At 44.7% G+C, this 115,343-nt stretch carries 107 protein-coding genes and 1 riboswitch (2 of these 108 running past the window's edge); of the genes, 83 read left to right on the top strand and 24 right to left on the bottom strand.

The window, feature by feature from the left end:
• On the top strand, nucleotides 1-42 hold the 3' end of the coding sequence (locus tag J2Z65_RS17140) for an Ig-like domain-containing protein (RefSeq protein ID WP_209855970.1). It extends 5,949 nt beyond the left edge of the window; the window shows 42 of its 5,991 coding nt (coding positions 5,950-5,991); the start codon falls outside the window, past its left edge; the stop codon is at nucleotides 40-42.
• Between the two features lie 131 nt (nucleotides 43-173).
• Nucleotides 174-4,733 carry an Ig-like domain-containing protein gene (locus tag J2Z65_RS17135; protein ID WP_167060126.1) on the top strand — a complete coding sequence of 1,520 codons (4,560 nt, stop codon included), beginning with the start codon at nucleotides 174-176 and terminating at the stop codon, nucleotides 4,731-4,733.
• A 74-nt stretch (nucleotides 4,734-4,807) separates the two neighbouring features.
• On the opposite strand, the gene J2Z65_RS17130 is transcribed toward J2Z65_RS17135, so the two are convergent.
• Nucleotides 4,808-5,701 (bottom strand): AraC family transcriptional regulator, encoded by an 894-nt coding sequence (locus J2Z65_RS17130; RefSeq protein ID WP_167060123.1) that lies wholly within the window; start codon nucleotides 5,699-5,701, stop codon nucleotides 4,808-4,810.
• Between the two features lie 146 nt (nucleotides 5,702-5,847).
• Here J2Z65_RS17130 and J2Z65_RS17125 point away from each other — a divergent pair, with 146 nt between their 5' ends.
• Nucleotides 5,848-7,809: a glycoside hydrolase family 127 protein gene (locus J2Z65_RS17125; protein WP_167060120.1), complete on the top strand. Its 1,962-nt coding sequence runs from the start codon at nucleotides 5,848-5,850 to the stop codon at nucleotides 7,807-7,809.
• 65 nt (nucleotides 7,810-7,874) lie between these two features.
• On the opposite strand, the gene J2Z65_RS17120 is transcribed toward J2Z65_RS17125, so the two are convergent.
• The 3 genes from J2Z65_RS17120 to J2Z65_RS17110 form a co-directional block, all read right to left on the bottom strand.
• Nucleotides 7,875-7,976, bottom strand: coding sequence for a YjcZ family sporulation protein (locus J2Z65_RS17120; RefSeq protein ID WP_167060366.1), 102 nt, complete (start codon nucleotides 7,974-7,976; stop codon nucleotides 7,875-7,877).
• Between the two features lie 57 nt (nucleotides 7,977-8,033).
• Nucleotides 8,034-8,144 (bottom strand): sporulation protein YjcZ, encoded by a 111-nt coding sequence (yjcZ, locus tag J2Z65_RS17115; protein ID WP_167060117.1) that lies wholly within the window; start codon nucleotides 8,142-8,144, stop codon nucleotides 8,034-8,036.
• 188 nt (nucleotides 8,145-8,332) lie between these two features.
• Nucleotides 8,333-8,761, bottom strand: coding sequence for a MarR family transcriptional regulator (locus J2Z65_RS17110; protein ID WP_167060114.1), 429 nt, complete (start codon nucleotides 8,759-8,761; stop codon nucleotides 8,333-8,335).
• Between the two features lie 118 nt (nucleotides 8,762-8,879).
• Here J2Z65_RS17110 and J2Z65_RS17105 point away from each other — a divergent pair, with 118 nt between their 5' ends.
• From J2Z65_RS17105 to J2Z65_RS17080, 6 genes are all read left to right on the top strand, one after another.
• Nucleotides 8,880-9,467 (top strand): NAD(P)H-dependent oxidoreductase, encoded by a 588-nt coding sequence (locus J2Z65_RS17105; RefSeq protein ID WP_167060111.1) that lies wholly within the window; start codon nucleotides 8,880-8,882, stop codon nucleotides 9,465-9,467.
• 157 nt (nucleotides 9,468-9,624) lie between these two features.
• A complete protein-coding gene (locus J2Z65_RS17100; RefSeq protein ID WP_193580977.1) occupies nucleotides 9,625-10,269 on the top strand; it encodes a formylglycine-generating enzyme family protein in 645 nt (214 codons plus the stop codon).
• Between the two features lie 56 nt (nucleotides 10,270-10,325).
• Nucleotides 10,326-11,144 carry a sugar nucleotide-binding protein gene (locus J2Z65_RS17095; protein ID WP_167060099.1) on the top strand — a complete coding sequence of 273 codons (819 nt, stop codon included), beginning with the start codon at nucleotides 10,326-10,328 and terminating at the stop codon, nucleotides 11,142-11,144.
• A 102-nt stretch (nucleotides 11,145-11,246) separates the two neighbouring features.
• Nucleotides 11,247-11,828, top strand: a complete 582-nt coding sequence (locus tag J2Z65_RS17090) for a TetR/AcrR family transcriptional regulator (RefSeq protein WP_167060094.1) — start codon at nucleotides 11,247-11,249, stop codon at nucleotides 11,826-11,828.
• A 102-nt stretch (nucleotides 11,829-11,930) separates the two neighbouring features.
• Entirely contained in the window at nucleotides 11,931-12,266 is a 336-nt protein-coding gene (locus J2Z65_RS17085; protein ID WP_167060085.1) for a DMT family transporter, read from the top strand.
• On the top strand, nucleotides 12,266-12,583 hold the full coding sequence (locus J2Z65_RS17080; protein WP_209855967.1) for a DMT family transporter: 318 nt from the start codon (nucleotides 12,266-12,268) through the stop codon (nucleotides 12,581-12,583). The genes J2Z65_RS17085 and J2Z65_RS17080 overlap by 1 nt, the downstream gene beginning before the upstream one ends.
• Before the next feature lie 65 nt (nucleotides 12,584-12,648).
• Here J2Z65_RS17080 and J2Z65_RS17075 read toward each other — a convergent pair whose 3' ends face one another.
• Nucleotides 12,649-14,451, bottom strand: a complete 1,803-nt coding sequence (locus J2Z65_RS17075) for an ABC transporter ATP-binding protein (RefSeq protein ID WP_240159796.1) — start codon at nucleotides 14,449-14,451, stop codon at nucleotides 12,649-12,651.
• 31 nt (nucleotides 14,452-14,482) lie between these two features.
• Nucleotides 14,483-16,231 (bottom strand): ABC transporter ATP-binding protein, encoded by a 1,749-nt coding sequence (locus tag J2Z65_RS17070; RefSeq protein ID WP_167060071.1) that lies wholly within the window; start codon nucleotides 16,229-16,231, stop codon nucleotides 14,483-14,485.
• 182 nt (nucleotides 16,232-16,413) lie between these two features.
• Here J2Z65_RS17070 and J2Z65_RS17065 point away from each other — a divergent pair, with 182 nt between their 5' ends.
• The 3 genes from J2Z65_RS17065 to J2Z65_RS17055 all read left to right on the top strand — a co-directional run bounded on the left by J2Z65_RS17065 (nucleotide 16,414) and on the right by J2Z65_RS17055 (nucleotide 19,106).
• The gene (locus J2Z65_RS17065) at nucleotides 16,414-17,109 is read left to right on the top strand and encodes a response regulator transcription factor (protein ID WP_167060062.1); all 696 of its coding nucleotides are present in this window, start codon (nucleotides 16,414-16,416) and stop codon (nucleotides 17,107-17,109) included.
• The gene (locus tag J2Z65_RS17060; RefSeq protein WP_167060059.1) at nucleotides 17,106-18,185 is read left to right on the top strand and encodes a sensor histidine kinase; all 1,080 of its coding nucleotides are present in this window, start codon (nucleotides 17,106-17,108) and stop codon (nucleotides 18,183-18,185) included. The genes J2Z65_RS17065 and J2Z65_RS17060 overlap by 4 nt, the downstream gene beginning before the upstream one ends.
• 99 nt (nucleotides 18,186-18,284) lie before the next feature.
• Nucleotides 18,285-19,106 (top strand): hypothetical protein, encoded by an 822-nt coding sequence (locus J2Z65_RS17055; RefSeq protein ID WP_167060056.1) that lies wholly within the window; start codon nucleotides 18,285-18,287, stop codon nucleotides 19,104-19,106.
• A gap of 108 nt (nucleotides 19,107-19,214) precedes the next feature.
• Here J2Z65_RS17055 and J2Z65_RS17050 read toward each other — a convergent pair whose 3' ends face one another.
• Nucleotides 19,215-19,709, bottom strand: a complete 495-nt coding sequence (locus tag J2Z65_RS17050; protein WP_167060053.1) for a YhcN/YlaJ family sporulation lipoprotein — start codon at nucleotides 19,707-19,709, stop codon at nucleotides 19,215-19,217.
• Nucleotides 19,710-19,836: 127 nt separating this feature from the next.
• Between J2Z65_RS17050 and J2Z65_RS17045 the strand changes: the two genes are divergently transcribed.
• Nucleotides 19,837-21,102 (top strand): PASTA domain-containing protein, encoded by a 1,266-nt coding sequence (locus tag J2Z65_RS17045; RefSeq protein WP_209855963.1) that lies wholly within the window; start codon nucleotides 19,837-19,839, stop codon nucleotides 21,100-21,102.
• A gap of 139 nt (nucleotides 21,103-21,241) precedes the next feature.
• Nucleotides 21,242-21,691: a DUF441 domain-containing protein gene (locus J2Z65_RS17040; protein ID WP_167060046.1), complete on the top strand. Its 450-nt coding sequence runs from the start codon at nucleotides 21,242-21,244 to the stop codon at nucleotides 21,689-21,691.
• Nucleotides 21,692-21,775: 84 nt separating this feature from the next.
• Here J2Z65_RS17040 and J2Z65_RS17035 read toward each other — a convergent pair whose 3' ends face one another.
• Entirely contained in the window at nucleotides 21,776-23,998 is a 2,223-nt protein-coding gene (locus tag J2Z65_RS17035) for a helix-turn-helix domain-containing protein (RefSeq protein ID WP_167060043.1), read from the bottom strand.
• Nucleotides 23,999-24,274: 276 nt separating this feature from the next.
• On the opposite strand from J2Z65_RS17035, the gene J2Z65_RS17030 reads away from it, so the two are divergent.
• The 8 genes from J2Z65_RS17030 to J2Z65_RS16995 all read left to right on the top strand — a co-directional run bounded on the left by J2Z65_RS17030 (nucleotide 24,275) and on the right by J2Z65_RS16995 (nucleotide 32,643).
• Nucleotides 24,275-25,306: a Gfo/Idh/MocA family protein gene (locus tag J2Z65_RS17030; RefSeq protein WP_167060040.1), complete on the top strand. Its 1,032-nt coding sequence runs from the start codon at nucleotides 24,275-24,277 to the stop codon at nucleotides 25,304-25,306.
• A gap of 14 nt (nucleotides 25,307-25,320) precedes the next feature.
• A complete protein-coding gene (locus tag J2Z65_RS17025; protein WP_193580963.1) occupies nucleotides 25,321-26,226 on the top strand; it encodes a Gfo/Idh/MocA family protein in 906 nt (301 codons plus the stop codon).
• Nucleotides 26,223-27,104, top strand: a complete 882-nt coding sequence (locus J2Z65_RS17020) for a sugar phosphate isomerase/epimerase family protein (protein WP_167060037.1) — start codon at nucleotides 26,223-26,225, stop codon at nucleotides 27,102-27,104. Before J2Z65_RS17025 ends, J2Z65_RS17020 begins: the two co-directional genes overlap by 4 nt.
• Before the next feature lie 22 nt (nucleotides 27,105-27,126).
• Nucleotides 27,127-27,939: a glucosamine-6-phosphate deaminase gene (locus J2Z65_RS17015; protein WP_167060033.1), complete on the top strand. Its 813-nt coding sequence runs from the start codon at nucleotides 27,127-27,129 to the stop codon at nucleotides 27,937-27,939.
• Nucleotides 27,926-28,891, top strand: a complete 966-nt coding sequence (locus tag J2Z65_RS17010) for an ABC transporter permease (protein ID WP_167060360.1) — start codon at nucleotides 27,926-27,928, stop codon at nucleotides 28,889-28,891. The genes J2Z65_RS17015 and J2Z65_RS17010 overlap by 14 nt, the downstream gene beginning before the upstream one ends.
• A gap of 15 nt (nucleotides 28,892-28,906) precedes the next feature.
• A complete protein-coding gene (locus J2Z65_RS17005; protein ID WP_338111710.1) occupies nucleotides 28,907-29,770 on the top strand; it encodes a carbohydrate ABC transporter permease in 864 nt (287 codons plus the stop codon).
• A gap of 34 nt (nucleotides 29,771-29,804) precedes the next feature.
• Nucleotides 29,805-31,364, top strand: a complete 1,560-nt coding sequence (locus J2Z65_RS17000; RefSeq protein ID WP_167060030.1) for an extracellular solute-binding protein — start codon at nucleotides 29,805-29,807, stop codon at nucleotides 31,362-31,364.
• A gap of 97 nt (nucleotides 31,365-31,461) precedes the next feature.
• Nucleotides 31,462-32,643 carry an N-acetylglucosamine-6-phosphate deacetylase gene (locus tag J2Z65_RS16995; protein WP_193580962.1) on the top strand — a complete coding sequence of 394 codons (1,182 nt, stop codon included), beginning with the start codon at nucleotides 31,462-31,464 and terminating at the stop codon, nucleotides 32,641-32,643.
• 104 nt (nucleotides 32,644-32,747) lie between these two features.
• On the opposite strand, the gene J2Z65_RS16990 is transcribed toward J2Z65_RS16995, so the two are convergent.
• From J2Z65_RS16990 to J2Z65_RS16975, 4 genes are all read right to left on the bottom strand, one after another.
• On the bottom strand, nucleotides 32,748-34,088 hold the full coding sequence (locus J2Z65_RS16990; protein WP_167060027.1) for a sugar phosphate nucleotidyltransferase: 1,341 nt from the start codon (nucleotides 34,086-34,088) through the stop codon (nucleotides 32,748-32,750).
• Between the two features lie 39 nt (nucleotides 34,089-34,127).
• The gene (locus J2Z65_RS16985; RefSeq protein WP_167060024.1) at nucleotides 34,128-35,243 is read right to left on the bottom strand and encodes a glycosyltransferase family 4 protein; all 1,116 of its coding nucleotides are present in this window, start codon (nucleotides 35,241-35,243) and stop codon (nucleotides 34,128-34,130) included.
• Nucleotides 35,240-36,034: a DUF6492 family protein gene (locus J2Z65_RS16980; RefSeq protein WP_167060022.1), complete on the bottom strand. Its 795-nt coding sequence runs from the start codon at nucleotides 36,032-36,034 to the stop codon at nucleotides 35,240-35,242. The genes J2Z65_RS16985 and J2Z65_RS16980 overlap by 4 nt, the downstream gene beginning before the upstream one ends.
• Nucleotides 36,035-36,242: 208 nt before the next feature.
• Nucleotides 36,243-36,761, bottom strand: coding sequence for a C40 family peptidase (locus tag J2Z65_RS16975; RefSeq protein WP_209855958.1), 519 nt, complete (start codon nucleotides 36,759-36,761; stop codon nucleotides 36,243-36,245).
• Between the two features lie 523 nt (nucleotides 36,762-37,284).
• On the opposite strand from J2Z65_RS16975, the gene J2Z65_RS16970 reads away from it, so the two are divergent.
• From J2Z65_RS16970 to J2Z65_RS16955, 4 genes are all read left to right on the top strand, one after another.
• Nucleotides 37,285-38,280 (top strand): alkaline phosphatase family protein, encoded by a 996-nt coding sequence (locus J2Z65_RS16970; RefSeq protein ID WP_240159768.1) that lies wholly within the window; start codon nucleotides 37,285-37,287, stop codon nucleotides 38,278-38,280.
• 222 nt (nucleotides 38,281-38,502) lie between these two features.
• A complete protein-coding gene (locus J2Z65_RS16965) occupies nucleotides 38,503-39,273 on the top strand; it encodes a YheC/YheD family protein (RefSeq protein ID WP_167060019.1) in 771 nt (256 codons plus the stop codon).
• A gap of 114 nt (nucleotides 39,274-39,387) precedes the next feature.
• Entirely contained in the window at nucleotides 39,388-40,677 is a 1,290-nt protein-coding gene (locus tag J2Z65_RS16960) for a VTT domain-containing protein (protein WP_167060016.1), read from the top strand.
• A gap of 144 nt (nucleotides 40,678-40,821) precedes the next feature.
• Nucleotides 40,822-41,178, top strand: coding sequence for a YmaF family protein (locus tag J2Z65_RS16955; RefSeq protein WP_167060013.1), 357 nt, complete (start codon nucleotides 40,822-40,824; stop codon nucleotides 41,176-41,178).
• Between the two features lie 97 nt (nucleotides 41,179-41,275).
• On the opposite strand, the gene J2Z65_RS16950 is transcribed toward J2Z65_RS16955, so the two are convergent.
• Nucleotides 41,276-42,538, bottom strand: a complete 1,263-nt coding sequence (locus J2Z65_RS16950; protein WP_167060010.1) for a COG4705 family protein — start codon at nucleotides 42,536-42,538, stop codon at nucleotides 41,276-41,278.
• 145 nt (nucleotides 42,539-42,683) lie between these two features.
• Nucleotides 42,684-43,235, bottom strand: a complete 552-nt coding sequence (locus J2Z65_RS16945) for a helix-turn-helix domain-containing protein (protein ID WP_167060007.1) — start codon at nucleotides 43,233-43,235, stop codon at nucleotides 42,684-42,686.
• A 153-nt stretch (nucleotides 43,236-43,388) separates the two neighbouring features.
• On the opposite strand from J2Z65_RS16945, the gene J2Z65_RS16940 reads away from it, so the two are divergent.
• From J2Z65_RS16940 to J2Z65_RS16930, 3 genes are all read left to right on the top strand, one after another.
• Nucleotides 43,389-43,793, top strand: a complete 405-nt coding sequence (locus J2Z65_RS16940; protein ID WP_167060004.1) for a DoxX family protein — start codon at nucleotides 43,389-43,391, stop codon at nucleotides 43,791-43,793.
• 23 nt (nucleotides 43,794-43,816) lie between these two features.
• The gene (locus tag J2Z65_RS16935; RefSeq protein WP_167060001.1) at nucleotides 43,817-44,470 is read left to right on the top strand and encodes an alpha/beta hydrolase; all 654 of its coding nucleotides are present in this window, start codon (nucleotides 43,817-43,819) and stop codon (nucleotides 44,468-44,470) included.
• Nucleotides 44,471-44,664: 194 nt separating this feature from the next.
• A complete protein-coding gene (locus tag J2Z65_RS16930; RefSeq protein WP_167059998.1) occupies nucleotides 44,665-45,192 on the top strand; it encodes a hypothetical protein in 528 nt (175 codons plus the stop codon).
• Nucleotides 45,193-45,248: 56 nt separating this feature from the next.
• Here the strand turns inward: J2Z65_RS16930 and J2Z65_RS16925 are convergent, their stop codons facing one another.
• Both J2Z65_RS16925 and J2Z65_RS16920 read right to left on the bottom strand, forming a co-directional pair.
• Nucleotides 45,249-45,908 (bottom strand): stalk domain-containing protein, encoded by a 660-nt coding sequence (locus J2Z65_RS16925; RefSeq protein ID WP_167059995.1) that lies wholly within the window; start codon nucleotides 45,906-45,908, stop codon nucleotides 45,249-45,251.
• A gap of 112 nt (nucleotides 45,909-46,020) precedes the next feature.
• A complete protein-coding gene (locus J2Z65_RS16920) occupies nucleotides 46,021-46,629 on the bottom strand; it encodes a TetR/AcrR family transcriptional regulator (protein WP_167059992.1) in 609 nt (202 codons plus the stop codon).
• A 217-nt stretch (nucleotides 46,630-46,846) separates the two neighbouring features.
• Here J2Z65_RS16920 and J2Z65_RS16915 point away from each other — a divergent pair, with 217 nt between their 5' ends.
• The 3 genes from J2Z65_RS16915 to J2Z65_RS16905 all read left to right on the top strand — a co-directional run bounded on the left by J2Z65_RS16915 (nucleotide 46,847) and on the right by J2Z65_RS16905 (nucleotide 50,300).
• Nucleotides 46,847-47,605 (top strand): SDR family oxidoreductase, encoded by a 759-nt coding sequence (locus J2Z65_RS16915; protein ID WP_209855955.1) that lies wholly within the window; start codon nucleotides 46,847-46,849, stop codon nucleotides 47,603-47,605.
• 181 nt (nucleotides 47,606-47,786) lie between these two features.
• The gene (locus J2Z65_RS16910; RefSeq protein WP_167059989.1) at nucleotides 47,787-48,392 is read left to right on the top strand and encodes a pentapeptide repeat-containing protein; all 606 of its coding nucleotides are present in this window, start codon (nucleotides 47,787-47,789) and stop codon (nucleotides 48,390-48,392) included.
• A 165-nt stretch (nucleotides 48,393-48,557) separates the two neighbouring features.
• Nucleotides 48,558-50,300: a methyl-accepting chemotaxis protein gene (locus J2Z65_RS16905; protein WP_209855953.1), complete on the top strand. Its 1,743-nt coding sequence runs from the start codon at nucleotides 48,558-48,560 to the stop codon at nucleotides 50,298-50,300.
• Between the two features lie 39 nt (nucleotides 50,301-50,339).
• Here J2Z65_RS16905 and J2Z65_RS16900 read toward each other — a convergent pair whose 3' ends face one another.
• Entirely contained in the window at nucleotides 50,340-51,002 is a 663-nt protein-coding gene (locus J2Z65_RS16900) for an SIMPL domain-containing protein (RefSeq protein ID WP_167059983.1), read from the bottom strand.
• Between the two features lie 254 nt (nucleotides 51,003-51,256).
• Between J2Z65_RS16900 and J2Z65_RS16895 the strand changes: the two genes are divergently transcribed.
• The 18 genes from J2Z65_RS16895 to J2Z65_RS16810 all read left to right on the top strand — a co-directional run bounded on the left by J2Z65_RS16895 (nucleotide 51,257) and on the right by J2Z65_RS16810 (nucleotide 71,464).
• Complete coding sequence (locus J2Z65_RS16895; protein ID WP_240159767.1) at nucleotides 51,257-52,939, top strand: peptidase G2 autoproteolytic cleavage domain-containing protein; 1,683 nt, start codon at nucleotides 51,257-51,259, stop codon at nucleotides 52,937-52,939.
• Nucleotides 52,940-53,013: 74 nt separating this feature from the next.
• The gene (locus tag J2Z65_RS16890; protein WP_167059980.1) at nucleotides 53,014-53,787 is read left to right on the top strand and encodes a methyltransferase domain-containing protein; all 774 of its coding nucleotides are present in this window, start codon (nucleotides 53,014-53,016) and stop codon (nucleotides 53,785-53,787) included.
• A gap of 199 nt (nucleotides 53,788-53,986) precedes the next feature.
• Nucleotides 53,987-54,652: a GntR family transcriptional regulator gene (locus tag J2Z65_RS16885; protein WP_167059977.1), complete on the top strand. Its 666-nt coding sequence runs from the start codon at nucleotides 53,987-53,989 to the stop codon at nucleotides 54,650-54,652.
• A 27-nt stretch (nucleotides 54,653-54,679) separates the two neighbouring features.
• Nucleotides 54,680-56,137 (top strand): alpha-ketoglutaric semialdehyde dehydrogenase GucD, encoded by a 1,458-nt coding sequence (gucD, locus tag J2Z65_RS16880; RefSeq protein ID WP_167059974.1) that lies wholly within the window; start codon nucleotides 54,680-54,682, stop codon nucleotides 56,135-56,137.
• A gap of 23 nt (nucleotides 56,138-56,160) precedes the next feature.
• A complete protein-coding gene (locus tag J2Z65_RS16875) occupies nucleotides 56,161-57,054 on the top strand; it encodes a dihydrodipicolinate synthase family protein (RefSeq protein ID WP_167059971.1) in 894 nt (297 codons plus the stop codon).
• Between the two features lie 24 nt (nucleotides 57,055-57,078).
• Nucleotides 57,079-58,143, top strand: coding sequence for a glycoside hydrolase family 88/105 protein (locus tag J2Z65_RS16870; protein ID WP_167059968.1), 1,065 nt, complete (start codon nucleotides 57,079-57,081; stop codon nucleotides 58,141-58,143).
• Entirely contained in the window at nucleotides 58,140-59,309 is a 1,170-nt protein-coding gene (locus tag J2Z65_RS16865) for a mandelate racemase/muconate lactonizing enzyme family protein (protein ID WP_167059965.1), read from the top strand. The genes J2Z65_RS16870 and J2Z65_RS16865 overlap by 4 nt, the downstream gene beginning before the upstream one ends.
• A 73-nt stretch (nucleotides 59,310-59,382) precedes the next feature.
• Nucleotides 59,383-60,312 carry an ABC transporter permease gene (locus tag J2Z65_RS16860; protein ID WP_244999162.1) on the top strand — a complete coding sequence of 310 codons (930 nt, stop codon included), beginning with the start codon at nucleotides 59,383-59,385 and terminating at the stop codon, nucleotides 60,310-60,312.
• A 16-nt stretch (nucleotides 60,313-60,328) separates the two neighbouring features.
• Nucleotides 60,329-61,201, top strand: a complete 873-nt coding sequence (locus tag J2Z65_RS16855; protein ID WP_167059959.1) for a carbohydrate ABC transporter permease — start codon at nucleotides 60,329-60,331, stop codon at nucleotides 61,199-61,201.
• Between the two features lie 66 nt (nucleotides 61,202-61,267).
• Entirely contained in the window at nucleotides 61,268-62,797 is a 1,530-nt protein-coding gene (locus J2Z65_RS16850) for an extracellular solute-binding protein (RefSeq protein WP_193580975.1), read from the top strand.
• 247 nt (nucleotides 62,798-63,044) lie between these two features.
• Nucleotides 63,045-64,160 (top strand): 4-hydroxyphenylpyruvate dioxygenase, encoded by a 1,116-nt coding sequence (gene hppD, locus J2Z65_RS16845; RefSeq protein WP_167059956.1) that lies wholly within the window; start codon nucleotides 63,045-63,047, stop codon nucleotides 64,158-64,160.
• A 37-nt stretch (nucleotides 64,161-64,197) separates the two neighbouring features.
• On the top strand, nucleotides 64,198-65,151 hold the full coding sequence (locus tag J2Z65_RS16840) for a hypothetical protein (RefSeq protein WP_167059953.1): 954 nt from the start codon (nucleotides 64,198-64,200) through the stop codon (nucleotides 65,149-65,151).
• 3 nt (nucleotides 65,152-65,154) lie between these two features.
• Nucleotides 65,155-66,429, top strand: coding sequence for a fumarylacetoacetase (gene fahA / locus J2Z65_RS16835; RefSeq protein WP_167059950.1), 1,275 nt, complete (start codon nucleotides 65,155-65,157; stop codon nucleotides 66,427-66,429).
• Between the two features lie 2 nt (nucleotides 66,430-66,431).
• On the top strand, nucleotides 66,432-67,589 hold the full coding sequence (locus J2Z65_RS16830) for a homogentisate 1,2-dioxygenase (RefSeq protein ID WP_167059947.1): 1,158 nt from the start codon (nucleotides 66,432-66,434) through the stop codon (nucleotides 67,587-67,589).
• 58 nt (nucleotides 67,590-67,647) lie between these two features.
• Nucleotides 67,648-68,781 (top strand): alpha-hydroxy-acid oxidizing protein, encoded by a 1,134-nt coding sequence (locus tag J2Z65_RS16825; RefSeq protein WP_167059944.1) that lies wholly within the window; start codon nucleotides 67,648-67,650, stop codon nucleotides 68,779-68,781.
• 223 nt (nucleotides 68,782-69,004) lie between these two features.
• Complete coding sequence (locus J2Z65_RS16820) at nucleotides 69,005-69,961, top strand: D-2-hydroxyacid dehydrogenase family protein (protein WP_167059941.1); 957 nt, start codon at nucleotides 69,005-69,007, stop codon at nucleotides 69,959-69,961.
• A gap of 251 nt (nucleotides 69,962-70,212) precedes the next feature.
• A complete protein-coding gene (locus J2Z65_RS16815; RefSeq protein WP_193580960.1) occupies nucleotides 70,213-71,124 on the top strand; it encodes an RNA polymerase sigma-70 factor in 912 nt (303 codons plus the stop codon).
• 136 nt (nucleotides 71,125-71,260) lie between these two features.
• Nucleotides 71,261-71,464, top strand: coding sequence for a carboxymuconolactone decarboxylase family protein (locus J2Z65_RS16810; RefSeq protein WP_240159766.1), 204 nt, complete (start codon nucleotides 71,261-71,263; stop codon nucleotides 71,462-71,464).
• A 174-nt stretch (nucleotides 71,465-71,638) separates the two neighbouring features.
• Here the strand turns inward: J2Z65_RS16810 and J2Z65_RS16805 are convergent, their stop codons facing one another.
• Nucleotides 71,639-73,771: a GMC family oxidoreductase gene (locus J2Z65_RS16805; protein ID WP_167059938.1), complete on the bottom strand. Its 2,133-nt coding sequence runs from the start codon at nucleotides 73,769-73,771 to the stop codon at nucleotides 71,639-71,641.
• Between the two features lie 345 nt (nucleotides 73,772-74,116).
• Between J2Z65_RS16805 and J2Z65_RS16800 the strand changes: the two genes are divergently transcribed.
• From J2Z65_RS16800 to J2Z65_RS35325, 9 genes are all read left to right on the top strand, one after another.
• Complete coding sequence (locus tag J2Z65_RS16800) at nucleotides 74,117-74,938, top strand: hypothetical protein (RefSeq protein ID WP_167059935.1); 822 nt, start codon at nucleotides 74,117-74,119, stop codon at nucleotides 74,936-74,938.
• A 295-nt stretch (nucleotides 74,939-75,233) separates the two neighbouring features.
• On the top strand, nucleotides 75,234-76,547 hold the full coding sequence (locus J2Z65_RS16795; protein WP_167059933.1) for an ABC transporter substrate-binding protein: 1,314 nt from the start codon (nucleotides 75,234-75,236) through the stop codon (nucleotides 76,545-76,547).
• A 100-nt stretch (nucleotides 76,548-76,647) separates the two neighbouring features.
• Nucleotides 76,648-77,568: a carbohydrate ABC transporter permease gene (locus J2Z65_RS16790; protein ID WP_167059931.1), complete on the top strand. Its 921-nt coding sequence runs from the start codon at nucleotides 76,648-76,650 to the stop codon at nucleotides 77,566-77,568.
• Between the two features lie 11 nt (nucleotides 77,569-77,579).
• The gene (locus tag J2Z65_RS16785; protein WP_167059929.1) at nucleotides 77,580-78,392 is read left to right on the top strand and encodes a carbohydrate ABC transporter permease; all 813 of its coding nucleotides are present in this window, start codon (nucleotides 77,580-77,582) and stop codon (nucleotides 78,390-78,392) included.
• Nucleotides 78,393-78,410: 18 nt separating this feature from the next.
• Entirely contained in the window at nucleotides 78,411-80,234 is a 1,824-nt protein-coding gene (locus J2Z65_RS16780; protein ID WP_167059927.1) for a cache domain-containing sensor histidine kinase, read from the top strand.
• Nucleotides 80,235-80,244: 10 nt separating this feature from the next.
• A complete protein-coding gene (locus J2Z65_RS16775; protein ID WP_167059925.1) occupies nucleotides 80,245-81,813 on the top strand; it encodes a response regulator in 1,569 nt (522 codons plus the stop codon).
• Between the two features lie 31 nt (nucleotides 81,814-81,844).
• A complete protein-coding gene (locus J2Z65_RS16770; protein WP_167059923.1) occupies nucleotides 81,845-83,140 on the top strand; it encodes an extracellular solute-binding protein in 1,296 nt (431 codons plus the stop codon).
• Nucleotides 83,141-83,345: 205 nt separating this feature from the next.
• Nucleotides 83,346-83,888, top strand: coding sequence for a GNAT family N-acetyltransferase (locus tag J2Z65_RS16765; protein WP_167059920.1), 543 nt, complete (start codon nucleotides 83,346-83,348; stop codon nucleotides 83,886-83,888).
• 69 nt (nucleotides 83,889-83,957) lie between these two features.
• The gene (locus tag J2Z65_RS35325) at nucleotides 83,958-84,104 is read left to right on the top strand and encodes a DUF5808 domain-containing protein (protein ID WP_240159792.1); all 147 of its coding nucleotides are present in this window, start codon (nucleotides 83,958-83,960) and stop codon (nucleotides 84,102-84,104) included.
• A 91-nt stretch (nucleotides 84,105-84,195) separates the two neighbouring features.
• Here the strand turns inward: J2Z65_RS35325 and J2Z65_RS16760 are convergent, their stop codons facing one another.
• The gene (locus J2Z65_RS16760) at nucleotides 84,196-84,666 is read right to left on the bottom strand and encodes a GlcG/HbpS family heme-binding protein (protein WP_167059917.1); all 471 of its coding nucleotides are present in this window, start codon (nucleotides 84,664-84,666) and stop codon (nucleotides 84,196-84,198) included.
• 163 nt (nucleotides 84,667-84,829) lie between these two features.
• On the opposite strand from J2Z65_RS16760, the gene J2Z65_RS16755 reads away from it, so the two are divergent.
• Both J2Z65_RS16755 and J2Z65_RS16750 read left to right on the top strand, forming a co-directional pair.
• Nucleotides 84,830-85,234 (top strand): NUDIX domain-containing protein, encoded by a 405-nt coding sequence (locus J2Z65_RS16755; protein ID WP_167059914.1) that lies wholly within the window; start codon nucleotides 84,830-84,832, stop codon nucleotides 85,232-85,234.
• A gap of 53 nt (nucleotides 85,235-85,287) precedes the next feature.
• The gene (locus tag J2Z65_RS16750; RefSeq protein WP_167060339.1) at nucleotides 85,288-85,503 is read left to right on the top strand and encodes a CDGSH iron-sulfur domain-containing protein; all 216 of its coding nucleotides are present in this window, start codon (nucleotides 85,288-85,290) and stop codon (nucleotides 85,501-85,503) included.
• 56 nt (nucleotides 85,504-85,559) lie between these two features.
• On the opposite strand, the gene J2Z65_RS16745 is transcribed toward J2Z65_RS16750, so the two are convergent.
• Complete coding sequence (locus J2Z65_RS16745) at nucleotides 85,560-87,044, bottom strand: oligosaccharide flippase family protein (protein ID WP_167059911.1); 1,485 nt, start codon at nucleotides 87,042-87,044, stop codon at nucleotides 85,560-85,562.
• A 335-nt stretch (nucleotides 87,045-87,379) separates the two neighbouring features.
• On the opposite strand from J2Z65_RS16745, the gene J2Z65_RS16740 reads away from it, so the two are divergent.
• The 6 genes from J2Z65_RS16740 (at nucleotide 87,380) to J2Z65_RS16715 (ending at nucleotide 92,098) form a co-directional block, all read left to right on the top strand.
• Nucleotides 87,380-87,862, top strand: coding sequence for a DL-endopeptidase inhibitor IseA family protein (locus J2Z65_RS16740; protein WP_167059908.1), 483 nt, complete (start codon nucleotides 87,380-87,382; stop codon nucleotides 87,860-87,862).
• Between the two features lie 228 nt (nucleotides 87,863-88,090).
• Complete coding sequence (locus J2Z65_RS16735; RefSeq protein WP_209855947.1) at nucleotides 88,091-89,524, top strand: MDR family MFS transporter; 1,434 nt, start codon at nucleotides 88,091-88,093, stop codon at nucleotides 89,522-89,524.
• Between the two features lie 179 nt (nucleotides 89,525-89,703).
• Entirely contained in the window at nucleotides 89,704-90,450 is a 747-nt protein-coding gene (locus tag J2Z65_RS16730) for a WecB/TagA/CpsF family glycosyltransferase (protein ID WP_167059905.1), read from the top strand.
• Nucleotides 90,451-90,857: 407 nt separating this feature from the next.
• The gene (locus J2Z65_RS16725) at nucleotides 90,858-91,343 is read left to right on the top strand and encodes an NUDIX domain-containing protein (protein WP_167059902.1); all 486 of its coding nucleotides are present in this window, start codon (nucleotides 90,858-90,860) and stop codon (nucleotides 91,341-91,343) included.
• Entirely contained in the window at nucleotides 91,330-91,734 is a 405-nt protein-coding gene (locus tag J2Z65_RS16720) for an NUDIX hydrolase (RefSeq protein WP_167059899.1), read from the top strand. Before J2Z65_RS16725 ends, J2Z65_RS16720 begins: the two co-directional genes overlap by 14 nt.
• A gap of 25 nt (nucleotides 91,735-91,759) precedes the next feature.
• A complete protein-coding gene (locus tag J2Z65_RS16715; protein ID WP_167059896.1) occupies nucleotides 91,760-92,098 on the top strand; it encodes an HIT domain-containing protein in 339 nt (112 codons plus the stop codon).
• A gap of 85 nt (nucleotides 92,099-92,183) precedes the next feature.
• Here J2Z65_RS16715 and J2Z65_RS16710 read toward each other — a convergent pair whose 3' ends face one another.
• Complete coding sequence (locus tag J2Z65_RS16710) at nucleotides 92,184-93,296, bottom strand: NADH:flavin oxidoreductase (RefSeq protein ID WP_167059893.1); 1,113 nt, start codon at nucleotides 93,294-93,296, stop codon at nucleotides 92,184-92,186.
• Between the two features lie 102 nt (nucleotides 93,297-93,398).
• Nucleotides 93,399-93,716, bottom strand: a complete 318-nt coding sequence (locus tag J2Z65_RS16705; protein ID WP_167060336.1) for an ArsR/SmtB family transcription factor — start codon at nucleotides 93,714-93,716, stop codon at nucleotides 93,399-93,401.
• 230 nt (nucleotides 93,717-93,946) lie between these two features.
• Here J2Z65_RS16705 and J2Z65_RS16700 point away from each other — a divergent pair, with 230 nt between their 5' ends.
• From J2Z65_RS16700 to J2Z65_RS16650, 11 genes are all read left to right on the top strand, one after another.
• Nucleotides 93,947-95,359: a PAS domain-containing sensor histidine kinase gene (locus tag J2Z65_RS16700; protein WP_167059890.1), complete on the top strand. Its 1,413-nt coding sequence runs from the start codon at nucleotides 93,947-93,949 to the stop codon at nucleotides 95,357-95,359.
• Nucleotides 95,360-95,462: 103 nt separating this feature from the next.
• Nucleotides 95,463-95,599, top strand: a riboswitch (cyclic di-AMP (ydaO/yuaA leader).
• An 84-nt stretch (nucleotides 95,600-95,683) separates the two neighbouring features.
• Nucleotides 95,684-96,070 (top strand): hypothetical protein, encoded by a 387-nt coding sequence (locus J2Z65_RS16695; RefSeq protein ID WP_167059887.1) that lies wholly within the window; start codon nucleotides 95,684-95,686, stop codon nucleotides 96,068-96,070.
• A gap of 274 nt (nucleotides 96,071-96,344) precedes the next feature.
• Nucleotides 96,345-98,681, top strand: coding sequence for a helix-turn-helix domain-containing protein (locus J2Z65_RS16690; RefSeq protein ID WP_167059884.1), 2,337 nt, complete (start codon nucleotides 96,345-96,347; stop codon nucleotides 98,679-98,681).
• Nucleotides 98,682-98,775: 94 nt separating this feature from the next.
• Nucleotides 98,776-99,753 (top strand): ABC transporter permease, encoded by a 978-nt coding sequence (locus tag J2Z65_RS16685; protein WP_167059881.1) that lies wholly within the window; start codon nucleotides 98,776-98,778, stop codon nucleotides 99,751-99,753.
• A gap of 13 nt (nucleotides 99,754-99,766) precedes the next feature.
• Nucleotides 99,767-100,663, top strand: a complete 897-nt coding sequence (locus J2Z65_RS16680; RefSeq protein ID WP_338111709.1) for a carbohydrate ABC transporter permease — start codon at nucleotides 99,767-99,769, stop codon at nucleotides 100,661-100,663.
• Nucleotides 100,664-100,701: 38 nt separating this feature from the next.
• On the top strand, nucleotides 100,702-102,255 hold the full coding sequence (locus J2Z65_RS16675; RefSeq protein ID WP_167059875.1) for an extracellular solute-binding protein: 1,554 nt from the start codon (nucleotides 100,702-100,704) through the stop codon (nucleotides 102,253-102,255).
• A gap of 175 nt (nucleotides 102,256-102,430) precedes the next feature.
• Nucleotides 102,431-104,167, top strand: coding sequence for a hypothetical protein (locus tag J2Z65_RS16670; RefSeq protein WP_167059872.1), 1,737 nt, complete (start codon nucleotides 102,431-102,433; stop codon nucleotides 104,165-104,167).
• A 48-nt stretch (nucleotides 104,168-104,215) separates the two neighbouring features.
• Nucleotides 104,216-105,331 (top strand): oligogalacturonate lyase family protein, encoded by a 1,116-nt coding sequence (locus J2Z65_RS16665; RefSeq protein WP_167059869.1) that lies wholly within the window; start codon nucleotides 104,216-104,218, stop codon nucleotides 105,329-105,331.
• A 297-nt stretch (nucleotides 105,332-105,628) separates the two neighbouring features.
• Nucleotides 105,629-106,978, top strand: coding sequence for an extracellular solute-binding protein (locus J2Z65_RS16660; RefSeq protein ID WP_167059866.1), 1,350 nt, complete (start codon nucleotides 105,629-105,631; stop codon nucleotides 106,976-106,978).
• A gap of 100 nt (nucleotides 106,979-107,078) precedes the next feature.
• Nucleotides 107,079-107,960 carry a carbohydrate ABC transporter permease gene (locus tag J2Z65_RS16655; protein ID WP_167059863.1) on the top strand — a complete coding sequence of 294 codons (882 nt, stop codon included), beginning with the start codon at nucleotides 107,079-107,081 and terminating at the stop codon, nucleotides 107,958-107,960.
• Nucleotides 107,961-107,976: 16 nt separating this feature from the next.
• Nucleotides 107,977-108,804: a carbohydrate ABC transporter permease gene (locus tag J2Z65_RS16650; protein ID WP_167059860.1), complete on the top strand. Its 828-nt coding sequence runs from the start codon at nucleotides 107,977-107,979 to the stop codon at nucleotides 108,802-108,804.
• A 46-nt stretch (nucleotides 108,805-108,850) separates the two neighbouring features.
• On the opposite strand, the gene J2Z65_RS16645 is transcribed toward J2Z65_RS16650, so the two are convergent.
• Together J2Z65_RS16645 and J2Z65_RS16640 are read right to left on the bottom strand one after the other, a co-directional pair.
• Nucleotides 108,851-109,693 carry an AraC family transcriptional regulator gene (locus J2Z65_RS16645; RefSeq protein ID WP_167059857.1) on the bottom strand — a complete coding sequence of 281 codons (843 nt, stop codon included), beginning with the start codon at nucleotides 109,691-109,693 and terminating at the stop codon, nucleotides 108,851-108,853.
• 37 nt (nucleotides 109,694-109,730) lie between these two features.
• Nucleotides 109,731-110,489: a phytanoyl-CoA dioxygenase family protein gene (locus J2Z65_RS16640; protein ID WP_209855945.1), complete on the bottom strand. Its 759-nt coding sequence runs from the start codon at nucleotides 110,487-110,489 to the stop codon at nucleotides 109,731-109,733.
• Nucleotides 110,490-110,817: 328 nt separating this feature from the next.
• On the opposite strand from J2Z65_RS16640, the gene J2Z65_RS16635 reads away from it, so the two are divergent.
• The 5 genes from J2Z65_RS16635 to J2Z65_RS16615 form a co-directional block, all read left to right on the top strand.
• Nucleotides 110,818-112,026, top strand: coding sequence for a multidrug effflux MFS transporter (locus J2Z65_RS16635; protein ID WP_167059854.1), 1,209 nt, complete (start codon nucleotides 110,818-110,820; stop codon nucleotides 112,024-112,026).
• 187 nt (nucleotides 112,027-112,213) lie between these two features.
• On the top strand, nucleotides 112,214-112,996 hold the full coding sequence (locus J2Z65_RS16630) for an alpha/beta fold hydrolase (protein WP_167059851.1): 783 nt from the start codon (nucleotides 112,214-112,216) through the stop codon (nucleotides 112,994-112,996).
• Between the two features lie 443 nt (nucleotides 112,997-113,439).
• Complete coding sequence (locus J2Z65_RS16625; protein ID WP_167059848.1) at nucleotides 113,440-113,601, top strand: hypothetical protein; 162 nt, start codon at nucleotides 113,440-113,442, stop codon at nucleotides 113,599-113,601.
• A gap of 341 nt (nucleotides 113,602-113,942) precedes the next feature.
• On the top strand, nucleotides 113,943-114,704 hold the full coding sequence (locus tag J2Z65_RS16620) for a S16 family serine protease (RefSeq protein WP_167059844.1): 762 nt from the start codon (nucleotides 113,943-113,945) through the stop codon (nucleotides 114,702-114,704).
• Between the two features lie 18 nt (nucleotides 114,705-114,722).
• On the top strand, nucleotides 114,723-115,343 hold the 5' portion of the coding sequence (locus J2Z65_RS16615) for a hypothetical protein (protein ID WP_167059841.1). It continues 360 nt past the right edge of the window; only the first 621 of its 981 coding nucleotides appear in the window; the start codon lies at nucleotides 114,723-114,725; its stop codon lies beyond the right edge, outside the window.

Below are 115,343 nucleotides of genomic sequence, written 5' to 3'. Positions count from 1 at the left end.
GTTGCGAGAATGATTATCGACGATTGGATGTTAGAAAACTAATCTAATGAGTGGGGAAGAGGGTGGAGTTTCAGCCATCTTCCCCTCTTTCATGAAAAGGACGAAATGCGGTTCAAGTGTGAACAGAAAGGTGATGTAGAGTGAAACTTTTTTCAAGAGTATGTTCGGCATTCATGTCTATCGTGATTGCGGTACCCTTTATAGCCTCTACAGGAACGGCATTGGCAGCTGATCCTGCGGATTACCAACTTGATGTCAACACGGCACAGCGTGGAGCTACGATTAGTCCAAATTTAAATGGGATTTTCCTGGAAGATATTAACTATGCTGGAGACGGAGGCCTATATGCCGAGCTTGTTGAGAATCGTTCTTTCGAGTTCTTGTCTGCTACCGGAAGTACGGCTAACTCAACTGCCGCTCCATTGTTTGCTTGGAAATTAGTACAATCGGGCGGTGGAGCGGGCACAATAACGGCAATGAAAACGAGTCCTTTAAATGCGAAAAACCCAACCTATCTCCAATTAAATGTGACTACACCTGGCGATGGCGTTGGATTTTCAAACGATGGATTCGATGGAATGGCTGTAAAGAATGGAGACAATTACGATTTTTCCATCTACTTGCGAAGTAGTGAGACGTTAACAGAGCCGTTGACAATCAGTGTGATGGACCCAAATGGGACGCAATCGTACGGTCAAGTACAAATTGCAGGCTCGGAAATCACGAGTACTTGGAAAAAATTCACGGCAACTATTCAGGCGACCGGCTCAGCAGTGAATGCCAAGCTGTTCTTGAAAACCAAAAACGTGGGGAAAATCGATGTTGATATGGTGTCACTTTTCCCGCAAAAAACATGGAAAAATCGTCCTGGCGGTCTTCGATCCGATCTCGTGCAGATGCTTGCTGACATGAATCCTAAATTTTTGAGATTCCCGGGCGGCGCTATTGTTGGCGGTAAAAACATGGCCAATGCTTATAATTGGAAAAATACGATTGGCGATGTCGCTGAAAGACCAAACAACATCAATTTCTGGTCCACGGCAAACCGTGGCGAGAAAGGGGCTGCGCCTACACAAAATCAATCGGGCGGATTAGGTTTCTACGAATATTTCTTGTTGGCTGAAGATCTTGGATCGGAGCCGCTGCCGGTTGTCAATGTCGGCATGGTGGAGCAATTTTTGGTTGGCGGACCTAACACGCCTTTGAACCAAATTCAACCGTATATACAGGATGCGCTTGATTTAATTGAATATGCGAATGGAGATACGTCGACAGAATGGGGCGCTAAACGTGCTGCTGCCGGTCATCCGGCACCGTTCAATCTGAAATATATGAGCCTTGGCAACGAACATTGGGGACAGGATTACTACGATCGATATCCATTGTTCTATGATGCGATCAAAGCCAAATATCCGTATATGAATCTTATTTTTTCAACTGGTGGCAGTGCTGACGTTGCCGCAGGCTGGAATTGGATTAACGATCCGTCTAAAGGTAAAGGAAGAGCAGAGGTCATGGATGAGCATTATTACACCAATGCCTCATTCATGTTGAACAATACAAATAGGTATGATAGTTATGACCGTAATTCCAAACAGGTTTTTGTTGGTGAATACGCCGTTAAAAACGATGCGGGATCTGCAAATAACGGGGACGGCAATACAGGCAACTCTATGAAGGGAGCTCTTGCCGAAGCGGCTTATATGACTGGCTTAGAGCGCAATGGAGACATTGTCAAATTCGCATCCTATGCGCCAACGTTTGCTAAGTTAGGAAATGGAGGAGGAAATACTTACACACAATGGTGGCCTGATCTCATTTTCTTTAATAACTCAAAGGTCTATGGGACGACGTCTTACCAAGTTCAGAAGTTATTCAGCAGTAATACAAGCAAAAGTTCTTATGTATTGCCAAGCACATTAACGAAAACAAATTCGAATGCTCAACAAGGCGTATACTCGGTTGTCAGCAAGGATCTCACGAATGGGGATATTGTTGTCAAACTGGTGAACAATTCCAATACGGCTCAGAATACACGCATTAATTTGAGTGGAATCAATGCAGCCAACTTATCATCGGAAGGAACGGCAACAGAACTTGCAGCAGGCGCGCTGACCGACGAAAATTCATTAGCTAACCCAACGAAAGTATCTCCACAAACGAAGACGATCTCAAATGTAGGAACGCAGTTCGATTATAGTTTGTCGAAATATTCTGTAACGGTATTGCGGCTGCACACCTCAGGCGACAATCCGTTGGATATTCTAAGTATTCCATGTATCACTCTGGATTCTGCAGTAAATAAAGCTCCAAAACTGCCGACTTCCGTAACAGCGATTCTGAAGAATGGCAGTACAACGAAAGTTGCTGTTACATGGGATCCAATTGATGTTAGTAAATTCTCAACCGTTGGGAATATGTTCACTGTAAACGGGGTTGTCCCAAGTACATCTGAAAAAGCAATGGCCATTGTAACCGTCATTGATACTCCGACAATAACAAGTGTTGCCCCTGTTAATGTCTCCACAAGAGCGACGGTAGCACCGTTCTTGCCAAGTACAGTGAAGGCCAATTATTCGGATCAGAGCAGTGATTATTTACAAGTAACATGGGAAACTCCAAATGCTGCTAAATATGCACAAGTTGGAACATTCACATTGGAAGGTACCGTAGCAGGTACAACCATCAAAGCGATAGCTAATGTAACCGTAACACCGGGACCTGCTCCAGGGACAGACTTGATGCTCTGGTACAAATTCAACGAAGGTAGCGGCACGACAGTAACGGATTCTTCCAATAAGGGGAATACGGGAACTTTGAAGACGACAACTGGAGGATCAGCGACTTGGATTCCAGGAGGTCACGACGGGGCAGCAATCAACCTTAATGGTGGCAAAATTGACGCCGGAACTAGCCGAGACCTGCAGCCTGCTGATATCACCGTTTCTTTCTGGTTTAAGAGAACGGCCAGTATTAGTGGCGAGCAAGTCGTCGCATGGTTCAAACCCAATGGTAATTATGCCGGTCAAGGTTGGTATATAACCTTAAATGGCGCGATTATCATGATGCTTGACGGAACAAACTTATTCAAAGTAGCTCAAACACCAAATAACTTTTTCCCATTAAATGAATGGACGCATGTAGCCTTCACTTTTAATTCTGTTACTAAACAAGGAGCTATTTACAAAAATGGTGTAGCCCAACAAGTAGCAGTTGAAGGAGCACTCAACAGTATTACTGCAACCAGCGATCCTAAATTAATTGGTGTTAGTGGTTATTCGGATGGCGCACCTTTAAAAGCAGGTGTATTGGATGATTTCCAAATCTACAACTTGGATAAGAGCCCTACGGAAGTTCAATCTATGTATCAAGGCAAGCAAATTACAAGCATCAACGATGTATCCGTAACAACTGAAGTGGGCACAGCGCCGGTATTACCAGCGGTTGTTACAGCGGTGTACAGTGACACAACGACAGCAGACGTAAATGTTGTTTGGGATGCCATTGAAGCATCCAAGTACGCACAAACCGGTACGTTTACTGTCAATGGGACGGTAGCGGGTACAAGTGTAAAAGCAAAAGCAAACGTCGCCGTAATTTCAACAGCGCCGACATCAGCAACCATAACAGGACCGACTTCTGTTGAAAGCAATCAACCAATCGATTTGAATGTTGGTGTGGATCATCTGCGTACCAGCTTCACAACGTTGAATATGGTGCTGAATTACGACCCGAGCAAGCTGCAATTCCACACAAAAACGAATAGCAACGGTACTCTTTCCTTGGCGGATGATGCATTAAGCTCTTTAAAGCCTAATTTCCGAGTTCTGGATACAGGCATTAAAGCCGATAAAGGCCAAATTCTGATCCTTATGATCAGTGAGGGAGCGAAGAATGAAGTCAGCGAAGCAGGTCCTCTGTTAGCCGTACACTCAGCTGCCAAAGCTGTCAGCGAGACGGTAACGACAAGCGTGTATGTATCTGACTTTGAAATTTCCAAAGACGGTGTAAGTACGAACGTCAAAGGCATGTCTCATGAAATTGAAGTAAAAGCAGCCAGCCAATCCGTTGATAAATCAACTTTGAACACAGTAATTGCTAATGCTCAAAGTAAATATGCAGCGGCTGTGGAAGGTTCCCAATCGGGTCAATACCCAGCTGGCTCGAAAGCCACTCTCTTAGCAGCTATTAATAGTGCGGCAGCTGTATATGAAAACTCGGCATCTACACAGGCTCAAGTAGACGCTGCAGTCACAGCGCTGAATACCGCTTTGGCAGTGTTTGATAGCTCTATCATCACTGAAAACGCGGACAAAACTGCTCTGAACTCGGCGATTGAAAAAGCACAGGCTAAGTTCGACGATACAAAAGAGGGTACAAGAATAGGTTCGTACCCGGCAGCAGCGAGAACAGCTTTGCAAACAGCAATCAACAGTGCAAAAGCCATTAACAGCAGTTCATCGGCCTCACAAGGTCAAGTAGATGAAGCGACAAGCACATTGAATACTGCAGTACAAACCTACTTGTCATCCTTGATTACTTTAATTCCAGGCCAAATGAGTGTTACTGTCAATGATTTGTCCCTGATTGCCAAGTATTATGGAACGACGTCTGCGGATGCAAATTGGAGTTTGATTGAAAAAGCTGATATTTATAATAAAGGCGTAATTGACATTCAAACTCTGGCAGCTGTGGCCAGAATGATTCTCGATGACTGGTTAAACCAGGAATAGTCAGATTGCAAACCGAAAGACCTGTCATTATCAAATGGCAGGTCTTTTGGTTATTCAGATATTGATCTTGTTCCTTATATATTTCTAACGAACTTTCTCCGAAAGTTAAGGGGTGAAATCCCTTCGTTATTTGAAAAACAGTAAGAAAAGTAGGAGCCGTACTGGAATCCAACTTCTTCAGCGATGCGTGTCATCGACCAATTCGTTTGAATGAGGAGCTTTTTCGCTTGTTCGATACGGTACTGGAGCAGGTAATCCATGGGTGTGACGCCGTACACTTTGAGCATACATTTTGCCAAGTAATTGGGGTGGTAGTTGAGTTCTTGCTGCAGGAGCGTATTCGTGATTTTCTGGGCAAAGTGTTGGCGAATAAACAGTTCAACTTTTTCGGCTAGATGGAAAGCCGAGACATCGGATCCCGAAGCCAGATCACGATCGATCAACTGCATGAATTGTTGAAAGGCGGTTTGCCTTTTCCAATTTCGCAGCGATCTCGGCTCTTCATCCAACAGGAAAAACTGATCTAATATGTCCTGCGCCTTTTGGGACAGATTCATAAACTTTGGAATAAAGATCGAGCATACCTCGCTGTGATGCAAATAAGCATTTTGCTTATGGTTGTTAATAAGCGTATTCCGATTGTCTAGACACGCCTTCATACTGCTGCATTCTTCCCAAGCACCGAACGTCTGGAAATGAATCCAGATGATTGTCGATTCACTTTGGCACGGCAACGTACCGTAATGGTTCGCGTCAGGCCTTAAAATAAGCGCGTCCCCTTTCTTAAGCTCCCATTCCTGAGTTCCTTCGCCTATATGTAAAATGCCGTCCGTCACGACAATTAGATCAAATACGCCGATTTGGCTCCTATTAATGTGTTGTTCACCTTCTTGATAAATTGCGCGTCCGCAATCTATGAAATAAGGAACTGGAGGAGAAATAAAGTGAAGGATCGATGAGAAGTTCATATGTTGAACCCTCCTATGACAAAGTTGTAATTTTTAAAAAAGTGGTTGTAAATTGCTATTTAATTACCATCTTACACCATGTATGATAAGCATGAAAGCGCTTGTTGTAATCCGTCAATTTCAATAAAGCAAAGGGGACTCCATTCATGACCATATCCATCTCCAGACCTATTTCCTTGAAAGATGTGCATATAACGGACGATTTTTGGTCGTCTTATATTCGATTGGTTCGAGAAGTTGTCGTGCCATATCAATGGGAAGCGTTAAATGACCGAGTAGAAGGGGCAGCGCCAAGTCATGCGATGAAAAATTTTAAAATTGCGGCTGGTTTGGAAACCGGAGAATTTTACGGCATGGTGTTTCAGGACAGCGATGTGTCGAAGTGGCTGGAAGCGGTTGGCTATTTATTAGAGACCGGAGGGGATCCAGAGCTGGAACGGTTGGCCGATGAGGTGATCGATATCATCGATAAGGCACAGCAGAAGGATGGTTACTTAAACACGTACTTTACACTCAAAGAACCTGACAGCCGCTGGACGAATCTTGCAGAATGCCACGAGCTTTACTGTGCAGGTCACTTTATCGAGGCAGCCATTGCTTATTACAAGGCGACAGGAAAACGGAAAGTGCTGGATGTTGCCTGCCGACTAGGCGATTGCATAGATCAAGTATTTGGAAGCGGACCAGACAAATTGAACGGCTATGATGGACATCAAGAAATAGAGTTAGCGCTCGTCAAGCTCTACAATGTCACGCAGGAAGATCGATATTTGAGACTAAGTCAATTTTTTCTGGATGAAAGAGGTAAAGAGCCGAGCTTTTATGAAATGGAATATCATCGCCGCAGCATGAAGGTACATTTTCCGATGTTAGATATCGTTCATGACCGAGCTTACAGTCAAGCGCATGTACCGATTAGGGAACAACAAACGGCAGAGGGGCACGCGGTTCGCGCCGTTTACATGTGTACAGGAATGGCCGACGTTGGGGCGGCAACAGGGGATGCCGAGTTACTCGAAGCTTGCCGCAGATTGTGGAAAAACATAGTAAATAAACGCATGTACATTACAGGAGCCATAGGCTCGATGGAACATGGTGAATCGTTCTCGCTCGATTATGATCTCCCTAATGATACAGCGTACGCGGAGACTTGCGCCTCGATTGGATTGATTTTTTTCGCCCAACGCATGCTGCAAATCGAACCAAAAAGCGAGTACGCCGATGTCATGGAGCAGGCTTTATACAATACCGTGATTAGTGGCATGTCTCGTGACGGCAAGCGGTTTTTCTATGTGAACCCGTTAGAGGTATGGCCAGAAGCCATTGGCAAAAACCACAATGTAAACCATGTGAAGGCAGAGCGTCAAGGATGGTTCGGATGCGCTTGCTGTCCTCCTAACATTTCACGCTTGCTCGCTTCATTGGGCCAATATATTTACAACATCCAAGGACGTACCGTATATGCAAACCTGTATATCGGAAACCAAGCAACAGTGGATATCGAGGATCAACAGGTGAAGATAACTGCGGAGTCTCAATTTCCTTGGGATGGACTTGTCCGATTTCAAATTGATGCTGAGAAGGAGATTGATTTCACCCTCGCATTGCGTATTCCAAGTTGGAGTAAGGATGCGAAACTGGTTGTGCAAGGAGAAACGATTTCTCTCCTCGAAGTTTGTAAAAATGGCTATGCTTATATCCATAGAAAGTGGCAGCCAGGAGATCATATAGAACTTCTTCTGCCAATGTCGGTCAATCGGATGACAGGGCATCCTAACGTTCGTGCAAACATTGGGAAAGTCGCGCTGCAGCGCGGACCGTTAGTCTATTGCTTGGAGGAGGCAGATAATGGTCCGTCCCTGCATCAAGTATTTTTAGAGCGCCGGCAAGAAAATGCGTATGAGATTGCATTTGAGGCAGAGCTGTTAGGAGGTCTTCAGACGATTACCGTTCCAGCAAAACGGATTGATTCCAACGGCTGGGGAGAACATCTGTATAGGGCTAACATGGAGACTTTTATGAAGCAGGATACTCTGAAGTTTATTCCTTACTATGCATGGGCGAATCGAGGTTATGGTGAAATGACGGTTTGGGTGAAAGAGGAATGAAACGCGTTATAGAGCCAAGGCCTTCTCCCGTCCAAGGACGTGAGAGGGCCTTATTTGTCAGAACATTACCACGCAAATGTCATCGTAACAATCACTAACAAAATAAAGAGTACCAAAATTGCTGCAGCACTTGTGCCGCCACATCCTGCTCCTGCTGAAACACCCATCTTCGTCAACCTCTCTCTTCTTGAATTTTGACTTCCTCAGAGATGCCTTTTCTTAAACTAAATGCTGAATGCTGTTAAAACAATGACTAACAAGATGAAAAGAACAAGTACAATTGCTGTTGACGTATATCCTCCGTATCCACCAGTTGAACAAGCAGCGTAACCCAATAAAATTACCTCCTTTTGGCATTGTGTATGATGACTATATAAAGTACGAATCTGCTTCTATAAATGTTTGGACGATATAACCAATTACTTTTACCTAAAAATTCATCCAAGTAGATCTGATCCAATGAACCGTAAAATAGCGAAGGAGCTGCCGTCAGGCAGCTCCTTTTAGCACATATATTTCCACTTCAATAAAATACCCTGTTCATCAGAACATCCAGCGCACGTTCAATCTCTTTCAATTCTTCATCTGTTACGGTACCGATTCTCTGGACGAACTGGGATTCAACACGCTGAAAAACTTCGTTCATCATCGCTTCTCCTTCTTGTGAAAGTCGGATAGATTGCTTGCGACGGTCTTCGGCATCGACAATCTTTTCACACAAATGTTTTTCACTCAACTTCCTAAGCTCACGGCTTGTGTTAGGCATGGACATATGCATACAGTCGCTGATCTCGCTAAGTGTAACGGGTTGGCTGACGGCAATGTATTCTAGAATCTTATATTGAACTGGCGTGAGCGCTTCTGATCTCACATCCTTTGTCATATCATTCGTTATTTGATGGACTGCAGCCGTGAAGGCCACGAATTTCTGAAACAGTACGTTCTTCACCACACGATCACCTCATACTGAACAATAGCAGAATAATTATCAAATAACAATTATCTTTTGACAACTAAAAACGGAGTGTGTTACGATTTACTTATCAAATGATAAGTAAAGGAGTGTCGAAATGAAAACGTTGATTATTTACACACATCCAAATCATCAAAGTTTGAGTTATGCATTTTTGCAGAAGGTCGTCCAGGGGAGCAGTGAGAATCCGAAAATAAATGAAGTAAGGGTATTGGATCTATATGAGGAGGGATTTAATCCGATCCTGGTTTTTTATGAACATAAGCGCCGGAGGGATATGCATGCCGACCCTGATCTTGCTGTTTACAGGGAACAACTCAAATGGGCTGACAAAATCGTTTTTGTATATCCGATCTGGTGGGGACGACCTCCAGCTATGCTCATGGGATATATCGACCAGATGTTTGCTTCCGGATTCGCATATAAGGATCAGGGCGGTTTATTGCCGGATGGACTTCTGAAGGGGAAGTCGGTGGTGTGCATTTCAAGTATGAAGGGACCGGTCTATTACCCGTTGTTTTGGCTGAATAACGCTCACAAAATATTAATGAAAAAGGCACTCTTTAACTTTGTAGGGATTAAAAAAGTAAAGTTTTTTGAATTTGGCAGTATGGAGAGTCCACGAGGCAATCAGCAGCAGAAATTAGAGAAAATATATGACTACTTCAAAACAGTAGACCGTTAACTTAAGCTGCCGCGATAAATGAGAAAGCTGCCGACCGCTGTGGGTCAGTAGCTTCGTATTGTATTATTGAAATTTAGTGTGGTAAAATTTGTGAGATCAATGGTCACTAGGAGGAGCTAGCGTGTCATTTGAAATAAAGAGTTACATTGACCATCAAATGGTCAAAATTTTAGGGGGAGAAATCGAACTAAGAGACGATAGAATAAAAAGCAAATGGAGAGTTGACCTAGGACCGTTTCTACTTGCCCAGTATCCTGTAACTAGAGGGCTATACGATGCTATTACCAATAATTCTCCTCTTTCTTTTGATGAAGATCTGAAACCGGTTGTGAATATTTCTTGGAATGATGCCATCACTTTTTGTAATCTGCTTTCCCAGAAAGCTGGACTGAAAGAGTGTTATTCGATAAGCAAGGATGGTGAGAGCATCATTTGCGATTGGGAATCAAACGGCTTTCGACTTCCGTCAGAGGCAGAGTGGCAATATGCATGTAAAGCAGGGACTACTGGTTATAGATACGGAGAGCTTGATAAGATTGCTTGGTATAATGAAAATTCAGGAGGCAAAGTCCATGAAGTCGGAAGAATGGAACCGAATGCATGGGGGCTGTATGATATGTTAGGGAATGTTTGGGAGTGGTGTTGGGATTTGTATGATGAACAAGTGTACGGCTCCTACCGGATATTCCGAGGAGGCAGTTGGGCAGAAGAGGCCAGGGGGTGCGGGGCTTCTTGTCGTCGTCGCAGCCATCCGACACTTTGCATAGATGACCTTGGATTCCGTCTTGCTCAATCTTTTTAAGTTGATAACTGGAAACGAGAGCTTGATTACAAGATATTCAGATTGGTGGGAGCAGCATGCAAAAGATACTAATATTTGGTGCAAGCGGTCTTGTCGGGAGAGCTTTAATCGAAGAATTTAGAAGTGGATTTGACCTATTCGGGACCTATTCGACTTCATTAACTAGTCTCCCTGATGAGAAGCAAAGCAAATTGGAACTTCAGGAAATCGATAAAATGACGGAAATGATACGTTCGATAAAACCCGACATTGTGATTTCTTGTCTTAGGGGAGAGTTTGATCAACAGTTCAAGTTTCATAAAGCATTAGCTATGGAATTAGTAAATTATAAAAGCCGTCTATATTACTTTTCTACCACAAATGTATTTGATGGGGATTATTCAAAGCCCCACACAGAATCCGATCTACCTGTTTCCGAATCGGACTATGGAAAATTCAAAATTGAATGTGAAAACATGCTAAAAGAAATTTTAAATGACAAAGTGATGACGATCAGAATCCCAGCGATATGGGGGAAGGATTCTCCAAGATGGAACATAATCAAAGAAAGTATCAGAAATAATAAAATGATAGATGTTTACAGCAACCTAGTATGCAGCAATCTTTCAGATGTGCTATTAGCCAAGCAGCTGCGGTTCATAATTGAAAAAGACCTAAAAGGGATATTTCATTTAGGTTCTGTCGATAAGATGACTCAGGGACAATTTTATGAAGAGATCTTATCAAAACTTGGAAGTGATACGAGCATACTGCGATATCATTTGTTTCAGGACCAAGTTGATACTTATTTTTTTAGATTGATTTCAGATCGTGACGATGTGTCAAGCTCCCTGCAATGTAAGAATGCAGAGATTATAGCTTACCTTATGGAATAAATAGGTTCGATTAGCTGCAAGGTTTGTGGCTGTTGACGGTAAAACTACAAGTGTGTTAAAATGACTGACAGTCATTCATGTGAAGCGGGGAGGGAGGCAGCGATGACAAAAGACCTTGATAGTAAATATACAAAAATTTTACATGCAGCGATTGAAATCATTTCAATTAAAGGGCTTGAAAAAACGTCAATATCGGAAATTGTTAAACAGGCTGGAGTCGCACAAGGCACATTTTATTTGTATTTTCAATCGAAAAATGCGTTAATACCAGCCATCGCCGACAATCTCTTAACTACGACCCTCGATACGATTAAGAAAAAAGTTGCCGGTGAGACAAGCTTTTGGCGCCTCCTCGAGATTTTTATAGATGAGACATTCCACATTACGGATGCTTATAAAGATGTGATCGTTCTTTGCTATTCGGGTTTGGCAATCGATCACTCCATGGAGAAATGGGAAGCAATCTATCAGCCTTACTATGACTGGTTTGAAAGCATTTTGAAAAAAGGAATAGCCAGCAATGAGCTCACTAGCCGTATGCATGTCAATTGGACTGCCAGAATGGTCATTAATTTGGTGGAAAATGCGGCAGAGCGCTTTTATATTGGACAAGAGCAAAATGATACTTTAGAAGTTTATAAGACCGAAGTCTATACATTTTTGCAAAGATCATTAGGCAGCTAACTGCATAATGGATGGTCTCCTCATGGCGCAAAATAAAGCGCCATTTTTAAAGTAAATAAAATGACTGACGTTCATTCATTTTTTTGAAGAAGGGAAATTATTATGAAATGGTTAACTGTATTTATCGCTGGGATTCTTGAAGTTATATGGGCATCCAATTTAAAGCATGCTTCTACAGCATTGGAATGGATAGTAACATTTGTATTGATTGCTGTTAGTTTTGGACTGTTGATTTATTCTTATCGAAAAATTCCCGTCGCAGCCGCTTATACGGTTTTTGTCGGGATTGGAGCAGTCGGCACTTATCTGGTCGGTATCATGCTCGGAGAGCCATTATCGGCAATGCAAATATTGTTTTTAATGCTATTGATTGTGGGAGTTATCGGTATGAAAGCTTTTACGAAAGACGATAAGAAAGAAACGAGTGGTGATTCCTAATGGTTTGGGGTTATTTAGTGCTTGCCGGTATTGAAGAAGTAATTGCAGTTATTGCAATGAAACACATAGATGGCACAAGGAAGAAATGGCCTATCTTCGTTGTTGTGGTTGGATTCTTATTTTCGTTCTACTGCTTGTCAAAAGCGATGCAGACCTTGTCCGCAGGCGTCGCTTACGCCGTATGGACGGGTATAGGCAGTGTAGGAATTACAATCGCAGGTGTATGCTTGTTTAAAGAAAAATTTACTCGTATGCAATTGTTATCCCTCGTTTTCATTTTGATTGGGGTAGCGGGATTAAGATTAACTTCAAGCTGATAGAGCGTGGTCAGCACAAACGAATAACCCCAGCATGTCAAGCATGCCGGGGCTATGGTGTACGTTTATTCGAGGGTGCTTTCGAGATTTTTAAATTGATTGGAAAACATCCGGGAATACGTGCCGTCTTGGCTCATTAGAGAGCTGTGATTCCCTTGCTCGGCGATCTCCCCACGGTCAATGACCATAATCGTATCGGCATCCCGAATCGTATTTAACCGATGCGCAATGATAAAGCTTGTGCGCCCTTTCATGATGGAGAGAAGGGCTTCCTGTATATGCCGTTCCGTCCGTGTATCAATGCTGCTCGTCGCTTCATCCAGAATAAGAATGGAAGGATCAGCCAAAATGACGCGTGCAATCGCAAGTAATTGGCGCTGACCTTGACTTAAATTCCCGCCGTTCTCAGAGAGCGGCGTATCGTAATGTTTGGGCAACCGGCTGATGAAGGCGTCAGCATTCGCGAGCTTAGCCGCTGCAATCACTTCCGCATCCGTCGCATCAGGCTTGCCGTATTTGATGTTCTCCTTTATCGTGCCGGAGAACAAATACGTATCCTGCAGCACGATTCCGAAGCTGCGGCGCAAACTGTCGCGGGTATAGGATTTGATATCCCTTCCGTCAATCAAGATCGTACCGCTTATCGCATCATAGAAGCGGGTCACTAGATTAACGATCGTCGTTTTGCCTGCGCCTGTAGGTCCGACGAGCGCCAGGCTGCTGCCTGCCGGAGCTTCAAAGCTGACCTGTTTGAGAATCGGCATATCCGGTCGATAACCAAAGGTTACATCCTGGAAGGTGACATGTCCGATGGGCTTCTGCAGCTCAACAGCGCCAGGTTCATCCTCGACTTCCTCGGCTTCATCCAACACCTCAAAGGCACGTTCTGCTCCAGCAACGCCAGACTGTAGAACGTTATATGTGTTCGCGATATCGTTAAGGGGTCTCACAAATTGGCGCGAATAGCTCAGGAAGCTTGCGATGACTCCTACTGTGATGTGACCCTTGACGGCGAGCACGCCACCGACAATTGCGACAGCGGAAAAACCGATATTATTGATGACGCTAAGGAGCGGCATCAGAAAGCCGGACCAGATTTGCGCCTTTAAGCCAACCTCATACAATCGACTGTTCACGCTATTGAATTCATCGATAGCTTTCTTCTCGCGATTAAATGCTTTGACAACGAGAAGTCCGGAAATCGTTTCCTCAATATGACCGTTCAGCTTGCCGAGCTGTGCCTGTTGGTCTTTGAATAACACGCTTGTACGCTTGGTAATCGTTCTTGCCAGTAAGAATACGAGCGGAACGGTAATGAGGCTTGCCAATGTCAGGGTGGGGCTTAGTATCAGCATCATGACTAATGAGCCGACGATGGCAATTGAACCCGCCATCAACTGCGTTGTCGATTGCGAGATCGAGTTGCTCACGTTGTCAATATCATTCGACAGCCGGCTCATAATATCTCCATGCGAGCGACCGTCGAAAAAAGCAAGCGGCAACTTTTGCAGTTTTGCGAACATCGTTTGCCGGAGCCTCTTCACGATACGCTGCGCTAGCCCGGCCATGACCCAGCTCTGCAGGAACGTAAGCCCACCATCAGCGATGTACGTAGAAATCAGAACAATCATCGTCACATCGAGGATGCTATAGTTAACCTGGCTGCCCGCCATCGCGTCAACGGCAACACCAATGAGATAAGGGCCAGCCAACGTTAAAGCAGAGTCCGCTAAAATGAACAGAAAAACGATTGTCAGCCATTTTCGTTCTGTACCGATATAGGACCAAAGGCGGCGTAAGGTGCCTTTAAAATTTTTGGGCTTCACGGCAGGAGCGCGCCCACCCCGGGCAAGGGGGCCTGTGATCATCGGGACGTCAGGGGTTTGTTGACGCGATCCTTCATTCGGCTTTGACATGATGAGGCAGCTCCTTTCCAAATTGGGATTGGAAAATTTCCACATAGACGCGGCAGTTCTTCATTAACATCTCATGGGTGCCGATGCCGACAATTTCACCGTCGTCCATTACAACAATTTTATCCGCATCCATGACAGAGGTAATGCGCTGCGCAATGATCAAACAAGTGACACCAGATGCGAATTGCTTAAGCGATTGTTTAATTTTCGTCTCAGTGGCGGTGTCCAGTGCGCTAGTACAATCATCGAGAATCAGAATGTCCGGCTTCCGAACGAGTGCGCGGGCAATCGACAGCCGCTGCTTCTGACCACCGGAGAGGTTCACGCCCCGCTGACCAAGCTTGGTTTCATATCCTTCGGGAAACGCAGTAATAAAGCTATCCGCTTCTGCCATATTCGCGGCGTGCGCAATCTCATCCCGCGTTGCATTTTCATTGCCCCAACGCAAATTTTCTTCGATTGTGCCGCTAAACAGAACCGTTTTCTGCGGCACGATGGCAATGCGATCGCGCAGCTTGGCAGGATCGAGTAAACGAATGTCCACACCATCCACGATGATTGTGCCGGAGCTCGGATCATAGAAGCGGGGGACGAGACTAACGAGACTGCTTTTACCGGAGCCTGTGGACCCGATGATGCCTATCGTTTCGCCGGGAAGGCACGACAAGTTGATATTTTTGAGATTAGGTTCTCCTGAAGCTCCTTCATAGGAAAACGTAACGTTCTCGAAGTCAATGCGGCCTCCAGGACGATGAGCCGGCAGTTTCGCAGCGTCGTCCCACGTCATCCCATCCACTTGACTGAAAACTTCACCGATCCGATTGGAGGAAGCTTTCGCCCGAACGAACATATTAAACACCATGGAAATGGTCATCAACGCAAACAAAATTTGCGTCATGTAGTTGACGAATGCGACGATATGCCCGACTTGCATCTGTTGGTGATTAACCCGCGAGGCGCCAAGCCAAAGCACCGCTACGATCCCGAAATTAACCGTCAACAGGATAGAGGGGTTAAAGATAGCCAGCAGCCTCGTCACCTGAATCGATTGGTACTGATAATCAGTGTTTGCTTGCTGAAACTTATCCGCTTCATGGTCGAAGCGATTGAAAGCCTTGACGACACGAACGCCGGACAAATATTCCCGCATGACCCGATTGACGCCATCCAGCGCCTTTTGCACGCCCACGAATCGAGCAAATCCGACTTTCAGGTTCAATGCGACAAGCACACCGACGATTGGAACCACAACGAGCAGCACGACGGCCAGATGGGGGTTGAGCCGCACAGCCATAATCAAACTCCCTATACAGAGAAGGGGGGCTTTTACAAAAATGCGCATTAGACCATTTACAAAATTTTGCACCTGTGTCACATCATTCGTTAACCTTGTAATTAACGAGGCGCGTTCGAATTGCTCGATATTCGTGAACGAGAGCGATTGGATTTTTTCAAACAAATCCGCTCTAAGTTCCGTTCCGAATTTCTGCGAAACATGACTCGCCACAATGTTGCGAAGCGATGCTGCAACAGCCCCTAAAGCGGTGATGATCAGCATCAAACCACCCATGCGGAGCACATAATCGAGCCGTTTCTCCGCGACTCCTACGTCCAAAATGTGGGACATGATCGTCGGTTGAAGTAAATCTGCAAACGCTTCCAACGTAACGAAAAAGACAGCAACCAGAAATAACTTCCAGTGCTTGCTGACATACTTCTTCATAAAACCCATCTTGAACACTCCTTTTTCCGTGGTCAACCTCTCACTTGAACGATACTCCCATTTTAGCAAATTGTCATCCTTTGATAGCAATAATTTTTAACCTTAAACGAATAGATGGTATATTATGGTGGTAAACGTCCCTATAATTCGAGCAAATGACTTTTATAGTATGTTGGGGGGTCAAATAATCTATGAAAACAATTTTAATCGTTGATGATGAAGAAAAGATTCGTGAAGTTGTTGTTTCCTATTTGCAATCCGAAGGTTATCAAACGGTTGAAGCGGGAACCGGGATTAAAGCGCTTGAATGGGTTCGAAGGGGAAATATTGACCTTATCATTTTGGATTTAATGCTACCGGATATGTCCGGAGAAAATGTTTGCAAAGGGATACGTCAGTTTTCGCCGGTACCTGTCATTATGCTAACTGCGAAAGTATCCGAAGACGACCGCGTGCAAGGATTAACGCTTGGTGCCGATGATTATGTCGTTAAGCCATTTAGTCCTCGCGAATTAACAGCAAGAGTAAAAGCCATCATGCGTCGCGCACAGGATGATACGCTTTTAGCTGAAACGATCTCGTTTCAAAGTGACGACCTTAGCATTCAACCGTCCAGACATGAAGTTTACAAAAAAGGTAATTTGGTAAATCTAACTCCCAATGAATATAAGTTACTGCTAATAATGGCGCGTCATCCGAACCGAACATTTACGAGGGAACAGTTAATTGAGAAAGTGCTCGGATTTGATTTTGAAGGAGACGCTCGTTCCATTGACCAGCATGTAAAAAATCTTCGGCAAAAGATAGAGTCTGATCCTAAAAAGCCGCAATACATTGTGACCATCTTTTCCGTAGGTTATCAGTTTAAAGGTGGCGACGCTTTATGAAAGGGTTATATGCCCGAATCGCATTCGCATTTATTGGCATTGCCTCCGGTGTTTTACTCATCTCAACCATTGCGTTTATCGTGGAGACTCATTACCACTTCTCGTTGTATCAACATCAAGCGAAGGATATGAATCTGAGTTCCCCGACGTTTGATACGCATTTTGAGCAGGCCTTAGTGCAGTCTGTTCTATGGTCCGCTATCCTGGGCATTCTGCTTTCGGTATTGTTAAGTCTCTTTGTCGCTAAACGGATAACAGCTCCGTTAATTCACATGAAAAAAGTTGCGGAGCGTATGGCGAAAGGCGAGCTAAATGCGAGATCCACAGTGATAGGCAATGATGAGCTCGCCGATCTAGGCGGTTCGCTTAATCATCTCGCCGAACAACTTCTGAAGCAAGAACAGTTACGCAAAACGATGACAGCAGATGTGGCTCATGAATTAAGAACACCGCTTGCGACACTTAAGAGCCATATGGAAGCGATGATTGACGGCGTTTGGACGCCAACTCCAGAACGCTTAGAATCGTGTTACGAGGAAATTGAGAGACTCCGGTTCCTTGTCGGTGATTTAGAACAATTATCGGAAGTAGAGTCGCCGAATTTTAAGCTTCAAAAGAGACACCAAGATGTTTCCCTAGCCATTAAACAATGTGTAGAAGCTTCGAAAGCTGCCTTTGTTCAAAAGGGGGTACATTTGGAATTTGTTGAGGGTCCGTCTGTATTCGTGGAGATCGATCGGCAAAGATTTGGTCAAATCATGACAAATTTATTGTCTAATGCCCTTAAGTTTACTGCAAAAGGTGGACACATAAAGATATGGATGAAAGAAGAACAGAACAAAGTAGTTATTGGCGTTGCAGATACAGGCAGCGGGATCAAGGCAAGTGAGCTACCCTACGTATTCGAAAGGTTTTATAGAGGGGAGAAATCGCGAAGTCGTAAAACAGGCGGAGCCGGCATTGGTTTATCGATTGTAAAAGCAATTGTTGATGCTCATGAAGGAGAAATTCAAATTAAAAGTAAAGAAGGGCAAGGAACTGAAGTCGTTGTGAATTTTAACATTTACAAAGAGTAATCTACACAAGATCTACACAAGTATCCTTTAAAATAAATGTAAACAAGAGGTGTTGCTTTAATTTCAAATTAAAGATTTCCAATAGGAGGAACTAATGACATGCAAAAAATAGTAATTTCAATTTTACTTACAGCTTTGATTCTAACAGCTTGCGGAAAATCAGGATCAGGATCCAAGGTGGAGGAGATGGATCATAGTAAGATGGCCCAAGAAGCAGGTTCCAATCAAGCAGAGAATGTCCAAGCCGTTTTCAAGCCCTCTACGGATAAAATAATGCCAAACCAAGATACGACTATTATGATTAAGATACAGTCCAAAGACGGTAAAGCGATAGACAAGTTCGATACTGTTCATGAAAAACAGATGCATTTTATTATTGTAAGCAAGGATTTGTCGATCTTTAACCACATTCACCCTGATTATAAAGGAAACGGCGAATTTACCGTCACTACACAATTTCCGACTTCAGGCGAGTTTAAAGTGATTGCGGATATTACTCCAACCGGAATGGGAGCAATGAGTAAGAGTCAGTGGATTTCGGTGCAAGGTAGCGCATCGGCGCCAAAGGCCATTGAGCCAGATGCAACTCTAACAAAAGTGGTAGATAATAAGGAAGTCACACTTTCATTTGATCACCTTATGGCGAACATGGAACTGAACTTAACCTTTACGATTAAAGATGCTCAAACCAAACAGCCAGTAACCGATCTCCAACCTTACCTCGGGGCAGTTGGCCACGTTGTGATCTTAACCCAAGATGCAGAAAATTATCTTCACGTGCATCCGACAGATGAGAAGGCATCGGGACCGGATGCTAAGTTTATGACAACATTCCCGCATAGTGGCGTGTATAAGATTTGGGGACAATTTCAGCAAAATGGTAAAGTATTTACGGTCCCATTTGTTATTCAAGTACCGTAAAAGTGATAGAAACCCAGTATCCTTAGAATACTGGGCTCAGAATGACTCAAACGTAGTGACGCTCATTCCTAAGTTTTATTTTAGGATATGTGAGCGTCTTTTGTACTATTAACGTGCCTTTGGAAACACGCGTTGAACAATCTGAGTGAATTCCTGGAAGAATCCACTGACTGGATGACCTAACCGAACATCGGATACGTATCTGTTAACACGATCTACAAATTCTGGATTGGTGGAAACATATACATTTTGAATATTCGGATCGGTTGCCCTGACCTGCTGAGCTATTTGATGTTCCATATCAGAGCTCAATTGACCTTGATTAGCATCAATTACAGCAGCAACATACGCACTTTTTCCGGTAACAAGCGCATTTGCAGATTTGACCCCGTTTATCTTAACAATCTGATCCGTCGCCTGTTTAGCTACTTGAATTCGATTGTCAGCAGCCGGAGTTGCCAGGGGCGTGATATGATGACTTTGTTGCATGTTAACGCCTTGCTGCTTAACCTGATCATTTGCTTTACGCGTACAACCTGTGGAGATAATCATTAGAGTACTTATTGATATTACGATTCCCGTTGTTGCAAGCTTCTTTTTCATTGTCATTAACTCATAACACCTCCGAAATAAGCTGCTCTTAATATGACACATATTCTTGATTTTCATTCTGTGACCCAAAAATTGAATAAGAGGCGAATAATCTATACATATAAGGGGGAACACATTGATGGATTACATCGGAAACCGCTATAAGCTCGATCAAACGATTATGCAGATGACGAACGGGCTGTTGCTAAGAGGGACAGATCTGACCTGTAACCGTGATGTTCTTCTATATACATTTCAAGAGACCGACGATTCAGAGCATCAGGAATCGTTGCGTTGGCTGAAAAAAGCGTCTCTCATGTCGGACAAGCATTTCATGCACATACTTGACACCGGTTCGGAAGACGGCACATTGTTTGCTGTTCTTCAGGCGGAACCGGGAGGTCCGTTATCCGAAGGGCTTACAAATTTGGAGATAACCGGCAACAAGGCGCTCATGTATGTCCACGAGTTGGCCAAGGGAATTCGAGAAACTCAACGAAAACGACTGCCGGAATACTCCGTAGACGCGGACAATTTGTGGATTCATGATAACGGACGGTTGCGGGTTTTGAATTTTTGGAAGGAAGGGAAGATCGGACGCCGCGGCGTGCCTGGGTTGGCTCTGCTTCTGTACCAACTAAGTGCCAAAACGGATATCCCGACATCCTCGATTAGCGCTTACTCATTCGAGCTTAACCGGTTGTTTGCGGATTTGTCGGATATAGCTCGGGAACGTGCCGTAGCTTTGGCCAGCAAGGCGTATGAGGGGATATGCACGCTTGCCGAGTTTCAACAGGAGGTGGAAGTACTAATCGGTATTTGCGTGAGGAAAGAGCCGCATCTTACATCAGCTTTACCTGCCTATGAGATACGCAGCACTGCAGATTCTGATGACAAAATAATTGGATTAAGCAAGCTGTTGCGCAAAGCGTCCCATATGCGCAAATGGCATCTGTTTACTACTGCCGGCTTCGGCGTGCTCATTCTGCTGCTCTGGTTGACACTGCGTCCGTACCAGGAACATGTGAACGGTTCTAACAGGCAGACACTTCAGACGCCAAATTCTACTGCGGTATCCGTAAATCGTACCGAGTCGCCGAAGCCATCCGTATCGGAATCGGCGATACCGGATTTGACGGCTGCGCAAACCGCGAAGCCCTCAGAAGCAGCAGTTCCGCCGGCAAACGATGGCGAGGAACAAGCCAAAGCCGGTGTCGTACCGGATTTGGTTGGTCTTACAAAGGAGGAGGCCGAGAAGTTGGCAATGGCCTCTGGGCTTCGCTATCAATTTTTCCTGGAGACGAACGCCGCAGTGAAAGGGCTCGTCTTCAAGCAGGATCTCACTCCTGGGACTTCCGTTAATAATGGCGACCGTATCACGTTCTGGGTGAGCAAAGGACAGTAAATCTGCGACAAGAGTTCGTATGGGTCAGCAGGCCTGATTGGATCGGCTGCCTTTCTAGGTGACATTGATATCGTTATACGTTAAGATTTATAATTAAACTAATTCAGGCATCTAAAAAGCGAGAGGGAGGTTGGCTGTTTTGCCTCAACTAGATATGCCATCGATCTTGCTGATTTTGCTGGCACTACTCGGAGTCATTAGCCGCAACAATTCAATTACAATTGCTGCCGTCGTACTTTTACTCATCCGAGTTGTCAATTTGCACCAAGCCTTCCCGTGGATTGAAAAGAATGGACTCTCGCTTGGCATCATTATTCTGACGATTGGTATCCTTTCGCCTCTGGCTAGCGGATCCATCAGCTACAAGGAGCTTTACCAATCATTTCTGCATTGGAAATCGATCGCCGCCATTGCCGTTGGCGTGTTGGTAGCGTATCTAGGCGGACGCGGCGCACATCTGATGTCCAGCAACCCTACGATCGTGACAAGTCTCGTTATTGGGACGATAATAGGTGTTGCCTTTCTTAAAGGGGTGCCTGTTGGACCTTTGATCGCTGCCGGATTGTTATCGCTTCTAATTGGGAAATGAAGATTCGTACATGCAAAATAATACATAAACAAAGAAGCCCCCAAAATGTGAATCATTTTGGGGGCTTTACTTTGAAATCTGGCGTTACGACACTGTTTGCTTGCGGAATTCGCTAGGTGTGATACCCGAAAACTTTTTGAACATGCGGTTGAATGAATTCATATTTTGATAACCGGCTTTGCGGGCGACATCCTGAATGCGGGAACCTGGTTCGAGCAGCATTTCCCTAGCTTTGCGAATCCGCAGATCGTTCAAGAAATCAAGAAAGTTGACTCCGGTCTTGTCTTTGAAATAAGTGGATAGGTAGCCGCTTGAAATATTCAGCTTATCCGCTATTAGCTCAAGAGTAATATCACCACTATAGTTCTTCTCTAAATACTCAATGGCAAAAGTGGTAATCGGATCCCGCTCTTCTTTCTTTCGATTGACCAACTCAATCGATGAAATAAGGAACTCGTTTAAGTATGATACAAGCTGCTCGTAGGTATGACATCCGAATATTTGTTCCTGTAGACTGGCTAGATCTCCCAAATGTCTGAAATCCACCTGCAGAGTGGTCAACGTTTTGAGTGTTTTGTGAATGATTTCATTGGCAAAATGATAGAACTGAAGCGATGATACCGTCCTCTTATGTAGTTGGGCCAAGAATCTATTTACGATTTGGCGTGTTTCAGTTGCGTTGCCTGCCTGCAGATTGACAGCGAATTCCTGTTCTTGCTGTTGGGGCAGGAACATCGTTACCAAGTCTTGCGCCAGATGTTTGTCAATAATTTGTGTTTTGTCGTTCAGACGGCGCTGTTTACTAAGTTGGAGCGCTTCGTCATAAGCTTCCGTCATCTGTGCGGCACTGGAATAGAAGGAGCTGATTGCCATTGTCACATAGAGCTCTTCCTTATCTAAATCAAAAATCCCTTGCATTTGGACGAGTAGATCCTTCAGGGCTGGATAGTCGGTTTCCTCAATGAAGGCGAAACTCATAATTCGGGATGCCTCGATTTGGAAGGTAAGAGATTCCGAATACTGACTCTTGAATTGGAAATCAATGAATTCCTTCATATAATAAGTCCCATTTTGCTCGATTGCCAGATGTTCCTGGCCACGTTTCTTATAGGTCAATTCAAAGATGACTATAACGTACGGCCTGTCGATGAAATCCATTTCGAGGTTGTTGCGGATTTTTTTCACGCTGCTCATGTAGGCAAAACTTTGGAGCTGTAAATTTTTGCGGCTTAAATCCGCGTGAATACGGTTGATCTGACTGCCAAGCTGATTGAATTCATTGATTCGACTCTGGACTGGGCTGAGCGGATTGTAATGCTTAAATGAAGCGATCATACGCCGTATCGGTTGATGAAAACCGAAACTGAACAAGAGTGAAGCAACGATGCCAATCCCGAGCGTGACGATCAGCAGGGAGACGAGAGATACGTTTAATTTTACTTGGGAGGCAATAAAAGCATCGGGTACAACGTTCACGTAAATAAGACCGGAAATGGCGCCTTCACGGTAAAAATAATAATAATTGTCCTTTTTGATATACATTTTCTCCTTATCGTAGGTTGGCGGCGCTCCCAGCTTCTCATCGGTTGAGGAGGTGAACAACTGCTTTCCGTCGGCGTCTAAGATGAAGAAATTATCATTGATGGACAAATGAAAGGCTTGAAACATTTTCCTAATGTCGAGAAAAGCGGCCATGTAGAAGTCTTGGTACCAGTTGTTCTTTACGATGACCGGGAAAGCTTGTCCTAACGAATTATAATCGTTTGTAAAGGGAATATCGTAGAAATTAGATGGAGCATATACGCGAAAATGCGTGCTATTTTGGAATTGTGCTTGCCAGAATGCTAGTGGGTAATCTTTGCTGGAGTAAAATTTATTGAAGAACGTGCTATCAGAAGTTATAGAGTTTTTGTCCAACACGAGATTAGGTTTTCTGTAGTAGAGGATCAGATTATCCAAATATAGCAGTGGGTTATTCGTAATTTGACGAATGTCCTGCATCGTTTTGGCGGCGATCTCATAGTTGATGGTATCACCGTTGAAATACATGAGCTGCTCATTCTCGTTAAAATATAAGTTGAGCAGTTGGTTTTTGATCAGCTCAAATTCCTTCTCATAGTTATCCGTCGTTGACTTCAAATTCATGGTGTTGTAATTGATGATCTCATCGCGGACTTTGTTCTTGGAGAACGTCAAGGAGAAATAATTGAAGGAAACGAGAATGACGACGACAATGAGGAAGCTGGCGAACAGCCGGATGAATAAGGAATTTGCAGTTGCACGGAGCTTGAGATTCGAGAGCATCATGGACAAGGCACCTTCCTTTTTGAAGCTGATCACAACATTTACAAATAATTATAACTGAGATCGTCGCCTTTGGGAATGCAACAATCATTGTGCTCATGCACCACTTTTTCGAATTCTTCACTGTTTTGCGGATTTATGAAATTCAGGAGAGGAAGTTGAAAAACCGGGGATAGGCAGCAGGCAATAGGCCGCATACAATCAATCCCATGAGGCAATTGCCGATCCCATTCAGGTGGGAACAGGCTGTGTAAGCCAATAGGATATGAGGTGATTGACTTGTCCAAAATTCGGTTTGCCATTGTAGGAGCGGGAGTGATCTCGCCCTTTCATGCCAGAGCCATCTTCCACCATCCAGAAGCAGAGCTTGTCGCTATCTCCGACGTTATAACCGATAAGGCGCGTATGATGGCCGATGAGTATGGAATTCCCCATGTGTATGCCAACTATAAAGACATGCTCGACCGCGACGATATTGACGTCGTATCTGTCTGCGTACCAAGCGGCATGCATGCCGAAATTGCAATTGCAGCGGCGCAAGCGGGAAAGAACATTCTCTGCGAGAAACCGCTGGACATTACGTCGGACAAAATGTCGCAGATGATTGCCTCTGTTCGCGAAAACAACGTGAAGCTCGGTTGCGTCTTTCAACGGCGTGTCATGCCGTCCGTTCTTGCAGCTCGTCAGGCCATTGCGGATGGCAAGCTCGGCAAGTTGGTTCTCGGCGACGCCTATTTGAAATACTACCGAAGCCCGGAATATTACAAGAGTGCAGGCTGGCGTGGGACATGGCAGTGGGACGGCGGCGGTGCGTTGATGAATCAAGGCGTGCATGGTGTTGACGTGGTCCAATACTTGATGGGTGGCGTTGACTCTGTGTTCGCTTATGCGGCGCCACTTCTTCGGGACATCGAGGTTGAGGATACGGCGGTAGCGGTGCTGAAATACAAGAATGGCGCTTTCGGAGTCATTCAGGGTACGACTTCTGTTTATCCGAACCAAGAGACACGCTTTGAGCTGCATGGGGAGAAAGGGACGATCGTCGTGACGGATAGCGGCATCAAGCAGTGGAAGATGCTGGACTCTGAGGAACAAGCACCGCAGGTAGGCGCGCTCTCCACAATGAGCCGGGCGAAGCCTGAGGATATGTCATCGGACGGTCATTATATATTTGTTGACGATATTTTAAATGCTGTGAAGGAAAACAGGGAACCAATGGTGAACGGTGAGGAAGCGAGAAAATCTGTCGATCTCATTCTGGCGATTTACGAATCGGCGAGAACGGGCAAAGAAGTAAACTTGAATGAATAGAAGGAGTGTTCCTGATGGAAGGGTTGTTGAAAATCGGTATGATCGGTCTTGATACTTCGCATGTTTCAGCTTTTGCGAAGCTTCTGAACGATCCAACACAAGAATATCACGTGCCAGGAGGGCGGGTCACCGTCGCGTATCCCGGAGGATCGCCGGATTTCGAGATGAGCTGGTCGCGGCTTCCTGGCTTCCGAAAGGAACTTGAGGAGAACTACGGAGTGAGTATCGTCGACTCCCCAGAAGAGGTAGCGGAGCAGTGCGACGCGGTGCTGCTTCTGTCCGTGGACGGACGCGTGCATTTGCAACAGCTTATGGCTATCGCTCATTACCGTAAGCCGGTTTTCGTCGATAAGCCGTTCGCGGTGCGTTCGGAGGATGCTCGCGAGATGGCTGCGCTAAGCCGGGAATACAATTTCCCGATGATGAGCTGCTCTGCGCTGAGGTATTCGGAGGCGTTGACAGTGGCACTTCAGGATAAGGAGCAGGGCACTTTAATCGGAGCTGATTTTTATGGGCCGCTGGAGATTCAGCCGACCCAGCCGGGCTTTTTCTGGTACGGCATACATACCGTAGAGATGCTATTTCGCACATTGGGCACTGGCTGCCAGCATGTGACAACCACGACGACTCAGGATCACGATCTGGTCGTGGGAGTATGGGCCGACGGCCGAGTCGGAACGATACGCGGCAACCGACGGGGGAATAAGACGTTTGGCGGGGCCGTGCATCGTGAGAAAAACACGCATTTCGTGAACACCAACGCCTTCGCTAAGCCCTATTACGCTAGCCTGCTAGAACGAGTAATGGCAATGTTTTCGAGTGGTAAGACGGATATTGAGATAGGCGAAACACTCCAAATTATTCGTTTCCTTGAGGCAGCTAATGAGAGTCGTGAGACGGGAATGACGGTGAAGTTATGAGCCGTTTTCGCTTAGGTATTTTGACGGATGAGGTGTCACAAGATTTACGGGAAGCGATCGCATTCGCAAAGCATTTCGGGCTGCAGGCATTGGAGCTTCGCTCCGTCGATAATCAGCTGCTCCATCAGATGGAGGAAGGCGCCATTGAAGACATACGGTTGCTTGTCGAACAAAGTGGGTTGTCCATATGCGGCTTGTCTGCGCCGATTTTCAAATGCGAGCTTGACGTGGAGGAAGAGCTGGGGAGCCATATCGCTATTGCGCAGCAGTATATTGCTATTGCACAGCGATTGAATGTATCGCTCATTCGTGGGTTTAGCTTCTGGGCACGAGATCCGTTCGAAGAAGCACTGCCGAGGATCGTCTCGCAAATCAAGCAAATAGCTCCCTATTTCGAGCAGGCGGGTATAACATTCGTACTGGAGTTCGATCCTAGCGTCTATGCCAGCAATGCCCGCAAAGTCGCACGCATCGTCGACGAGGTCGGATCGCCTGCAGTGAAGGCACTTTACGATCCAGGCAACGATCTCTGGGATCCCGATGGCGAGCTGCCATATCCGGACGGATACGATTTCCTGGAGAGCCGCATCCGCCATATTCATTTGAAAGATGCCATGAAGTCCGATGCCGGCATAGAGGCGGTTGCGATTGGGAGCGGACAAGTCGATTACAGAGGGCTGTTTCGCAGATTGCTGGATACGGGCTATGACGGTTACCTCGTGGTAGAGACCCATTATAGGCTTCATTCCGTTTTGACGGAAGAACAGCTGAAACGTCCGATGGGGGCGTCGTTTTCAGACGGCGGCCTGGAAGCCTCTGAGCAGAGCGTACGCAGTCTGCTGGATCTACTTCGGGAGGTTGGAGCTTACGAAACATGAGACGTTGAGGGAGGAATAGGAAATGAAGCAGCAGGCTCATCCGATTCTAGTAAAGCAGGTAGATGATCTGGAGGTTCAAGTGTTTGCCGACCGTCTGTCACTTGGAGAGGCAGCTGCCTCACAAGCGGCTGCCGTCATGAAGGAGCTGCTCGCCGGAAGTCAAGATGATCTGGTCATGGTGTTTGCTGCAGCCCCTTCTCAGAATGAATTTCTGGCAGCACTTATTCAAGAGGAAGGGATCGATTGGCAGCGCATCACCGCCTTTCATATGGATGAGTACATTGGGCTTCCGGCGGGCGCTCCGCAATCGTTCGGCAGCTTCCTGACGGAGCGATTGTTCTCCAAAGTGCCGTTCGCCGCCGTTCACCGGATCGACAGCACGAATGACATTGAGAAGGAATGTGCCAGGTATGAAGCGCAGCTGCTTGTAAAACCGATCGACATCGTGTGCCTCGGTATCGGTGAGAATGGGCACATCGCTTTTAATGATCCCCCTGTCGCCGATTTCAATGATAAAGTTTGGGTTAAGCCGGTGGAGCTCGATGAAGATTGCCGTAAACAGCAAGTCAACGACGGCTGCTTCGCCGAACTGAAGGATGTCCCTACCCACGCGCTGACTTTGACGATTCCGGCACTTATTTCCGGTAAGCACTTATTCTGCATGGTGCCAGGACCGACTAAGCGCGAAGCCGTGCACAGAACGCTGAGCGAGCCCGTATCGACGGCTTGTCCGGCTACGATTTTACGTTTTCATCCGTCAATCAAACTGTATGTCGATGCGGACTCCTTTGGGGGGATACCGGATGAAAGAGGGGTTGAGCATGGAGTCGGTTGAAGCATCGATCGAACGAGATGTGCCACAGCGTATACCGTCGCATAAGCGTGCTGTTTTTCTCAAGCGATTGAATCGTAGTAAGTACTTACTGATTCTGTTCCTCCCATGTTTCATCTACTATGTGCTATTTAAATATTTACCCATGTTCGGCCTTGTCATCTCTTTCAAGGATTACAACTTGTTCAAGGGGGTGTGGGCCAGCGATTGGGTTGGTCTAAAATATTACAAGATGTTTTTCGAAAGCCCGGATTTCCTGAAGCTGTTCCGCAATACGTTCCTGCTGGGCGTATCCACTGTGCTGTTCGGCTTTCCGGTGCCGATCATTCTTGCACTCTGCTTAAATGAGGTCAAGAACCTTTTCTTTAAGCGGTTTGTCCAAACTGTCAGCTACGTCCCGCATTTTATCTCCAATGTCATTGTGATCGGAATGGTTGTCATGTTCTTGTCGCCTACTACAGGCATCGTTGCACATTTTGTCAAGCTGCTCGGCTTACAACCAGTCAACCTCCTTGTGCAGCCCGGGTGGTTTCGGCCGATTTATGTGCTCGCTGATATTTGGCAGCATGCCGGTTGGGGCTCAATCATTTATCTGGCGGCGCTTACGGCGATTGACCCGCAGTTGTACGAGGCTGCAGCCATCGACGGAGCGAGCCGCTGGAAGCAGCTTTGGAACGTAACCATACCAGGCATTATGCCTGCGATGGTGATCATGCTGATTCTGAATATCGGTCATATCATCGACATCGGCTTCGAGAAGGTTTTCCTGCTGATGAATCCGGCAACTTATGACACTGGAGATATTTTCAGCACCTTTGTCTATCGGATGGGACTGACGCTTGGCAATTATAGCTACGGTACCGCTGTCGATTTGTTTACCGGCATAATCAGCCTGATTTTCATCTACACGGCGAACTATATCGGGCGCAAAGTCAGCGAAACGAGCTTATGGTAGAAAGGAGGAGGCCTTGTGAAGCGCAATTGGTCGTTGTCCCGTCTTTTGATTGGCTTATTCCTGCTGGCCGTCGCCATCGCTACGCTTTACCCTTTTCTGTATATGATCTCAGTCTCGCTCAGCAGCGATGTGTACGTGATAAAGAATGAAATCAGTCTGCTGCCCAAAGGCTTGAATTTCAATGCTTATCAAGTAGTGCTACATGATGACCGAATCTGGACTTCCTACCGCAATACGATTTTATATGTTCTGATAGGGGCGCCTCTTTCGCTGATCGTCACGGCTGCCGGCGCATACGCGCTGTCAAAGAAAGAGATGCTGTTCCATAAACAGTTTACGCTAATGATCGTGTTCACAATGTTCTTTAACGGAGGTATGATTCCGACCTTCCTTGTTGTTAAAAGCCTAGGTCTAGTCGACTCTTTCTGGTCCATGATATTGCCAACCGCCATCAGTACGTGGAACCTAATCATTATGCGAACCTTTTTCCTTGGACTCCCCAAGGAGTTAGAAGAATCGGGAAAACTGGATGGGCTGACGGAGATCGGGATTTTCACCCGCATCGTGCTGCCCTTGTCCACAGCTTCGCTTGCCACGATCGGTCTGTTTTATGCCGTCGGCATTTGGAACAATTTCTACTCTGCGCTGCTATACCTTCGCAACGATCAGCTATACCCGCTGCAAGTCGTGCTCCGCAATATCGTAATGGCCTCACAGATGGTCTTAAACGGGGGCAGCAATGTTGGTGACAATCAAGTTCTCGATGAACCGCTCAAGTACGCTACAATCATTGTATCTACGGTTCCGATTCTCTTGGTCTATCCATTCCTTCAGAAGTATTTCGTCAAAGGAGCCCTGATCGGATCGGTCAAGGCATAGACAAATAAACCAATGAAAAGGGAGATTGATTGCCATGAAAAAAAGCTTGAGTTGGGCGCTTGCCGCCGTGCTGACAGTATCTGTCATTTCCGGTTGCTCCGACCAGACCGGCGGAACGACCGCACCGACTAATGACGTTGCAGCCCCTGCCGATAAGTCCAATGCCGCACCGCTGAAAGAGCATACGTTCACTTTCCTCGATTATTCCAATGCCAGTTGGCCTTACAATAAAGATTGGCCGGTCTGGAAGTACATCAAGGAGAAGACGGGCGTCAGCCTTAATGTACAGGTTCCGCCGGACGCGCTGTTGGACAATGCCTTGAATTTGACCGTCGCTTCCGGGAATATGCCGGATTTGTTGTATACGCAAAGCAAGAAGACAGCCGACAAGTTCGGCCAACAGGGAGCTCTTGTCAACATTCTCGATTATCTCAACGATTTGCCTAACCTGAAAAAATGGATGGAGCAATTCCCTGCTGATACGCAAAACGCGATTTCGGCCGATGGCAAAATGTACGTCTTCCCAAACCACGGGATTGGGGAAACGAACCGCATGAACTGGATGTATCGGGAGGATGTGTTTAAGAAGAACGGGTTGAAGGTTCCTGCTAACTGGGATGAATTGTACGACAGCCTTAAGACGCTGAAGCAGGCGTATCCGAACAGTTATCCGATGGCATGGCGCCAAGGGTTGCAATACTTGCGTAACTTCGCACCAGCTTTTGGCACCGGCAGTGACGATGGCGCCAGCGACGTTTACTTTGATTTCGACAAGAAGGAATGGCGTTACGGACCTATCGAAGAGAACTTTAAAAAAATGATTACCTATATGAACAAATTTTACAAAGAAGGCTTGATCCCGCCTGATTTCTTGACGATTGATACGAAGCAGTGGCAGGATCTAATGTCTACAGACCGGACTTTCGTGACAGCGGACTATATCAGCCGGGTCGACTTCTACAACCTGCCGATGCGTAAGCAGAACCCAGAGTATAATTTGCGATTCTTGCCTACTCCGGCAGGTTGGGCAGGAGGCCCACAGAAGAACGCCTATACACAGTTCCTTGAAAACGGTATCATGGTGACATCGACCTCCAAAAATATTAAGGACATCATGCATTTTATGGATTTCTTTTATACGAAAGAGGGACTCGATCTTGTCAGCTGGGGCAAGCAGGGTGAAACGTACAGCGAAGAGAACGGCAAAAAGAAATTCACAGGAAGCTATGCCGATGTGTCGGATATGCGCAAGAAGACGGGTCTCTCGACGGACGGCACGTATACTTGGTTCGATTATGACGCCCACTTGTCGTTGTCGTCTCCAGAACTGCAGGATGCTTACAAGCAAGCTGTTAATTACGACAGCCAGCAGCAGCCTCGTCCCGCGATGACGCAACAGGAGCTTGAGGTTATTTCCACGACAGGCCAGACGCTGCAGAAGACACGTGATCAGGCTTTGGCCAAATTCATTACTGGGCAGCGGGATTTGGGTGAGTGGAACAGCTATGTCGATGAACTGAAGAAAATAGGTGTCGATAAGGTAGTCGGTGTTTATAAAGCGGCATACGACCGTTCACAAAGCACCAAGAAATAATGATCCTTCTTTGAAAAGATGATAGGTAAAAGCTTGAGCAGACCCAGCGCCTCCGCGTTGGGTCTGTTTCGAACCGAAGGAAGGGAGCCAGGTCAGCTTGGGAAACGAACAACCCGAAATTCAGCTTCAGGGTCTTCACTATTTAACTGGAGATCCGATTCGGATTACGATTCATCAAGGCCGTATTGACAGCATCGCACCATTGAACAATCTGGAGGTAGAGCAGCAGCAGCTTCCGTGGGTAGGCCCTGGCTTTGTAGATTTACAGATCAACGGATATGCAGGCTTGGACTTTAATTCGCTGCCGATTACGCCGCACACGACTTCCCGAATGACGCGTGCGCTATGGAAGGAAGGGGTGACCCGTTTTTTTCCAACGGTGATTACGAATAGTGAAGAAGCGATCAAGGAAGCTGTCGCTGCAATTGCCCAAGAATGTGAGGAGGATCCGGTCGCTGGAGACGCGGTTGCTGGCATTCATCTGGAGGGACCGTTCATTTCACCGGAGGACGGTGCTCGGGGAGCCCATTCGCGGCTCTATGTGCGTCCCCCTGATTGGACGCTATTCCAGCGCTGGCAGGAATCTGCCCGTGGCCGGATCAAGATCGTGACTGTATCTCCGGAGTGGGCGGAAGCGGAGGACTTTATACGCCGCTGCACCGATGCGGGCGTGCTTGTCTCCATTGGGCATACGGCTGCAGCACCCGATCAAATAGCTCGAGCCGTGGCCGCTGGTGCATCCATGTCCACACATTTTGGTAATGGAGCTCATCCCGTACTGCCCAGACATCCAAACTACTTGTGGGAGCAGCTTGCCGCTGAGCAACTGTGGACCAGTGTCATTGCGGACGGCTTCCATCTGCCTGATGCCGTGCTGAAAGTCGTCATGAAGGTCAAGGGGGAGAAGGCGCTTCTCGTTAGCGACGCGGTTATGTTCAGCGGCATGCAGGCAGGTACCTATGAATCGCATATCGGAGGCAAAGTTGTGCTTACACCAGAAGGAAGGCTTCATTTGGCGGAACAACCACAACTGCTGGCCGGCTCCGTCCAGATGCTACTTAAGGGAGTGAGCCACCTTGTGAGACGTGGTCTGTGCAGCCTGGGTGAAGCGTGGGAGATGGCGTCGATTCGACCAGCGCGCCGCCTCAGTTTGCCCGTATCTTCAGGGCTGCAACCGGGAGCCCCAGCGGATGTACTGCTTCTCGATTGGAGAGATGGCGAGGTGGCGGAGCCGCGCATCGCTGGTGTTTATAAGAACGGGGTGAGCGTGTTCCCGTAAGTCTCTTTCCTTTTTTGGACAGCGCTGTTTGCCAAAAATGACGTTCAAACAGAAAACTGCAAACCAAAGACCTGGAAAGGAATTGGTTTGCAGTCTTAAACATTTTACCAGTTGATTGCAAAACGATTGATGTCTTCGTGGGAGAGTTCACTCCCCAACAGGACTTCCATTAACTCAAGATCGGTAACGGCTTTGATTCCATGTTTGGCACCGGGAGGAATTTGTAAAACATCGCCAGCCAGAAGCCTGCACAGCTTATCCTCTAATAGAATCTCCGCGATGCCCGACAAAATCGTCAAGCTTTCTTGTCTTTTCAAATGCTGGTGATAGCTTGTGCATCTCCCCTGGGTGAGATTTACGATCTTGATCATCGCTTCATTTCCCATTTCATCTTTCCAATATTTCAGAACCCGATAGGAACCCCATCTTTTCTCACCGTACATCGGAAATTGAGGCGCTTGTGCCAGTCTTTCCTTTATTAGATTGGATTTATCCTTGTTAGCGATCAGAATGCCATCAAAATTTGCCGCAACAATGATATCCGGGATCCCGATAATTTCAATAGGATAGGGAAGTTCGTTAATGAGATGGGTATTGACGGAATCGTCCGATATTCGTCCTGCTCCTATAACGTTATCCTCAAATAGAACGCTTAAAGCCGTCCAGCTCCCAAGATCGCTCCAAGCACCTTCATACCTTATAACAACAGCAGGCAGTGTGAGCTCAACGACTTCTCGATCGAAGCTTAGATTTGCAAGTTGTTCGTAATTTGTAAGCCAAGCGTCAACTTGGACAGGATGCCCCTTGTCCTTTAAATACGCCAGCATAAACTTTAAAGAGAATGCAAATACACCGCAGTTCCACATAGCTTGCTGCTCGATTAAGCGACTCGCCGCAGACTCATTAGGCTTTTCAATGAACTGGTGAACGAAAGAATATTCGTCATTCTCTTTGGGCAGAACAGGAACAATATAGCCGAACTGATCTGAAGGTTTAGCAGGTGTTGTACCGAGGAGAGCAAGATCTGCTTTAGAACTTAAAAGGACATCTGGAAAGCGATGGAGCATTCGAAAAAACTCCGTATCTACATATGTGTCCACCGGAAGAATACAAATTGTTTCATTCGGATCGACTTGCATATTCTCCTGAAGATAACATGCAGCTAAAGCGACGGCTGTGAAAGTTCCTCTTTTATTAGGTTCGCCTATGATTGGGATGTGCTCGCCAACATGGTTACGAGTAATTTCCACTTGACTCTGATGCGTGACGATGCAAGTGGATTGAAGAAGTCCCACCTCATCCAATTGTCTGCATATTCGCCCAATCATCGACTCGCTGGCCCCATCTTCGGATTTCAAAAGCTTAAGAAACACCTTGGAGCGTATCTCGTTGGATAAAGGCCAAAGCCTTTTTCCCGATCCCCCGCACAAAAGTACAATACGCAAGCTAATACTCCTTCCCTTGGGGAACATCACCCTTCATCGTTAATTCTTGGATCGAATTACTTTTTCAATCGCATGTTTCATTAACATCCCAGCACGATCCCATGATTGATGAAACATATCCACTCTGCCTTTGCGTCCTTTTGCTTTGCAAAGCGCGGGATTCTCATATGCATTCCTCATAATCCTTTTCAAACTGTGCAGATCGGGTTCCGCCCATTTTTGTCCCTTTTGCGCAAAGAGATTGCTGAACTTTCTTGAGATCGCATGCGGATTGTTCATACTAACCGACGGATTCCTCAACTGATAAGGAATTAGGAAAGAGTTATTTGGCGTAAGGAAATCCATTTGACCACCCCAACCTGTAGCGATAACCGGCACACCGCTTGCCAGCGCTTCAAGAAATGGCAGTCCAACACCTTCGCCACGAGTAGGGAGGACGAAGGCGTCCCCGAGCGTATACAATCCTTTCAACTGGCTTTCACTGAGACGGCGGCCGATAATGACAACAGGAGCTGTATCTTTGCGGATACCCAATCTTTTTTTGTATTGCCATATTTTTTGCTGGATCCATTTCTCATTCTCATAAGCTGCATATCCGTTTGTTTTGATCACAAGAATAACGTTATCAGCAGAAGAAAATTCTTCCCAGTAAGCTCTAAGCAATCCTTCTGGATTTTTACGATGCTGGAAGCCAAAGACGGACACAAATGTAAATTTACCAGCCGCACTAGGAACATCCAATTTTTTATTGTTCGGATGGAACTCTTTCGTATTTACGCCATGAGGAACAATGAAAATCGGGACTTTTACACCGCTATTCTCTAATGCCCGCTTATTATGCTGTGAGGGTACACAAATCGCATCAAATTTGTTCATCTCGGGAAGCCAGCCTTTGGGTGTCATGGTTGTTTCCCATACGGTATTCAAAATTATTGGATCAAAAGAACTGCGTTCTTTCTTCCATTGAATGCGACTAGGAATATGATGATAAATTAGTGCTCTCTTTCTTCTAGCGGGAGTTATACTCTGGCTTAAATTACCTACACGGACGGCAACTCCTTGCCGCCTTAGCGATCGTACATACGCTCTGCTTGCACGACCAAGACCGCTTGCTTTGTGTACAGGTCCTTTCCAGACGACAGAATAGGGCTTCATTTGGACGCCAACTTGTAGGATTTAAGATATCCTTTACGTTTGTGAAAAGAAATGGACCTATAACTCTTTGTCAGAGAAGACATCTTTGAAGGTGAAATTTGAGGGCCGCTCATATTTAAGCTCTTATTTCTTGCAGGCCTCAAGATCATAGTCCCAGGTGCAGACGCATATAGGAAATTGCCATACGTTTCAAATTCAGAGAAGGCAAATTGCTTGGATTTGTTCATGCTTCTTATAATCGCGGAATACCAGCTTCTGTTATGTCTTGACTCAATCGCTTGTTTCAACTGCTTTACTTTGGATCTTTCGAACAGCATGTAGTGGGTAACGAAGGACGATCGAGCCGAACGGTTTCTTCCCATCAATTTTGTATACGTTTTGAAGTATTCGCTTTGACTCCAGTTTCTGCAGTAAAACACAGTCTTGTCGCCTACTTTGAATACATGCGGACGAATGAGCATGGTATCTGCATCTATAACCAGATAGTACTTTGACGTGCATATCGTATCGCCGCTCAGCTTAAGCAACTGCTGATAAAGCCATCCAGACCGATCCCATGTTTTGGATTGATAATGGATGTCCTTTTTTGTTATAGGTAAAACCGTATCTTCATCAACAAATCTGCATCTTTTGTTATAACAAAGATCTAGAATTCTTTGCTTCCGCGGTGCTACAATAATGATTTCTCGAATAGGGTGCTTCACAAACTTACGCACGGCATCAATAACATGGGGAAGTGTCCCCAGATCTTTTTCAATCGCTGGAATTAACACATCAATTGGGGTTGTCATCCGCTCATCTCCATAAATTAAATGTATGGATTATCATATGACGGGAGAATGAAATGGCATGGGTAAAGTGAGGTTGAAAAACGCACAAAAGTAAGGGTTCCACAGTTGAGGGAAAAGAAAAGACCTCCTTTAGAAAATAATTGAAGGGAGGTCTTTTGAATGATTTGAATGAAAATTAACTAGCTAGTTAATCGAAATAGGCTGAGACTTAATGAATGACACGACGGGCTGTTTTGTAATTCTTACTCCACCAACCAGAATTCATATCTGAAATTGTTACACCGGGACTGCCATAAGTGTGCAGAATCTTTCCATTACCCATATAGATACCAACATGATGAATAGGCGAGTAGAAGAAGACAAGATCACCTGGTTGCAGCTGACTTCTGTCAACATAGGTCCCTACCTGAGACTGCTGCTTTGACGAACGAGGCAGATTAATTCCATTTTTACCATATACATTTTGTGTGAAAGACGAGCAATCAAAGGAATTTGTCTGCCCTTTGGGAGCACCAAATTTGTACCTCACTCCTAGATATTGTTTACCGGTTGCGATGATACTATTTGCTTTTCCAGAAATTGATGTTGAAGCAGCTGTTGTAGAAGCAGTGCTCGCAGCATGTGCGGATTGCGGAGCAATGAGTAGGTTTGTTGAAGCAAACAAGGATACACTTAGTGTGATTCCTAATAGCGATTTGCTTAGGCGGTTCTTTGTCATAATGTTCATGATTGTTATCCTCCTTAAGGATCGTGTTTTAGGTTTTCACCTGGGATAACCTTAACACATTCGGGAATGGCCTATAAATTACCAATCATGGGGGAATACTAGAGCAAATCAGGCTTTAAGGGTAATTATTAGAAGATGATTAGAATTGGATGAACGGGAAAACCTTGACAACCTTAACATGAACGACTATGAAAGCGACGAGTACCTACTCAATTCAAATACCTCCGAATCAAAGATTCTTTGTAATTTCTCATTAAATTTTCATCTGAATCATATACAGTAAAGACTTAGAAGGAATTTAATAAGGAAAGAGGGTGTAGAATTGATTAGCAAAACGAAGGTATTCTTCTTATTCATTTTAACAGTTCTAGTATTTTGCTTATTTTATCTTCTAATAATTGGACAGTTCTCTTCGCTTACCAAGATTGCGTTAGCAGAGGTTGGCTCTATCTCTTTATTCTTTTTCTCCGTAATGATTCTGCACCAAATAAAGGAGTAATTTATCGGAAACGGGGATCTCATTTTGAAAAGAACATACATGGCCTTATCGGCAATACTACTTATGTTGACGGCTTGCTCCAATTCGAATGAAGGACAACTATCAACGGCAGTTCCGACACAAAATCCAATTGCTGCCGAATCACCAATTACTTCTCCAGCAAGCTCGAAACAATCTAGTAAGATAGAAGTTCCAAATCCTTCGCCAACTCCAATAGCAAGTCCACATCTTGTTGGCTCGCTTGATCCTAAGATTGCTAACTCCAAGGAAACAGTTAAACCAGACCATATCGTAATTGTTGTAGAAGAAAATCATTCTTATGAGAAATTAGTTAGCAACAAGGCTGCCCCCTATATGAATACGTTGGCTGAGCAGGGTGCTTTCTTTACGCATTCGTATGCCGTAGCACATCCAAGTCAGCCTAATTATTTAGTCCTATTCTCAGGCTCTAATCAAGGAGTTACCGATGACTCTTGCGGTCATGTATTTAAGACAGCTAATTTGGCAAGCGAGTTGGTTAAGGCCAATTATTCGTTCGCGGGCTACTCGGAGGATTTACCCTCGACGGGCTCCATGGCTTGCACGAATCACCAATATGGACGGAAGCACAGTCCTTGGGTAAACTTCTCTAATGTAGCTAAAGAGAGTAATTTACCATTTAATCAATTTCCAAAGGATTACAGCAAACTGCCAACCGTGTCTTTCGTTATCCCAAATTTGGATAATGATATGCATGACGGCTCCATTCAAACGGCCGACGGTTGGTTGAAAACCCACATAGGATCTTATATAACTTGGGCTCAAAGCCATAATAGCTTACTAATTCTAACGTGGGATGAAGATGATTCTTCTAAAGATAATCATATCCCGACGATTTTTGTTGGGCCAATGGTTAAACCAGGCAGCTATGATCAACCTATTACGCATTTAAACGTATTAAGAACACTGGAAGAGATGTATAAACTGCCATATTTAGGCGGTACATCTGAGGTTTCTGCAATTCAAGGGATTTGGAAGTGAAGTGAAAACAAGCAGATAGATCACCGTTCGTGAGATTTTATAAGTTAAAGAAAAAAACGGCTATTTCGCAATGATGCGAAGTAAGCCGTTTTTTTGCGGCGTTCCTTGTAACCATAAGTGCTATAACTAGTTATCCTTGGAGATTTAGATCCATGCATGGGTATATGCCGTGAATTGAATCATTAACTAAGAATAGAGTGTGATAACAAGGAGGGGATGAAAATGCCTGGTAAGTTGGGACTACACAAATTTTACTCAAAGGATAGTCAAATCCGATCCTTTTTGCCACCGACATCCGTTTTGAACCGGAACACTTTTATTAGTTTTATGAGGCGATATCAATCGGTTTACATAAAACCGAATATGTCCCATATGGGCAAGGGGATTATGAAAGCTTGGTCTATAGATAAGAAATATCGATTGGTCAAAGTGAAAGGCAACGCCAAGTCCTTTAGTACCCTTGAGCAGATGTATAATGCTATAAAAAAACAAACGTCTGCAAGCCCCTTCCTCATACAAAAAACGATTGATCTAGCAAAACTTAATCATAGAACCTTTGATGTTCGAGTTATGATGATGCGGGACTCAGAGGATCAATGGAAATATGCAGGAATGTTAGCCAAAGTTGCTGGCCGATCAAGTGTGATAACGAATGTAAATCGGGGAGGTGGCTATGCACTACCGATTGGGGATGCATTAGCTTCTTCATCCCTCACGATATCTCAAAAACAACAAAAAAAATTGATTAAAGAACTAATCCATTTAAGCTATCGTATTTGTAATCGATTTATATATTACAAGTACTCTTCACAAATTGGCATTGATTATGGTATAGATCAAAATCATAAGATATGGATAATTGAAGTTAATTTTGACTATCCATCTCATGAACTGTTCAACAAACTAAAAAATAAGGAGATGTATCGAAAAATTAAAAACTTAAGAAGTTCCTATTTAAAATCTCTCCGTTCTGGGAAAATTAAACGAGTATAAATCAGAAGAACCCACGTTTTCGTGGGTTCTTTTTGTTGGCCACTGCTTTTTCCGACAAAAAGGATTATTTATTCCATTGAGCGTTCAGAATACTATGAAAGGAGGCGGTTTACATTGGGGTTTTTAACAAGCTGGTTAGAACATCATGGGTATTGGGTTCTCTATTTTGCACTTTTTCTTGAAATGCTCGCTTTGCCTCTTCCTGGAGAAGTGTTGATGAGTTATACAGGACTTTTGATTTTTCAAGGAAAGTTAAATTGGTTCCTTTGTATAGTAACAGCAGGTGCTGGTGTATGTACGGGTGTGACTCTTTCTTACTGGATTGGTTTTCGACTAGGAGCGCCATTCTTCGAAAAATACGGTGCACGTGTCCATTTTGGTCCTGATAAGCTTGATAAAATTTCATATTGGTTTCAAAAGTATGGTAATAAAGTCTTGACTATCGCTTATTTTATACCGGGTGTTCGACATTTCACCGGGTATTTCTCGGGCGTGACGCGAATTTCTTTTCGAAAATATGCGTTGTTCGCTTATATAGGAGCTTTTATTTGGGTAAGTGTTTTTATTTCCCTGGGGAAAGTATTAGGCCCAAAATGGGAGCAATATCATCATACAATGAATCGATATCTGATTTATGCAGGGATGATCGCGGCTGTCATTTTCATTATGGTCTATTTATTCCGAAAAAATGAGCTTCGAATGAAAGAGCTGCTTTCTACCATTTTGGAAAAAGGCATCACTAACTTTCATTCGATGGGTAAAGTGAAGTTTATTGTGCTTGCAGCTTTTGCGCTTTTCGCTGTATTTTTAACTTTAATGATCGGTCTGATTCAAGATTTTTTAGAAAACGAATTCACTTTATTCGATGAGGTTACAAGCTATATCATTCATGAAGTGTTTGATCCAAGTTGGAGCGAGTGGATGAACCGTTTTGCCCTATTGGGTTCTTATTACGTATTCATTCCATTGATTGTCATTACTTGTCTTGGTATTTTAATAAAAGGCAAAGATCGTATGCTTGAACTGATATCATTTACAATGGTTATTGTGGGAGGGGAGGCTCTGGACGAGGGACTGCGCGCATTCTTTCATCGCATTGGCCCTTCATCTAGCAGTTATCTGTTTCCCTATACGTTCCCGAGCGAGCAGACATTAATCTCATTAACCGTTTGTGGCTTTGCTGCCTATTTACTGGTTCGTCATCATGCAAACTTGCTAGCTCGTATCGCAGCAACTTTGTTAGTGATCCTTCTATGTTTGTTGGTAGGCATCAGTCGTATTTTCTTTGATGTACAATACCCAAGCGATGTCATTGCAGGTTATATATTTGGGGGGGCCTGGTTGAGTTTAAATGTGATCTTGTTGGAAGTTCTTCGTATGCTTCGTAAAAATGGCTATGCTTAATGCCGGTGCCATAACTCGTTTTAGCATAGCTTCAAAAAAAAATATTTGGACTGTAAGTAATCGCCTAGAACTTATGTAAGTTTGTCTTAATAGGATGTTGTGAAATCACATGAAGTCACATCATCATTAGGAGGCAAAAAACGGATGCAGAAGAAGAAAATTGGCATAAAGAGGAATTTGACAGCTGCGGTACAAAGACACGTACATGAATTTGAAGGAAGTACTAAACTGGCTGAAGCAGGCGCAGATCGACATAACCATCGCTTTGCAGGTGTTACAGGGCAAGCGATTCGGGTGGGAAATAGTCATGTTCATGAAATTGATCTGACAAAGACGGATTTCTTAAACCATTTTCATAATCTGAAAAAAATTAGAACAGGACCGGCTATTTCAGTCGGGAATGGCAAGCACGTGCATTTTGTTACAGGTCATACAACACTTAACGATGGTCATATGCACCAATTTAACTTCGCAACATTGATTCAAGCTCCGCTTGTATAATGAACAAGGTCTGAATCAATAGCCCATTATGAAGCCAATATGTGAAAACAACCCTTTTCCAAATAATATGGAAGGGTTGTTTTGGTTTAATGCTGGTTTAGCTAGTTAAGGCTATCAATGATTCCAGTGCCGCTTTACACGCTTCAGCGTCTTGATGGACAGCTCGTACTTGCCTCAATACCTTATCTATGGCATCGTCAACTTCTGTCCACTTTTTCTTGTTCATTGGTTTGAGCCGAGCCTCGGCATTGTCCCAGGAGTGCTCCAAATCGTCAACGCGCGACTTGGCCCCGGACATATTGCCTGCATTCACAAGATTTTGTGTATCTTCAGCGATTTTCTTGAAACTTGATAAATCACCTAGCGGCGAGGCTTGCGTGACAGCACCTGATGAACCAACCTGCTGTGATGCTTGCGGGCCGGAGCCAGAGGAGCCCGCTTGTATGGAGGAGTCCCCTTGCTGCAAAGTTTCTTGGAGACTAGTATGACGTAAATAATACCCTGTTCCTGCCGCGAGCATAAGAACACCTACAACGATTACAACTTGCCAGACAATCACAATACCTTTTGTATTCGTAGTTGGCTTTGTTGAAGAGGCGACGAGATCCCGCTTAGTGATTGAAAGAAAAATGATGATCAGCAGTATCGCAAGCAGGAATATTATGCTTGTTGCCGTTGCTCCTAGTCCCAAACCGCCGAACTCTTGCGGCTGGGAAAGTAAGTCCCCCAATGAAGCACCTAAAGGACGCGTCATGATATAGGCAATCCAGAATGCCAACACAGCATTAAGCCCAAGTCGCCACGCGGCTGTCACGCAAGCAATGACTGCACAAACGATGCTGCCTGTAACTAGATAACCGAGGCCTAGACTCTCCGCCATGAGGTCACCAGCAGCCGTTCCCAGTGCAAATGTGAACAGGATAGTTAACCAATAAAAGGTTTCTCTTCGCTTCGTGAAGATGGAATGAATGGAGAGAGTTTTCTCTTTGGCGTACCATAACGCAAAGATCAGTATTAAGACTATACTGAAAACTGTCGTGCTCACTTCAAGTGAGATCCCCATGTTATCTGTTAGATTGTCAGTAACGAGTGTCCCAAAGATGCTGATCAAGACCACCGTCAACCAATAAAGACTCGGCATGTATTTCTGTGCCCTAAACTGGAAGAAAAGCGTAACGAATAACAAGATTCCCATTACAATGGAGGTACCAGTTAGGCCAAAACCGAGATTGACGTTAAGAAAGTCAGCCGCAGTCTCACCGACGGTGGTGCATAAGATTTTAATGATCCAGAAATAAATGGTTACCTCGGGAACTTTACTTAACATGGTTTTAGTTTCATTTGATCTTAATGATTCCATATTTCCGCTCCTTTTGAAGTATTTTATGCTCCTACAAGTTACTGTACATGCTTTACATGAGAAACTAATGAGAAATAGAAAAAGACCACAGTCTCGGACTGTGGTCTTAATTTTTATAAATTAGCCAGGCTTATTGCCAAAATAATTAGAGGAGATCCAGTCCGCTGTCGGTTTCAGTGTAGATCGAAATAAGCACGATCGCCGTATCCTCGCCTATGTTTCTCACCAAATGGGGCGTGCATGCGTTCCAACTGAAGGAATCGCCTTCTTCGAATTCGGCCGCGTCTTCACCTTGCTCCGCATAGATCTTCCCTTTAATGACAACGTGGATCTCCTCGCCTTCATGCGCATGAGGAGCGTCCCCCGTCGAAGCCCCGGGAGGGAGCTCTACGAGCATCATCCTTACATTCTTTCTGGAGCTCATGTGCTCCACTTTTAATTTGTCGGCACCGCTTGTCGTAATTCGCCGTTCATTCTTCCGAACAATATTCATCCGATCCTCTTTCTTCAGGAGCAAATAAGCTAAAGGTACTTTCAGTGCCTGCGCTATGCTTTCCAACGTCGAAATAGAAGGGGAGGTTTTATTGGTTTCAACCTGACTCATGAAACCTTGAGAGAGGCCGCTTTCTTCGCAAATTTGAGCTATCGTAATATTTTTTCGCTTTCGAATCGCTCGTATAGTGGATCCAATATCCATTCGATTGCACCTCTTTTTAAATATTGCTAATACTAAATATATTTATATATTAGCAATATTTTTGTTGACATGCCAGTGTATTTGATTTAAATTAGTTATATAAAAAATATATTTTTATAACTAATATTTCGCCGGATGGAGGAGAGATTTACAATGACAAAAGCAACAGTCGTTTCACTTATTATGCGTGTGGTGATGGGAATAATATTTATCGTACACGGGGTTAGTAAGCTTCAAATGGGACTTAGCAATGTAGACGCATGGTTCGGCTCTATTGGTATTCCTGGATTTTTAGCTTATTTTGTAGCGGCACTTGAACTCGTTGGCGGCATTATGCTGATTTTGGGATTATTTACTCGTTATGTATCAGCATTGTTTGTGATCATGCTAATCGGTGCAATTGTTACGACGAAGCTTTCCGCAGGACTTGTTGGCAACGCTCAAATGCCCGGCTTTGAACTTGAGCTTGGATTCATGCTGGTTTCGTTGTACCTAGTTGTTGCCGATCATTCACCTTTCTCGGTTGACCGCCTGTTTATGAACAAGCGCACTGCCTAACTTACAACAAAGGGGATTTTCATATGAACCCAGTTTTTCAATATGACGTTCATCTGCCAGCCAATATGGCTACTGACAAGAAGTATCCAGTTGTCTTTACGCTGCATGGCAAAGGCTCCAATGAGAAAAATATGTTCGGTTTGGTCGCTCCATTGGCTGATGAGTTTATCATCATCGGTATTCGCGGTAATCTGCCGCTAGGCGCAGGTTATCAATATTATGATCTAAAAAGTTTGGGCAATCCGATTCGGGAAATGTTTGATGAAGCGGTTAAGCAGCTCACTGCATTCATCCATTATGCGACCGATAAGTATCCGATAGATCCCGAAAAGCGCTATTTGCTTGGCTTTAGTCAAGGCGCGATCCTGTCGATGACACTTGCACTTACAATGGGAGATCAGTTGAAGGGAATCGTTGCACTGAATGGGTACGTTCCTGAGTTTGTAAAGACGGAGTATGAGCTGCGTAGTGTGAAGGACGTATCAGTATTTGTTTCGCACGGAGAGTACGATTCCGTATTCCCGGTTCGGATCGGCAACGAGACGGCGACGTATTTCATGGATCAAACACCGCGCCTGACATTCAAGATATATCCTTCCGACCATGGCGTATCTGTAGAGAATCAGCGTGATGTTCTGAACTGGCTTAAGCAGGATGCCGATTTGTCTACAAACTAGGATTGAAAGAACGAGGATTCAATATCAACCTTGAGAAGGCAGGGGACCGAATAGGATCCCATGTCTTTTCTCAGTTGAGCGGGCATTCGAATTTGAGTGCAAAAATGTGCTTTCAATTAGGGGTGTACGATAACTACAAACAACGGTAAAATTTAAAAGGTAGACAATTGTTGACGTTACAAGGGGACTATCAAATGAAGCCAGATATTGAAAACTTAGTTGGGATAACAGAAAAACTAGAGCAAAGTGGCATTTCATATTCTTTAGGTGGGAGTGGATTATTATTAAGCTTGGGTTTAACAGATTCAGTTCGTGATTGGGATCTTATGACCGAAGCACCAAAAGACATGGTTATGGCTGCTTTACAGAACTACGAAGTAGAAGATATAACAAGTGGGGATTATCCTTTTGGAAGTGAATACAAGTTATTCATTCACAAGGAAAATCCACAGGTGGAGGTGATAGGAGGCTTCTCGATTTATTCCGATAAAGGTCTTTGCAGAATGCCAAGTATTCCCGTTTGCCGTTGGAACGGTATTCAGGTTGGTAGTCCAGAAGTATGGTATGTGGCTTATGCGCTAATGCATCGGAAGGAAAAGGCAGAATTATTACTTTCTTATCTGAAGGAAAGAGGAGCAGACCAAGCAATTCTTGAAAAGTTAAAGAATGAGCCGCTTCCGGAGGAAATTTTACAAGAAATCGAATTACTAAACAAAAACTAACTAAGACCCTCAGCTCGCAGCTGTGGGTCTTTTTATAAGCGATAAATATGTACCTGTTAGATGTCTTCCATCAAGACAAGTGTATCACCGTTGACACTTCCCTTAAGCTTAAGCATCGTGAGATTGATGTAAATCGTGCCATCATAGGTAAATGCACCGGTTCCTTTAGAATATTGGCTATTGGTGGCAACTAAGGTGACGAGCTGACCATTAAGGCTCAGCTGCACCATGGGTTCACCCCAGCTGACGGTATAGAAGCTGCTTACTGTGGAGAGCGATACATACTGGGCTCCATCCACTTGGATCAGGCCAAAGTCTCCTGTGCTTTTCTTCGTTTTTTCATCATCCAGGCTAAAAACAACCGATTTAATGGCTTTATAACCGCTTTTCGGGTCACCCTCTACTGGCCCTGGCGTACTGGATGGGGAGGGGGTTGGAGATGGAAGAGGAGGCTGCACCACTTTTTTCTTAAGAGAAATACCAAGGTCTGCATCGAACGAAACATCGTATCCCGTGGCTTCACCATATGCACGCACCGGCAAGTATGAAGTTCCATCCACAACAATTGCCGGCGTTCCAATCGTCTTGCCTTCGATCTGGAAGGGAAAAGCTCCTTGAATCGTTTTGCCTATCAAACTAGTTACTTCCTCCGCATGGGCAGACAACGTAGTAGCCAAGAGAAATCCGGCGATACCGCCGATTATGAATTTTTTCAATTTATGCACCGCCTCTTTTACAAGATCCTATTTTCCTTCATGAGATAAATGCTGAAATCTATGATTAATAATACGCTATGTTGTTTTTGGGCTGCAACTTTTGAGTTTGATCTTAAGGTTTATTTTTAGGGCGAACAACTGTATGAACCACTGTAGGGCGCCAATTAATGATTTGAACAAGCTGATCTTGCATATAAGAAGGGGTATGCTTAAAGCCACTTTCAACCCAGTATAAAACAAGGCCAAGCAAAGCATGAATGGAGTAAATCGACAGAAGTTCTTGGTCAATTTCGCTGCCTGTGTGGATCAATTCCTCTTGCGAGATCTTCTTTAAGGCCGTGAACATTTTTTCTCGTAGGTTAGGAAGAACGTCACTCTTCATCAAGGTTGTATATGTGGATGCGTTCTCAAACATATGCTCGAAAATCATGACGGACTTTGCCGGCAATTCATTAATGCGGAATACCTCATTTTTTTCATAAGGCGCTCGAAAGGCTAATAGCAATTTTTGAATAAGTTCATCTAGGATGTCATCGAGCAGTGCTTCCTTACTTTCATAGTTTGAATAAAAAGTACCGCGATTATAATTCGCCTCTACCACAATTTCGGTTATAGAAATAGAAGTAAACGGTTTTTTGGACATTAGCGTTAATAACGCATCTTTTAAAGCACCTTTACTTCGAATGATACGTCGGTCGGTTTTATTAGAAGATTCACTCATTCCATTCACTTCCTCTGTCTAATAGTCAACAAACATCAAAGTTCTGTACATTAGCATACATAAACAAAATTATTGCTGATTGTCATCCCTTTCATTAATTTATTATACTCAATTTAACAGATGTTTTGTATTCAACATCTGTACGTTTTTGGACGGATTTTATATGCATGTAAATTGTGTCGAACACAGATAATAACATAAGATGGAGGTATCCAAAATGAGACTTTCAGGAAAAGTGGCTGTGATTACGGGTGCAGCTTCAGGTATGGGCAAAGCAATTGCTGAGCTTTTCGCAGCAGAAGGAGCAAAAGTCGTTGTATCTGATCTTCATATTGAAGCCGCTCAGACAGTCGTATCCGGGATAAAATCAAAAGGCGGTGTTGCCATCGCGCTTGCGGCCAATGTAGTAAAAGAAGAGGACGTACAACAATTAATTGATAACACGGTAAAAGAATTTGGAACAGTAGACATATTGATTAATAATGCCGGCATCATGGATAACTTCATTCCCGCAGCAGAATTAACGGATGAACATTGGGAAAGAGTTTTTGCTATTAATGCAACGGGGCCTATGCGTACAACGCGCAAAGTACTTCCTATTTTCACGGAGAAGAATAGCGGTGTCATTGTCAACATTGCATCAGCGGGAGGCTTGTACGGCTCGCGGGCTGGAGCAGCTTACACGGCTGCGAAACATGCAGTAGTGGGTTTGACGAAAAACGTTGGTTTCCAGTACGCAAAACTCGGTATTCGCTGTAATGCTGTGGCACCAGGCGGAGTGAACACCAACATTGGCACGTCTATTAATGCTCCAAATCAGTTTGGCATGGAACGTGCAACAATTGGAATGGGGATTAACCCACGTATAGGTGATCCGGAAGAGATTGCAAAGGTAGCTCTGTTCTTAGCTTCAGATGAAGCAAGCTTTGTTAACGGTACAGTAGTTACAGCGGATGCCGGTTGGACAGCTTACTAAATCGGTCTTTCAAAAATATATGATCAAAGTGCCTTCCAGCGACAATTTGGAAGGTTCTTTTTTTGATATAAAAAATAAATAAAGTTCTTGACTTTTAGTGGAGATCAAAGGGGTACTTGACAGCCGTGTGATATTATTAAAAAAGATCATTTTAATGGAATCAAAACGATGGAGGCATTTTATGTTTCAGCATAGCAATCAAAGATATGAAGGTGTAAACTTCGGTACACAAGATTTAAGGTACGGCGAGTTAATAAGTTGTACGTTTCATCGGTGTTCTTTTTCTAATGGATCACTCAACGAGATTACGTCCAGCAACTGCCGTTTTATTGAGTGTCATTTTCGTGGAGCTTTATTAAATGGCTCTATTCATAAAGAATCAGCTTTTGAGAATTGTATCTTTAATGGAGCAAATCTTTTTGTCTCGAAATTTATAGAGTGTAAAATGACGGGTTCGGATTTTACCGGTTCAAATATGGATGGAATCACTATTTATCAAGGAGATTGGTCATATACCAATTTGAGACATACTAAATTAGTTAAGCAGGATTTACGCAGGGTTAAATTTTATGAAGCTGATTTGTCAGGGGCTGACTTAGAAAAAGCAGATTTAAGAGACTGCGATCTGACGATGACGATTCTGACTAAAGCGAAGTTACAGGGTGCTGATGTAAGAGGGGCGAAAATGGAAGGAGTGAACTTCAAAACATTCGAAATTACAGGAATGAGGATGGATCGTGAGCAATCTGTATTATTCTCACTATCTCATGGAGCCAAGGTAAATTAGTAGGTGTTATACCTATTTAATGTCAGGTCATCACTACCGGATTCGTTAATATTTTTTAAAGGTATTCATAATTCGACTAGTTTCGCCGAAATTAAACATAGGATAATTCATCCATTACAAAAAAGGGAAAACAAGGCCCCCTTAAAATCTCGGAGGATAGACAGAATGAAACTTACGCTTTTCAAGAAACTGCTTTGTAGCTTTGTCATTGTTTTACTGCTTCTTACGACAATCAGTATTTCATCCCAAATGAGGATGAAGACAATGGGCGAAACCGCTAAACAAACGACGGATAAGGGACTTCCCTCTGTTATCTTGCTTGGCAATTTAAATTTCGATTTGAAAAGTCTTGACGATCAAATGCTGCGACTTCAATTCAACATGGAAGATAAGACGAAGCAAAACTTAAATGGAACCGGTATGTTGGAGGAAGAGAGTAACTCCACGCCTGCTGAGAAGGCCCAAACCTTGTTTAATGATATTCAAAAGCAAGTCAATCTTCTGGAAGGGACGATCCAGGACGAGAAAGATGCCCAAATGCTCGATGTGTTTAAAGAGCAGTGGACGCAATATGCCAACGTTTTCCCGGCATTGCTCGCAGCTGCACAGCAGCATGGACAAGAGGGCATGGCGCTCCTTCAGGTATCAGACAGCAATCTGGGAAGCTGTTCTTTATTGATTGAGATGTTTACCAAACGCATACAGGAAAATGCGGAAGGCTGGGCAGCCGAGGTGGAGCATTCATACCAAGTCGGGCTAATTTGGAATATTACGCTCAGTGTAATTGCCATCCTTTTGGGATTGATGATTTCCTTCCTCATCGCCCGTCACGTCTCCAAGCCGATCGTCTCTATGAGCGCTGCCGCCAAACGCATTTCTGAGGGTGATCTATCCGTAAACGCCACCACGATGAAGCGTCGGGATGAGATCGGAGATCTCCATGCATCCTTTGCACAGATGACGGAGCATATGAGAAGTATGATTGAAACTGTAAGTGGGCACGCGCAAAGCGTCACCTCCTCTGCGGAGCAGCTGCGCATAAGCTCCATTGATATGCAGGAAGTGTCACATCACATCACTCAGACTGTGAAGGAAGTGGCAACGGGTGCAGATCAACAAACGCTGACGATGGAAGAAACTTCACGTTCGATGGAGGAAGTCGGTGCAGGCATCTATCGTGTGGCCGAAAGCGCCTCCTCGATTGCCGAGTCTATCGAATGGACCAAACAGCAAGCAGAAACCGGTGGAACCTATGTGCAGAACACCGTTCAGCAGATGGAATCCATCCATGAATCCGTCAATCAAACGGATCAAGTAATGTCCTTATTGGAGAGCAAATCCCAGGAGATCGGACAATTTTTACAATCGATTCAGAATATTTCCCAGCAAACGAATCTTCTCGCCCTCAATGCCGCGATTGAAGCAGCGCGAGCTGGTGAGCAGGGGCGCGGCTTTGCTGTCGTAGCCAGCGAGGTTCGTAAGTTGGCCGAGCAGTCCAGCCATTTCTCGGCTGAAATCTCCAATTTGCTCGGTGAAATTCAATACACTATCCAAGACTCGGGCAATGCGTTGAGCCAAGTCAAAGAGGAAGTGCAAACAGGCATTGAGCTCGTAATGAAAACCGAGCAAAACTTCGGTGAGATTTTGCAGTCCACGAATCAAGTGGCATCGCAAATTCAGGAAATGGCGTCAACATCCGAACAAATGTCGGCAGGCGCCCAAGAGATTACGGCCTCTGTACAACAAGTGGCTTCCATCGCCAGAAAAACCGCCGACTCGTCTCAGGACGTCTCGCACTCAGCCGTCAATCAGCTCGAAACGACCGGTGAAGTCAAAGAAGCTGCACAGACGCTAACTGTCATGGCCGAGGAAATGCAGCAAATCTTAGCTCGTTTTCGTATCGCTTAATCTGCAATTAAACACTGTGAACATGAAGCACAACCGTTGTTAATTGAATAAATACCATACTCGAGCCTTAGCATCGAAGACCAGCTGTCCAGGCTGGATAGGCGTTGCCGCTTCACTTATGGCAAGCTTGGAAGCCATATAGGGGGCAGGTATAGCTGCTGTACTAGATTGCTCTTGGACTCGGAAGGGGACTGGGCTAAGGGTCACACCCAATGTATTTGCTATGGTCAAGGCTTTTTGTCGGCCATTTTGAATGGCTAGTGATAATGCTTGATTTACATAAGTTTCTGGATGTGCGGTTGTGAACCGGATGCTAGTGACTTCATTCGCACCATTCGAAACAGCAGTGTCAACAATGTTTCCAGTCTGTTCAACGTTGTCCGTTGTGATCTTCAGGAGATGGGTTACTTTATAGCCTCGAAAGATTTGTTTGCCGTCATGATAATCGTAGATGACTTCTATTCGATAATCATATGTTTGTATCTTCTCTCGGGGAATGCGTAGATCCAATAGAGATTGAATGATGTTGGAGACGGTTTTTGCATTTTCGGTTTGAATGACATGCAAGTTAGGACCATCCGTAATGACTCCTAACACAACCACAGCGCGGTCGGGAGCCGCGGTCACTGTGCCCTCCCCTAGGACTTCGATGCACTGTGAATAAAAAGGAGAAGCCGTCTTGTATAATGGATAACTGTACATGAAAGGACTCCTTTCTTAAGGCAGACATTACCAATGTATGAAGTACTCAGCAGTTAAATAACGAAGAATTGTTGAAGCTTTTTAGAAAAAGCAAGTTGAATTTAACAAAAAGAGCAGTTTGCCATCTTGGCAGCTGCTCTTTTTTCTCTATTAATCTACTAAAATTCCACTAGTTATCTCCTATAAATGTGGATACTTTCATGGTCGTTTGATCATAGAATATATTATTTATAACATTTTTTGGGAGGTAGCTTATGTCACATAAAGATAAGAATCGTCCAGAGCCCTCTGGACTTCCAGGACCTCCAGGACCGGCAGGACCAGCAGGACCTCAAGGCATGCAAGGCCCCCCTGGACCTCCGTTTACGCCAGGTTGTAACACACAATCAAGAGGGCCATGTTCTTTGGCCGAGGGTTCATCCACGATTTCGAATGGTTTTGCTTCGCATGCCGAGGGAGATCGAACTGTCGCTAATGGTTCAGCCTCACATACAGAAGGATTTAAAACTCAAACGACTGTTACTGCCATGAATGCGCATGCAGAAGGTGAAGGAAATACAGCAAGCGGAAGGGCTTCCCATGTTGAAGGTGGAGGTGTGGATTCCAAGGGCACTCCTTTTCCTAACCTGGCTAGCGGAAACTCTTCACATGCCGAAGGTCTCGGAACCACAGCTAGCGGCTTTGCCTCTCATGCGGAAGGGATTATTGCACTAGCAAGCGGAGATGCCTCCCATGCAGAAGGCGCGGAATCAACAGCAAGTGGATTTGCAGGTCATGCCGAAGGTCAAATTGGGAGAGCGATCGGTGACGCTTCCCATGCGGAAGGCTTCAATACAACAGCAAGTGGTCTGGCCTCGCATTCAGAAGGACGGTTGACTACAGCCAGTGGAAGGTCATCGCATGCCGAAGGTTTCAGTTCAACAGCTATCGGTATTGCTTCGCATGCGGAAGGTCAAGGTACAACAGCGAGGGGAGTTGCTTCCCATGCCGAAGGAGAAGGCACGGCTGCCGAGGGAGAAGCATCCCATGCCGAGGGCAGCTCCGCGATTGCAAGTGGAGTCGCTTCTCATGCCGAAGGAAATGGAACGCAAGCGAGTGGACCTGTCTCCCATGCGGAAGGCGCTGGTACTGTAGCAAGCGGGCTAAATTCCCATGCTGAGGGAGTTTTAACTATAGCCAGCGGAACTGCATCCCATGCCGAAGGTATTCAAACAAGTACCAATGGACATATTGGTGCCCATATAATAGGGACGACCGGAAAAGCGGACAGCGATTTTTCCTGGTTTTTAGCCAATGGCATCAATGATGATGGTACGGGAAACAATTTGGCTGCCAAAATCATCGGTTCCGGCCCCAATAATGGAAAAGGCTTTGCGGATGTCGGATGGTTCGGAGGCGGGGCGGATTATGCAGAGATGTTCGAAACTGTTGATGGGCTGCCTATTGATGTCGGCTACATCGTAACTTTAGATGGTAACGGCGATCAAATACGAAAAGCGAATTCGAGTGATGATTATTTGCTAGGCGTAACGAGTTCAAATCCATCATTTTTGGCAAATAGCGGTGAATTAAGATGGAAGAATAAGTTTTTGACCGATGAGTGGGGCAGATTGCTGCAGCACGAAATGGTTATTCCGGCTGTGACCGATCAAGAAGGAAGAGTTTTCATTCCCGAGCGTACGGAAACCCGTCCTATTTTAAATCCGAAATACGATCCTGAGCAAGTCTATACGGCAAGGTCGAAGAGACCTGAGTGGGTCGCAGTTGGTCTATTAGGACAAGTTCTTGTTCGGGACGATGGATCATGCCAAGCAAAGGGATATTGTAAACCCAATGAGGAAGGGATTGCTACTGCATCAAACACGGGATATCGGGTTATGAAGCGCATGGGCCCAAATCAAATTCTAGTGTTGGTTCAACCTCTGCGGTTAGGCTAAGTAGGAAGGGATTGAAACGAAATTGTCGAATGTTCCATTGAAGATTTCAATCCCTTAATTTGGTGGTGCATGTAGTGGACGACTCTGTTCTTGATTTCTATGATGACCTTGCAGAAAATTACCATCTTATTTTCGTTGATTGGAAACAGGCTATTTCATGGCAAGGAGAAGTTTTAAGTGAAATCATTCATTCAAAACTCGCGAGTTCGAGTAACGGAGTAATTTCACTTTTAGACTGCTCCTGCGGTATCGGCACTCAAGCTATAGGACTAGCTGGACATGGTTTTAAAGTAACCGGTACTGATTTAAGTCCAGTATCCGTGAAACGGGCCCAAAAAGAGGCTGAAACTCTTGGGGTTGATATTCATTTCGGGGTCGCTGATTTGCGTTCGTTAGAAAATGACGTTTCTGATATTTTTGATGTCGTTCTTTCGGCCGATAATGCAGTCCCGCACCTTCTAACGGACGAAGATTTATTTCTCGCTGCAAGCAATATGTATGCTAAAGTTAAGAAAGATGGCGTTCTCCTCATTACAATGAGAGATTATGATGAGCTGGTTAAAGAGAAGCATAGATCTACAGAGCCGCGCGTTTTCGATGAAGGAAAGCGTATCGTTTTTCAGATTTGGGATTGGGCGGAAGATTCGAAAACATATCTGATTAACCACTTTTTAATGCGAGAAATGGACGGGCAATGGATAACAAAGCATAACAAAACAAGATACAGAGCTTTATTAAGAGATGAATTCAGCTATATGCTGCGTACAGTTGGATTCTCGGACATTGAATGGTATATGCCATCTGAATCAGGTTATTATCAGCCTATTGTTATTGCGCGGAAAAGCTGAGTTTATATTAAATATTCGTTTAAACATACAAAGTAAGGCTACCGCTGGTATAGAAACGCGGTGGCCTTTTTTGTGTGAAATTTGAATTGACATGAGTCCATGTCGATGTTAGTATTTACCTATTGATATCTGATATATCAGATATCAAATATTCAATCACTTAGATCTTCATTTCGTACATATAAAGGAAGGTGGCATCATGTCGTTACGTTTAGATATAAGTGCTCAAGTGACTTCTATCCGAGAAAAAGTATATGAAACACTTAAAGAAGCCATTTTAAATGGAAGTTACGTGCAAGGAGAGCATTTGAAGGAGCGGGATATTGCGCTGAGCTTCGGGGTAAGCACTACGCCTGTGAAAGAAGCTTTGCGAAGGCTGGATCAAGAAGGCCTTGTCATTACAAAACCGCGAATCGGGACCTACGTATCAACCAACATTATGAACTCAATTGAAGAGATTACTTGGGCACGTTCGGCTATGGAAGGCGTGGTGGCAAGACTCGCAGCGATTAAAATTACGGATCAAGAGTGCAGTCAATTGCAAGAGCATATCAAGAAAATCGAAAAGGCGACAGAGGAACTTGATAGCGCACAATTATTCGTATTAAACGAGGCGTTTCATAAAATGATTCATGACATATCACGGAATGACTATATCGCTCAGCAAATTTCCGCCATCAAAGCGTTTGATCGCGTCTTCAGAAAACAGGCTTTATCCAATACAGAGGAGTTTCAGAGAGCCTTTAGGGAACATAATCTGATTTGCGAAATGATCGTAAATAGAGATCCTGATGGTGCTGAAGAAGCTATGCGGAGCCACATCCGCAGGACTGCTTCCTATGTGTCACAGCAAGTGAAGAATTAGCAGATATTGCAAAGGAGGGCGTGTTTCATGGTGTTTCAAGCAGGTGAAACGATCTTTAACTATATGGGCGGCAAGTGGATGCCGTCTGCGACCGGTAGGGTTGAAAGCAGTATCAATCCTGCTCGTTTGCAGGAAGTGGTTGGATATGTACAAACTTCTAGCATAGAAGATCTCAATCAGGCTGTTGAAGCGGCGTCTCTGGCAAAAAAAGCGTGGAGGAAGCTGTCTGCACCGGCGAGAGGCGAATACTTGTATCGTGTGGCAGACTTGCTTGAGCAGCGTTTGCTGGAAGTAGCCGAAACGATGACAAGGGAGATGGGGAAAACATTCGTAGAGGCTAAAGGGGAGACGGCCAGGGGAGTTGCCATCCTGCGTTATTACGCCGCCGAAGGCATGCGCAAAGTGGGAGACGTGATCCCGTCAACCGACAGCAGCGCTTTAATGTATACAACCCGGGTTCCACTAGGAGTCGTTGGCGTGATAACGCCATGGAATTTTCCAGTTGCCATACCGCTTTGGAAAATAGCTCCCGCATTGATATATGGTAACACTGTAGTATTCAAGCCGGCTAGCGAAACCGCAGTCACTGCTGCTCAAATCATGAGATGTTTCCACGAGGCATCTCTTCCCACTGGGGTCATCAATATGGTGACGGGCAAAGGAAGCGTAATCGGACAAGGGATCATCGATCATTCAAGTGTAAATGGTATCACGTTTACGGGGTCAAATGAGACTGGAAAAAGGGTGGCTTATGGCGCGATTCATCGTGGGGCCAAATATCAGCTAGAAATGGGTGGGAAAAATCCAATTATTGTTGCGGAAGATGCGGACCTGGATGACGCAGTCGAAGCTACAGTCAACGGCGGGTTGCGTTCTACTGGACAAAAATGCACAGCGACAAGCCGAGTTATTGTTGTAAGCGCTGTATACGAAGTATTTAAGGAAAAGCTGCTCCAGCGAGTTCGTCAAATCAAGGTTGGTGACGGTATGAACCCTGACATATGGATGGGACCGGCCGCTAACGAAAGCCAGTATCAAACAGTTCTTTCCTATATGAAGGCAGGGATAGAAGCAGGGGCATCGCTCATCTATGGGGATCAAACGACAGAGCGAAATGAAAACGGTTACTTTTTGAAGCCTGCCATCTTCGAAAATGTGAGCAATGAAATGAGCATTGTCAGGGAAGAAATTTTCGGTCCGGTGCTGGTCCTAATGAAAGCTCACTCTTTTGAAGAGGCGATAGAGATGGCTAATGATAGTGAATTCGGTCTAAGCGCTTCAGTTTTCACGAAGAACATTGGAAGCATGCTAGAGTTCGTCAATGAGATGGAAGCCGGTCTCGTCCGAATTAATTCCGAAAGCGCTGGAGTTGAGCTACAAGCCCCGTTTGGAGGTATGAAGCAGTCAAGCTCACATTCCCGGGAGCAGGGACAGGCTGCAATTGAATTTTTCACATCGATAAAAACAGTCTTTGTGAAACCATAACTAACCAGGAAGAGGCGGTTCGCATGTATGAGCAAGTGAAAGAAGCAATTCAAGGAATCAATGCCATCAACGTAACCCCTTTTGACGAAGAACTGAATATTGATTGGGGATCGTTACAAAAAAATATTTCTTTTTTGCTCGAAAAAGGCTTGAAAGCCATATATCCTTGTGGAAATACAGGCGAATTTTATGCGCTCTCGAAAGATGAAAGCATGGAAGTCACCCGATTTGTTACTGATTTCATCGCCAAACGGAGCGTAGTCATTGCTGGCGTCGGATACGATGTCAAGACTGCACGTGAACTAGCACAACATGCGGAATCCTGCGGAGCAGACGGCATTATGATTCATCAACCGGTTCATCCTTACCTGCTAACCGATGGTTTAATCGATTATTATAAGGAAATTGCTGTCTCTACAACTTTACCAATTGTCTTGTATATCCGTAGCGAGCATATTTCGCTCGAAGCGATTCAAGAAATCACCAAACTGCCGAATGTGATCGGTGTGAAATACGCATTTAACAACCTTCCTCATTTTACGAAAATTGTTCAAATTATCAAGGAAGACATTGTATGGATATGCGGTACAGCCGAAATGTGGGCTCCTTTCTACTATGCTGCAGGCGCTAAAGGCTTTACTTCCGGATTGGTCAATGTCGAGACGAGCCGCTCATTCCAAATGTTGGAGGCTCTAAAGGATGGCAATTATCCTGCTGCAATGTCCGTCTGGGAAGAGATTGCTCCATTCGAGGAACTCCGTGCGAAATATTTGAATGGGAATAACGTTAGTATCGTAAAAGAAGCCATGTCTCAGCTTGGATTAATCGCTCATAGTGCTGTCAGACCGCCGATCAGTAAGATCAATGAAAATGAAAAACATCAAGTTCATGAACTGCTTCAACGATGGGGATTTTAAAATAATTTCTAAAGGAGCTTTCTTATGGATATTCAAGCATTATTCGAACGTACGGCATTGCGAACGCTAGAGCTAAGCAATACTTTTCCAGAAGGTTCAGATATTCCAGGTGCCATTCGCTGGTATAGATGGGATTGGAGCATCGGCGTCGCATTTTATGGCGTAATGAAGGCTTATGAGCACTCGCATAATGAAAGTTATTTAATGCGTATGAAGGAATGGATCGATGCTAGGATTGAACAGAAAATCCCTAAAATTTGTATCAACACGAACGCACTCTTATTGACATTATTGAAAATAAACGAAAAGTATCCAGACAGCAGGTATGAATCCGTATTAAAGACTTTTGACCAATATTTAATGTCCGAGGGCCTTCGTACGCCATCCCAAGCACTTGAGCATACGGTTATTGACAATAATTGGGGCTTACAGGTGTGGGCGGATACAGTTTTTATGAGTTTACTATATATGACACATAGAGGTATTCAACTGAGCAATCAAAGTATGGTCGATGAAGCAATGTTTCAATTAGATCTCCATAATAAGCTCCTGTTTGACCCAAAGGAAAAGTTATTTTATCACGGCTGGGACGATAATAAGCGAAAACATATTGGCGTACACTGGGGACGAGGAAATGCTTGGATGACGGCTGGAATGGTCGAAATTCTGGAACTTACAGGTTCTGATTCGGCACTGTCCAAAGAAATTAGCGGCATTCTGCATCAACAGCTTGAGAAGCTGTCGGAACTTCAGCATCCATCAGGGCTATGGAGAACTGTCATGAATAGCGAGAATACATATCTTGAAACATCGGTTACCGCAGGCATCGCATATGGTGTGCTGAAAGGCGTGCGCCTAGGTATTGTCGATCCCAACTATTTGATAATGGGGGAAAACGCTTTGTCTGCTTTGCTTCATAAAGTGGATGAGGAAGGGAATGTGACAGGAGGTTCCTCTGGAACGCCAGTCAAGGCGAACGAAGAAGCGTACAATCAAATTCCATATGAAATTACCCCGTTTACACAGGGGTTGGCACTGCTGGCGATGAGTGAAGGATTGAAACTTAAATCGGGGAGAGATCATTCATGAAAATAACTGATTTGCAGCTTACGATAGTTGGAATTCCAAGACAAACCGGCTTCATCAGCAAACATGTGATTGTGGAAATTAAGACAGACGAAGAGATTACTGGTGTTGGCGAGATGTCCGACTTCTCACATCTCCCTCATTATTCATTGGATATTAGAGATTTGACTGCTGTTTTGAAATCAATTCTCGTTGGGAAAAACCCTTTTGATATATCTTTGATAAATAAAGAGCTGCTTAGCAGTTTTCCTGAAGCGATGTTTTATTATGAAAAAGGCAACTTTATTCGCAACGGTATCGATGCAGCTTTGCATGATCTTTGTGGAAAAGCGCTGAATATTTCGGTGGCTGAATTCATTGGAGGTCGCATTCAAGAGAAAATTAAGGTTTGTTATCCGATTTTCAGACATCGGTTTATGGAAGAAGTGGAGGAAAACCTTGAGATTGTACGCAGCCGCTTCCAACAAGGATTTGATGTATTTAGATTGTACGTGGGGAAAAATTTGGATGCTGACGAAGCTTTTCTGGACGGTGTGCAAAAAGAGTTCGGATCAAAAGTCAAAATTAAGTCGCTGGACTTTAGCCATTTGCTTGATTGGAAACAAGCAGCGAAAGCAGTTAAGAGACTCTCAGCCTATGATTTTGAAATGGTGGAAAGCCCAGCCGTGCAAAATGATTTTGAAGGGCTCTACCAATTCAGGGTGAAAATGGATCATCCCGTAAGCGAGCATGTTTGGAGTTTTCGGCAGCAGTACGAGATGATCAGACATGACTCTGTTGATATTTTCAACATCTCGCCTATTTTTATAGGGGGAATTACGAACGCAAAAAAGGCAGCCGCAGCGGCCGAAGTCGCAGGTAAAGCATGTTTGCTGGGGACCACGCAAGAGTTATCCATTGGGACGGCGGCTATGGCTCATTTGGGCAGCTCTTTAGTGAATCTTACTTATACCTCAGATCCAACCGGCCCTGAATTGTATACAGGTGATATCGTCAAAAACCCTGTAAAATATGAAAGCGGTTACCTCCTTGTTCCTAGCCGTGATAAACCCGGTTTAGGCATGGAGCTTGATTGGGAGCAGATTAATAAATACAAAGTCGATGATTTGAGTTGGGGGAATGTTTCCGTCCATCAGCTGCAAGACCGGACATCACAAACCAAGAAGTAAGCTGGGCGTATTGGAGGACATGTTAAGGGAGGGGAATGACTTGAAAACCGCCAAGGTACGGCTAACGACTCAGTTGTCCGCTAAAAAATTGGGGAGTAGAAATGCCTTTTTCGCCGAAATGATTCGAGATCGCTGGCTCTATATTATGGTTTTACCTGGTGTGTTGTACTTCATTATTTTTAAATATGTGCCGATGTACGGACTTGTGATGGCTTTCCAGGATTATAAGCCGAATCTGGGTTTTTTACAAAGTAGTTGGGTGGGTTTGAAGCATTTTCAAAGGTTTTTCGGCGATCCTAGCTTCTGGATCTTGTTCCGGAATACGGGACTGCTGGCGTTATACAATATTGTTTTCTTTTTCCCTTTGCCGATTATTTTGGCGCTGCTGTTAAATGAGGTGCGAAACGAAAAGTTTAAAGGGATTGTGCAAACATTGGTCTATATCCCGCACTTCTTTTCGTGGGTCATTGTAGTCGGTATCTTTTACCTTCTGATGACAACCGAAGGAGGCCTTATTAATGAGTTTCTCTTCTCGCTAATAGGGAAGAAGTTCGCTTTTCTTCAGGACCCTGAATGGTTTCGAACAATGATTGTCGTGCAATCGATATGGAAGGAACTCGGGTGGGGCTCTATAATATTCCTGGCGGCATTAGCAGGTGTTGACTTGCAGCTCTATGAAGCAGCCCGCATGGATGGAGCGGGTCGAGTTAGGCAGCTCTGGCATATCACGCTTCCAGCTATTCGCAGCACAATTGTCATTCTTCTCATTCTCCGTTTGGGAAGCTTTCTGGATAGCGGATTTGAGCACATTTTTCTGATGCTGAACGCTTCAAATCGAGAAGTCGGAGAAGTTTTTGACACATATGTGTATTTAAAAGGGATGACTCAGGCACAGTATAGCTTTAGTGCCGCTGTAGGCTTGTTTAAGTCAACGATAGGTTTAATTCTTGTGCTTGGATCCAACTGGCTGGCCAAACGGTTTGGTGAAGAAGGCGTTTATTGATCGAGGAGGTGGTTCAATGAATTATGACAAAAATATCGGGAATAAACTGATCGATATAATCAACTATCTGCTACTAGCTTGCATAGCTGTAATCACAGTGCTGCCTTTTATTTACATAGTCATCGTTTCCTTTACGGATCCTGTTGAGCTGGATCGGGGAGGGATTATCGTATTCCCTCATAAATTGTCACTTGCTGCGTACAACTACATTTTCTCAACCAATACGCTATTTAAAGGTTTGGGTGTTTCTGTTTATATTACGGTTGTTGGCACGCTCATTAATTTGTTTTTGACTTCGATGATGGCCTATCCGCTTGCAAAGAAGCATTTCCGTCCACGCAAAATTATTTTACTTGGCGTTGTGTTTACTATGATTTTCAGTGGTGGAATGATTCCTACTTATTTTGTCGTTAAAAACTTGGGCCTAACCGGTTCGCTATGGTCATTAATGATCCCGACAGCAGTGAATGCATTTAACTTGATTGTCCTGAAAAACTTCTTCCAAGCTATTCCCGACGGTTTGGAAGATTCGGCGAAGATCGACGGTTGCTCCGATATAGGCATTCTGTTTCGGATTGTCATCCCGCTCTCGCTGCCGGCCATGGCGACATTCGCCTTGTTCTATGCAGTAGGACACTGGAACACGTTCTTTAGTGCCATTCTTTATATCAACGATAATAAAATGTGGCCGCTTCAGGTTTGGCTGCGAGATATTGTCATCTCGGCGAATAGCCGTGTTGGAGATACAAGCGTGGATCAAACGACGATTAATCCGCTGACGATCAAGATGGCTGCCATTGTGTTTACAACTGTGCCCATTTTGCTTGTATATCCATTTTTGCAAAAGCATTTTGCCAAAGGTGTGCTGCTTGGTTCTGTGAAAGGCTAATAACGAATGTGTATGCCGGATGATTTGGGAAGCGCTAACATTGTTCGCTCTAATTTAACCAAGGAGATGAGTCTATTGAAAAAGACGAATTTGGTTTCTATGACAAGTGTTGCTGTATTGACTACAGTTATAGCTGTTGGGTGCTCAAACCAGCAAGCAGATCCGGCCGCAACAACGCCAGCAAACACTGGACCGCTTGAGTTAAGCATTGCTATGCCTCAAGTAGGTGAGATTCCCGCTAAAGGAAATGAAGTGGAACTGGCGATTGAAAAGTACACCAATTCTAAGCTCAACATTCAATGGATACCCCTAGCGAACTACGATGAAAAAATAAATGTTATGATTGCTTCCAATGAGCTGCCCAAAATTTTAAAGGTCAACTACACGCCGGTAATTCGCAGTGATATTCAGCAGAACATGTTCTGGGAAGTCGGTCCTCTACTCAATAATTATAAAAATTTAAAGGTGCAGAATCCACAATACTATGCAAACATCATGGTTGACGGAAAATTATATGGAGTTCCAAATTATCGTGAAATTGGCCGATCGGCAATTGTTTACCGCAAGGATTGGCTCGATAAATTGGGTCTGAAAACGCCCAAAACATTGGACGATTGGTACAATGTTGCAAAAGCGATCACCTTGAACGACCCTGATGGCAATAGTAAAAACGATACCTACGGCTTTGTGCTGGATAAAAAGTACAATATTAATCTCAATGCTACCTCAATTTTAACACGCATGGCTGTCTCTCAAGGCGGCGTTAATACTTGGGGGGTTGATAGCAGCGGCAAATTCACGCCGGAATTTATGACTCAGCCATTCATGGACACGATGAAGTTATTCAAACGCATGTACGCTGAGAAATTAATCAATCAGGACTTTACTTCTTTAGAAAGTGCGGACGGAGATAACCAATTTGAAAAGGGACGGGTAGGCATTAAAGTGAATGGTTCAGCGACCAATGCTGCGAATATTCAAGACAGGCTCAAAAAGGTTGTTCCTACGGCAGAATTGGATATTGTCAATTGGGAAGGTACGGCAGGGCCACGGGTAGCAGGCCAGCCGGGTAACAACGGGCTTCTGGTTTTCCCTAAATCTTCTGTGAAGAACGAAGCGGAATTGAAACGAATTCTCACCTTCCTAGACCAACTTCTTGACGAACCGATGTCGACCCTTCAGAAACGCGGAATTGAAGGGAAGCACTTCAAGAGAAATTCAGACGGTACCGTTGAATGGCTTGATTTGACTGCATTTAACCGAGAAGTGAAGCCTTATCGCGATGATCTTGTGAATTTTGAGACGTATAATGTTCCACAATTAAAAGATACACCTTTGGCGATGAAAGGTTATCAGATGGAGCCTGCTGGCTTGAAATTTTCCATCCCGAATCCTGCATTGACCCTGAATTCCACCACGTACAACGATCATGGAGCCGAATTGGATCAAATGATCCAAGATGCGGAAACAAAGTATATTATCGGTAAAATTGACGATGCAGGATTCCAAAGCGAAGTCGACCGCTGGCTCAAGGCTGGTGGCGATAAAGTGATCAAAGAATTCCAAGACTCCTATGCGGCATTAAATAAAAAATAAATGAAAGGTTAACTCCCTTTATTCCTAAAAACGATTTTAAGAAGAAAGCAATATGAGGCCATCTCGGTTAGCGAGAGGGCCTTTTTGGTCTTCTCGCGGAGGAAATACTAACTGAGCGGCCGGCTAGTGAGACAAAAAAAGATCTATATTTGCACAGAAGTTTGTCATCCTGAACGGCAGCCACATATGCTTTAGGAGGGCGAATATAATGAAATAGGAAAGTATTCCCAAGGAGGCTGTGAAAATTATGAAAAAGGAAGCATCAAAAAAGAATAGAAAACAGCAGGACTTCTTCCCGATTCATGACTTTGATTATGTCGAATATTATGTTGGGAATGCCAAACAAACAAGCTACTTTTTGAGCAAAGCTTTCGGATTCAAGATTGTTGCCTATGCCGGACTGGAAACGGGACAGCGGGATAAAGTTTCTTATGTGCTGGAACAGAAGAAAACCCGGTTTATCGTGTCCGGTTCGTTGAAAGAGGATCATCCGATCAGCGATTTTGTGAAAAAGCACGGCGAAGGCGTCAAAGACATAGCACTTCGCGTAGAAAACGTCGAGAAAGCTTACGTTGAAGCTGTCTCGAGAGGAGCAATCTCGATTCTGGAGCCTCAAGTGTTAACAGATGAAAACGGCACAGTAATAAAAGCTGCTATAGGAACATACGGTGATACGGTGCATACGCTTGTAGACAGAAAGAATTACAAGGGAATTTTTATGCCTGGTTATTACCCGATTGATCACGTAATTCCTTATGAGGAGACCGGCTTGATTGGTGTCGATCATGTTGTCGGAAACGTGGAAAAAATGGAAGAGTGGGTTTCCTATTACGAGAACGTTATGGGATTTACACAAATGATTCATTTCGATGATAAGGATATTAGTACGGAATACTCGGCGCTCATGTCAAAAGTCATGCATAACGGGGGACGAATTAAATTCCCTCTGAATGAACCAGCAACCGGAAAGCGCAAATCGCAGATTGAAGAGTTTCTTGAATTTTATAATGGCGCGGGCGTTCAGCATGTAGCGATCTTGACCAACGATATCATTGATACCGTACAAAAGCTACGCACTAACGGCGTAGAATTCCTTGATACTCCGGATGCCTACTATGAAATGCTTTCCGCTCGGGTGGGTATGATTGATGAAGACATTCAAAAGCTTCAAGATAATAAGATTCTGGTTGATCGAGACGATGAAGGATATTTATTACAAATATTCAGCAAGCCTATCGTAGACCGTCCTACTTTATTCTTTGAGATCATTCAGCGGAAAGGATCGCGAGGTTTCGGAGAAGGCAACTTCAAGGCATTGTTTGAATCGATTGAAAGAGAACAGGCCCGCCGTGGGAATTTATAAGTATGTAGGATGGCTGCGAATGAAAGGAGGCGCGGAGATGTATCCGAGCGTACGGATTTTCATGGAGAAGCTAATTGATTATGCAGGACTTTTTCCACCGGCAGGGCTGCCGATTAACGAGGCAATTCGGAATTACCAAGTATATAGTCGTGATCAAGATAATTGGATGTTAGGCAAATTTGTTATCCCTGTCTCACGATTGCAAGAATTAGCTCCTTATATGCCATCGTTTTCACAAGATCATCCACTCAGGCTGTCGGTCATTGGAGATCGAAGCAGCGATGTTGATTCATGCAAGGAACTTTTAGGGAAGAGCCTTGAGAAGATTCAATCGTTCGGAGATCACTTTCAAGCCGTATCCCAGATTGCTGTGCTCGATTTACCGCTACCGCCGATTCCTCTGCAAGCTCATCTTATGGAGGAGGTTGGGAGTGGGACATCTAGGCACGGGTTGCAGACATTTTGCGAATTGACCTATGTGTTAAATAAGGATTGGGAATCTAACATGTTCGCTGCTTTGGATGAAATTGCTGCATATAATGAAGTAAGTGGATTGCATTTGGGTATTAAATTAAGAACGGGAGGCATCACAGCCGAAGCCTTCCCAACCGCCAAACAGGTTGCCCTTGTGCTGGCAGAGTGCAGAGACAGAGATCTCCCATTGAAATTTACAGCAGGGCTGCATCATCCTGTTCGCATGTACGGCAATGAGGTTAAGACCAAAATGCATGGATTTCTGAATGTGTTTTTTGCAGGATTGCTTGCTCACTCTTACAAGTTGGGGATTCCTCATATTGCGGAAATCCTTGAAGATGAGCTTCCGGAAAGCTTCAAATTTACAAGCGACGGCCTGCAATGGAGGCAGCTCACGATGAGTTCATCTGAAATCCAGGCTTATCGAAATGAGAGAGTGTGCTCCTATGGGTGCTGTAGTTTTGACGAACCGCGTGACGAGATGCGAGATTTACAACTATTGGAGCAGAGGAGTTAAACCATGGTCCGTTCTTTTATTCAAGTAGAGCCGGATTCACATTTCCCTATACAAAACCTGCCATATGGTGTATTTCGCCCCCTCAGAGGCGGGCTGCCGCGAATCGGGGTTGCGATCGGAAAGTATGTCCTGGATCTGGCTGTATTAGACAGCGCAGGCTGCTTTGACCAGACGGCATTGTCCGGTAAAAACATGTTTCATCAACCGTCGTTGAATGCCCTGATGTCTCTTAGCCGTCCTGTTTGGAAAGAACTTCGTTCAACCATTAGGCGTCTGCTCGATGCAGAAGAACCGACTTTACGAGACAATGAAGAACTGCGAGCCTCCGCCATTTATGCTCAAAACGAGGTAGAGATGCTGCTGCCTGTAGAGATTGGCGATTATACGGACTTCTACGCTTCAAAAGATCATGCAACGAATGTTGGCATCCTGTTCCGAGGTAAGGAAAATGCGCTTTTGCCGAATTGGCTGCATCTGCCTGTTGGTTATCATGGGAGAGCGAGCTCCGTAGTGATCAGCGGTTCGGAGGTTCGCCGCCCGCAAGGGCAGATGAAGCTGCCGGACTCAGCTGTGCCTGTCTTCGGCTCAAGCCGTCAGCTGGACTTCGAACTGGAAGTAGGCTGTCTGATTGGTACAGGGAATGATCAAGGTCAGCCAGTTTCAATTGAAGAAGCCGAAGATTATATATTTGGGCTTGTGCTCGTAAACGATTGGAGCGCGCGTGATATTCAATCTTGGGAATATCAGCCGCTAGGACCGTTCCTGGCGAAAAATTTTGCTACCTCCATATCGCCATGGGTGGTACCACTTGAAGCATTGGAGCCATTTCGCGTTCCTGCTCCGAAGCAGGTCCCGGAACCGCTGCCATATTTGCGGCAGATAAGCCCGGGATCTTTTAATATCACATTAGAGGTTTATTTGCAGAGTCAATCCATGAAGCAGCCGGACCGTATTTCGGCCAGTAACTTCCGCTATTTGTATTGGACGATGGCCCAGCAGATCGCTCATCATACGGTAAGCGGCTGTAATTTGCGTCCAGGGGATTTATTGGCATCCGGAACCATTAGCGGCCCTGTGAAGGAATCTCGAGGATGCATGTTGGAATTGACATGGCGCGGAAGTGAGCCGCTGCAAATGAATAATGGGGATGAAAGAGTTTGGCTCGAGGATGGCGATTGCTTAACGATCACCGGTTGGTGTCAGGGAGACGGTTATAAAGTCGGTTTCGGCGAGGTAACCGGTCGTGTGCTGCCGGCTTTGTTAAAAGGAGGGAGCTAAAGATGCCTTTTTATCACCGTATGGGTGAGATTCCCAAGAAAAGACATACGCAGTTCAGGAAACCGGATGGCTCCTTATACCGTGAACAAGTCATGGGTACAAAGGGTTTCTCAGGTATACAGTCTATTCTTTATCATCACGCGGCTCCGACGGATATCGTTAAAGCAGATATCTTTGCACCTTTTAACATAGAGTTTGAAGAACAAGGAGCTTTGACATACAGGCACTTCCTGGCTGGAAAGTACACAGATACGGGAGATGCGATAAACGGAAGGCACTACATGCTTGGAAATGAAGATGTATTACTAGCCGTTTCTAATCCGACCCAAGCGATGGATTATTATTATCGCAACGGGGACGGAGATGAATTGTTGTTTGTTCATCGGGGTACGGGGAAAGTTGAGACGATATTTGGTACCCTCAGTTACCGACCAGGGGATTACATCGTTATCCCGGCGGGTACGATTTATCGAATCATTCCAGAGCAGGGTGATTCCAGATTTTTGAACATAGAAACATCTAGTTGGATCAGCACGCCGAAGCGCTACCGGAACGAGCATGGACAGCTTCTGGAACATAGCCCTTTCTGTGAGAGAGATATACGGCTCCCTGAATCATTGGAAAGTCATACGGATGTTGGCGAATATGAGGTTAGAACCAAAACCAGAGGGTATTTGCATTCTCATATCTACAACCATCATCCATTAAACGTCGTAGGTTGGGACGGTTATTTGTACCCTTATATTTTCAATATTGGAGATTTTGAACCGATTACAGGTCGAATTCACATGCCGCCGCCAATTCACGAAACGTTTGCAGGGAATAACTTTGTCGTTTGCTCGTTTGTTCCAAGATTGTTCGATTACCACCCGGAATCCATTCCGTCCCCGTATTATCATAACAATGTTGATAGCGATGAAGTCCTCTATTACGTCGAGGGCAATTTTATGAGCCGTAAAGGCGTTGAGGTAGGCTCAATAACTTTGCATCCTTCGGGGATTCCTCATGGACCACATCCGGGTAAAATTGAAGCCAGCATCGGTAAAAAAGAGACTTTAGAGTTAGCGGTTATGATTGATACCTTCCGTCCTTTACGTGTGGTGAAAGGTGCTGCACCATTAGAGGATCAAAATTATCCTTATAGCTGGGTTCAAAAATAAGGGATGAACATCTACCTGATTTCGATCATTCATATCATAGGGAGAAAGGGGGAGCGGCATGAATTTTGGAACCTCTATTCAAACGGAACGCATTCGAGATTGTGATCAAACACGGCGCATGCTTATTACGTTTGAGCAATGGGAGCAAGAGGCGCGCAGGCTTCTTGATCCTCGATCTTTCTCCTATGCGGCAAGCGGCGCCGGCGACGAGAGTACAATACGGGCCAACCTGGAATCATTCCAGCGCTGGAGAATTGTTCCAAGGATATTAAGGGACGTTGCTGATCGAGATCTTTCTGTAAAACTTTTCGGGCAGACGTTCCCATTCCCGGTTGGTTTCGCTCCTATCGGAAGGCAAGCGATGTTTCACGAGCAGGGGGAAGTGGCATCTGCGAAGGCGGCAGCGATTTTGGGCATTCCGTTTATTCAAAGCATGGTATCTTCGTATTCTTTGGAGAAAGTAGCCGACGCTCAGCCAAGCAGATGGTTTCATTTGTTTTTCGGGCACGATCGCGATGTGTTGAAAAGTATGGTGCTGCGCGCAGAAAGAGCAGGGTTTTCCGCCATTGTCCCTACGCTTGACCGGCCGGAGGAAGGGTGGAGAGCCCAGAATTTATCGTTGTGCGTTTCCCCGTTTATGTTTCGTTACGGAATTGGTAATTTTATTTCCGACCCGATTGTAAGGCAAAAATACGGATCCACGCTTACTCCTCAAACCATGCAATATTTGACATCCAATCCCCATATTAGAGTCGAGGATTTTCGCTTTTTGCGCTCGATTACGAAACTTCCCATTATTGTGAAGGGGGTCCTTCATCCGGAGGACGCCAACATGATGATAAATTACGGTGCGGACGGACTTATCGTATCTAACCATGGTGGACGGCACTTGGACGGAGCCATCGCGGCATTAGAGGCATTACCTTCCATTGTGGATGTGGCCGAAGATCGTGTTCCCGTCATGTTCGACAGCGGAGTCCGGTGCGGGGCGGATATTTTAAAAGCGCTGGCCTTGGGGGCGAAAATGGTATTTATCGGACGCCCCTACCTTTATGGGCTGACGATTGCTGGAGAAACGGGAGTTCGGCATGTTATTGAAAATATGGTGGCTGACTTTGATTTGAATCTCGGAATGGCGGGTCTAAAACATATAAGTGATCTACAGCCTAGTATATTATCTAGAAATAGCTAAATGCAGCTACAGCCGTAGGCGGTCTCGTAGAAGTTTAACAAACGTAATAGAATTTACTTAAGGTTTCGACAGCTGTTTACAACTCTCGCAGGGCAAGAATATACTGTACATATATTTATATGCTGGATGTACAAGCATAAATCACGGGTGATTTCATTGCTAGCGTGCTTCCACATGGTTTTGGAGTAATCGAGTGTACTATTATGAAGGAGGCAAGTTACATATGAAGCTTCGCTGTGCGATATTAGACGACTACCAGCAAGTGGCATTATCAGCCACGGATTGGTCTCGCATCTTGGACAAGGTGGAGGTCAAGAGCATCGATCGGCATATCGATCAACCGGAGGAACTGGTCGAACAACTCGCCGACTGCGACATTGTCGTGATCATGCGGGAAAGGACTCCTTTCCGCGCATCGCTTCTTGCCAAGCTTCCCCGCTTGAAACTGCTCGTTACGACAGGGATGCGCAATGCTTCGATTGACCTGACTGCAGCCGCTTCCCAAGGTGTTACCGTGTGCGGTACGGGAGGCGCAGGCAACGCAACTGCCGAGCTCACGTGGGCATTGATTTTGGGGCTCGCCCGCAACATTGTGCAGGAGCATAACGCGATCCGCAGCGGTCAGTGGCAAAGCACGATTGGATCGGATTTGTACGGCAAGACACTTGGCGTACTTGGACTCGGCAAATTAGGCAGCAAGATCGCCAAATTTGGCCAAGCTTTCGGAATGGATGTTGTGGCGTGGAGCCAGAATTTAACGAAGGAGCGGGCCGACGAGATTGGAGTGAGATTGGCCGCATCGAAGGAGGAGCTTCTGGAGAGCAGCGACTTTGTGTCCATTCATCTTGTATTAAGCGATCGAACTAGAGGAATGATCGGGGCCGGAGAGCTTAAACGTATGCGACCTTCGGCATATCTGATTAATACGTCCCGCGCCCCGATCGTGGATCAAGCAGCACTGGCAGAGGCTTTGCAGAGCGGTTGGATCGCCGGCGCCGCGGTAGATGTATTCGAGGTGGAACCGTTGCCGCAAGACGATATCTACCGATCGCTTCCGAATCTGCTCACTACACCGCATATCGGCTATGTATCCAGAGCGAATTATGAGGCTTTTTATAAAGACGTGGTTGAAGATATTGAAGCTTATTTATCCGGATCACCGGTTCGAACGCTTTCTTGATTTGAAGGCATGATGAACAACTTTTCTTCAAGTAAGGCGAGACGATAGTTAAACGAGGAGCAGTTCTGCCATAGCAGTTGCTCCTTTTTTGTATGGAGAAATTGAGATAGATGTCACACATAGACATCGCCAGTTGTCTTATCAGTGATAACAATCATACTGCTTGAAAAAGTGTAGAATGAATCATTTCAATTTTTTGAATAATATGTAGATATTGGCGAGATTTTTCGCATGAAAGAAAGGCGGAAATTATGCAAAGTCATACTATTGATCCTTCCTCTATTAACATTGAAGATTTGTATAAAACCTACAAGCCACACTTATTTTCAATTGCTTACCGTATGCTTGGCTCAAGATCAGATGCTGAGGATATGGTTCAAGATTTGTTTATAAGCATACATGGATATCTAAACGAGAATATTAATAGCATCAAATCCTATTTAAGCAAAATGATGATCAATCGATGTTTGAACGAATTAAAATCTGCACGAAAAAAAAGAATAAGCTACGTTGGCACTTGGCTTCCAGAACCAACAGTGCAACTCACCGAGCATAGTCCGTTAGATAGTGTAGAGCGTAATGATACGATTTCTTATGCTTTTCTGGTTCTCATGGAAAAGCTTACACCCTTGGAGCGAGCAGTGTTTATACTAAGAGAAGTTTTTGCCTATGAGCATAGTGAAATTGCAGAAATGGTTAACAAATCAGAAGTCAATTGCCGTAAAATTTTTAGTCGTGTCAAGAAAAAAATAGAGTTATCCTCACAAAAAGAGGATGTGCTTTCCGCACAGCTTCCGGTAGAAAATGAATTGGTGACACGTTTCATTTCTGCCATTTCGAGCGGTAACATTCAATCGCTGGTGGACATGTTAACAGAGGATGTAATATTCATTGCTGACGGTGGAGGAAAAGTGTCCGCTGCAATCAATCCTATCTATAACAGAGAACGCGTACTCAGCATTTTGAACGCCCTTTCGTCAAGCCGCTTTCCTGAATCTAAAGCACAATTGGTCGAGGTCAATCACCAACCAGGGATTTTGTTAACAAAAGAAGGCACACCGACCGGGGTCATATGTTTTGAATGGGATGTCAAAACGACGAATATTCATCGAATTTATTTTATTGTGAACCCAGATAAAATACAAAATTTAGATGTGCACTAGCTTAATGGAGACTCGGCGTTTTACGGCGTTGCCGTATTCCGCCTAGCAACCATATTCTTTATTCCTGTCCACTCTGATAATTCGTAGCTATGAAATATGTTGTGTCACACATTGGTTGGAATTCAGCACCGCCGAGATGGAAAGCGTAATTGAAGAGAAAATTCTCGATCTTGTTCACATCAGAGACCGAGTACGCGGGCAATTTTCTGAAAAAGAAATCTCGGATCTGACTTTCTCGGTTATGGCGATTAATGTCTGGAACCGTATTAACGTAGCCTTCAAGAATGTACCGGGTTCGGCCGACAAAGCATATGGATTGACGAAAGCGGGCTTGAGCTAACCGCATGCGCAAACAAGGTACGGTTCACACACATTACCGTTTGTGAGTCTATGACAAGTATTATGGGTGGAAAAAGGGAGCAGACGCCGAGGCGATCTGCTCCCTTTTTTGTTTTAGAAGACATCTTATATGCCGATTGTATGATGCAGCAACATATCCGTTCCTTCAATTTCGCTAACCTTGTTTAACCAAGTTTTCTGCTGTTCGGAAAGCCAATGCAAGAATCGTCAACACCGGATTAACACCGCCATTGGTCACGTGTACGGAACCGTCACTTACCCAAAGATTGTCGTATCCGTGAACGCGACCATTGGGATCAGTGACTGATGTCGAAGGGTCATCACCCATGCGCAGGGTTCCTGCCTGATGCTGGCCGGCACTAAGATCTCCACCTGGCCGTGTTCGCCAAACCTGCCGCGGCTGGGCAGCCCAGAGCCAAGCTTCTGCTTGCTCGGCCAGCATGGCCGCGGCTTTAAGTGACTCGGGATGGACACTTCCCGAGAGCTGAGCCACGGGTATTCCGAAGCGATCTTTGACCGTAGGGGAGAGCCGCACTCTTGATTCAGAGGTCGGGATATCCTGGATCGGTCCCTGAACATGACTCGTGCGTAAGTAGCTCTCGCGCATCGTTTCTTTGCCTGCGCTACCCCAACGCGCCGCATCCGGCGCAAGCGCTCGATACCAGTGAATGAGCGGAAGACGGGTGAACTCGTTGGCAAGCATCCCACCGCCAACAATCCCGCTCCCGTTACCGTGAGCAAAACGACAGGTGGCAATGCTTACGCCAGGTCCAAGACCGTCTTGAACGGGCTCGTCAAAGAGGGCATAGGCACCTGAATAGACGTGCCCCTGAAGATTCCTTCCCACATGTCCGAAGCGGTTGCCTATCCCGTGTGGTTCGGCATCGCTTGCCGAATTGAGGAGTAGTCGCGCGCTTTCAATGGCTCCGGCTGCAACCACCACGTGTCCTGCTCGTACCTGCAGCCGTTGGATTGTACCTGCCGTCGATTGAACTAGGCGAACTCCAGTTGCATGCCCACCTGCCTCGGTGTCGATGCGCTCCACCATGGTATCGCAAATCAGGTCGCAGTTGCCTGTAGCGATGGCTCTCACTAACATCGTATTGTGGCCACCGTTCTTGCTATTGGTTGGGCATGCAAATCCGACACACTGGCCGCACCGCCCACAGGCAGGCCGACCGTCACGATCGACAGAGTTGATGAGTAGGGGAACAGGCCCCGCGTCCCATCCGAGTTTCGCTGCCGCCCGAGCCAATCGTTCTGCTTCGAGTGTCATTGGCAGCGCCGGCATTGGATAAGGGCAATGCCGCCTCCCGCGCCCTGGGTGGGCATCACCGTCACCAGAGACGCCGATTTCCCATTCAGCCCGCTCGTAATAAGGTTCGAGTTCAGCATAGCTGAGCGGCCAATCGCTTAACGAACTCCCGTCCGGAATCCCATAGCGTGTTGCCATTCGAAAATCATCCGGATGAAATCTCCATGCCTGCGCCCCATAGATTCGTGTGCCGCCGCCTAACGTCATTGCGTTATTATGATAGTTGCCTTCATAGGGGGCTGTAATCCGCTCGTTTCCGCCCGCCAACAGAATCGTTCGGGGATTGCCTTCCAACTCAGGTCCTGTGTTATGGCCATATTTGCTAAAACGATGATTACGAACATGATCATTGCCTACTTGGCTGTAGGAAAGCCAGTTTCCGCGCTCTACGACGAGTACACGAAGCCCCGATTCGGCTAGCATCGCCGCTGCTACCGAGCCACCCGCACCAGCTCCCACGACGATAGCATCATACTGATCTCGCAGCTGATTGAAGTTCTGCTGCGAGAGATCGGTTTCAGGGGCCGGTGATTGAATTTCTGATACGGGTCCAGGACGGAATCCAATCATGTTCCACGATTTGCCATCGCGATTCCCGCCGGCTTCAGGACTTCCATAGTAACCTTCAATAACCAGACTCAATAAGGTGCTAAAGAAAAGTTTAGGCGAAACGGGCCAATTCTGAACACGATCAAACTCAATGTCCTGTAATAGCTTATCTTTCTCGTTAACCATAAGTTCGGGAAACGGTCGACGATGGATAGCTGTTGCTTCGGCATCCAGTGCGCGAAGACCGGGATTAATCAAATCCACCCAGGTAGCGACATCCTCGCCTGCGTGACGTTCCAGATATTCCAGAACACCGGCTTCTGTTGCCGATGGCCATTGATCTTTCGGAATCATCCGGTCTGCGGCTGCCTCCAAGATAGGGCCTAATTCACCCCATAAATATGTCTGATCGCCGGTTTTCATCTACGTCCACCACCCAATCCGTCTGCTGACATGATAATTACTCATCCTCATGAACGATCTCTCCTTTACCCGTTGGGACAGTAGCATTCCAGTCATGAATAGTTTCAATCGCTTACATCACTACTGCTTTGTAACGCGGTCAGAGCAGGAAGGGGGATGTAAGCGCTTCTATAGCTTAGTTTATCATGCTCCATAAGCTACCCGCTAGATATCGATGGGATTTTAAGCCATTTGAAAAGAGCTTAAGGAGGGAGTCATAACTTGTAATTGGAAGTACAGGAACGTAGAATATGAGCTGAGGAATGAGAAAGGGTTCAATCCTGAGAATAATGAGCGAGGTGAAGGATGGAATTTAATATTTTTAAACTCCTCCTGGTGAGTCTAATAGAATTGCTTTACTTGGTAGGAGTTTTGATTGGAACTGGTTTTCTTCTTGGTATTCTGGAGCATAATTCGAACATGTTTCTACAGCGTTCATTTGGAAGAAAAGCTGTGATCGTGACGGCCTTGATTGGAACACCGATTCATGAATTGGGTCATTTAATTCAGTGCTGGATTTGGCGGCATAAAGTCCTTGAGGTGAAGTTTCTTCAGTTTAACGAGCCAAATGGCGTGTTGGGATATGTAAATCACCAGTGGAATGCAAGAAGTCTCTATCAAAATATAGGGAACTTTTTTATCGGATTAGGTCCAATCTTTAGCGGCATTGCTGCATTAATAGGCGCCATGTATATCCTCTTGCCGGATTCGTATCAAGCATTCATAGTTGAACTTAATTCCCATACTTTATCCGAGCATTTGATCGATACGAGCAGTATTCAATTTGTAGGATCATCGCTGCTATCAATTGGAAAAGCACTTTTTACACTTTCGAGTCTGACGAATCCTGGATTTTGGTTGTTCTTATTTATAGCGATTAGCGTTTCATCGCATATGGCATTAAGCGCTTCTGACATTAAAGGGGCGTTAAACGGACTAATAAGCCTTTATGTTCTATTGGTAGTACTTAACGTTATAGCTACGCTATTTCATGTAGATGGATACAATATAGTGGTTAGTATGGTGAAATATAATACATATCTGCTAGCTTTCTCAAGTATTGCATTTCTATTTTCACTATTCACATTTGCCGTTAGTTTTTTGATATTCATGCTGAAAAGAAAGTAAATCATCTGGTATTCAAAAACGATTGGGTCAAAACCCTTTCGTTTTTTTTTGCGACAAAAAATGGGCGGGGGGATGATCACGATCGTACATTTAAACACCAACCGTAAGATCGTCTACTTCAGCTCATTTGCATGCGCTTACAATTCTTAAATTTGTCTCCCAAAGATGTGCCTTTTATCGGTTCAAGACAGTGCCTAGACCCTGTAAAGTAATAACCAAGGAAGCCGCCAATACAAGCAAGTGTGAAAAGGCTTTCGAATCCCATCCAATAATCAGAGAGAGGGTTGTAGGTACCATGAAAAAGAAGTTAACAAGTATGCTAACGGCCAGTGTAGCACTCGCATTAGTCATCTCCGGCTGTTCGAGCACAAAAGAAAGCGCTGCCAACGCGCCGGCAGCGTCAACAGCCGCCACAGAGAAAGCACAGGCGGCTAAACCGGCAGCTCCGGTTGAAATCACCTTCTGGAATATGTTCGGCGGGGGAGAGGGCGATTTCGTTGATCAAATCATAAAGGGCTACAACGAATCACAGAAGGAAGTCACGGTGAAGCAGCTACGCCTTGAATCTAACGAGTATTACGCGAAGCTCAGTACAGCGCTCTCATCCTCCAAAGGACCGGACGTCGCCGTCGCGCACGTGGACCGCATTTCACCGTTTGTGAAAGCGAAGCAAATTGTGCCAGTAGATCAGTTAGCCAGTAAGGTTGGCTTTGATTTAAAACAAATTTCCGACGCCAATATCAAAAGCGTCTCATACGACGGCAAGCCATATGCGGTTCCTTTAGACACCCATTTCCACATGTTTTATTACAATAAGGATTTGTTGAAAAAAGCTGAGCTGCTGAACGATGACGGCACGCCTAAGCTTGGCGATCTATCGCCGGAGGGCTTCAAAAAGACACTCGCTCAAATTCAGGCCAAAGTGCCGGACGTGCAAGCACTCGCCGTAAATACACCGTATTTCCAAGAACCATTCTTGAACCTGTACTATGAAGCCGGAGGCGATTTGCTAAATGCAGATTCGACCAAAGCGGCCATAAACAATGAGAAAGCACTCAGCGTCTTGAAGTTCTATATGGATCTCTACAATAACAAATATACCGATCTCAATGATAAAACACCTTGGGATTCGTTCCACAACGGCAAAGCAGCCTTCTGGTTCGGCGGCGTATGGGAAGCAGGCCTGCTGTTAGGTGAAAAATCGCCAAATATTGGCGCTATGCCGCTCCCGGCTATTTTTGGCAGCCAAACACATTGGGGAAGTTCTCATCTGCTCGTGATTCCTTCTTATGTAGCGCCTGATAAGCAAGAAGCAGCGGCCAAGTTCATGAAGTATTTCTCTGAGGTAGGCGGCAAAACCTGGGGTCAAGCAGGCCACGTGCCGGCTAACAGTGCTGTAACGACTAGCGAGGAGTACAAAAAGCTGCCTTATCGTAATTTCTTCATTGAGGCACAAAAAACAGTGAAGTTCGCACCGAAAACGGATAAATACACGACGATTATTACGACAGTTTCTGAATCGCTGCAAAACATTATTTTCGGCAAGCAAACGCCGGAAGACGGCTTGAAAACGATGGAGAAACAAATCAACGATATTTTATCCAACTAGTCTAAGTAATCAGAGCCGGGTGAAGCTGCTAAAAAGTGTAAGCGGCGGCTTCATCCCGTTTTTTATTATGAAGAAAGCAAAGATTGAAGGAGTATGCCCCATGGAAACTAAAGTGAGAGAGAACGAAGAAATGGTTGTCCATCGAAAAACATACGCATGGTCTTTTCTCAATGACTGGAAAGCGATTATGTACCTAATACCGTTCCTCGTTCCGTTTACCGTCTTTTATCTCTGGCCGGTATGGCGGGGTGCGTGGATGAGTCTGCATGTATGGAACATTCAAGGCATGCAAAAGTATGTTGGTTTAGCCAATTACAAGAAGATTTTCACCGATTCCGACTTTTATTTGTATATGTGGCACTCGTTTTATTTCGTTTTGATTTGCGCGCCGACCGTCATCGTGCTGGGGTTGGTGTTGGCTCTGCTGATCAATCAGAAAATCTTATTCCGAACAACGATTCGTTCGATTTTTTTCTTGCCTTATGTGCTTTCGGTTTCTGTTATCAGCTTTATTTGGCTGCGTATGTTTGACTCTAAATACGGACCGATACATGCGTTTTTAAAGCTTGCAGGCATCCCCGGAGAAATTCACTGGTTGACCGATAACCATTTTGCATGGTGGGCTATTACGTTAACGACCGATTGGTGGACCGTTGGTTTCGTGATGGTGTTGTTTCTCGCCGGACTGCAAGAAATCCCGACGGATCACTATGAAGCTGCGAAAATAGATGGCGCAGGCGCCTGGAAGCAATTCTGGCATATCACGCTGCCGGGTTTGTCCAGAGTCATGAAAATACAAGTATTTTATCAAGTTATTTCATGTTTGAAGCTGTTTGGCCAAGTACAAATCATGACAGGCGGCGGTCCGGGCGATTCGACGAATACAATGATCAGATACATTTATGTGACTGGGTTTAAAAAGGATATGTTCGGTCTGGCTTCCGCACAGTCCATTGTCTTTTGTCTCATGATGCTGCTCATTGCCTTGATTCAATTTAAACTGACCAATCGTCAAGACTAACGGAGGTTCTTATGAAACATGTTACACTGAACGTAATCGCCGTCGTTCTAGCCATGCTGTTTATTTTCCCGCTCATATGGATGCTTCTGGTGTCATTGAAGCCTAATGGAATTAATGTATATACACTAAATGACTGGGTAAAATGGTCCGATTTGACCTTTGTCAATTACGCAAAAGTGATGAAGGATTCCCAAATTCTAAGATGGACCTGGAACTCCATGGTGATTGGTGTGCTGACCACAGTAGTCTCATTACTTTTCAGCTCGCTGGCTGCCTTCTCTTTTTCCAAATTGCCATTCAAATCCAAAGGCTTGTTCTATCTTCTCATCGTGTCAGGATTGCTTATCCCGACTGAGGCCATCTTGATCCCACTTTATGAGACTACGCTACATTTGAAGCTAATCGATAATATTTGGGCGATTATTCTTCCCGGCTTGACGAATCCGATCGGGATTCTGCTGCTGAAGCAGTTTATGGACGGAGTGCCTAAAGACTATATGGAGGCTGCGCAAATTGACGGCTGCCGGAGTGTCAGCTTATGGTTGCGCATCTGTTTGCCGCTTACGAAATCGGCGATGGTGTCCGTCGGTATCTTCTATTTCATCCTTTCCTGGAACAATTTCCTATGGCCTTACTTATCGATCACCTCCCAAGAGAACATGATTCTTTCGGCAGGACTGCCAACATTTTTGTCGAATAACATAATGTCCTTGAATATGATTATGGCAGCAAGCTCTATTGCAGCAGTACCAACCATTGTGGTGTTTATCATGCTGCAAAGGCACATTGTTCAAGGTGTGGCAATGTCAGGGATTAAAGGATAAATAGAAGGGATTTTCATCATGGCAATGCTACCTGAAAGGATAAGCAAAAGGGTACTTATATGGCCAAGCAGCGTACGTTATAAATGGATGCTGCTTTTATTTCTGTTCTCATTGACACCTCTGCTTGCCATGGGGTTTATTTCTTATTCCATATCCAAATCGACGATTAATAATAAAGTGACGGAATACTCCGAGCAGCTGCTCAAGCAAACGGCCGATAATATCGACACACGGCTTGGCATCTACAAGGATATGATGATGCAAGTCGTCAACAATAATGAAATCGTTTCCATGCTGCGCACGCTCGATCGGATGGATACCGCACAATATGATCTGGACAGCTTATCTTTGACGACGAAGCTTTCTACCATTATTGCGATTAATCAAGATTTCCAATCGATCTCGTTTCTATCGGAGAATCATTATATCAAGGGCATTTACCGTTGGAGCGACCGTTCCAAGGGCATCGTGTCGCCATTTCTTAAAACCCTTGAGGATGGCAGCAACTTCCGTTGGTTTCCGACCCGGTTTGGCACCTATGTCGACAGTTTGAATTCACAGAGCGTCCACGTGTTCTCACTTGCGAAGCAGATCTATAAGACCTCTGACGACAGCCCTGTTGGTATCATAGCCGTGCTTGATATTCGCGAGGATGTACTCAAGGAAATCGTCAGCAAGGTGACCAAGAACTCTTCCGACCTGCAAAGCTTTATCATTAACGGCAGCGGTCAAATTATTTCCTATCCAGACAATCAATTTATAGGTAAACCTGTGCAGGAAGTTCTTGGCGAGCAGGGCTCAACTCAATTGCTCCAGTCTTCCGAAGAAGCTCATGGTTTTCCGTTAAAGCATGCAGGGCAGAAATGGATCGTGAATTACAAAAAGCTGCATACCAATGACTGGATGGTGGTAAATGTCATCTCGGAATCTGCGCTGTACAAAGACTCTAACCGCATGCTGCAAATCATCATCGTGATTGCTCTTATTTGTATCGGGTTTTCAATCTTGACGGCGATGTTTCTGGCCAATTCGATTTCAAATCCGATTTTGAAAATGATCCGTTTGATGCGCCAGGTAATGTCAGGTGATTTGAGCGTTCGGTTCAAGGCTAAGCGTCGTAAGGATGAGTTTGATATTTGGGGCGAAAATTTCAATTACATGGTGACCCGGCTTGACGAGCTGCTGAAAGCAGTCTATGAGGAGCAAAATCATAAGCGTATTGCGGAGCTTAAAGCGCTGCAGGCGCAGATCAATCCCCACTTTTTGTACAATACGCTGGATATTATTAAATGGACTGCTCTATTGCAGAAGGCGAACAATGCCGCCGAAATGGTTAGCTTGCTATCGCGACTCCTGCGGATCTCTCTGGGCAAAGGTGAAGAAACCGTCACCGTCGAAGAAGAAATCGAGCATGTCCAGTGCTATCTGGGTATTCAGAAATTCAGATTCAATTTCGACATTCAAACGTATTTTCACATTGACGAAGATGTCCGCAGCCTAAAGACTCCCAAGCTGATTTTGCAGCCTATTGTGGAAAATGCGATTCTCCATGCGTTTACCGACCGCGAATCCGGAGGAGAGATTCATATCCGCTGCTCGCTGCATCCGGAAGGAGGCATCCGTTTCGTCGTGGCAGATAACGGAAGAGGGATGGATCCGGGTCTTGTGAATAGTTTGCAGGGACCGACTCAAGCGACATCCGCTGACAAAATGGGGGGGATCGGTCTAGCCAATGTCGAGGAGCGTATCAAGCTGATTTGCGGGAAGTCATATGGCATAGACATTCGGAGTGTCATCGATTCAGGAACGAGCATTGGGATTTGGCTTCCCGTGATCGAATAGGGGGGACATCATGTTTCGAGTAATCATCGTAGAAGATGAATATATCGTCAGGTTTGGCATCCGTTCGATGATCGACTGGGAGAAACTGGGCTTAACCGTTATTGGGGAAGCTTCTAACGGCCAAGAAGCGTTGGAGCTCATGAGCAAGGAGATGCCAGATATTCTGATTACTGATATTAAAATGCCGCTCATGGACGGGATTGCCCTCATTTCAGAGGTTCGTAAAATAAATCCTTACATGAAAATTCTAATCCTTAGCAATATCGAGGACTTCGGGTATGCCAAGGAAGCGATTCGCAACGGCGTATCAGAGTATTTAATCAAATCGGATATGATGCCGCGAGATTTTGAGCAGGCTTTGCTTAAGGTCAAGGAAGCTATCGAGATCACTTCGCCAGCCGGAGCGGAAAGTCAGGAGCCCGCCGTGGAACCGATGTGGAAGGAGAAGCTTCTGCGGGAGCTTGCCGAAGGGACGCAAAGAGAGATAAGCAATCTTCAGAGCACCCTCGGGTACCCAAGAAGCTCTCCATTTTATTTGCTCCATTTGGATAAGGTTGCAACGGATCTAGGTGTTGTAGAAGGGCAGGCTGCTCTGTGTAAGATAATAGAAAGCTTGCTGCAAACCCGGGAGCTCGCCTATGAGGTGTTCCCTGACCGCCAAGGGAAAATGAATATGCTGCTGCTGCTCAGCGGCATGCCGCATTGGCAAGGTCAGAAGGTATCCCGCGAAATTGCGGAGGCGATACTAGCACAGTTCCATGCCCTTTACGGCATGGGCTATACGATCGGCATTAGCGCCGAATTTCGAGAGTTGAAAGAGCTGCATGCGTCATACGAACAGGCAAAAGCAGCTGTTAAATATAAAATGTTCGCCGGCAGTGGAAAGGTGATTGCTTATGGCACAGATTATGTGCCAGGACAGAGCGGAGTAACGGAACCGATAAAAATAAGCACGAACCATATTCATTCGATGGTTTACGCTTTTCAAGCAAAGGAATTGCAGACCTACCTGGAAGAGCTGTTCGAGCAGTTGGATGCCCGCAAAGACTATGATATTGTGCAAATTATTTCTCTTGAGCTTTTGATTATGCTGACGACGCTATGGTCCGATGTATCTAGCGATCAGATGAGTATCATGCAGTTAAAAAAGCAATATTTTGACCAGTTATCCAAATTAGAAACATTAGGGCAGAGCAAAGCTTGGTTCATGGGAGCTTTTGACGCACTGCTTCAGCATATGATTCAGATTTATAACAGCGATCGAAACAGCATCATTAAAGCAACGCAGTTTATCCAGCAGTATTATCAACAGGAGATTTCCCTTCAATCAATCGCTAACCTCGTTCATTTGAGCAAAAATTATTTTGCTAACTTATTCAAAAAAGAAATGGGCGAAAGCTTTTTGGAATATTTGACACGCATCCGCATTGAAAAGGCGAAGTCTTTGCTCACGGGGGAACTGAAGACGGCTGACATCGGTCATTTGGTGGGGATCGCGGACCCGAAATATTTTTCTAAAGTGTTCAAAAAAATTGCCGGCGTTTCTCCATCGGAGTACAGGTCTCGCGCTAAGGGGTGAGAGATTAGGTCAAGGAAGGGGGGGGGGCTATGTGCTTAAAAAGAGAAGCAAGGAGCAGTTTCTGCGTGCTGCGTGCATAGGGGGACTCATATTGACCCTCACAGCCTGTTCCACTGCGTTAGAAACCAACACGCCCGAATCGGCAAAAGAGAAAACGGCGCCTCCGGTTGAAATCTCCTTTTGGAATCCCTTTGGCGGCGGAGAAGGCGACTATGTCGAGCAGCTTATTCAGAGCTTTAACAGTTCGCAGAAATCAGTTTTCGTAAAGCAGCTTCGGCTGGAATCCAATGAGTACTATGTGAAGCTGAGCACGGCGCTCTCTTCAGGAAAAGGACCGGATGTCGCCGTGGCGCACGTGGATCGCATTTCTCCTTTTATCAAAGCGAAGCAAATTATGCCGCTGGATGACTTGGCAAACGAAAATGGGTTCCGTTTTGACGAGATTGAGAATTCTAATGTACAAAGCGTCAGCATTAACGGGAAGCCTTATGCCATTCCGCTGGATACGCATTTTCATGTACTCTACTACAATAAGGAAATTTTGAAAAAAGCCGATTTGTTGAATGAAGATGGTACCCCCAGACTCGGGGAGGCATCGCCGGAGGGTTTTGTTCAGGTTTTGACACAGATTCAGACGAGAGTTCCGGGCGTTCAGCCATTTGCGGTCAATACGCCGTACTTTCAAGAGCCTTTCCTTAACTTGTATTATGAGGCTGGCGGCGATTTGCTCACGCCTGATATTTCCAAAGCAGCGATACATAATGAGAAAGCTTTGCGAGTGTTGAAATTTTATCAACTGCTGTACGCAACACGTTTGTCTGACTTGAACGACAAAACGCCATGGGATTCGTTCCACAACGGGAAAGCAGCGCTATGGTTTGGCGGTGTCTGGGAGGCTGGGCATCATTTGAGCGAACCCTCCTTACAGGTCGGCGTTGTTCCGCTCCCGCCTATATTTGGCAGCCCCGTCCATTGGGGCAGTTCACACACGCTGGTCGTTCCGAGCTATGTAAACAAAGAAAAACAAAAGGCAGCCATGGCCTTCATGAAATATTTTTCCGAGGTAGGAAGTACACTTTGGGGGCAGGCAGGGCATGTTCCCGCTAATCGAGCTGTCGTGCAAAGTCCTGTCTATCAGCAAATGCCCTTCCGGAACATATTTATAGAAGCTCAACGTTACGTTAAATTTGCACCGAAAACAGATAAATACGCGACCATTTTTACAACTTTGTCTGAGGACTTGCAAAGCATCGTGTTAGGCGGGATGGACCCGGAGGAAGGTTTGATTACGCTGGAAAAGAAAATCAACGAAATTCTTGCGAACTAACAAGAACATACCCTCATTCTTATGAGAGTATGTTCAACTGTTTTTCTATACTGCGACTAAGTAGGTTCATATCGTCCGTTGGTTCGAATCTCTCGACAACTTGTCCAAAATCTCGAAAATAGTATAACTGGAATGATGCTAAACGTAAATGCAACCATCCTGTGATATAATGATTCAATATTTTAAATTGTGAGGATGGTGGCAGATGTCAGAGCAGCATGTGTACATCCGGTTCCCTGAGGAGACGGACGCCGAAGAATTGACAGCCATGTACAAGCGCAATCGGGAGTTCTTTGAAAAGTTTTCGCCAAGCACTCCTGAAGAGTATTATACAAAAGAACACCAGCTCCAAAGCATTACGAAAAGCAAGGCAGACCGGGCGGAGGATCGGAGATATGCTTTCGTTATTTGCCACAAGGAGGACAAACGGATTATTGGCAGCATTGGTCTGTCCTTTGTGGTGCGTGGACCGCTTCAGAGCTGCATGATCGGGTACAACCTAGACCAGGCTTATAATGGCAAGGGTTATATGACGGAGGCGGTGAAGCAGGTGGTACGCTATGCTTTCGAAGAACTGAAGCTTCACCGGATCGTCGGGGAAGCCTCTCCCCGAAATCCCGGTTCAATCCGCGTGCTTGAGAATGCCGGCTTCCACAAAGAAGGCATCTCCCGGAGCAACGTGAAGATCAACGGGGTGTGGGAGGATCATCAGGTACTGGCTCTTATCAATCCTTACGTGGATAACTAGTCAACTAACTTAACGAAATCGGAGAAATGAACATTGGATGATAAGGACCGGAAACACTATAAATGGGGTATGTTCTACTTTAACCCAAACAATAAGTCAATTATTGTTCCTAAGCGATTAGGGTTAGGATGGACATTAAACTTCGCACATCCGATCAGTTGGGTTATTATTTTAATTATCGTCGGATTCCTGATATATAGAGTGGCAAGTAAGTAGAGTCATCTAAGGAATGACGGTACCCTTTTAATTATCAAAGAGACCCCCGCTGTAGCTGTGGGTCTCTTTATTGAACAAAGATCGATGCAGACTACCTGCTCGAGTGGATAGAACCGATGCGAGCACTAGTTATCGACGAGTCTCCAACGCCTACTAGGCTCTTGAAGGCACTAACAGCGGCAGTTGCTACTTCGATATCTTGGGCGCTCGTGCCTCCACTTACACCGATGCCACCGATGACTTTGTCTTTATAGACGAATGGGATGCCACCGCCAAGGATGACAATTCTGCCATGGTTGGTCGTATTGATGCCATACGAGGGAGAGCCAGGAAGCGCCGATTGCGCAAGGTTGGCTGTCGGCATTTGCATAGCTACGCTAGTCCAAGCCTTGTTCTGGGAAATGTCGATACCAGCTAATCGGGCACTGTCCATGCGATGGAAAGCGATGAGGTTCGCGCCTTCATCAACAATCGCTATATCGCTTGACAGCCCCATCTGCCGGGCTTTCTGTTCCGCGACTGAAAGCAATTGTTTGGCCGCTTCTAAGGTTAGTTTGAACATTTCACTCACTCCTCAGGATTTGGATACTCCGTTAGTGTATGGTCATTCGCCGAGTATGGTGAATGCAAAAGGTTAGAAGAACCGAAGCAAGCGGACAGTATACCAATTTCAGGAAAAAGGTGGTAAAATTCTCTTATTCATTTAAGAGTAGGAGGCCGATGAAGTGGTTCCTAAACATATTGTTTCTGCGGCTGCAATTGTACTTAATGAGCATAATGAAATTTTATTAATAAAAGGTCCAAGACGAGGCTGGGAAATGCCAGGAGGACAGGTTGAAGAAGGCGAATCGTTGAAAGATGCAGCGGTCAGAGAAACAAAGGAAGAAAGCGGTTTAGATATAGAGGTCACAAAATTTTGTGGTGTTTTTCAAAATGTAAGTCAGTGTATTTGCAACACTTTATTTATAGGCAGACCAGTCGGAGGACAATTAACAACAACCTCTGAGGCTTTAGAAGTCGGATTTTTTCCAATCGAAGTCGCATTAGAAATGGTGACGTGGAAAAATTTCAGGAAGCGAATTGAGCTTTGTTTAAATGAGGAACTTCATCCATTTTATGTTGAGTTTTAATTTTAACGAAATTGGAGAACAATAGTGTGAACGATTGCATTGGAGGGAAGCTCATGGCAGACGAAAACAAAGTGACAATTAAAGTGAACGACAACGGATCGCTTCGGGTGACGGGGCCGGTCGAGTTGGTAGACGCGGAAGGGAACCCGTTCGAGCATAAAGAATCGTTCTCGCTGTGCCGTTGCGGTGGATCTGGCAACAAGCCGTTTTGCGACGGCACTCACAAGTCGATCGGCTTCGAAAGCGCACCTAGAGCGAAGAAAGAGTAAGTCTTGGCAAGCGACAACCCGGTCTCGTGACGACGAAACCGGGTTGTTTGCATAAATTACAACAATGGATGAGCACTTTTCGCAGTATTTGAACTTGGTTTAGGGTTTTTCTCAATTCTTATCGTGAAAGAGATTAATGCGAGAAGTCCTACGCAAACGAAGAGGGGAAACCAGCCTTTTGCAAATCGGCCAGCCTCCATAATCGCCAGCATCACAAGTGTCGGCAGCAATGGCTCGCCATAAGCCTTCCACCAATTAAGCGCAAACTTTTCATAGTAATAAAATCCAATCATCGTAAGGGCGGACACGGCCCAACCTCCAGTATAAATCCAAACTGCAATCACAGGGCTGCTAGCAGCAACCATAGGTACAAAAATAACAACGAAAATTCCGGCAGCAATCATGACCCAGAACGTGGATTTTGTTTTGCCAATACCCGCCATAATACTTCCGCCGAGCCGGCCAACGGAAGAAAAGAGGACGCCAAGCGCCATTAAGCGAATGTACACAGCGGAATCGCCTGTTGAATAATCAGAACCAAATAAAAATCCATTAATCTGATCTGGATATAAACAAATGATTGCCGTTAACGGGTACAGCATGAGGTTGTTGTAACGGATACAACTCGTACCGCGCCGCTTGCTTTCTTCAACATCCTGAGCACTTTCAGCGACAAAGGGCAGTGTGACTATCATGAACGCCCACGTGATGATTCCGATAAAGCCCGTAATACGAAAACCGTTGGCTAAATAACCTACAGCCAGAACGGAGCTGGAGCCAACCATCATGACAAGAAAAGGCTGCTGAAACGCCTTCGCAATATTGCCTGCCCAGGATGGCAGACCGTAGGCTAGCATGTTTTTGATCTCCAGAATCGGTAGAGGACCGAACCATCGAGGTTTATGCACACGTTCAACTTTGATACAAATAAATAAGGCTGTCAGGAGTGCCCCTACGCCCATCCAAAGTGAAATGTTTTCTAATAAATTCAAGCTGCCGCGCGGCAAAAGCACACCGAGTACCGTCCCAATCGTGGACAGTGCCGTTGTAATAACCATAAAAAAGGCCTGTGTTCCGAAATCGCGGTTTCCAGAAAAGGAAGCAACGCCAATGTTGAGAATCGAGTTGAAAATAAACATGATCGAGCTCAGCATCAGTGCTCCTCGAAGCTCTGTCAAATGATAGTAGTTCGCTAATATCGGAGCTAAGACGCAAAGCAGTAATCCGATGAGGAGGCTGAATAGGGTACTGCCTATCAAGGCGACTCGGAAATTCGTTTGAACCGCTTCCAAAGGTTTTCGCGAAAACGCATAGATGAGAGATGAATTGAAACCGAAATTGAGAAAAAGCGACATCATTCCGAAGATTTGCAACAGCAGGTTAACCTCGCCAAATCGGTCGGGGTCATTGAGCTCTCGGGCGAGTACGATACTGCCAACGGTTTGCAGCATTTGATTGATAAAAAGTCCGAGACCAATGATGGAAACATTTCGAAGTAAAAAACGCTGTGTATCTGATAATTTGAAACGCTGTTTTCGCATGGGGACTTCCCCTCTTCCATGGTTTAGGTCTTACATGTATATATCCAAAGGGTATCAAACACCCAATTGGATGACAAACCAAGAATTTGAAGGAAAACGGAGAAAAACAAAGATATTCTTTGCTTATGACGGGCTGCTTATTGCTGTAAGAGAAATATGGTGTATTGTGTAAGCAAGTCATTGAGCATTGCTATACGCCACGACTCTATCAACAGGGTAACGTTGATTTTCAATTAACACGCGGATTCCTTGGTGTTTCGTTATAATTATAAAATACTGATTCTCAAGTGAACGATAAAACATGAGCTTCATATTATATAGATGAGGTGAAGTTCATGTGGAGTGAAAGCAAGCTGGAAAAATTTATTGATGAAGCCGAACAGGTTTGGTTTGAAGTCTGCTATTCAGATCGAAAGGGTGAGGAGTTGGACCTGAACGGATACATCTTTCAGGTTGTAGATGATGAACGGTTCGATACGATCCAGAAGGTCGAACTATTTTTCAACCAGTATTGGAATGATAAATTTACCAAAACGATGATGTGTAATTTAAAGGTGCTCTCAATTAACGGGGAAACAGCTACATTGCTAGGTGATCCCCCACAAGATCTTCCCTGTCGTGTGGAATCCTTGCGTATTCTAGAATCCAGACCTGATCAGTGTGAAATTCGATGCGTTCTATCATGTGAAACAGATAGAAACCGTGTTATCCATTACACGATTCAGAAATCAGAAAATGACGAGAGGATTCAAATCGTCTCGAGAACAGGGACAAAAAGCGACTGTCGTTATCAACCGTGCAATTGTTTGCTAGATTGACTTAGATATAGAACTTAGACCCGCAGTGTGTTACTGCGGGTCTAAGTTTTGCTTCTAATGTGAGCAGTAGGAGTCAACCACGTGGGAACATGAATTCCCACTAAATTTACTAAAAAATATTATTTCAGATATTGACATTAAGAGCTGTGAGCTCTATTTTTAACAAATAGCGAAATTAATAGATCGCGTATAACAGAGATTTTTCAGGAGAGGAAAGTGGATTTGATCATGAAACAATATAATACGCGAGCCATTATGGCATCGCTGCTTATTTGTGGCTTTGTCGGGATGTTTAGCGAGACGGCGCTTAACATTGCGATCAGTAATTTAATGGACGTCTTTAAAATTTCAGCCGCTACGGCTCAGTGGTTGACGACTGGGTTTCTGTTGACACTCGGTATTCTGATGCCGATGACTGGGCTGCTGCTGCAATGGTTTACTACGAGGCAATTGTTCGTAGTCTCACTAGCAAGTTCGATCGTAGGTACATTTATTGCGGCGATAGCAATCAATTTCGAAATGCTAATGGTTGCTCGAGTCCTGCAGGCGGTTGGCATGGGTTTGTTGATTCCGCTAATGTTTAATACAATCCTTGTCGTTTACCCGCCGGATAAGCGCGGTGCGGCGATGGGTTTCGTTGGTCTCGTCATCATGTTTGCGCCAGCGACCGGCCCGACCGTAGCAGGTCTTTTGATCGAATATTTAACATGGCACTACATTTTCTGGCTCTCACTTCCATTTTTAATTATAGGATTGTTTGTAGGGCTAAAGTATTTGGAAAACGTTACAGAAGTCACGAAACCTCGCATCGATCTGCCGTCAATTTTATTGTCAACAATCGGATTTGGCGGTGTCGTATTCGGTTTTAGCAAAGCAGGTGAAAGCGAGGGAGGCTGGGGCAGCACGATCGTAATCACTTCCATCATCATTGGGTTAATCGCGCTCGGAATATTCGTATTGCGTCAGATTTTCATGCGCGAGCCAATGATGAACCTGCGAGTCTTCAAGTACCCGATGTTCATCGTAGGGCTGCTTATGGTGCTGTCATGTATGATGATCATCTTATCTAGTATGATTATTCTACCCATGTATCTTCAGAATGGTATGGGACTTTCGGCGTTCTCCGCCGGGCTCATGCTCTTGCCAGGAAGTGCGTTGAATGGCATTCTGTCACCGAGAATGGGTCGCTTGTTCGATAAATATGGTCCGAGGTGGCTTGTAATTCCCGGCCTTGCCATCGTTGCTGCTATGTTGTGGTTTTTCTCAGGCATTACGTTGGCTTCTTCCATCGCTTTTATTGTTTCGCTGCATATTGGTTTAATGGTTGGTATTTCTATGGTATGGATGCCGTCTCAGACGAATGGCTTGAACCAGCTGCCTCCGGAATTGTATCCGCATGGTACGGCAGTCATGAACACTCTCCAGCAGGTTGCTGGCGCTATCGGAACAGCGTTCGCTATCAGCATCCTTACTAGCGGCATGGAGAAATATTTGCACAAATCTTCTGCGCCGACCGAACTGAAGGAGATGGCTAATGCAATGACCTTCGGTTCGCAAGATGTGTTTATGTTTGCGATGATTGTGACGCTAATTGGATTAGCCATGGCATTCTTCATTCGCCGCGTCGTCGTCAAGCATGAGACAATGAATTCCATGCACTAACTTCAAAAAGGGAACACTTAGGCAGCTGACCATAAATGGATCGGCTGCCTTTTTCGTTAACCTTATGAGGCATAAGAAAAACCGACTAGACTTTAGTTGGGCTTATGGGATACTATTTTCATAGCGAAACTTCTTGACGAAAGAATATTTATATCAAAATGTCTTCAAAGGTGGACGAAATGGATAATTGTTCGAAAATAATGGGGATTCCAGTACCCAAAGTAACTATGGAAGAAACCGTACATATCATTGACCAAGTTATAACGGATAAAAAAGCGGATCTGTTTCATGTGGTGACACTTAATCCAGAAATCACCATGTCATGTCAGCATGACTTGCAGCTCCGCTCCATAATTGATGAGGCGGGTCACCTAACCGCGGATGGTACAGGGATTGTTATGGTTTCCCGGTTAAAAGGTAATCCTCTTCCTGAACGCGTTACAGGTTGTGATCTTTTCATCAATTTACTGGAGATTGGGAATGAAAATAATTGGTCATTTTATCTTTTGGGCGCGAATGAGATAACTAGTTTAAAGGCTTCAGAGGAAATAAGGAAGAAGTACCCAAACGTATCCGTGGTGGGTAGACATCATGGCTTCTTTGATCAGAAAGTTGAGGCACAAATTGTAGATGAAATAGCGACTTTGAGTCCCGATGTATTAGTCGTTGCACTCGGAGCTCCAAAAGCTGAATTTTGGATCCATAAGTTTAAAAATAAATTAAATGCTCGGGTTGCTATTGGTGTAGGAGGAAGTCTAGATGTCATAGCAGGAACCGTAAAAAGAGCACCCGTCATATGGCAAAAGTTAAATGTGGAGTGGTTGTACCGACTAATCAATCAACCCTCTAGATGGCGAAGACAATTAATTTTGCCTCGCTTTGCAATGAAAGCTTTGTTCTTTAAAGAAAATAACCGTTTACAATAAATGACCAAGAAATAAAACACACAACAACGGAAAAAAGATTAGAGGAGCTGGCCGCGAGGTAGTTCCTCTTATTTTATTGAAATAAGTGGCATGCTTTGGTTCACGAGGTAAAGCTGAGGAAACCATGATATACGGCGCTGAGAAGGCCTTTAGGGCTTTCTCGGCTCTTGGTTGCGGGCTTTCGTTGTACTTTATACAACGATTTGATGACTTTTAAGAGCTGCAGCCACACTTCATTGTACAAAATACAACCATTTCACTAAAATGTGCTGTATAGCCATCTTCAAGAGCAAATGGTTTTAATAAATGCAACATAGCACGCTGCCGAGGCACAATTAAGCGAAAATCATTGTACAAAGTGCAATCAAGGTTTGCCAAACTATTTTGATAATAAAGGAATGATTGTTATGTATTCAACCTCACATCGATTAGCAGCAGGAGTCATCATTAGGAAAGGCGACAGCATTCTATTGGTAAAAGGAAATAATAACCGTTGGAGTTTGCCAAAAGGCGGAACCCACGAACGGGAGGTCTTTTCAGAAGCAGCGATTAGAGAAGCAAAAGAGGAAACGGGTTATACTGTGAAGCTGAATGAAGTCGCATTTGTAACAGAGTTTAAAAAGTCTGACTGGGGGCACTATCTTCAAGTTTATTATTCAGCTGAAATTACCGAAGGGAATATGACTTGCAACAATGATCCAGATCATGAGATAAGTGAAACAAGTTTTGTTCCAATCGAGGAATTAGACGCCTATTTGAATTTTCGACCTCAGGCGCTTCCGGTAAAACTATGGCTTAAAGCTAACGTTACCCAATACCATTGTTTTGATTTAGATGAGGAAAGTATTGAAGTTATGAATATGGAGGTGGAGGAACCAGATGGGATTCAATGATACTTTTAGGTTTGGCGTTCATGCAATTGCAACGAATTCAGAAGTTCATGTACTTATGTTAAAGCGAACATATGGAAATATGGGGTGGAGTTTACCCGGTGGTGGTGTCGACCCAGGTGAGACGATTCATCAAGCGTTACTACGTGAGTGTCATGAAGAACTCGGAATAGTAGTTCACAACGTCGTATTAACTGGATTTTATTATCATAGCAATATTAATGCACAAGTTGGCATATTTCGCTGTGACATACCAGAAAATGAGCAGATCAAACTTAGTTCTGAGCATTCTGAGTATAAATGGGCACACATATCTGAATTAAGTGAGGTTCAGAGGATACGGGCTATAGATGCCATGGAATTCCAAGGACAAGTAATCAGTCGGGCGTTTTGAAGTAAACCGAATGGAGGATACATGTATGTCGGAGGATTTTTACTGTGAAGAGGTATTGAGTGGTCGAATGTCTGTACATAAAGTATTGGAGTCTGAAAATGTACTTGCTTATCATCATACGCGTCCATTTTATCCAGTGCATATTGTGACGATTCCGAAAAAACATATTTCATCGCTTATTACGTTAGAAGATGAAGATAATGGTCTGCTAATTGAGTTAATGGAAATCGTTAAAAAAGTAGCCTCCCAAGTGGTATCCGAACATGGCGCTTGTAGAGTAATAACAAATGTAGGAACATATCAGGATTCGAAACATCTTCATTTTCATGTTGTGTTTGGTCAACCGTTAAAGAAGAATGAATAATAAACTCCTTCAGTTGAGGAAAAACCAACAAGCGGCTCCGTCTGTCTATCACAGATGGAGCCGCTTACCGGCACTGTACGATAAATTAACTCAGCGTTGAAAGAGACTCCCGCGTAAAAGGCTGCAGTTGATCGGTGCGTCCGTCACGGATCTTGGCGGCCCATGCTGGATCAGTCAGCAGCGCGCGGCCGACGGCGACGAGGTCGAACTCTCCGCGCTCTAGACGCTCGATCAAGTTGTCGATGCTGGCCGCTTGGCCGCCCTTACCTTCCTCGAACAGGCTGGTGAAGACGGAGTCAAGGCCAACAGAACCAACGGTGATAGCTGGTTTCCCGGTCAGCTTGCGGGTCCAACCGGCCAGGTTAAGATCTGATCCCTCGAACTCAGGTTCCCAGAAGCGGCGAGTGGAGGCATGGAAGATATCAACGCCTGCCGCAGACAGCGGTGCGAGGAAGCGCTCCAACTCCTCTGGATTCGATGCCAACTTGGCGTTGTAATTAACAGGTTTCCATTGGGAGAAGCGGAAAATAATCGGGAAATCAGGGCCAACCGCGGCCCGAACTGCCTCGATAACCTCCACCGCGAATCTGGTGCGGCCAACCAGGTCGCCGCCATATTCATCCGTGCGCTTGTTGGTGACGTCCCAGAAAAACTGATCAATGAGGTAGCCATGCGCTCCATGGATCTCCACCGCGTCAAAACCGAGACGCTTCGCGTCGGCTGCGGCCTGGGCATAAGCTTGTACGAGACCGGAAATCTCCTTGACCGTTAGTGGCTCTGACACAGGTTCTCCAGTCAAGCTCAATCCAGACGGCCCGATCGGGTCGACATTCGAATCCGGGAATTTTTTTCGATCGCGGGCCGTGCCGGTATGCCAGATCTGCGGGGCGATTTTGCCGCCGGCTTCATGTACTTCACGGACGACGCGCGACCATCCTTCCAGAGCTTCCTCTCCATAAAAATGCGGCACGCCGGGATCTGCTCCCGCAGCCGGATGGTTAATGAGTGTACCTTCGGTAATGATAAGGCCGACCGCGTTTTCTGCCCTCCGGCGGTAATACCCGGCCACGTTAGGACCTGGAACGCCTTTAGGCGAGAAGGTGCGGGTCATTGGAGCCATGACGATGCGATTTTCTAGTTTCAATCGGCCGTCTTCAAAAGGCTTGAAAAGAGCCTCTGTTGTTTTGGATATGGTCATTTTATTATCTCCTCCTACGGATAAGGTCTTTTGTTTATCTACAAATTCAAATATATAGATTAATAGATGAAAGTGCAAGTTCTTTGGAAAAACCTTATGGATCTAATTGTTTTCGGCCTGCAAGCCAGCAGCAAAATTCTCCAAAAAGGCGGCTATCGCTTTTTCATTACGCCTATAATAAGTCCACTGACCATAGCGGCGGGACTCCAGTAATCCGGCTTTCTGCAAGGAGGACAGGTACGAGGAGATGACCGACTGCGTTAAACCGGATTTTTCTTGAATACTTCCCACACAGACACCGCCGGGAAACTCTTCTTTAATAACGTTCGGTAATTTTTCGTTCATCTTGTCCGGCTCGCGCAGCCAGCAAAGAATGTTGAGACGGGTTTCATTAGACAGAGCTTTCAGCACCGCAAGCATATCTTCATTTTTCAACACTGACACCCATTTCTAGTTGGTTTTGTTCCCAGTATACCAAAAGTTACGCTAGTGAGAAATATGACCTGGGTATTGCAGGAGGAGTCAGCAGAATGGAAGGATTGCCTAAAAGTGATTTGTTAGGAAAATCAAAGGACGTCTTAGAAAGGACTTTGTCCATTAGGAGACGAATAAACAAATAATCATTTGTTTGAATTAGGGGACGTTTGCTTATGAGACTCAAAGAACATCTAATCAATTCCTTGATGAACTTAACCACCGATGGCATTGTGGTCGTTGATGTAACAGGAACTGTTTTAGAGGTGAATAAGAAATTTGAAGAATTACATGGTTGGACCAGAGAAGAGGTTATTGGGAAAGTATTACCGATGACTCCGGATCATTATAAAGAAGATGCTTTTAAATTATATCAGTCTTTAATAAACGGCGAGCAAATCAAGAATTTCGAAGCGATAAAACTTAGAAAGGACGGCTCTACTTTTTACGCAAATGTTACGGTTTCACCTGTGATAGATAACGAAGGAATTGTTATTGGTTTTGTCGGTGTGGAAAGGGACATTAGTGAAAAGAAAAGAGTTGAAGAGGAGCTTTTAGAAAGAGAAAAACAATTTAGAAGGCTGATTAAACTTAATCCTGAGCCCATTGTTTTGCATAATGATGGTTACGTCCAGTTCGTAAATGATGCTTGTTGTAGACTTTTTGGTGGCGCTACATCAGAGGATTTCCATGGAAAGCCTATCTATGATTTCTTCTGTCCGAATGAAAAGGGCATCGTAGTAGAACATATTCAGCAGGTCATGCAGTCGGATAGTTATACGGAGTTTAAGGAGAAAAAGCTGAGAAAGTTGGACGGAACTTTTTTTGATGCAGAAATATCCTCCATTTACGTGCACAAAAATATGGGGTTTCCCGTCGTACAGACCGTGATTCGTGATCTCACCGAACGCAAAAAGTCAGAGGAAGCGCTCATTAGATCTGAAAAACTATCACTAATTGGTCAATTGGCAGCTGGGATCGCCCATGACATACGCAACCCGCTAACTTCTTTGAAAGGGTTCGTACATTTGCTTAAGGCAAAAAATGCAGACTACGTTGATGTCATGATGGAAGAATTAGAACATATTAATTATGTCGTCAATGAATTCATGACACTGGCAAAGCCACATTTAAACTATTACATAGAGAGTAAGATTCAAGAGCTTGTACAAAGTGTAGTTGGTTTCCTGCAACCGCATGCTCATCTGTATAACGTTCAAATAGAAATAGACATGGATCAAGAAATCCCCACAATTTATTGTAATCCGGACCAAATCAAACAAGTTTTTATTAATGTGATAAAGAATGCGGTAGAGTCTATGGCTAACGGTGGCTTAATTCAAATATCATTCAGAAACCGGTTAAAGCAGTGGTTGGTTATCTGCGTTGAAGATCAAGGTGTAGGTATTTCTGAAGATAGGTTATCCAAATTAGGGGAGCCGTTTTACACATCAAAGGATAATGGTACGGGTCTAGGGCTAATGGTTTGCAAACATATTATCGAAGGACATGGGGGTAGATTGTCAATAAAGAGTATACTGAATCATGGTACTACAGTAGAAATTGAGCTGCCTTTAGGGAGAAAGTAATACATGTTCTAAATAGCTTTGCAGCACGGAAGACTAAAAAATATAAGTAAATATTACTATTGTTTCTAAGTATGTATTAGGGTAAATTGATAAAGTAAGAATGAATCATACTACGCTTAATTCTTTAGATTAAAGAAGCGGGGGAACCAAGTTTTCTGGGGTGAGTACACGTATTAAGTGTTAGGGTTAACTTTCGACCCGAATCCGTCAGCTAACTTCGCCAGCGTAGAAAGAAAATGATAGAAACATTTAAGGTCCTTTTATAATAGGACTCTATTCCCTCGCTTCCTTTTTTCGTTCAAGAGAAAAAAGGAGGAACTAGACATGCTTCTTAAGAGAGTAACCAAAGAGTTAAAAAAGCTTTTTCAATCGAAAAGATCGAATAATTCTGATCAACGTCAAGAAGAGATTGTTCACTTAAAGCACCGGTTAGAGGCGTTTGATATTCAGTTTTCGAGTTTGGCGTATCGGCCGTCAGGCGTCGAAACACTAGCTTTATTGGAAATAAGCAAAACGGTCGGACAAAACGATGACTTGCTAAACCAACTAAGTTCGAAGAATGTAACAGCGGTTCAACAATTATTAAAGAGTAGCGTTGGCATTTGCCCTAAAATGTTGGAAGAACATCACAAATTTATTATAACTATGGCTCTTATTTTTGGAGGTCCTTATCCTTGTCTCAGAGAGTACATCACAAGTAGTTTTATATGAGCTTTGTTGAGGGATAAAGGATCTGCAAGATTTGATTGAAAATTCAAAATTTGATGCACTTATTGAAAAGGGGAAGTCCTCTGCTTGCTTAAGCAGTTGGCTTTCCTTTTTATATTGGGCAGGATAATTTATCCATTTGGCGAATATGCATACTTATCATTCATTGCGATCCCAATGAAACATGAAATAAGATACAGCCTGTCACCTAATATGTAAGCGCTAACATTCAATGTCGCGATCCAACACCAGTCTCACACAGTGAAAGGAGTTAATCATGCGATTCTTTCAAGGAAACATCTCGGCGAGGTTTAAGGTTATTTACGGTGTATTTTTCCTAATCATCATTTCATCAACCGTGTGGCTGTCCTATTTAAGTTCCAAAGGAGGTATGGAAGATCAGCTGAGGCGCACGAATACAGCATTGCTTCATTTGAGCCAGCAGAAGATCGAAATGATGCTGCACGAGATTGATACGAGTACAATTAATTTTATACAAGAGCCGGATGTCGAGTTTTTCCTAAACGGCAGATATGCGAATGATGAACTGCGGCTCAATTATTTCCGTATTCTCAATACCCGTTTTAAGACGCTGATGTTTGCGAACAGCAACATTTCCTCGTTTTATTTGTATTCGCTGGCGAATAAAAGTTTGCTGACGGATGCGACGTTCTCTGACGAATCCAGCTTCTACGATATGGCTTGGCACGATGCTTATGTGAATATGAAAGGCTATCAAGAATGGCTCGACACCAGGAAAGTTACGGAGGTTAGCTCGGGGCTGGAAATTGAGAAAAATATGATTACATTGGTGCGCACCTACCCACTGATCAGTTTACCTCAGTTTCGCAAGGGCGCCATTATTGTAAATGTCGCGGAAAGCACGCTTTCCAATTTGATTCAAGATGTGGATCAGCAGCGGGCAGGACAAACCCTGGTCATTAATGACCAGGGCACGGTTATTTCCTCACAGAATAAAGACCACTTGTTTCATACGATTGGTACGATACCCGGGGCGCCGAAGTTGAGCGAGTTAAAAGATAATGGTTACATCACGAAGCATACGAAGAGCGGCAGTTACACGACTTTTTATTTGACCTCAAACTATAATGGCTGGAAGTACATCAGTATCGTCCCTGACCCGGAGATGAACCGTCCGCTGGAGATTGTCCGAAATTTACTACTGACGGTGACGGCGGGTATGTTCCTGCTGGCTATCGTCATTGTATTCGCGGTAAGCAATTACACGTTCCGGCCGCTGGAACTTTTTTTCCGATCTGTAGCGGGCAAGAAGTCGGTACGTTCTGGCGATCTAAGCTATATGGAGCAGTTTTTCAAACAGATGATATCTGACAACGAATCGTTGCAAAAGCAAATGAATGACAGTCTCCCCGCGCTGAAGTGGCGCTTGATCATGAGCTTGCTGATGGGGGACAAGACGAATTACGAACGGATGAAGCCTTATTTCCAAACGCTCGGAATGGACTTATATCATAAACAATTCATTGTGTTGGTGATCGAATTGGATCGTGTTCAGGATAACCATACGCCGCGAGATGTGTATTTATTCACCTATGCCTTGAGTAACGTAGCGGATGAGCTGGTCGCCGGGGTATGCAAAGGCACTTCTGTAGAATTGACGGATGGCCGCGTCACCGTCATTATGAGCTTCGAAACGGAGGATTCGCAAGGCAATCAAATTCAAGCACTTCAGGTTGCGGATCTGGTGAAGAATTATGTAGCTATTCACTTTAAACAAACCGTTACCATTGGTGTAGGTAGTCCAAATCCGCATCTGGAAGGCATCCAGATCTCCTATGAAGAAGCACTGAATGCGCTGAAATATAAGCTGATCATGGGGGATAACACCGTTGTCTCCATCGACGATATCGCGGGTAGCAATTATAACGAGAAATTTTACCGGATTACGACACTAATCGATTCTGTCGTCAACCTGATTCGGGAGACGGATAAAGTAAAGCTTCGTCCGCATCTGGATAAAATTTTTGGCGAGGTAGTGGCAAGTAATGTTCCGCCGGAGTTAATTAAACAGATGTGCATTCAGATTATTATGAAGTCCATTAAAGTTATATCCGATAAAGGGCTCGAGATCAAAGAATTCCTTGATCCTAAAGAAAATATTTATAACCGAATTGAATACTGCGTCAAGGTGGCGGAATTAAAGAGCTATATGTCCGATTTCCTGCACCAGCTCATTGTGCGCACGGAAGAGAAGCGACTTTCGAAAGGGCATCACGATACGATTCAACAGGTTCTGGAATATGTCGAGCAGCATTATATGGATAGCGAGCTATCGCTCAATCTTTTGGCAGCACAATTTGAGTTAAGTGTTCCTTATTTAAGCAAGCTCTTTAAGGAGACGACGGAAACTAATTTCATGGATTGTCTCATTCAGATCCGCATGGAGAAGTCAAAGGAGCTGTTGTTGGGTTCGAAACATAAGATTAACACCATCGCAGAGAGCGTCGGCTATAACAACGTTCAGAGCTTTATCCGCATTTTTAAGAAATATACGGGCCAAACTCCAGGCGAATTCAGGGAAAATCTTAAAAAAGGCGAAGAGGATAAAAATGGAGAATATGAAACCGGTTAAAAAAAGGTTGTTCTTTAAAAAGTGAATATTTTCTAATCTACCCGAGAGCGTTACCATGAAGGTGCAAGTCATCGAACCGAGAGGAGGTAGGGATATGAAATCACGATTCGTCGGGGCCACTACTGCACAAGCGAGTGCCGGAAAGAAGGTGCAAACCAATATTCTTAAACTGGCTTGGAAATATGTGAAGCGGGATAAATATTTGTACCTGCTGCTGCTGCCCATCTTTGCTTACTATTTCACATTTAAGTACACGCCGATGCTTGGTGAGATCATTGCTTTTAAGAATTATCGTTTCGCCGACGGAATATGGGGGAGTCAATGGGTTGGACTGAAGCATTTCAACAGATTATTTACTAGTCCAGATTTCTTCAATGTTTTGAAGAACACGCTTCTGCTTAATGTGTACAGCATTGTATTCGCTTTTCCTGTTCCTATTGTCCTAGCCTTACTATTAAATGAAGTACGAGTGGAATGGTACAAGCGAACGATTCAGAATTTGCTCTACATTCCGCATTTTATCTCCTGGGTGGTACTTGGAGGTATTGTTATCGCGCTTCTGTCTCCTTCCACGGGGATTGTAAACACTGTTCTATTGAAACTGTTTGGCATAGATCCGGTTTATTTCATGGCGAGCACTTTCTGGTGGCCGATTGCGTTCATTTTGTCGGGGATATGGCAGAATGCCGGTTGGGGAACCATTCTATACCTGGCCGCCATGGCTGGCATTGATCCTCAGCTGTATGAAGCAGCTAAGATTGACGGAGCGAGCAAGCTGCGGCGCATCTGGCACGTTACGCTGCCCGGCATCCGCTCCACGATTGCAATTCTGCTGATTCTGCGAGTGGGGCAGATGATGGATGTGGGATTTGAGCATATTTTCGTCATGCAAAATAAAGCGGTTTCCGAGGTTGCTAACGTGATCAGTACCTATGTGTATCATGTCGGTTTGGAAGGTTCGCAGTACAGCTATACAACAGCGCTTGGCTTGTTTCAATCCATCATTGGCTTGATCTTGGTCGTTAGCGTGAACCGATTAATAAAAGCCTTAGGCGAGAATGGGCTATGGTAAGGAGGAGAATGCGGTGTCCGGCAGTCAGAGATCGGCAATAAAGCTCGTTAATGGTGTCATATATGTATTTCTTGCGGTTCTTGCCATGATGACTTTATTCCCGTTCATTCATGTGCTATCAACTTCTATAAGCAGCTCACGAGCAATTATGTCGGGTGAAGTGTTCTTGTGGCCGAAGGAAGTCACATTTACCTCCTTTTACAACTTAATTGAAGACGGCCAGCTGTTCAAAGCAATGAAGAATACTCTTATCATCACCGTAGTGGGAACCTCCATCAATATTGTGGCAACCATCATGGCTGCCTATCCGTTAAGTCGCAAGAGGCTTAAAGGCAGGAACTTCCTGCTGATGATCATTACCTTCACCATGCTGTTCGGCGGAGGGCTCATCCCTAACTATATTCTTATTAAAACGCTAGGTATTATGAACACCTACTGGGCACTTTGGCTGCCCGGGCTGCTCAGCACTTATAATTTCTTTGTGATGAAATCGTTTTTCGAAGGGTTGCCTTCCGAATTAGAGGAATCCGCAGCGATTGACGGAGCAAATGATCTGTTCATTATTTGGAAAATTATTCTTCCTCTTTCTATGCCAATTATTGCGGCGCTGACGTTATTTTATTCGGTGAACTGGTGGAACTCGTATATGAACGTTCTCATGTATATCACGAATTCCGGCAAGTTGTCCCTGATGGTTAAGCTGCTGCAGATGATCGATACGACTAGCCAGAACCTGCTCAATACGAATGCGACCAACGGGAGCGAAGGAGCTACTATGCAAACCATGGTAACGCCGGAGGGTCTAAGGGCTGCTGCGATTATTATTTCCGTGCTGCCGATCCTGTGTGTATACCCGTTCTTACAAAAGTATTTTGTTAAAGGCGTCTTGATTGGTTCGATTAAAGGTTAATTAGAAAATCCATACCTATTGTAGGAGGCGAAGATGGAATGATTAAACAAAAGCATGTAGCTTTAACGGTGGTGGCTTCTTTATTCATGATTGCAGCTTGCTCCTCACCAAGCAGCTCAGGTAATTCCGGTAAGGATTCAGCGGGGAATAAGAAGCTGGAGGTCAGCGTGTCCATCTTGGATCGCGGGCAAGTGGCGAGTGACGAAGGAACTTATGAAAGTAACCGGACTACGAAATACATCAATGAGAAATCGGGCATTAACGTAAAATGGGTTCCAATCCTGCGGACAGAATCTACGAAGAAGCTGAATACGCTCATCGCTGCCGGCGAAGCACCGGATATGATGTGGGAGTTCGGACGGGATTACATGGCGACACTGAAGGAGCAGGGAGCGATTCAGCCAATTGATGATTATATCGAGAAATATAGTACTTCCTACAAAGCCTACTTGAAAGCACATCCAGAGTTGAAACCTTATACCATGTTCGACGGCAAAACCTATATGGCTACCAGTGCTCGGGGCATTGACGCTATTGCCAATCACGGAATGTGGATTCGTCAAGACTGGCTGGATAAGCTGGGCCTGAAGACACCTACGACAATAGATGAGCTGGTTAATGTCATGCGGGCCTTTAGGGATAAAGATCCAGATGGCAATGGCAAGAATGATACTCTGGGAGCTGCTTTCAACTATAACTACATGGGCATTATTCAAGCCTTGTATGCGTCTAACAAAAGTAATTGGTATCTTGAGAACGATAAAATCGTGTACGGTGGCTTAACGGACCGCTATACGGATGTGCTGGCTGAACTCAAACTGTTTTTCGATGAAGGGCTAATCGACAAGGAATATATTACGGACAAGAACTATCAGAAGGAAAGACAGCTGTTCGTAACAGGTAAAGCAGGCATATATTTTGCCAGCTGGAACATTGGTGCAGAATACAGGGAATTGAAGCAAAATGCGCCTGATTCCAAGCTTGTACCTCTAGAGCCGGTATCAACCAAGTATGGTAAGTTCGGCTTGTATCAAGAACCGCCGGCAAATCGTTTGATTGTTTTCAATAAGAATATGAAAAATCCGGAAGCTGCAATTAAATTACTGGATTGGTGGATCGACAAAAACTGGTTCGATGTAAAGTTCGGTCAGGAAGGCGTTCATTACAAACTGGTTAATGGGGTTCCTCAAGCCCTTGATGCGGAGAAGAATAAGAAGGAAACGATCTATGCTTCTGAGTATGCTGTACTCGATCAATGGAGTCCAAAACCGGAGGATTTTGCAGTGATGGCAGCGACGGATGCGATTTCTCAGGAATATGCCAAGGTGCAGGGAGAATCTCTCAAGGTAGCCATGAAGAACAAATACAGACGAGATATTCCGTTTAATCCAACGTTCCCTGAGCTGAGTGAAACGTCTACTTCTTTCGGTCCCTTGTCGGAAGATATTGAAACCAAGGTCATTACGGGAGGCGCCCAATACTCGCCACAGTGGGGGATAGAGCAGCTGCGCAAAGAATGGAAACGTCTTGGCGGTGATAACGTCGATAAACTGGCGCAAGAATGGTATCAGAACAATTTGAAGGGGAAGTAAGCTTCATAGACGGCTGTGCAGCCTCCCGATTCGAACAGGAGTCGGGGGGTTATTTCAGTAGATAAGAAAGTATAAGTTTTATACTTTTGCTTCGCATCTACCTTGACAAACGTGTTCGTCCTATAAGGACGACGAAGTCGTTTATCCTTGTACAAACGAAGGAGTGTATCTAACGATGACAATGGATCCGAACAAAATGCTTATCGAGCAGCTTGAACAATGGCACACGGAATATTCGCCTGAGCTGCGGATGGTTCGCAAGCCTTTCCATACACCGGGCTATCACAGCACGTTGAAAAATGTAGCGTTTACACATCCCACACTGGCAGCATGTGTCTATGCATTGGGGCTGCTAGACAGCCGACAACCTCTTCATGTGGAAAGAGCGCAAGAAATTCTTGAGCAGGTGATCAGCCTGCAGGATCAAAATCCCGAGAATGCTACCTTCGGGATCTGGTCTTGGTTCTACGAAGAGCCGCTCGAGATGATGGCTCCACCGGACTGGAATTGGGCCGACTTCTGCGGGAAGCGGTTGGTACTCGCCGAGCAGAGGCATTCGGACGTACTTGGCGCGGATCTGCGTGAGCAGATTCGGCATGCATTGTCCTGCTCGTGCGACGCTATTATTAAGCGTAATGTCGGTCCTAGTTATACGAACATTGCGATTATGGGCGCTTTCGTTACTTTGCTGACCGGTGAGATCTATGGGGAAGAAAAATATTTAAATTTCGGATTGGAAAGGCTAAGACGCTTCTGCGAGTATACGAGGCAGCTGGGAACATTCCAAGAATACAACAGTCCGACGTATACGATTGTCGCGATTCAAGAATTGTCCAGCATTTATACGGCGACCCAAATAGCTGAAGCAAAACAGCTCAGTAAGGAGATGCTGGATGTCGCATGGGGAATGGTGGCAGAACACTTCCATGCCCCCAGTCGGCAGTGGTCTGGACCACACAGCCGGGCCTATCATACGTTGATGATGCCGGAAATTTTGTCTTTCGTACAGATCGCGAGCCATGGCGCATTGAATTTTATGCCGGACGACCAGCTAAAGTACAGTTTGGATTGGTACGGCAATGACATTCAATGTCCTGAGAAGTATTTACCGGCGTTCAAGCATACTCATACCGCGAAGCTAGTGCAGACGATTAGCAAAAATGAGGTTGGCTTGATAGTCAATCAAGCAACCACATATATGGAGGGCCCTATTAGTGTAGGAACTTTCAGCAAGGATGTTATGTGGAATCAGCGCCGCAATTTACTAGCTTATGTACGCAATAGTGAGGAATCCACCTATATTCATTTGCGACTGCTCAACGAGGGCTACGATTATTCTTCCGGCGTCTTTACCTGCGCTCACGAGGGGAAGGATGTGCTGTTTGGTATCGGCTTTTGCACGAATGGCGGCAATACGCACATCGGACTCGACCCAATCGATGGGTTTATCGAATCAGAGGACCTGCGTATACGCTTTGAGATCGGGGGGAGTCTGGATGGCGTGATGGCAGAAGCTATTTCGTATGATGACGAATCGGCAGTGGTACATCTAGCTGAGCAGACGTTGTTCGTAAAAAAACTATTCGCAGCCTTCGACGGGGAACAGCCGGGATGGCAGCTCGGAAGTGAACAAAATAAGCTGTTCCTTGACTATGTAATCTACTCTGGTGAGAAGAAAAGATTTGATTTTCTTCGCATGCAGAAAGCATTGCTTGTTTTTGCATGGAGTTTGGGTGAAACATCCAATGAATCCCTCGACGCAGCCGCTTCAGTCATGGATGCAGGCACAGGAGGCTCTGAGGCAGAACATGAGGTTCATGCAGAATTCCGTGCTCCGAACCGCCCGACGCTTCAGTTGAGATTACCGCTCAAACCAGCCGAGAAGCAGGAGATGTTACGCCCACGGACATAAGCAAGCAAATGCTCGATGGTTAAATTATTAGAGATGGAGTGATCGCAGATGGCAAAAGGATCAATGATTCGCAATGAGTTCCATCGGTTTAACGATGCTTATACGGGGCGATCGATTACTCGTTTGACAGCACCGGAGCAAGTAAACCATCACCCCTATTTTTATTATAAAATGATGACGAACGACAGCCGGTACCTCATCTACGCCAGCGAGAGGGAGGGGGTTCGTCAGCTTTACCGAATGGATCTGGACGATGGATCAGCCATGCAATTAACGGACGGGCCGAATGTCCACGATTTCAGCTGCAGTCTGACGAGTGACGATTGCTATCTGATCTATTGCAGGGATCAGCGGATCATGCGATTAGAGATGACCACACTGAAGGAAGAGGTCATATACGAATCACCTGCAGGGTGGAAATCGAATGCGAATCCTGGTCTCAGCTCTGATGACAAATATATCGTTCTGGTTGAGATCAATGAGAAGGATGTTGTGCCAAATAAAGGCGACTGGTCCAGCTTCGAGCCTCAGTGGGCAGCTAAGCCGCACTGCCGAATCATTTACCTGGATATCGAACAGCGAACCAGCCACATCGCACACGAGGAGCTAAATTGCTGGCTCGGGCATCCGCAAATTCGTCCAAACGACCCTTCGACCGTTTTGTTTTGCCATGAAGGTCCTGGGCATTTGATTGACGCCCGGCTCTGGCTGGTCCAGAAGGACACGACCGGGCTGCGCTGCGCTAAGGAGCAAACGCATGATGAGCTCATTACGCATGAATACTGGCTTGCCGATGGCTCCAGATTTGCTTATGTCTACCGGCATAAGGATGATCGCGATCACGAAAGCATTCGTTTCATGGACCCCGATACGTTAGAAGAAGAAATCTGGATGAACTGCTCTAAGTATTGCCATTTTATTTCGAATGCTAATCATACGAAGATCGTCGGGGACGGACAAATGCCGGAACAGCATTTCGTCTATTTAGTGGATGTAGAGAAGAGGCAGGAAGAACGGCTATGCTCCCATGGAACTAGCTGGAAGTCATACGGCAATACGCAGGATGCCCATCCGCATCCGGCTTTTTCGCCAGACGGTACGTTTATTATCTTTACCTCAGACATGGAGGGTGTTCCTTGCATCTATAAAGTGGACTTGGAATGAGGAGTACATGATTGATGCTACGAAAACCTACACTCAATTAACCTTCAAGTCAAAGGCTGCCGACAAATCGGCAGCCTTTTCTCAACTAAAGCTACAGGGAAGATGGCTTCGTGACACTAGCTAATAAATCAGAATGTAGTCAGAGCATCTGCTTTAATTATTAACTAGATTATAAGATATCAATCTCAGACACAATTTAATGGAAGTTCGTGCATTCCCAACTGTAAACGCATACATTATGATTTGAAATATAAACAATCTTAATAAATATTAAAAATTGGAAAGGGTGTATACATAGTGAGAAAAAATTGTTCAGCGATTTCTGCAGCTATTGCGTTAACTTTTGCGTTAACTGCTTGTACGCCTAATGTCGGAGACCCTGCTTCTGGTGAAAGCAAAAAAGCAGAGCAAGCCACTACCGGCGGAAAAAAGCTGACATTATGGGTGTTTGCTGAACCCCATAAAAGGTTCTTTGAAGCTATAAAGGAAGACTTTAAGAAAAAACAGCCGGAGGTTACGGTTGAGATTAATTTGATGGAAGGCACAGCACTTGCAGATAAATACTTAGTTATCTCCAAGTCGGGCGGAGATGGCGCACCCGATCTTATCGATATCGAGCAATCACAGTTTCCTAAATTTATTCGTGGAGATATCCCTTTCGAACCTTTGAACGACTATTTAAAAAGCGACAACCTGACCGACGTGATGTCCAAAGGACGGCAGGCGCTGTATACCTTTAACGACAAGCAGTACGGGATCGAGCATGCCGCAACCGCCTCTGCCCTTTATTATCGTAAGGATTTATTCGATAAAGCAGGAATTAACGTAGCCGAGCTGCATACTTGGGATCAATTTACGGAGCAAGCCAAAAAGTTAGTCGGCGATAAAAAATATATCTTCCCCGGGAACTCCACAACGAAGACCGGAGGGGACCAAACGTATTTCGAGCTGTTCATTAAGCAAGAGGGTGGAGATATTGTCACTAATGACGGCCAGCCCGGATTTAATACCCCGGAAGGCCAAACAGCTTTGAAGCGGATGTACGCATGGAAAAAAGACGGCATCATGGATAAAAACTATTATGACGGTCCGGCATATTGGGATCAATTTAAGAAGGGGAATTACATAGCTGCTTTCGGTCCGGATTGGTGGGTCAATTTGCTGGCGGATAACGCACCGGAGCTGGAGGGCAAATGGGCCGCTGTTCCAATGCCTCTGGGCGGTCCCAAATCAGTACCGACTACGGTATGGGGCGGAACAGGGCTGATGATTTCCAAGTTTTCCAAAAATAAAGAATTAGCCTGGGAGTTTCTGAAACTTGCTCAATTAACTCCGGAAAACTCGGTCAAAAGATTCCAAATAGTTAACCTGTTCCCTGCGCTTCTGACTTCCGTTAAGGAGAAAGGCTTGCATGAGCAAAGCAAGTACACGAAGTATTTCAGCGGACAGGATCTGGGTGATCTGTACGGTAAGCTTGTAGCTGTAGCTCCGAACCAGAACCAGGCTTGGTGGCGAACCTTGTTTGCGGATGCTTGGAATAAGTATAGATTTGATTTGGAAGAAGGCAAGCTGACTCCCGAGCAGTTTCTGCAAAAGGTTGATGATGAGCTGAAGCAGCTGATAAAGAAAAATGAAACTGCCGGTTAAATGACAGGCGGACTTTACGCAAAGGAGATGAGGGGAACCTGCTTCTCCTTTCTTCTTGTTAAATGAAGCTTGGATATCGGGTTATTAGGAGGGCTGAACATTGTCAATCAAACAGTCAAAGTGGTTTAGGCTTGCACCGTATCTATTCATTAGTCCCTTTTTCATTCACTTCGCTGTGTTTAGCTTATATCCGACTCTGTATGGCTTCTGGCTCAGTTTATACCAAGGAATCAGTAAACTGACCTTCGCAGGTTTCAACAATTACTCACTCGTTATGACTGATGATGTTTTTTGGAAATCGATGTGGAACGGTCTGAAAGCGACTGGGGGCAGTGTCTTTATCATATTGCCCATTGCTCTAATGATTGCGCTGCTTATTAACCAGCCTTTCGTAGAAAGGAAGAAGGGGTGGTTTGCAACCTTCTTTTTTACTCCCAATATTACATCGGCTGTAGCGGTAGCAATCATTTTCGGATTCATCTTCAATAGGTCGTTCGGCATTTTGAATACGGTGCTTGCTTATGTCGGCATCGATCCGATCGGTTGGCTGGAGAATCCAAAGTGGACTCTTCCCGCTTTGATCATGTTGTTAACATGGAGATATTTAGGCATTAACATCCTTTATTTTATGGCCGGCCTTCAAAATATTCCTCAGGAGCTTACCGAGGCAGCCAAAATAGATGGGGCCAACGCGTTTCAAAGGCTGTGGTATGTGACATTGCCGCTGCTGAGATCTATCATGACTTTTATTGTCTTTCAGGCAATTATCGGGTCATTTACCATGTTTGCAGAGCCGTTTGTACTTGCTGGTCCCGGTCAGTCCGGACCCGAGCAATCACTGTTATTCCCGACCATGTACATTTACCAGCAAGCCTTCCGGTTGCAAAACTTCGGTTATTCATCAGCTGTCGGTTATGTGTTTACTGTTATTTTACTTATCGTAGGTATTATTCAAATCCGGTTGTTTCAGGAAAAAAAGTAAAGGAGAGAATGCCAGAATGACAGCAAACCGAATTCACCGTATTGCCGTATATGCTGCTTTGGCCGTATTGAGTTTACTTTTTAGTCTCCCTTTTCTTTATATGATTGGGATGTCATTTAAAACCTATGATGATATCGTTGCTTCCCCATTGAATCCGATCCCGATTCATCCAACACTGGACAACTTTATCTTGTTGTTTGAAAAGATACCGTTCTGGACACAGTTTTTCAACGGAGTTTTTATTGCTGTAGCGGTCTCTGTGCTCTCTATGGTTGGCAATGCACTGGTTGCTTATGGCTTCTCCAGGTATGATTTTAAAGGGAAAAATGTGCTGTTCACCATTGTGATTGCAACTATTTTGATTCCTTCGCAGATGACGTTGGTTCCAAGTTTCATTATGTTCAAACAGTGGGGGTGGTTGGATACGTTCTCGCCATTAATATTGCCGGGAGCTATATCGGCTATTAACATCTTCTTGATTCGCCAAGTCATGTCGGCAATTCCAAAAGAGCTGTATGAAAGCGCACGTGTGGACGGCAGTACAGAATGGGGGACGTTCCTGCGAATCGCAGTTCCTTTATCCATGAGCGGCATTGGCATTGTTGGGCTTCTCAACTTTATGAACTCGTGGAACGACTATTTAAGCCCGTTGATATTTTTAACCTCCGAGCACAAGATGACGCTTTCTGTAGGGATTTCAACCATGAACAATCCCTATAAAGAGGATTATGCAACGCCGATTACAGGAGCGTTTCTGATGGCGGTTCCGGTTTTGATTCTTCTGAGTATCGTAGGCAGGAAATATTTTATCAGCGGAGTTGCGGCAGGAGCTGTAAAGGGATAATCAGCAAAGCCCGGCATTGCGCTTTATATGCGTAAGCCGGGCTTTTTCATCGGTTTTTGAGTTCAGAGCGGAAAGGCTTGTTGTAGTGCTCCTTACGAATTTCACTTGGCGTCAGACCGGTATGGCGCTTTATGGTGCGGGCAAAATGGTAGGAGGTTTTAAAGCCGGACTGTTCGGCTATTTCGCCGATATTCAGGCCTGTACTGCGCAGTAATTCCAAACCCTTTTTAACCCGGTACTGCCACAAGTATTGAATTGGTGTCACCGCTTCATCGCGCTGGAAAAGGCGAATCAAATGCTCGGGCGTTTTTCCGGTAATTTGGGATAAATCGCTTAGGCTGAGGTCTTCACCAAATTTTTCGTGGATGGTTTCCACAGCAAGGAGAACAGCCGGATGTTTCAGGTGGTTCAGTCCCAGTTGTAAATGCTCTTTCACATACAGCCATATAGCGGATCGGCCAAGGGTTTTTACCACTTCCTCACCGGGAGTGCAGCCGTCGTTTTGCAAAGACATCAGCATATTCGTCAATTGATTTAGTCGTGCCGTCAAAGGGATGTAAAGCGGGAGCGATTCGAAATAAGCAGCTGCATCCGGTAAGAGAGGTTCAACAGCCACGGCAATCCAGCGGTGCCACGTGTCCCGTTTCTCATTAAAATGAAACTGTTCCTCATGTCCTGGTTTGAGCAATGCAATGCTTTCAGGAGGAACGGAGTGTGCAACGCCGTCAATCTCTACAATCATAGAGCCGCTATGTACAAGGACAAGCTGCAGATCGCTCTGAATGCGAGGGCCGTATTTCCCTCCTGGTCCATAGACTACGGTACCTGCATAGGCGCTGGTTACAACAAAAGAAGGTGGAATAACTTCCACCTTGAATTCTGTTTCCATACGATAATCCCATCCTCTCGGACAGCCTTTTCCTTCATTATACAAGAGGGATTTTCTTTTTCAAATCTTCTCTTTCAATAGTTGAGTCATGACGGATGTAGTGGCATACATAGGAGCGTCTCCAACGGTTGGAACGGTTCCGTGTAGAAGAGTGAATAAGGTTGCTGTCAAAAATTAATATATCCCCTTTATCCAAAATGACCGGAATTTCCTTGCTTAAATCGATGTCTTCCACCTCATGGGTCCAAGCTTCGTGTTCCTGTAAGTTTTTCACATCGCCATGAGGCAGAACTCCGAGCTTCTGAGAGCCGGGGATGACATATAGGCAGCCGTTTTCTTCATTTGTATATTCCATGGCAACCCATGCGGCGGTCAACGTATTCGGATCGTTCTTGATATAGTAATAGTCTTGATGCGCAGCTTGCCCGGGGGAGCCGGGTTCTTTGTAAAAGTACATGCTTTGCACGCCGGCGGCTTCATCGCCCAGAACTTGGGCCAGTGCCCCGCGTACAACCGGCAGCTTCATCATTTGCAAAGAAAAACCGTCATGCAGATGAGGATTGAACAGCCGGAGGGAAAAGCGGTCCTTATCATCCACTACGGCTCCGCCTTTCTTTGGTTTTGCCCACTCCGGCATAGAATCGGAGGAACGGATAGAATGAATATGCGAATTAAAGGCATCGATCAGATCAATGCTGCAGCCTTTTTTAATAATTATATACCCGTCAATTTGATATTGCTTGACTTGTTCTGGTGTTAGCGGATTTACTCTTTCCGATTGGACTTGAATACTCATAAAAGAAGCCTCCTCTTAGTATTAAACTGATGTGTGATTCCGTTTCATATCTATATATTAGTCGATTCTAAAAGGAAATAAAATGCACGTGGATTCAAATTTTTGTGTCTATAATTGATATTATTTTATGGAATCAACCAGATGAAGTCCTAACTAAAGTTCATGCTGCGTCGATATCTAGCATAACGGGTGAGTGTTCCAAGGTGCCGCACCAGTGGGGAAAGGGTGAGATGTTCCTTGTCGGAATCCGTACAGTTGTGATAGGATGAAAAACAGACTCTTCAAAGAGTCTTGGATATAGAATGAAGAATAGGAGATTCTCTTTATTATGACTAACAAGAACAAACAGCAAGTGACTAGACTAGCTTTGCTGCTGGGTTTATTTTCGACTTTGGGGCCTTTTACTATTGATATGTATTTACCGGCGTTTCCGGAGATTGTGATGCAATTCGGTACGACAGCTTCGTTGGTGCAGCTCAGCCTGACCGCTTGTTTACTCGGACTCGGCATCGGCCAACTCGTTATGGGCTCGCTGAGTGACGTCTACGGTAGACGTAATCCGCTGCTTATTTCCATGGCCATTTATGTCGTCGCCTCGTTAGCTTGCGCATTCTCCCCAAATATTGGAATCTTGATCGCATTCCGGTTCGTGCAAGGTTTTGTCGCTTCGGCGGGTATTGTCATTTCCCGCGCGATCGCACGCGATTTGTTCAGCGGTCATGAACTTACAAAATTTTTCTCGTTGCTCTTGCTTGTCGGTAACTTGGGTCCGCTCGTGGCACCAGTTACCGGTAGTGGGATACTTTCTTTCACGACTTGGATTGGCGTATTTTTAGCGCTGGGCCTGCTGGGAATCTACCTATTGACGATGACAAAATGGTCTCTAAAGGAGACTTTGCCAGCTGATCGGCGCAGACCTAGCAATTTCGTTCAGCAGTTGCGGAACTACGGATCGCTTTTTCGAGACCGCCAGTTTGTCGGCTACATGCTGGCACAGGGCATTATGATCGCAGGTGTCTTCGCGTATGTTTCGGGAACTCCGTTCATTTATCAAAATATTTACGGGGCATCGCCAACCGTATTCGCTCTTTTGTTCGGGTCCAACGGCATCAGCCTGATCATTGGTTCCCAACTGGTCGGGCGGATGTCACATCGCGTATCCGAGCACGCCTTTCTGTTGTTCGGCCTATGTCTTGCGTGTTTGGCTAGCGTCACTGTCTTAGTCGTGGCCATCGTCCATGGACCGCTTTTTGCATTGGTCATTCCGCTGTTTTTCTTCGTAGCGGCAATTGGTATTACATCAACGGCAGCATTTCCGCTTGCAATGGAGAGCCAAGGTCATATGGCGGGCAGCGCTGCTGCGCTACTTGGTGTCATTCCATTTTTGCTCGGTGCAGTCGTCTCGCCGCTAGTCGGCATCGCGGGTGAAGACACTGCAGTTCCGCTGGGTGTCATTATTTTAGGAACGAGCGCCGCAGCGATGCTAGCTTACTTCTTTCTGGTAAGAAGTAGCGCGCGAGAAGCATCCATAAGCTAGCAGCATATGATAAATCGAAAACCAGTCTTGCACTATAAACTTAGTGTTGGACTGGTTTTAATTTTTTGAAAGTACCGTTCAATATGCCACTCCAATTAGCCGAATTCAGGCAAAAATTTATATAGGCAGTAACCCATTTTTTCTACGCGAATATCTTAATGTTAAAGCTACTTTACGGAGGAAAGATATGGGATATTTTGTTAACGTGGAACCAGGAGTGAATTTATATGTGGAAGATCTCAATCCCGGGGGCAGCAAGACCATCGTTTTTATACATGGTTGGCCGTTGAGCCATAAACAGTTTGAGTATCAGTTTGACTTTCTTCCTGCCCAAGGATATCGCTGTATAGGAATCGATTGGAGAGGTTTCGGTAATTCGGATAAGCCAATAAATGGCTACAATTATGACCGATTGGCGGATGATATCCGCACTGTCGTTGGTGTACTTCAATTAAACAACGTCACGCTCGTTGGTCACTCTACAGGTGGATCGATCGCAATTCGGTATATGTCCAGATTCAACGGCTATGGAGTATCTAAACTTGTCCTTGTAGATGCGGCAGCCCCTGTAGGTTTTACACCGGAGACTGCAAATAAATTTCTTCATGATACGTTAAATGACCGCCCTAAAATGATCCAGGAAGTAACAGATACCTTTTTCTTTCAATATATAACAGGCCCATTCGCAGACTGGTTTTTCCAAATGGGATTACAGGCAGCAGGTTGGTCAACCGCGGCTATCATAGTTCTACTAAGAGATGAGAAGCTATATGCAGATCTGCAAAAAATATTGGTCCCCACTTTAATTGTTCACGGTATACATGACAAAGTGATTCCATTTGCACAAGCCCAGGAACTAAATCAACAAATTAAAAATTCACAGCTTGTTCCGTTTCAATACAGTGGTCATGGTCTTTTTTGGGAAGAACGTGATAAGTTTAACCAGCTTTTGACACAATTTATTGGCTAAAAGTATCTACTTAGCTCAAATCAAAATGGGGAGCCACATCGGCTCCTCTTTTTGATTGTTCTCCATTTTGCGGGAAAGAAATTTGCTGTGATACGATAATCAATAGATTCAAATATGGTATAATGTGGTGAAAAATTTACTGTGGTAGAGTACCGGAAGAGAAGTAGCAGTTTAAAATACAACACGAGAGGGCTGCAGAGGAAATGAATGACAAAGTTAATCTTACTCTTGGAGGATCATACGTTTTTGCTCCAGACAATCCAAGGAAGACAAAGAATCGTGGGAGAATATGTACGATACTGTCTTTCGAATTAAATGCTGAATATGAATTAGGGGTTAGAGTAGTTTTTCATGATACAAACCGTGAATCCGTATTACAGGTAAGCGACCTGAAGACAATAATCGAGTGAATCCATTCATTTATGTTTTTGGAGGTAAGTCACATGAGATCTGAAGATCAAATTAAACGTATGATTCATCAGTTGGAGCAGACAGCGCAGCAACTCAATTCAGAAGACAACGCTGAAGAAATCATTGAAATTCGTTCCAAAATTGAAATTTTGGAGTGGGTATTACATGCACCTGGCGGAAAATATCATGCTTGAACCGGTGTGAACGGGTAGTGGGGTGAAGAAACCATGAGCGCAAAGAATTTGATAGAAAATGTGAATGTAATTTTGCCTTACCTTCCTGAAGTGTACGGGCAAGTTGAAGATTATATCTGTCGGTTTCGAATACCAGACACATTGATTATGTTTAAACAATAGACTTTTATTTGTTTTCATAAATAAGCCAGCAAACCACCTTAGAGTTTGGTGGTTTCTTTCTTTTTAATTCAAATTTTTTATCAAAACTTTATGATTCGCTTCTAAAAAATGGAAGGTCATTTTAGAAAATCATTGAATATATATGTAGCTACAAAAAATGACGAGAACCGGAGATTAGCATGAGAATAGTCATAAGAATCAAAAAAGAACTTTTAGTGGGTATCCTTTTATTAATCATACCTTTCACCGTTTCTTTCATTTTTGTACTTCCAAGTTACAATTACTTTGTGACTGCTGGTGATGTAGTACCAGTTAGTCAGCTAGGGATAAAAGGGCACGTCTATTTTGCATTTGTTAAAAGTGGATATACGAAAAATCTATATGAAAAATATGCGTTAATGATCTTTCAAAAGAATAGCGTCACCTTTGAAACGGTTGATCAAGAGGAAGTGGATTTGCAAAAAGAAGAGTTGGAATATGAAGCTGGCCTAAGAAAAGAAACGATTCAGAGTGCTGTTACCGCAGTATCGACGAATTTATTACATCAAGATCTACCAACTAGTGGGAAAATGAATGAAATCATAAAGAACTCTGAAAGGTATTATGGAGATTCATTTGGGTTGATGGTTGCCATCGGATTAACGGAGGAATGGGGAAATGAGGATTTTTCTAAGAATGGACGGTTGAAAATAGCAGGAACTGGGACCATTAACGATACTATGAAAGTGGGACCTGTTGGAGGTATCCGTTATAAACTAATCTCCGCTGAACGAAAGGGCATGCAATATTTCTTCGTACCCCAAAGCATAGTAAAGGCAGAAACAGGACTAAGCAATAAGGAAGAGGCTTTTCAAGTAAAAAAGGAGAAAAACATGAAGATTCAAATCGTACCCGTCGATTCGTTAGAGGAAGCGGTAGCTTATCTTAGGAAATTGCCATAATATCAGGAGGGCGTTCAATTGCCAGTATTAAAATCCAAATCGATTGCAAGTATTTTGTTATTGTTTTTATGGGCTAGCTTGAGTATATCTGTTATTTCTGCTATCTTCCGTATGTTTTATTTATTTGGATTCGAGTTCTATGAACAATATTTGAGCACCCTTGATAACTATTTTTCCATGAGTTATTTATTCGTGTATTATATTGAGATTATACTTTTCTTGATTTGGTTATTTCAATTACATAGAGACTTAAAAGGTTTTTTCGATTTTTATCCGATTTCCCCGTGGGGAGCTATAATCCGTATGATTCCAATCATTAATTTGTGGGGATTATGGGATACATTTGCTAACGTAGGAAAATATATTAGAAGATATGATAATAAGCTTGGAAATAGTTTCTATTATCTTATTCCCTTTCTTTACGTGTCATTTTTCGGCCTTAATTATATCAATAAATGGATCCGCAGAAGCGCAGACGATGTGAGCGATTCTCTGATGATAACGGGAGCAGCGTTCGAAATTTTCTTTTTCTTCACTGTACTTATATTAACTACGAACATTTATCGAGGGATGCTTCTAGTTCATTTGGCAAATGGGGAGAAACTGAACAGTCCCATTGATCCGAAACTAATTCAAATT

Origin of the sequence: Paenibacillus aceris, from assembly GCF_017874035.1 — a bacterium.
In the GTDB taxonomy this organism is placed as follows: domain Bacteria; phylum Bacillota; class Bacilli; order Paenibacillales; family NBRC-103111; genus Paenibacillus_E; species Paenibacillus_E aceris.
This window is presented reverse-complemented; position numbering and strand designations above follow the sequence as displayed.

What these genes read in the sequence shown, in the direction of transcription:
- J2Z65_RS17055 (WP_167060056.1), top strand. Translation starts at nt 18,285, where the DNA reads ATGCAAAAAATAGTAATTTCAATTTTACTTACAGCTTTGATTCTAACA.
- J2Z65_RS16805 (WP_167059938.1), bottom strand. Translation starts at nt 73,771, where the DNA reads ATGAAAACCGGCGATCAGACATATTTATGGGGTGAATTAGGCCCTATC.
- J2Z65_RS17045 (WP_209855963.1), top strand. Translation starts at nt 19,837, where the DNA reads ATGGATTACATCGGAAACCGCTATAAGCTCGATCAAACGATTATGCAG.
- J2Z65_RS17020 (WP_167060037.1), top strand. Translation starts at nt 26,223, where the DNA reads ATGAGCCGTTTTCGCTTAGGTATTTTGACGGATGAGGTGTCACAAGAT.
- J2Z65_RS16875 (WP_167059971.1), top strand. Translation starts at nt 56,161, where the DNA reads ATGTATGAGCAAGTGAAAGAAGCAATTCAAGGAATCAATGCCATCAAC.
- J2Z65_RS16930 (WP_167059998.1), top strand. Translation starts at nt 44,665, where the DNA reads ATGAAGCCAGATATTGAAAACTTAGTTGGGATAACAGAAAAACTAGAG.
- J2Z65_RS16635 (WP_167059854.1), top strand. Translation starts at nt 110,818, where the DNA reads ATGACTAACAAGAACAAACAGCAAGTGACTAGACTAGCTTTGCTGCTG.
- J2Z65_RS16910 (WP_167059989.1), top strand. Translation starts at nt 47,787, where the DNA reads ATGTTTCAGCATAGCAATCAAAGATATGAAGGTGTAAACTTCGGTACA.
- J2Z65_RS16780 (WP_167059927.1), top strand. Translation starts at nt 78,411, where the DNA reads ATGGCAATGCTACCTGAAAGGATAAGCAAAAGGGTACTTATATGGCCA.
- J2Z65_RS16760 (WP_167059917.1), bottom strand. Translation starts at nt 84,666, where the DNA reads ATGTTCAAACTAACCTTAGAAGCGGCCAAACAATTGCTTTCAGTCGCG.
- J2Z65_RS17060 (WP_167060059.1), top strand. Translation starts at nt 17,106, where the DNA reads ATGAAAGGGTTATATGCCCGAATCGCATTCGCATTTATTGGCATTGCC.
- J2Z65_RS16765 (WP_167059920.1), top strand. Translation starts at nt 83,346, where the DNA reads ATGTCAGAGCAGCATGTGTACATCCGGTTCCCTGAGGAGACGGACGCC.
- J2Z65_RS16745 (WP_167059911.1), bottom strand. Translation starts at nt 87,044, where the DNA reads ATGCGAAAACAGCGTTTCAAATTATCAGATACACAGCGTTTTTTACTT.
- J2Z65_RS16820 (WP_167059941.1), top strand. Translation starts at nt 69,005, where the DNA reads ATGAAGCTTCGCTGTGCGATATTAGACGACTACCAGCAAGTGGCATTA.
- J2Z65_RS16810 (WP_240159766.1), top strand. Translation starts at nt 71,261, where the DNA reads ATGGAAAGCGTAATTGAAGAGAAAATTCTCGATCTTGTTCACATCAGA.
- J2Z65_RS16735 (WP_209855947.1), top strand. Translation starts at nt 88,091, where the DNA reads ATGAAACAATATAATACGCGAGCCATTATGGCATCGCTGCTTATTTGT.
- J2Z65_RS16650 (WP_167059860.1), top strand. Translation starts at nt 107,977, where the DNA reads ATGACAGCAAACCGAATTCACCGTATTGCCGTATATGCTGCTTTGGCC.
- J2Z65_RS16965 (WP_167060019.1), top strand. Translation starts at nt 38,503, where the DNA reads ATGCCTGGTAAGTTGGGACTACACAAATTTTACTCAAAGGATAGTCAA.
- J2Z65_RS17050 (WP_167060053.1), bottom strand. Translation starts at nt 19,709, where the DNA reads ATGAAAAAGAAGCTTGCAACAACGGGAATCGTAATATCAATAAGTACT.
- J2Z65_RS17000 (WP_167060030.1), top strand. Translation starts at nt 29,805, where the DNA reads ATGAAAAAAAGCTTGAGTTGGGCGCTTGCCGCCGTGCTGACAGTATCT.
- J2Z65_RS16685 (WP_167059881.1), top strand. Translation starts at nt 98,776, where the DNA reads ATGAAATCACGATTCGTCGGGGCCACTACTGCACAAGCGAGTGCCGGA.
- J2Z65_RS17100 (WP_193580977.1), top strand. Translation starts at nt 9,625, where the DNA reads ATGGTCAAAATTTTAGGGGGAGAAATCGAACTAAGAGACGATAGAATA.
- J2Z65_RS16750 (WP_167060339.1), top strand. Translation starts at nt 85,288, where the DNA reads ATGGCAGACGAAAACAAAGTGACAATTAAAGTGAACGACAACGGATCG.
- J2Z65_RS16640 (WP_209855945.1), bottom strand. Translation starts at nt 110,489, where the DNA reads ATGAGTATTCAAGTCCAATCGGAAAGAGTAAATCCGCTAACACCAGAA.
- J2Z65_RS16985 (WP_167060024.1), bottom strand. Translation starts at nt 35,243, where the DNA reads ATGAAGCCCTATTCTGTCGTCTGGAAAGGACCTGTACACAAAGCAAGC.
- J2Z65_RS17025 (WP_193580963.1), top strand. Translation starts at nt 25,321, where the DNA reads ATGGAAGGGTTGTTGAAAATCGGTATGATCGGTCTTGATACTTCGCAT.
- J2Z65_RS16740 (WP_167059908.1), top strand. Translation starts at nt 87,380, where the DNA reads ATGTGGAGTGAAAGCAAGCTGGAAAAATTTATTGATGAAGCCGAACAG.
- J2Z65_RS17090 (WP_167060094.1), top strand. Translation starts at nt 11,247, where the DNA reads ATGACAAAAGACCTTGATAGTAAATATACAAAAATTTTACATGCAGCG.
- J2Z65_RS16950 (WP_167060010.1), bottom strand. Translation starts at nt 42,538, where the DNA reads ATGGAATCATTAAGATCAAATGAAACTAAAACCATGTTAAGTAAAGTT.
- J2Z65_RS17010 (WP_167060360.1), top strand. Translation starts at nt 27,926, where the DNA reads ATGGAGTCGGTTGAAGCATCGATCGAACGAGATGTGCCACAGCGTATA.
- fahA (WP_167059950.1), top strand. Translation starts at nt 65,155, where the DNA reads ATGGTCCGTTCTTTTATTCAAGTAGAGCCGGATTCACATTTCCCTATA.
- J2Z65_RS17120 (WP_167060366.1), bottom strand. Translation starts at nt 7,976, where the DNA reads ATGGGTGTTTCAGCAGGAGCAGGATGTGGCGGCACAAGTGCTGCAGCA.
- J2Z65_RS16940 (WP_167060004.1), top strand. Translation starts at nt 43,389, where the DNA reads ATGACAAAAGCAACAGTCGTTTCACTTATTATGCGTGTGGTGATGGGA.
- J2Z65_RS16850 (WP_193580975.1), top strand. Translation starts at nt 61,268, where the DNA reads ATGAGTCTATTGAAAAAGACGAATTTGGTTTCTATGACAAGTGTTGCT.
- J2Z65_RS16645 (WP_167059857.1), bottom strand. Translation starts at nt 109,693, where the DNA reads ATGGAAACAGAATTCAAGGTGGAAGTTATTCCACCTTCTTTTGTTGTA.
- J2Z65_RS16690 (WP_167059884.1), top strand. Translation starts at nt 96,345, where the DNA reads ATGCGATTCTTTCAAGGAAACATCTCGGCGAGGTTTAAGGTTATTTAC.
- J2Z65_RS16935 (WP_167060001.1), top strand. Translation starts at nt 43,817, where the DNA reads ATGAACCCAGTTTTTCAATATGACGTTCATCTGCCAGCCAATATGGCT.
- J2Z65_RS16830 (WP_167059947.1), top strand. Translation starts at nt 66,432, where the DNA reads ATGCCTTTTTATCACCGTATGGGTGAGATTCCCAAGAAAAGACATACG.
- J2Z65_RS16865 (WP_167059965.1), top strand. Translation starts at nt 58,140, where the DNA reads ATGAAAATAACTGATTTGCAGCTTACGATAGTTGGAATTCCAAGACAA.
- J2Z65_RS16915 (WP_209855955.1), top strand. Translation starts at nt 46,847, where the DNA reads ATGAGACTTTCAGGAAAAGTGGCTGTGATTACGGGTGCAGCTTCAGGT.
- J2Z65_RS16795 (WP_167059933.1), top strand. Translation starts at nt 75,234, where the DNA reads ATGAAAAAGAAGTTAACAAGTATGCTAACGGCCAGTGTAGCACTCGCA.
- J2Z65_RS17105 (WP_167060111.1), top strand. Translation starts at nt 8,880, where the DNA reads ATGAAAACGTTGATTATTTACACACATCCAAATCATCAAAGTTTGAGT.
- J2Z65_RS16700 (WP_167059890.1), top strand. Translation starts at nt 93,947, where the DNA reads ATGAGACTCAAAGAACATCTAATCAATTCCTTGATGAACTTAACCACC.
- J2Z65_RS17125 (WP_167060120.1), top strand. Translation starts at nt 5,848, where the DNA reads ATGACCATATCCATCTCCAGACCTATTTCCTTGAAAGATGTGCATATA.
- J2Z65_RS16670 (WP_167059872.1), top strand. Translation starts at nt 102,431, where the DNA reads ATGACAATGGATCCGAACAAAATGCTTATCGAGCAGCTTGAACAATGG.
- gucD (WP_167059974.1), top strand. Translation starts at nt 54,680, where the DNA reads ATGGTGTTTCAAGCAGGTGAAACGATCTTTAACTATATGGGCGGCAAG.
- J2Z65_RS17095 (WP_167060099.1), top strand. Translation starts at nt 10,326, where the DNA reads ATGCAAAAGATACTAATATTTGGTGCAAGCGGTCTTGTCGGGAGAGCT.
- J2Z65_RS16675 (WP_167059875.1), top strand. Translation starts at nt 100,702, where the DNA reads ATGATTAAACAAAAGCATGTAGCTTTAACGGTGGTGGCTTCTTTATTC.
- J2Z65_RS16870 (WP_167059968.1), top strand. Translation starts at nt 57,079, where the DNA reads ATGGATATTCAAGCATTATTCGAACGTACGGCATTGCGAACGCTAGAG.
- J2Z65_RS16695 (WP_167059887.1), top strand. Translation starts at nt 95,684, where the DNA reads ATGCTTCTTAAGAGAGTAACCAAAGAGTTAAAAAAGCTTTTTCAATCG.
- J2Z65_RS16825 (WP_167059944.1), top strand. Translation starts at nt 67,648, where the DNA reads ATGAATTTTGGAACCTCTATTCAAACGGAACGCATTCGAGATTGTGAT.
- J2Z65_RS16665 (WP_167059869.1), top strand. Translation starts at nt 104,216, where the DNA reads ATGGCAAAAGGATCAATGATTCGCAATGAGTTCCATCGGTTTAACGAT.
- J2Z65_RS16730 (WP_167059905.1), top strand. Translation starts at nt 89,704, where the DNA reads ATGGATAATTGTTCGAAAATAATGGGGATTCCAGTACCCAAAGTAACT.
- J2Z65_RS16885 (WP_167059977.1), top strand. Translation starts at nt 53,987, where the DNA reads ATGTCGTTACGTTTAGATATAAGTGCTCAAGTGACTTCTATCCGAGAA.
- J2Z65_RS16895 (WP_240159767.1), top strand. Translation starts at nt 51,257, where the DNA reads ATGTCACATAAAGATAAGAATCGTCCAGAGCCCTCTGGACTTCCAGGA.
- J2Z65_RS16620 (WP_167059844.1), top strand. Translation starts at nt 113,943, where the DNA reads ATGAGAATAGTCATAAGAATCAAAAAAGAACTTTTAGTGGGTATCCTT.
- J2Z65_RS17080 (WP_209855967.1), top strand. Translation starts at nt 12,266, where the DNA reads ATGGTTTGGGGTTATTTAGTGCTTGCCGGTATTGAAGAAGTAATTGCA.
- J2Z65_RS17015 (WP_167060033.1), top strand. Translation starts at nt 27,127, where the DNA reads ATGAAGCAGCAGGCTCATCCGATTCTAGTAAAGCAGGTAGATGATCTG.
- J2Z65_RS16800 (WP_167059935.1), top strand. Translation starts at nt 74,117, where the DNA reads ATGGAATTTAATATTTTTAAACTCCTCCTGGTGAGTCTAATAGAATTG.
- J2Z65_RS16720 (WP_167059899.1), top strand. Translation starts at nt 91,330, where the DNA reads ATGGGATTCAATGATACTTTTAGGTTTGGCGTTCATGCAATTGCAACG.
- J2Z65_RS16980 (WP_167060022.1), bottom strand. Translation starts at nt 36,034, where the DNA reads ATGACAACCCCAATTGATGTGTTAATTCCAGCGATTGAAAAAGATCTG.
- J2Z65_RS17135 (WP_167060126.1), top strand. Translation starts at nt 174, where the DNA reads ATGTCTATCGTGATTGCGGTACCCTTTATAGCCTCTACAGGAACGGCA.
- J2Z65_RS16945 (WP_167060007.1), bottom strand. Translation starts at nt 43,235, where the DNA reads ATGGATATTGGATCCACTATACGAGCGATTCGAAAGCGAAAAAATATT.
- J2Z65_RS16905 (WP_209855953.1), top strand. Translation starts at nt 48,558, where the DNA reads ATGAAACTTACGCTTTTCAAGAAACTGCTTTGTAGCTTTGTCATTGTT.
- J2Z65_RS17035 (WP_167060043.1), bottom strand. Translation starts at nt 23,998, where the DNA reads ATGATGCTCTCGAATCTCAAGCTCCGTGCAACTGCAAATTCCTTATTC.
- J2Z65_RS17085 (WP_167060085.1), top strand. Translation starts at nt 11,931, where the DNA reads ATGAAATGGTTAACTGTATTTATCGCTGGGATTCTTGAAGTTATATGG.
- J2Z65_RS17130 (WP_167060123.1), bottom strand. Translation starts at nt 5,701, where the DNA reads ATGAACTTCTCATCGATCCTTCACTTTATTTCTCCTCCAGTTCCTTAT.
- J2Z65_RS16975 (WP_209855958.1), bottom strand. Translation starts at nt 36,761, where the DNA reads ATGAACATTATGACAAAGAACCGCCTAAGCAAATCGCTATTAGGAATC.
- J2Z65_RS16725 (WP_167059902.1), top strand. Translation starts at nt 90,858, where the DNA reads ATGTATTCAACCTCACATCGATTAGCAGCAGGAGTCATCATTAGGAAA.
- J2Z65_RS16715 (WP_167059896.1), top strand. Translation starts at nt 91,760, where the DNA reads ATGTCGGAGGATTTTTACTGTGAAGAGGTATTGAGTGGTCGAATGTCT.
- J2Z65_RS16815 (WP_193580960.1), top strand. Translation starts at nt 70,213, where the DNA reads ATGCAAAGTCATACTATTGATCCTTCCTCTATTAACATTGAAGATTTG.
- J2Z65_RS16840 (WP_167059953.1), top strand. Translation starts at nt 64,198, where the DNA reads ATGTATCCGAGCGTACGGATTTTCATGGAGAAGCTAATTGATTATGCA.
- J2Z65_RS17065 (WP_167060062.1), top strand. Translation starts at nt 16,414, where the DNA reads ATGAAAACAATTTTAATCGTTGATGATGAAGAAAAGATTCGTGAAGTT.
- J2Z65_RS17075 (WP_240159796.1), bottom strand. Translation starts at nt 14,451, where the DNA reads ATGATCACAGGCCCCCTTGCCCGGGGTGGGCGCGCTCCTGCCGTGAAG.
- J2Z65_RS16625 (WP_167059848.1), top strand. Translation starts at nt 113,440, where the DNA reads ATGAGATCTGAAGATCAAATTAAACGTATGATTCATCAGTTGGAGCAG.
- J2Z65_RS16710 (WP_167059893.1), bottom strand. Translation starts at nt 93,296, where the DNA reads ATGACCATATCCAAAACAACAGAGGCTCTTTTCAAGCCTTTTGAAGAC.
- J2Z65_RS17070 (WP_167060071.1), bottom strand. Translation starts at nt 16,231, where the DNA reads ATGGGTTTTATGAAGAAGTATGTCAGCAAGCACTGGAAGTTATTTCTG.
- J2Z65_RS16790 (WP_167059931.1), top strand. Translation starts at nt 76,648, where the DNA reads ATGGAAACTAAAGTGAGAGAGAACGAAGAAATGGTTGTCCATCGAAAA.
- hppD (WP_167059956.1), top strand. Translation starts at nt 63,045, where the DNA reads ATGAAAAAGGAAGCATCAAAAAAGAATAGAAAACAGCAGGACTTCTTC.
- J2Z65_RS16955 (WP_167060013.1), top strand. Translation starts at nt 40,822, where the DNA reads ATGCAGAAGAAGAAAATTGGCATAAAGAGGAATTTGACAGCTGCGGTA.
- J2Z65_RS16630 (WP_167059851.1), top strand. Translation starts at nt 112,214, where the DNA reads ATGGGATATTTTGTTAACGTGGAACCAGGAGTGAATTTATATGTGGAA.
- J2Z65_RS16855 (WP_167059959.1), top strand. Translation starts at nt 60,329, where the DNA reads ATGAATTATGACAAAAATATCGGGAATAAACTGATCGATATAATCAAC.
- J2Z65_RS16900 (WP_167059983.1), bottom strand. Translation starts at nt 51,002, where the DNA reads ATGTACAGTTATCCATTATACAAGACGGCTTCTCCTTTTTATTCACAG.
- J2Z65_RS35325 (WP_240159792.1), top strand. Translation starts at nt 83,958, where the DNA reads ATGTTCTACTTTAACCCAAACAATAAGTCAATTATTGTTCCTAAGCGA.
- J2Z65_RS16775 (WP_167059925.1), top strand. Translation starts at nt 80,245, where the DNA reads ATGTTTCGAGTAATCATCGTAGAAGATGAATATATCGTCAGGTTTGGC.
- J2Z65_RS16920 (WP_167059992.1), bottom strand. Translation starts at nt 46,629, where the DNA reads ATGAGTGAATCTTCTAATAAAACCGACCGACGTATCATTCGAAGTAAA.
- J2Z65_RS16705 (WP_167060336.1), bottom strand. Translation starts at nt 93,716, where the DNA reads ATGCTTGCGGTGCTGAAAGCTCTGTCTAATGAAACCCGTCTCAACATT.
- J2Z65_RS16785 (WP_167059929.1), top strand. Translation starts at nt 77,580, where the DNA reads ATGAAACATGTTACACTGAACGTAATCGCCGTCGTTCTAGCCATGCTG.